This window comes from Bacillus sp. V5-8f, from assembly GCF_002863565.1.
Taxonomy (GTDB): domain Bacteria; phylum Bacillota; class Bacilli; order Bacillales; family DSM-1321; genus Peribacillus.
The window spans coordinates 1-115,343 of sequence record NZ_PGUW01000001.1; the positions used below are offsets into that span (position 1 = coordinate 1).

A 115,343-nucleotide genomic window follows, 5' to 3' on the forward strand; every position below is an offset into this window, starting at 1 on the left:
CCTCGGCTGGACGGCCCATTTGTTGAAGCTGTGTCGCCTCACGAATCGCACGCTCGATTTTCTCTGCCGCCTGCTTCGGCATCTCCGGTGCCTTCACCGCTTCTTTTACCTGCTCAATGGCTTTCGATAGAACCGGTTCCTGACGGACACTTTCTTTAATGATCTGTATACTTGTGATCTTTTTTCCAACTTCATTTTCTTTTTTCTGCGTTGACCTTTCTAAAATCATCTTAGGGTCAAAGGGTACATCCATTTCGTCCATAATCTGCATTAATGATCCTGAGAGAGATTTTCCATTTAAAGCCTCGTGCACAGATATTAAATTAGTAGTTGTTATACTAATATTTTTTTTTGCAATCATTCTTAAAGAATCAATTTTTTGTTCAAGTGTACCTGGATCTGACCTAAGAAAGTGTTTTATTGAAATAATGTTTTCTTTGGATAGGAGGATATTTCTAGAGACAAAAGGTTCAATAGCTTGTTTCAACTCTTTATTTTTTGATTGAGAGCCAACTGTTATTTCATTTAACGCTTCATTTTCATCTATATGATGTGTATTTGTAGGAATTTGTCTCACAGTCAAATTCCCTTCATGTTTGGTTATCTCCACCATGGTTTTAACACTATCAGGTATATTCCCTTCAAATTCTACCGTTTGCTCGGAGCCTTTTAATAAAACAATCGCTTTCCGATCATCTAATCTGCTTTTAATGGTAACTTGAGTTATGTCACCCACTTTAGGTGGTAGGTTAACTTCATTGGTTTTGTATTTGTTTATTAAATTATCATTAGTAATCTGCATTATGTTCACGTCCCGTTCAATTAACCTTAATGCTCTTAATAATATATCGGCATGAAAAATTGGATTTACATTGTAAACGGGTTCCGAAAAAGAATAAGTACAAAAGGACTATTTCTTAAATTTTTAATTAAAGTAACAAAATTTCCTAGAAAGAGAAATGTTTCCATTGGTTAAAAAATTGATTCATCATCACTTTTTGTGATTTAACGTAAAAAGGAAAACACTTTTAACTTCCTGGCAATAATGTTAGCACCACACCAAACATTAAGAGGAGGTTTTCCCGTGTTTTCCGTGTTACTAGAATTGCCAGAGTTTGAAGTTGTTAATCAAGAAACTTTTCCAACTCATTATTTAGTCCATGTCATGAAAAACGCAGAAGAGGACCGATGCCCTCATTGTGGCTTTACCAGTCTATCTGTCCATGATAAAAGGACAAGGAAAGTTCGAGATATATCGGTTCTTAATAAGCCGTTGTTCTTATTGGTTTTTGTGAAGAGATATCGCTGCCAAAATTGTCAGGAAGTATTTTCGGATTCTTTTGAATCTGTTGCTTCACACCAGCACTACACCAATCGTTTTCGTTTATTTATCTATGACCAAGTCCTTGGAACAACCATTCAGGATATTAGCCGGAAATATCAAATTGCTTACTCAACCGTGGAACGTATATTTTATTCAGTGGCTCACGAAAAGGCTAATCATCATCAATTAGTCATGCATGACATTCAAAACGGCCAAGACATTTCCTTGAGTCTTGATGAAATCTCCATTCGCAAAGGGCACAAATATGAAACCGTTCTTTATAAGCCAATTAAGGCGCTGTCATGGGCATGAATCAGCATCGGGATTTTGAATTCACACTAAAACTATTATCACTAAAAGTCGCCCATCCTGAACAGGTAAAAAATGTTGTGGTAGACATGTAGGATCCATTTCACAAGGTCATTCGGCGGGCTTTTCCAAAGGCCTATATCATTGTCGATAAGTATCATGTCGTTCAAAAAGTAACTCAAGCATTGGATCAGGTACGCAAGAAAATTCCCGAGCTAAAAAAAGCCCGATTTGTTCTTTTGAAACAGTTATGAACATGTAAAGGGAAAGCATCGGGAAAGACTAGATGAATTATTAGATACACACGAAAGTCTGGCTTACGGGTACTATCTTAAAGAATTATTCAGAGACTTTTATAAATCAACGGATTATGAAACAGCATACCGTTTATTAAAGGAATGGCTTCAACTAGCTTGGAGCAGTCCTTTTCCATCTTTTCATGAGGCAGCTAAAACGATTGAAAATTGGAAGAAGCAAATTCTTCAATACTTCATAACACCGTATACAAATGGGCGCACAGAAGGGAGAAATCATAAAATCAAAAATATTAAACGGCAAGCTTATGGATATTGAAACGTTCACCGATTTAGGACACATATATTTTTAGAGTGTACAGGAAAGAATTATGTGAAACAGGTATCCTAGCCCTTCTTCTTCAGCATTTTAGTGGATCATATTTGTTAGAAAATAAGCCGTCAAGGAAAGCGCTTGACCGCTTATTTCTTACCAACTGGCCGGTCTGTAAGCTGAAGAAGGAGTTAGTGTGATCGGCTTAAATCTAGCGAACTTATTGCCAGAATTTTTTCCGAATCACAAACAATGGTGAAGAGACAAAAAACTTAATACTCAACACATTGGCAACTCTTAATGGTTTAAGAAATCACAAAATGCTAGATAATAATAGCGAGACTCTATTAATACTGGCTAACTTAGTTCACCATTAAACTGGTAAATAAAAATAAGAACAATCCTTTAAACAAAACCTATTCTTTTTGTGATTGTTTTATAGCCCTCATACCCATCACTATTTCTACTGCTTTTTCTCTCTACAACTGTAAATTTCCCAATAAGAAAAGCACCTCCAAATGGTAGACCTAAGTCTAACAATTAGGGTGCAGTTCAAAAGAGCTATTTTAAACAATTTAAGATTAACGAAGAAGTTTAAGCATTCCTTGTGGCTGTTGGTTAGCTTGAGCCAACATCGCTTGAGCTGCTTGAGAAAGAATGGAATTCTTCGTTTGTTCCATCATTTCTTTTGCCATGTCTACATCACGGATACGAGACTCAGCTTGAGTAAGATTTTCCTCAGAAATAGCCGAAACAGCCATGGCTTTCTCCAAACGGTTTTGATATGCCCCTAGACGGGAACGTTCAGAAGATACATAGGCAATCGCTCCATCAAAGATGGATATGTTATCATCTGTTTTATTTAAGATGTTAATATTATCGATACCTAGAGACTTACTCGTCACATTGACTAATTCAATGTTAATCCCTGGTCCAGCCCGCATGGCTGTCGGTGCTGCGCTAAAGGTGGGCCAATTCTCCACAAACGCTGTTAAAGGATTTGGCAAATCCGTATTGACCATATCTGGAACCGTCGTGTCATCATCTCCACCGCCGATAGCTCCTGTGTCCGTATCAGTAAAATCAATATTAGAGTTGGCTAATGTCGCATTCGCCTTAAAATCTGCAATAAAGCCTGCTGTATTATAACCTAAAAGATCAGTTAAGGCTTGATCTAACGTCTTTTCATTCCCTCCAACTGAGGCAACTTTTATCTCTGTAAATAAATCAGCAATTCCTTTAGCAGGATCGGCTACTGTTATCTTCGCATCTAAATATTTCACAGCAGCATAGGCCGCTGAATAGTCTGCACTCGTACTGTCCCAAGAATCAATTTCGCTTTTTAGTGTAGCAAAATCAGCCCCGTTATTGGAATCTCCCGCTAAACGTTCGTCCGCACCAGTAATAAACTCTGCTGTACCTTCTATGAACCATGTAGGAAGGTCACGCATATTCGTCGTTCTTCCCATGATGGCATGTGTCATTTCATGGGCAATGATCCGGTCATTCGAGATCCAGGATCCTCCACCATTGGGCATGGAAACAGGTGAAAAATCACTCATATCTAATACTAATTTTTGGTTAAAGTACCTTCCGTCAGCACCTGTCGTGTAGTAAGAACCCTGTACCCATGCGACTCTTCCATCACCTGAGTTCTGGATAAACTGGATGTCTAAAGGGGCATCATCTGTTCCTGCCTGAAGACCGTAACGAGTGAGTACCAGATCTTCACTGTTCTTCAGCCAATATTTCTGAAGTGCTTCGACTGCCTTCTGTTGTTCTGCATTATCGGCTGATGAAGTAACATTTAATACTTTAATCGTATTAAATTCCATGCTGGTTGCAATACGGTCGACTTCTTTTACAACCTGATCCACTTCACCCTGTATGGCTTTGCGGTCATTATCGGTCAGCGTATCGTTTTTCGCTTGAACTGATATTTCCCTTCCCCGCTGCAGCAAGGCATGGATTTCCTCCATTCCCCCTTCTGCGGTCTGGAGCATAGAGATGCTGTCCTGCATATTTTGCTGTTCCTGTGCCAAGCCTCTAATCTGTGCTCTCATTTTTTCAGAAATAGCAAGACCTGCTGCATCGTCACCAGCTCGGATGATGCGTAATCCCGATGACAATTTCTGCATAGACTTGCTCATTATTGAGCTGTTTGATAATAACTGGCGATGGGTGTTTAAAGCAGTAATATTATGATGAATGTTCACACATAGTATCCTCCTCTCTCGATGACGTGTAGATCCTAAAAATCTATATAAAAAAGACCTTAGGATATTCCTAAGGCCCTCCTTTAAGAAGCGACTAAAATTAACGAAGTAATTGAAGTACCCCTTGTGGCTGTTGGTTAGCTTGAGCCAACATCGCTTGAGCAGCTTGAGAAAGAATAGAGTTCTTCGTTTGGTTCATCATTTCTTTCGCCATGTCTACGTCACGTACGCGAGACTCAGCAGCTGTTAAGTTTTCAGAAGATGTTCCAAGGTTGTTGATAGTGTGTTCTAATCTATTTTGGTATGCGCCAAGTTTTGAACGTTCAGCTGAAACGGTTTTGATTGCATCATCTAAAGTTGAAATTGCTGCAGTAGCACGTGCTGAAGTAGTTACATCCACCTTATTAATGTGTAAATCAGCAGTTTTCATAGATTCAATTCCAACGTTTAACGTTTGGTTTGAATTAGAGCCTATTTGGAACGTTAGCTCACCAGTTGTTCCGCCTGCAGCATTTTCAGCTTTGCGAGTTACTAGTGTTATAGAATCTCCAACTTTCATGTTATTTACATCAAGTTTAACATCTATTCCACCACCAACAGTGATTTGCGTAGCAGCAGCGTTTGCAAGACCTGTAGTAGTAGCCGATGCTCCAGTAGATTCGGTTGTAATTTCATAGCTATAAGTGTTTGCAGTAGCATCATATGCAGTTAATTTAACAACAAAAGTATCGTCAGCCGTTACTTCTCCAGTACTAGCTGCACCGTTAGTGATACCAGTAGTTGCTATTACAGCACCAAAATCACCAGTTTTACTAGTTACAGCAGCTGTTTCATCTTTGAATGTTTTTGCACCCTTGTCACCATTAAGTAATTTTTGAGTGTTAAATTCAGTATTGTTAGCAATACGATCAATTTCGTCTTTTAACTGTTTAACTTCTTTTTGTAATTCTGCACGGTCATCAGCAGTGTTTGTATCATTTGTAGATTGAACTGCTAATTCTCGCATACGCTGAAGAATATCATGTGTTTCATTTAACGCACCTTCAGCTGTTTGAATTAACGAAATACCATCCTGAGCGTTACGAGATGCTTGATCCAAACCACGGATCTGTCCACGCATTTTCTCAGAGATAGCAAGACCAGCTGCATCATCTCCTGCACGGTTGATACGAAGACCAGAAGATAATTTCTCCATTGATTTACCTTGTGCTGCAGAAGCACTAGATAACTGACGATGTGTGTTAAGAGCCGCAATATTGTGATTAATACGCATTTGTTTTTCCTCCTTGAATATATGGTTCACATCCTTGTGAACCTTCATAAAATTGTGAGTTGGCAAGGTCGGCCGCCCTTGCTTTCCTCTTACAATTATTATATCGTCTATTCGCTCATTATTTTTAATAGTTTTATCATTTATTTTGATTATTTTTAGTAATTATCTCAAGGAGATTACTGATTAAAGAAGACGCTTCCTGGTTCTCTGCCTGGATCTCTTCAAAGAGCTCTTTCCTGACTATTTCAATGTCCCTTGGAGCGCTAATACCTATTTTTACTTGGTCATTCTTTGCTGAAATAATCGTAATTTCAATGTCTTCACCAATCTTTATACTTTCCCCGTTCTTTCTTGTAAGTACAAGCATATTTATCGCTCCTTTGCTGTTACAAATAAGGGATGCTTTGTTTTGTAGTCAGGGTGATTCAAGATCACCTGTTTTGCTAATCGTTTAACCGAACTTATAACAATTGGTGCTTGCAGGTTGGCGGTTGTTTTTTCAAAAGGGTCTTGTACCGTCAAGATGGAAAACACCTGAACTTGCTCTGTAGATTCTAATTGTAACTGTTCAACAGTTGCATCATCCAATGTAAAATCATATTCTTTAAAAAATGAAAATGGGGTGGATATCACAAAAGCTAGCCCAGGAGTTTGTGTGGACTGTAAGATGAACAGATCTGCTTCCTCTGCCAGAGGCAAAATTGTAAAGCTTGTTTCTTCCCCGAATCCAGGCAACCCTTTTTCAAAAGTTATTATTTTATTTTCTTCAACTTCAGTTTCACCATGATACTTTGTGAATAATTTCAAGTTTTCCACTCCTTTATAGATATAATTCGTGACTGCTACCTGTGGTCATATTTTCAAAACTTATTTTTAAGGATTGATATTGTCTTACTCCAAACTGAACTTGTGATGGTGTATAAGAAATTTGCGGCGTATTGGCTTTGATGTTTATATTTGGTTTGTTCACCCTAACATTAATGTCTAACTTACCCGGGTTGTAATCAATTGTGACAGATTTATAAGATGGCACAAAGCCAATATTCACCTGTTGTTGAGTTTCCTGACTGTTCCTTTTCGCCTGGGCGGCCATCACATTTCCACCATTTTCGATTTTCATGAGTTCCGCTCCATCCTGTACCCTGCGTGCGACACCTTCTAACCATCCTGAATAGCCAGATTGGGAATATTCCTCAATTCTTCTTTTAGCGCTTTTTAAATCTACATCTTCGCGGGCTTTTGTTTGGTCAATTGTCAGGCGTGAGGGGGAGCGCTCTATTGTAATTTCGGCACTTGGCTGTTCAATATACACGTCGGCAGGAGACTGTTGAATAGATAGATGTTCTTTTGTTGTTTTTATATCTATTAATGCAAACTGACTCTGCAACCGAATTTGTGGTGAAATCATATGTTCTCCCCTCTCTCTTACTTAAACTCTATGAAAAAAAGCCATTCCCAAGAGAAATAGCTTTTACTGAATTTATCTTAAAAAGTCCATCAGCGTCGGCTGAATGATTCTTGCCCCGACACTTAGTGCAGCACGGTGAACGCTTTCCTGGACTGTTAAATCGGTAATGACTTTTTCTATATCGACATCTTCATTATCAGAGAGAACCCTATTTGATATGATTTCCTGCTGTCCGATTCGGGAATCAATGATTTCAAGCCGATTATAGCGAGCACCCATTTCTGATCGCTCCGCAGATATGCCCTCCATCACACTATCTAGACGTGAAAGCAGGCTTTCGAGCTTTTCCTGCTGCCCAGAGTCCAGTGACGACTGTGCCTCACCCACTACGTTAAATAGCTCTTGGCTGAAAACTTCAGACGGAGAGATATTTGCTTTTAATTCAACCCCCCGGGAAACTTCAACATTATAACTATTTATTGCCGGGTCATCGACATTTGATGCAACCTTGAAAGTTGTTTCGTCAACAACTGGATTACCGACATCCGTGCCATGGAAGATATATCGACCGCCTACCTTTGTATTGGCTACCTTGGCTAAGTCCTCTTTTATTTGCTCAACTTCTCGCGCTATTGCTGACTGATCTTGTGTGGTTAATGTGCCATTATTAGCTTGCACCATCAACTCGCGGAGGCGCTGAAGTCCCTGCTGCGCCTGGTCAACCCCAGCTTCTGAATTTTCCATCCATAAATATAACTCGGAAAGATTACGTTTATACTGTTCCACTTCTGATAAGTTGGAACGGTAATACATTCCCTTCATCGCTACAACTGGGTCGTCGGACGGTTTAGTAATCTTTTTATTTGTCGCTAATTGATCCTGATATTTTCCCATCTGAGCATAACTTTTAGTTAAGTTGCGCAATGAATTGGAAGCTAGCATGCCTTGTGTAATTCTCATCTTATTTCACCTACCATTAGCGGCCTCCCGTGCCCATGCCGTTGATAATTTTATCCAAAAGTTCATCCTGTAACGTAATCATCCTCGCTGACGCGTTGTAGGCATGCTGAAATTGAATCATGTTCGTCATTTCTTCATCAAGTGAAACGGAACTGACGGACATTCTACGTTCCTGAACGGCCTGTTGCAGCAGACCGGTATTTCCTGTCAATCTTTTCGCTTCCTGAGCGTTTACAGCCATCCCACCAATAGCCGATTCAAAATAATTGCGGAAATTTGCATTGGTTCCAGTTGAGTACTCATAATTATTATTGATGACCTCACTAAGGAGTCTGATGTTACTGCCATCCCCCTGGTTCATGCTTTTGGCGGTTGCGACATTATCATAGTTATCCATAATTGCACTACTAACTGAAATCCTGCCTGCAATACCCTTTTTTTGATCACTGCTTTCAGAGTCAAGTTTGACTGTACCGTCAGCGAAAAAGTCCGAAGCAACGATGTTGTCATTATTTTTGACAACTTGATGATAAGTCTTTCCTGAATTGTGCACCTTATTAAACTCGACTCCAAATGTATAAGCCAAATTATCGAGTTCGTTCAGCATATCAGGATAAGTCCCAACACTTGACCCATTGTTTTCATATCCGTATGACTCGATTAATCCAAAAAGTTTTCCCTTTGAAAAGGTTTCTCGATCAAAATTAATAGTAGCAGCGCCCACTTGGATCGTTTTTACGGAGCCATCTGTACCGTCAATTGACACCTTTATCTGACTCATACCTGATTGAGAGATTAGATTACCAATTTCGGCTCCTGTTTGGTCAATTAATTTAACGACTGCCTGTCCTTCGGCAAGTGGAGATAAATTTCCCCCACTGCCCACGAATTCAACCTTTATGTCAACAAGAGCAGAAAGCTCATCCAGTAATCGGTCTCTTTCATCATATAAATCATTTGGCACAAGACCATGTGGTTCGACCTGGCTGATTTGATTGTTTAATGCGCTTATTTGCTGCAAACGTGAATTAATTTCCTTTTCTGTTACAGCAATCTCATTTTTCAAGTCTGTTTTAACAGATTGAAGAGACTGCGATAAATAATTGAATGTTTCAGCAACAGCAACACCACGCTGGACTACCACTGATCGTGCACCTGCATTTGTTGGATCGACTGCCAGGTCCTGAAGCGATTGCCAAAACATATCCATCGACTTGGATAACCCTGTATCAGATGGTTCATTCATAATTTCTTCCATTTTTGCAAGAGCCTCTGATTTTGTTTCCCAATATGCCAACTTATTGCTTTCATCACGATACTGAATATCTAAAAAACTTTCACGAACACGTTGTATTGACCCCGCTTGAACCCCGGTTCCAATAGATCCAGGTATTTGTGGTCGATTCAAGCCAATCCCTGGGTAAGCTTCAGTCTGTTCAAAGTTAACACGTTGCCGGGTATAGCCTGGTGTGTTAGCGTTAGCGATGTTATGTCCTGTCGTATGAAGTGCACTCTGCTGAGTAAACATTCCTCGACGTGCGGTCTCTAGTCCCATAAAGGTTGAACGCATTAGTCCAAAACCTCCGATTAAATAGTTTGTTATGCCTTAGAGTCAAAAATTGATTTAATGGCATTCTGGTCAACATTAATAGGTTGAGCCGGTCTTTCATAATTGTAGGTTTGTTCCCTAGGCACGAGTAATTCCATGGATATATTCAAAAACTGCAACGATTGCTGAAGTAGCTGCTGGTTTAAATGGTTCCGGTCCTTTAGCTTAGCCACTTCTTCAAGCAGTTCGTCCTTTAATTCTTGTAAAGCCTCCGCTTCTGACGTAGAGGAATATTCTATTACTCTAGTAATAGTGAAAGCCTCATCTGCTGCTCCAGCTTTGTCTACCATTTCCCTAGTTACTGTTTCTCTCTCTTTTTCTAACGATTGAATAGCTTTTATTAATTTTTGTTCCTCCAACAGCAGTCCTTGGAGGGCACCGATGTCTCCTTTTTTTATGATTTCTGTTTTACTGTTTGCTAATTCACCTAGGTTTTTATGTAGGTCGACTAGCTTTTCCAGTAAAAGGATGATTTGTCTGGCAGACATTGTACTCCCTCCATGGCTAAGTGTTTACTTAATAGTTGTACGAACAGACTTAGGGCCGCCCGGATTTTTATTTTTTAAAGTAAAAATCAATAATACTCTTCGCTGTAGCGTTTGCATCGACCTTGTATGTGCCGTTTTCCAGTTGCTTTTTTAGTTCATCGACCCGAGCCTGTCGTTGTTCCGGAATCTGTGATGAATTCTGGAGCTCTTTTGCTTGTGAGGAAATCTCCAGCTTGTCAGCCTTCATACCGGAAGCTTTTGTATTTTCTATTTTGTTGAAATTGCGATTGTATGGGTTAACCCCTGACGGACCAATATTATTAATTTTCATTTTGCAACCCTCTCTTTCGACCGAATTACGATTCTCTCTGTATGTATTATCGGCAAAAGATTTATATTTTTCATTTGTTAAAAAAAGTTTTTGTTGACATCTTTTTCATTTTCAATGTCGAACTCAGGACTTATATACTAATTACTTCTCCGAATATACATTGTTGAATTTATTAATCGATTCAAAAATAGCCTAGAATCCCCCTATACGCATGTATTTTAAGTCCTTAGTATTAATTTTGTTCAGAAGAAAAATAAATAAAAATACCCGTATGTTTTTTACGGGTACTTAACATTTATTTCATTGTTTTTCTAATCCCTATGCGTAAAATAAGCAGCGGACTTACCCCGTTTCTCGATGTCCTCTTTGCGTGCTTCTTCTTTTTCATAGTGGCGTAATTCGGATTGAAGGCTAATCCTGCATTCATCACATATTCTACCTTCACGGACTATTTTTCCGCATTTTTCGCATGGAACTCCTAAATTAGGGAATTGGGCAGTGCGAATCCTTCCGCTTTTTACGAATTTAATAATCAAGTCCTCTTCGACACCTGTTGCCTCTACAACCTGAGATATCGTCGCTGTACGATTTTCCCGTTTGCGGATATATTGATAAACCAATTCATATTTATTTTCTTCTTCTTTATAGCAAGCATCGCACACATCACGGAATTTATTTTTCACAAATAGTGCATCACAGTTTGGACAGTTCGTTAATTCCATTCCATTTTCCCCCTAGTGGAAACTTTTCCTTATGCCCATTATATCGAACGTTTTTCAGGGGAAATTTAGGCTTTTTGAAATTAATTTTAAAAGTTAGCGAGCTAATGTTAGGGAATTTACTTCTGCGGCTCCAAATTGTTTAAGAATTTTTGCTGCATGCCTTAGTGTAGAGCCCGTCGTATAAATGTCATCAATAAGAAGGATATTTTTATCTTTAATCGATTCGGGATGTATTACCTGAAACACTTGGGCTAAACTGATTCGCTCTTGCCTTGTTTTTTTCGACTGCTTTTCAGTATGAAGTCTCAATAGCACCTCGTTTGTCTCCATGCCAGCCGTTTCCACTAGAGCCTTCGCCTGGTTAAAGCCCCGTTCGGTCAAGCGCTCTTGGCTCAATGGAATCGGAACAATTATGTCATATTTCAGCCGCTTTATTGTTTCTGCAACATATGGTGCAAAAGCGTCAGCTAAAGCGTAATCTCCGCGATACTTATACTTCGCGATTACCTCTCTTAAAAATTCATTGTAATGCAAAAGGGAAAGGTTTGCGGATAAAAATCCTCTCCACTCGCTATCATTTTCCCACCTAACACAATCCAGGCATAGTCCATCTTTTTGATACTTTTCCTCAAGCTCCCGGGAACACATCCGGCACCTTTCTCTGGATAAAAACTCTAGTTTTCCTTTACAGTCGTTACAGATTTTTTCGTCATTAGTTGTATACCAAATATTTTTCCATGAAAAAACTGTGTCGATTTCCTCACCGCATATAAGGCATTTCTTATTTTTAAACATCTAGCAGACCCCGTTTCCGTGCTTCTTCATTCATCGCCTGTATATGCTTTATAGCTTGTACCATGTCATTGCTTTTTCCGTAATGGAAAAACGTCACCGACCCACTTGGATGTTTTACGCTCCTGCCGACACGGCCAGCAATCTGGACAAGGGCACTTTCATTGAAAACTGTATGTTCTGAGCCGATAACTGCCACATCCAACATTGGGATTGTGACGCCACGTTCCAAAATTGTTGTAGTCAGCAATCCGGGAACCCTCCCTTCCCTAAGTGCTGTCACTTTTTCTTTCCGATCGGAGTCCTGTGAGTGAACAGCAAGAAGTCCACTGTCCAGAAGCTGAAATAATGGAAGGGCCTGTTCCATAACTTTTATACTTGGAAAAAATAGTAGAATCGGAGTTTTGGATTGAAGCCGCTCCTTTACCCATTCTGCTATGACTACTGGGATTGTTTTGTTCTCAAATTGCCGTTTCCAGTTTCCACACCAATACATGCTTGGTAACGGGATCGGATGCCGGTGGAATCGGGCCGGGATTGTTACGGCCTGAAGTTTTCGACTAGCGTATGCTATTTGCATTTTTTTAGAAGGAGTTGCCGTTAAAAGGATGGTAGCTGAAGTTTCTTTTTTTGCTTTCTTAACAGCAAATTGAAGGGAAGTATCCATTGAATAGGGAAAGGCATCTACCTCGTCAATAATGATCGTATCAAAAGCTTTTTGGAACCGGAAAAGCTGATGGGTGGTCGAGACTGTAAGAGGAGCAACATGGTGTCTATCTTCACTGCCGCCATAGAGGGCAGCAACCTCAATATGAGGAAAGGCTTTTTTAAGCCTCGGGACAAGCTCTAGAACCACATCAGTGCGTGGCGTTGCAATGCAGACTCTTTTTCCTGACAGCAGGGCTGCTTCGATTCCTTTGAAAAGCACTTCCGTTTTTCCAGCACCGCATACTGCCCAGACTAACAACTCTTCATTGTTTTGGACGGCGGAAGTGACCCTTTCAGATGCTACCCGCTGTCCCTCCGATAGCGTACCTTCCCACGCCAATACGTTAGCTGGTATTTCAAAAATAAATTCAGGACCACACCAGTAATATAATTTGGTACACTCGCTGACCCTGCCCATCATGATACAGGCGCGGCAGTACGCACAAGGTTTGCCGCAACGGCTGCAGGGGAAACGATAGAACATGTTTGGGTTCTTGTTTCCACAGCGGGCACAATGATATCGTCCTTCAACCGTCGTTACTCCAGCTGTGTAGGAGATGTATCCATTTTTCACATGATCATCCAAATCATGAAAAGGAATCTCTTCAGAGAGCAGAAGGCGTCCGAAGAAGTACTGCTGGAGTTGTGGTGAATAAACGAATGCTGAATTAGGGGGTTGGTTTTTCTTTTGAGAGGGGTTTTCGCTGGTGGAAGTGGGCAGGGGAAAGAACATGGAGATTAATTTTTCTAACAAACATGAAGACCTCCTTAATATTTATCACTAGTATTATTCGCCGATTTTTGCTAAATACCTTTTTGGAGGTTAAAAAAGCCCCGCCGGATTGGCAGGACACTTTGAATGTATGATTACTAAATCTTAAAGTAGTAACAATATAGGAAGTTGTTTTTTATTAGAAAGGAAGTTTTATGTTTATTCATCTAAATTTGATTGGGGGAGAGCTTGAAACTAGCTCACTTCACCTTATACCACCCCAACCCCATCCCTCCTTCTCCAAGATGGGTACCAATAACGGGGCCGAAGTAGCCAATATCAAATTTCACATTTGGCAGCTCGGGTTCAATCTCCGCTTTCCATAGCTTAGCCTCTTCTTCCCGTTTGGCATGAATAATGACCGCTTGATATTGGCTTCCATCAGCCGTGGCTTCTGTAAGTAATTCAACGATCCTTTTCATTGCTTTTTTACGGGTGCGAATTTTTTCAAAAGGCACAATCACCTTATTTTCGAAGTGGAGCAGCGGTTTTACCTGTAGAAGGCTTCCGATTAGTGCCTGTGCACCGCTCAGGCGTCCGCCTCTCTGTAGGTTGGTAAGATCATCAACCATGAAATAAGCGCGGACAGATTTTTTCATTTCATCCAGTCTGGCAAGGATTTCAGTAGGTGAGCTTCCGTCCAGTGCCATCCGGGCAGCTTCAATGACATAAAAACCCTGAACCATGCAACTAATTTCGGTGTCATAGGCATGGACATCAATTCCTTCCACCATTTCTCCTGCGGAAACGGCGCCCTGGTATGTGCCGCTGATCCCGCTCGATAAATGAACAGAAATAACAGCATCATATTCTTTTGAAAGCTCCTCAAACAACTCCACAAACTGCCCGATCGGAGGCTGTGATGTGGTCGGGAGCTTGTCTGCTTTTTTCATTTCTTCATAAAAGTCATCTGCTGATAAATCGACTTCTTCCCTGTACGCCTCTTGGCCAATGATGACGTTCAAAGAAATCATATGTATATGATACTTGTCGCGTATATCTTTCGGTATGTATGCAGTACTATCGGTAACGACTGCCGTTTTCATAGAATACAACCATCCTTATTCACAGATTTCTTCTCATTATATTTACCATTCTATAGGAAAATGACATGAAATGATATGAAAAGACGTCAAAAGGGGTCAGTCCCCCGCCGGTTTAACGCGTTACTGCGCCGGGGGACTGACCCCCAAACACAAATAAAAGAGAGCCGACCAAAGGGAGGCTCTCAACCATTGGGAGGCTCTCAACCATTTAGCGGCTCTCATTTATGAAATTGATTTATTTCACTTCCACCCAACCATTTTTGATGGCTGAAACTACGGCCTGGGTGCGGTCGTTGACGTTCATTTTTTGGAGGATGTTGCTGACATGGTTTTTGACGGTTTTTTCGCTGATGAACAGGGTTTCGCCAATTCCACGGTTGCTTTTTCCGTCTGCGAGGAGCTGGAGCACTTCGCATTCACGGCGAGTCAAGAGGTGCAATGGCCTTCTAATTTCGATTGCTTGTGAAGAGTCGCCGTCAGATCTTTCATCTGATGCTAGTCTGCGATATTCGCGGACTAAGTTATGGGTTACCTTTGGATGCAGGTAAGAACCGCCGTCTGCGACTACCTTGACTGCTTCGATTAGAGCGTCAGCATCCATTTCTTTTAACAGGTAGCCTGATGCTCCTGTTTTTAACGCGTGCTGTACATAGTTTTCATCGTCATGAATCGACAGGATGATAACTTTTGTATCCGGATAGCGTTCTACCAGCATTTTGGTAGCTTCTACTCCGTTGATGTTTGGCATATTGATATCCATGATGACGACATCCGGGTTGTGTTCTTCAACGATGGCCATTGCCTCGCTTCCATCATCACCCTCTGCCACAACTTCAAATGATGGTTCAAAATCCAAAATCCGCTTTACACCTTCGCGGAACAATTGATGGTCATCTATGATAGTGATAGTCGTTTTCAATGAGTTCGCCCCCTAAGTTCACTTACAATCATTTTTGTTCTCTGTTTAAAAACATACTATTTGTCCGCCTTTGGATGCACTTTTAAATAGAACTGCAAATCGGGCGGGTTTCCTCTTATTTATAAACGAATCTTTTATTTCTTCAATGGTACTTGGATGAACACTAAAGTGCCTGCTCCAGGATGGGAATCGATGGACATTTCACCTTCAAGCAATTCCACTCTTTCCTTCATTCCCATTAAGCCGAACGATCCTTCTTTTTGCTGGGTGGAATCAAAGCCTTTGCCGTCGTCTTTTATCGAGACGGAGACCATTTCTTTTGTCATCGCTAGTTTTACAATAATGTTCCGAGGACTAGCGTGCTTCAAGGCGTTCTGAACCGCTTCCTGAATCAGGCGGAACAATGCCACCTCCATGTCGGAAGGCAGCCTTTTCTCCTCGCCCAGGTTTTTGAATTCCAGAAGTACTCCATCGTTATACTCTTCGACTGTTTGCAAATATTTTTTGAGGGTAGGGATCAACCCTAAATCGTCAAGTGCCATCGGACGTAAATCGTAAATAATCCGGCGCACCTCATAGAGGGCATTCCGAACCATTGATTTGAGGCTGTGAATTTCCGTGAGCGCCTCACGCGCCCCTCGATCACGGTAAACACGTTCAATCAGGTCGGAACGCATCATCACGTTTGCCAGCATCTGCGCAGGCCCATCATGAATTTCCCTGGACAGCTTTTTCCTTTCTTCTTCCTGGGCCTCGATGATTTTCAAACCAAATTCCTGCTTCCTCAGCGCATCTGCAAGCGCCTCCCCAACATGCCGTAAATCACTCGTTAAATAATTTAAAACAACGGATATTTGCGTTACGAGATGTTCCGCACGGGCAATGGTTTGCTGCAGCGCTTTTAGCCTTCGTTCTAGATCATCCCGCCTTAACCGCAGCTGTTTTTCCTGCTGGCGGTTCATTTGAAGGTCAACCTGCAGATTATGGGCCCGCTCGTAAGCATCGCGGACCTGGGCTTCATTATACTGAGAGAAATGCATGCTTACTTCCGATAATCTTTTTCTAGCGAAGCGCGCACTCACTTCTAGGGAATCGCCTTCAGCAATCGTGATGGCCACCTGGCGCTTCACTTCTTCAAGTTCTTTTGTTAGTTCTTCAAAATCACGCCGGCATTGCTCTTCAATCTCGAAGATCTCTGATTTGCTCTCACCGACTGTGCTCACCATCGTTTCCAGAATTTTGTCAAGTGCCTTAGCATCTACTTTATTCAAGGCCATACTGATTCCTCCGTTTAATTGTAACAGGAGTGTCATTTTTTATAGAATGCATTAAGTTTGCCGTTCAGTCCTCACAGCTCCTATGTATGCTAGCGTTCTAGTAATGTTACAAGTAAAAAACTTTTTTATTAGGTTTTTATTTAGTATACTTTTATCCTAATGCATATGGCCTCTAACAATCAAATGGTAGATTATATCATCATACTGTAAAAAAAGGAACGGATACTTGAAAGGAACCTCTCAAACCCTTATAAACACTGGATTCATAGTGTCTTTTTCGGCTGCGAAAAAGGAAAAATCCTGCTTTTTTACAAAAAATATTCTTTTAAGCATATGTTACTATCCTGAGATAGTACTTAATTCACCAAGAATAGTTAACATTATAGCATTTATATAGTCTTTTAATATTAAAGTTATTTTACGCTACCTTACTGTTTTATTACGAAAATGACCAAGTTTTCCCCGGTAGTGCATATAATGTGCTATTTGTTTGAATAAGCCCCATTCCCTATAATATGAAATAAGAACTGCAATCCACCGGTTGCATGAAGGAGGTTTACCATGCTTCCAAGTTATTTGACCGTCAAAGGCGACGGTGAGCATGAAATCATTATCCAAAAGTCCCGTTTCATTGCACATATTAAGCGCACAGAGACGGAAGAAGAGGCGCAGAACTTTATCGCGTCCATAAAAAAGAAGCATCATGACGCTACTCATAATTGCTCGGCCTATTTAATTGGTGAACATGACCAAATCCAGAAGGCCAATGACGACGGTGAGCCGAGCGGAACAGCAGGTGTCCCTATCCTGGAAGTCATCAAGAAAAAAGGCCTGAAAGATACAGCTGTGGTTGTAACGCGCTATTTCGGGGGCATCAAGCTTGGTGCCGGCGGACTGATCCGCGCGTACGGAAAATCGGCTTCTGAAGGAATCAATGCAACAGGCATTGTAGAACGGAAACTTATGCGCGTGATGCATACAAAAGTAGATTATACCTGGCTCGGAAAGCTCGAAAACGAACTCCGCTCCTCTATATATGAGATAAAAGAAATTGAATACCTCGATAACGTCATCATTCAAACCTTTGTCGAGGAAGGGCAAAAGCAGCAATTTGCCGACTGGATGACGGAGATGACGAATGGACAGGCAGCCATTACCGAGGGTGATATCCTTTATCAAGAGACAGACATCAAACGGTAGTTCCTTCCTTATCCTCTTGCTCCAGGAACAAAGTGTAGATAGATTTTTAGCATTTCGGTGGCATATAATAGGATGTAACACACTAAAGCGAGGATATTACATGGCCAAAACAACACGACTGAAAAGGACGAAAAAGAAGAAAAACAATTGGAAGTTGTTTTTCCTTACTCTCCTTTTATTTATATTGGGAGGAACCGGCTATTGGGCGTATGATATACTGACCAGCTCCCAAGAGGCATCCAAAAAAATATATGAAGCGTATGAACCGAGCCATCGAGACGAGGATATAAGAATCTCGAAAGAACCTTTTTCTGTTTTGCTCGCCGGGATCGACAATCAGGGCGGCGCACGCAGGGCTGATATGCTTATGTTGGTTACGGTAAATCCTAAAACAGAACAGGTGTTTATGCTAAGCATTCCGAGGGACTCGCGTGTTTACGTCCCGGAAAAGGGGTATAAAACGAAGATTAATCACACCTATGGCTATAAGGGCGGCATTAAGTCAACAATTGAAGTAACAGAAGAGCTACTTGATGTTCCTATTGATTATTTCGTTACGACCAATTTTCAAGGATTTCGGGACATTGTCGACACTTTGGGCGGCATCACGGTTGATGTTCCTTTTACGTTCAGGGAGGTTATGACAGGCGGTAAGTATAAAACATTCTATAAGGGCCCAATGGAGCTGAATGGAAATGAAGCCCTGGCATATGTCCGCATGCGCAAGAAAGACCCTAAGGGGGATCTCGGAAGAAACGAACGCCAGCAGCAAGTGATTAAAGAGATTATTGGCAAAAGCACGTCCTTTGGATCCATCATCAAAATTGATGATGTGATGAATGATCTTGGAGAAAATGTCAAAACTAATATCCGGCCGTCACGAATGCTGGAATTTGTAAGATTATATCAAAACATTAAGGATGGGCAAATCGAAAACCTTAAGCTTGAAGGAAACAGCAGAACAATTAGAGGAGTTTCCTACTATATTCCTTCTGAAACATCCATTGAAGATAATGCCACTATGATGAAAAGATCTTTAAGCGGCGAAAAAATCGACATAGAACAAGAACAGAACAGCACTGTAACTAAATCCAGTCATTAAAAAATCCGGTTAAAAAAACCGGATTTTTTTCGTTTTTCTGACTTAGCAGGTTTTGGTGAAGGGTAATAAATTATTGTCGAATCAACAGGAAAATGCGATAATAAAGCTTAGGTTGATTTTAAAGCCATTATAAATTACGTCTTTTATACTAGATATAATTTCCTAGATTAAGAGTTAATAGATGCGAAACATCCTTTCGTTTTAGTAAAAAATTCACAAATGAAAAGAGGATAGAAAATGCCTTACAATACAAACAATGATACACCGCCTCGAAGATATGTCATAAGGAAGAAAAGGAAAAAGAAGAAGAAACGAATCGCCCTATTATTCGTTACGATGTTTTTATTTTCTATAATTGGATATGCAGGCTTTGTTATCTATAATACCTATGCTGCCTTTAATGATACGTACGCGGACGGACGGGAAAAATCTGCGCTGCGTGATGAACAGGTAAAAGTATCGGATGACCCATTCTCCGTGTTACTGCTTGGAATTGAGGACTATTCCGGGGAACATGATCGCGGACGATCCGATACCATCATGGTAGCAACCTTCAACCCTAAAACTGACAATATGAAGCTTCTTAGCATTCCCCGTGATACCCTGGTTGATCTTCCAGGCAGGGTCAACCAGGATAAAATAAACCATGCCTATGCGGACGGCGGCAGGGATGAAACCATTGAAACGGTTGAAAAGTTTTTAAATATCCCGATTGATTACTATGCGTTGGTCAACTTCAAAGGATTTACAAAGGTCATTGATGAAGTGGGTGGCGTAACGGTCGATGTTCCATTTGATTTCAAAGATATCGACAAGGACTGGAATCATTACTCTTTCAAAGAAGGCAAGCAAACCTTAAATGGTGATGAAGCCCTGGTCTACTCAAGAATGCGAAAGAAAGACCCACGCGGCGATTTCGGCCGGAACATGAGACAAAGACAAGTCGTAACCGGCTTAATTGATGAATTATCTTCACCTAAAACACTGTTGAAAATTGATGATATTGCAGAGGTTGCAGGAAAAAACATTCAAACCAATATGTCAATTGGTGAGGCAATGGGCCTAAGCAAAAACCTTACCAACTTTAATAAATCAAAGATTGAACAATTGGAAATTAAAGGTGAAGATGACTACGAGAATGGCGTGTACTATTTCAAGCCGGATGAAGAGGAAGTGGCTCAGGTCACCCATACATTAAGATCCCATCTTGACCTGCCAACAGAAGAGGAAGAAACAACTGACTCCTCCTCTGATTCCGAGTCATATGACGAATCAACATACGATTCTGACTCACAATAAAACTTGCCAAAAAAATCCCCTTATCGCTGGCTGACGGTAAGGGGATTTTGCTATCTTGCGTTATTCTTCATAGCTGCGGAATATCTCCGGTAGGATCAATATAATGATACTGACCATGATTCCAATAATCAAACCAAAGATCGCTCGGCTTAAAGGACTATGCGGATCCTGGCTGACCTGAACGTCTTCAACGATTTGGTTCTTTTTATAATCAAATTGGAGCAGAAATTCGTTTTCTCGGATAAACTCTTGTTGTTTAACCTGCTCTGTAGTTGTTTCGATTTCCTTTACAGCATCTACCTGGTTCTTTATGAAATTATATTTCCTTTGAAACAGATCGTCACTTCTAGCAATAAAGCCATCTACCACTGCCGATAAAACGGCCTCTGCCTTTTTTTTGTCTTCACTTTGGTACTGAAGTGTTACCGTTTTTGTTTCGCTTGTTTCTACCGTTAAACGTTGCTTGATCGCTTCATTAGTTTCGTTCAATTTGTTTCCCGCGTTAATGTTGTTAAGGAAGGCATCAGATTGAACGATTTTTTGTACCTTCCTTGGATCCGTTAACCCTTCATTTTCAAAATTGCCCAATTCAACCTGTGCCTCTGCAGAATAGGTTACAGGCTGTCTGCTCTCATAAATATAGGCAATGGCCGCTGTAAGGATTGGAATGAGGATTAACAGGATGGCTAGCTTCCGTAACCTGTTTAAAATTCTTGAAATTGTACCTTTAAACATTTTTTCCTCCTATATGCTGTGCTTTATTAGAATGAAGATTAACGTATCCTACCGCAAAAGCGAGAAATAACCAGTTATAATTTAATGCCATGAAGGAATTCGGACTGATGCTGGAGAATATGAAAACAAGTATGCTGCATAAAAGAGCCTCAGTGATAAGCTTAGTATGATTCGTCCTGATAGTCCGTTTTATTTTATAAAGAGAGATAAACAGGAAGATGAACAAGAGAATATATCCTGTAAAGATCAGCAAGCCATAATGGACAAAGATTTCTGCCCACCAGTTATGGATATTATAGTCTTGATGCGTATCATACACCCCGAAATTCTTCATATAGAATTCAACATTACCAGGGCTTATGCCAAAACCAAAGCTGTTTTCAATAAATGTCCTGGCATTTCTCAATAAGTTTTCTCTAATATCGACAGAGCCAGCCGCGCCGCCCCCGTTTCCAGGCAGCAAACTGGTGATTTGGGAACTTAAGTTCAAAAAGATATTATCCAATCTCGACCGAAGAACAAAGAGAATACCGATAAAAGGGATAGCCGCTAATAAGGTGAAGGCCATCTTTTGTCTTCTATTCAGCAGGAAAAGGAACCAGAAGACAGCTCCCAATGCTACCGCTATATAATTGGCCCTGGAATTCGTTTCTACTATAAGATAAACCGAAAGTAAGGCCCCCATAGCGCCAATAAGGTTATAAATAATCCTTTTTCCATTCTTGGCAAGCGAGACAAAAAAGAAAAAACTAATAGCTAAAAAGCTGCCAAAATCATTTTCATTTACAAAGACAGAGGTCGGAATATGCTTTTGATAGGCAGATACCTCTGTAATCCTTGAAATTGGAAGATGAATTTGAAGAAGGTTATTGACTAACCCTATCCCTATCAATAGAATACCCATGACGATCCATATCGTAAAAAACTCTATATAACTCTTTTCATCCCGCAACAATGCCACTGTTAGGATTACTAATGAAATCCCAGTTCCGAGGAAAATAAGTTCTTTTACGGTTTCTATCGGCTGTGCGGACCAGTTCATAGCAACAAGTCCATACAAAATCCAGAAGATAAAATAGTAGAAGACCCACTTTACGTTAACGTCCCGGAAGTAAGTCAACTGCCTTCGTTTTATCATCTCGATGATCACCAATAACCAAGTGAAGGCAATTAAGATTCTGAATGGAAAGATGGAAATGGATGCTACTTTTACTGATACGAGAGCGGCTCCAATAAAGGAGCTTGCTATTGTTAAGGCATAGATCCTGTAATCCCAGCCCCTATTTCTCCAAAAGCAAACAATATAAAAGGTAATAACAAACAAGGCAAGTATCAGCAGAAGTAAAGCTGCTGCCCCGTACAACAGGTTAACCTCGACCTTCATGGAGGCATAGCCTAATACTGCAGCAATGAAGCAGGCAAGGATGATCTGGATGAATGTTTGCGATTTATTGACCAACAACTGTGTCCACTCCTAAAATGAAGAAAGGCCGTTATGAAACAGCCTCCCCTCCATGGTTGGTTATTGATTTCTAAGTAATTGGTCCTCTGGAACGTTGCGCAATTTTTTCGCTGGGAAACCTAGGACCAATTCTTCTTTCTTCACATCACGGGTTACAATGCTTCCGGCCGCTACAGCACCATCTTCTTCAATTGTTTTTCCAGGGAGAACAATGGCATTGGCACCAATGCGTCCACCTTTTTTGATCGTAACGCCTTTAAATTTATCATAGCGCTCTTTTGATCTAGCCATGTAGTTATCGTTCGTTGTTACGACACATGGCGCGATGAAAACATAATCTTCAATCTCTGAATAAGCTGTGATATAGCAATTCGTTTCTAGCTTGCACTTAATTCCTACTTTGCAGTCATTTTCGACTGAAACGCCCCTGCCCACGATGGTTTGTGCGCCAATGTGGACTCGTTCGCGTACTGTTGCAAGGTCTGCTACAAAAACTTCATCATCTAATGTTGCATTGGCATAGATAATGGAAGAGGTGCCGATCGTGACGCCAGAACCGATAACCGTAGGCGGAAGCTTCTTCACTTCAGGGAGAATAGAATTCTTCGCACGTGTCGGCTGCTTTCCAATGACCGCATTGTCCTGGATGATTACATTGCTGCCGATCTGAACGCCATCATAAATAATGACATTATTGCCGAGTGTAACGTTTTCCCCAAACGTTACCCCTTCTTTAATGATTACATTCAATCCTTTAGATACTGGTTCCATCTAGTAACCCTCCCTTACTTGTTATAAAACTCTCTGATCTTCTCTACCACATATGCTTGCTGCTCATCTTTAAGCTCTGGGAACATAGGAAGAGACAATGCTTCAGCTGCCGCTTTTTCTGTTTCAGGAAGGTCGCCTTTTTTGTATCCAAGGTATTCGAATACAGGCTGCAGGTGCAATGGCTGTGGATAGTAAATCATCGTTGATACGCCTTGCTCCTTCAGGTATGCCTGCAATTCATCACGCTGAGGCACGCGGATTGTATATTGGTGGTATACATGGTGGTTGAACTCTTCTTCATATGGAGTAGTAACCACGTCTCCTACCGCTTCTTTCAATAGCTTTGTATAGTTTGCTGCCTTCTCTTTGCGTTTTTCGCTCCAGTCATTTAAGTGAGGGAATTTCACATTTAAGATGGCTGCTTGCATTTCGTCCAAACGGCTGTTATAGCCCAACACATGGTGGTAGTATTTAGGCTTGCTTCCATGCACGCGGATTACACGCAATTTTTCGCCGATTTCATCATCTGCCGTGATGATCATGCCGGCATCGCCATAAGCACCAAGGTTCTTAGTCGGGAAAAAGCTATAGCACGCAACTGTTCCAAGCTCCCCAACCTTTTTGCCTTTATATTCAGAACCGATTGCCTGTGCAGCATCTTCCACAATATATAGATTATGCTTGTCCGCAATCTCTTTAATTTTGTCCATGTCAGCCATTTGGCCATAAAGGTGAACAGGAATAATGGCTTTTGTTTTGTCAGTCACTGCTTTTTCGATTGCAGCCGGGTCGATATTAAATGTTTTCGGATCGATATCCACGAAAACTGGTGTAGCACCAGTTCTAGCAATCGCTCCAGCTGTAGCGAAAAATGTAAAGGAAGGTGCAATAACTTCATCCCCAGGTCCGACTCCCAATCCCATTAGTGAGATGTTTAACGCGTCACTCCCGTTGGCCACTCCGATTCCATGCTTTGAATTGCTATATTCAGCTACATCACTCTCAAGCTTTTTTACGTTCGGGCCTAGAATGAAATGCGCTTTCGTCATTACTTCTTCCACAGCGGCATTGATTTCACTCTTAAGCTTTTGGTACTGTTCAGTTAAGTCTAGCATAGGTACTTGCATAATCAGTTTACCCTCTTTCCGTTTTAGTAGCTTGCACTTCTTCACAAACAGCGATAAAGCGTTCAGCTAGTTTTTCCATATTATGATTTTCATAAAGATAAGCAAAACTATTTGCCTTGATTTCCTGTCTTTGCTCGGCAGACAGATCCAACAGCTGATTTAACCCATCAGCGAATGCTTTTGGATCTTCAGGAGGAACGGTTATTCCGGCATTGGCAGCTTCAACAATATTATTATATACCTTACCGGCAAATAAAATAGGATTCCCTACCATTAGGTAGTCATTTAGCTTATTGAGACTGATGCCGAATCGGTATAAATTCGTATTTAACATCGATACCAGGACAACATCTGCCAAATTCACCGTCGATAACACTTCATTTTTCGGGACACCACTAAAAAAATAAATATTTTCTCTATGTTTTGCCGCCTTTTTCAAGCCTTCTTTTTCAGGTCCCTCACCGATAAATACATAAGCTGTATCGTCTCTATGTAAGTATTCGGCAGATTCAACGATCGTATAAAGGGAATTCGCCATTCCGTGGGAGCCGATATACAACGCAATACGAGGATACTTTTTTCGAATCTCTGCTATTTCAGCTTCCATAGAGGACGGATTCTCAAGCTCCTCTTGTTTGCTCATATCGATGCCGTTCGGGATATAGACGATTTTTTCCCGGGGGATCCCTAAAGTAGTGATGTATTTGTGCGCCCCAGGTAATGTGACGATTATCTTTTCAGCCTTTTTATATACGAACTTTTCTATGATGCCGAACATGACTGCAACCGGATGCCGTTCGCTCATTGAACCGAATTCAATTAACGTCCTCGGCCACAAATCTCTTATTTCCACAACATAGCTCGCTTTTTTCCATTTGCTTAAAAAATAGCCTGCAAGGCATGCAAATAAATGGACAGAGGAACCCACAATCACATCAGGCTTCTCCTTCAATTGCATTCCCCGGAACAAAGCAAGGAAGAAATAACTGATCATGTTCAAAAGGCGCTTTGCACTATTTCCCTTATACGGAAGTGTCCAAACCCATTCATACACGACCCCATTCACATTCTCTCTATAATTCTTCTTGTTGGGGTTTCTCCACTTAAATAAATAGGCGAGAAAGCTGCTGGCAAAAATCGTCACTTCATGGCCTTTCTGGACCATGTATTTAGATAGATCATAATGGCGGGTAATACCTGTTTCATTGGGCTTTAAAGCAACATGGTTCAAAATCCAAATCTTCATTCAGATACCACCCTTGTCTCACGCCGGGATAATTGTTCATATAGCATGGCCAATGTTTTACTTTCATGCTCCCAGTTATATTTTTCGATAATGGAACACTTCCCGTTTTGGCCCATTGCCGCCGCTTCTTCCGGGTGTTCCATGATCCATTGCATGGCATTGGAAATCTCTTCTGGATTAAGCGGGTCCACACATAGTCCACATTTCGCATCATCGACAATTTCCTTCCACAATGGGAAGTTGGCCGCGATGACAGGAATTCCTGCAGCCATATATTCAAACATTTTAATGGGCAGGGAAACCATATATCTTGGCTCAGGATAAAGCAGCACCAATCCTACCTTAGCATTTTTCAGGTGCTGTTTTACACCAGGCCTGTCCAAATAGCCAGTATAACGGATGTATTTCCATTCTTCCTTTTTCTCCAATTCCGATTGAAGGGCAGGCGGAGCAAACGCACCAGCCAACACTAAATTCATTGGCACCTTTTGATTGGCAAGCCCAATTGCCTCAGCCATCTCAAAAACCCCGCGAATCTTCGTAATGCTTCCAACGTATAAGGCATATGGATCCCTTAAATGAGGCGGCAGGGCTTCCTTTGTCTGAAGAGGACTTTCATGGCCATCATCCAATAATTCACCCATGATCGGATAATTATGGACCACCACACTGTTGGAATTATATGTACGAAAACGGTTATTGATGGTCGGCGTTGCAGTGACAATCCCGTCATATCTTTTCGAAGCCAATTTTTCAGCTGTCTTAACAGTGAATGAGACAATCTTCCTTAATGGTTTAGGAATCCATTGCTTAGAAAGGACTTGCTCTGGAACGTCCTCATGGACATCATATATCACCTTTTTGCCTTTCTTTTTCAACAAAAGGCCTACTGGCATAAGCTCTGGATCATGAAAATGATAGACATCCGCATTTACTTCCAATGCTTTCTTATATACAGCTGAAGGACCTTTCACCATTTTCAAAAAACGGTTAGAGGACCGGGCCTCTACTCCGATGATCTGGACATCATTTTTTGTATATGTCTCACTATTGGCGACGATTAATGAAACATCGTGGCCTGCTTCCTGCAGCGATTGGCATTCTTTCACGAAGATTCTTATATCCTCCGCAGGATGAACAGACGTTAAATGGCATATCTTCATATAAAACCCCTTAAAATTCATAAGGGAACCAGACAAAAATTGTCTGGCTCCATTAATTATTAAAGTCTGATGTATTTCTTTGCTTTGTCCTTGTGATCCTTAAGGGCATTTCTTGTATCAAAAATAACCTTTGATTTTCTGGCAATCATGTCATAGTCATAGTTGCTGTGATCAGTGGTGATTAAGACAAGGTCTGCCTCTTCCAATGACTTTTCATCATATGGAACTGTTTTAACCATTTCGCCGTTCAATTTAAATTGTTCCACATATGGGTCAGCAACAGTCCAATCTGCACCTGCTTTTTCAAGGGCATCGACAATCAATAATGCTGGGGACTCACGCATGTCATCGATATCTTTCTTATAAGCAATACCTAAAACGAGAACCTTAGCGCCGTTTAGAGCTTTCTTCTCTTCGTTTAGGACCTTCATTGCTCTGTCCACAACAAACTCAGGCATAGCGTTATTGATCTCGCCCGCTAATTCAATCAGTCTTGTATGATAGTTGTACTCTCTTGCTTTCCATGTTAAGTAGAAAGGATCGATTGGAATACAGTGTCCTCCAAGACCAGGGCCTGGATAAAACGGCATGAATCCATAAGGCTTGGTAGCAGCCGCATCGATTACTTCCCACACGTCAATGCCCATTCTATCACATAAAATGGCCATTTCGTTTGCAAGCGCAATATTAATGTGGCGGAATGTATTTTCAAGGATTTTTTCCATTTCGGCTACTGCAGGGCTTGATACCTGGTGTACATCACCTTCAAGAACACTCTTATAAAGAGAAGCCGCAATATCCGTACATGCAGGTGTAATACCGCCGACTACCTTTGGTGTGTTCTTTGTATTGTAATGCTTGTTACCTGGGTCCACACGTTCCGGTGAGTAAGCAAGGAAGAAGTCGGTTCCCACTTTTAAGCCAGTGCTCTCAAGGATAGGCTTTAACACTTCTTCTGTTGTTCCAGGATAGGTTGTACTTTCTAAAACAATCAGCATTCCCGGATGCATGTTTTTCGCAATCTCTTTTCCTGAGCTTTCCACATAAGAGGTATCAGGCTGCTGGTATGTGTCAAGCGGTGTTGGCACACAAATTGCTACTGCATCAACATCTTTAATTAGTGAATAGTCCGTTGTTGCTTTAAATTGGCCAGATTCAGTAATTTCCTTTAATTCTGCATCCACAACGTCACCAATATAGTTGATCCCTTGGTTTACTTGGTCTACGCGACTTTGTTGAACATCGAAGCCGATTACTTTGTATCCAGCTTTCGCCTTTTCAACTGCAAGCGGCAGGCCAACGTATCCAAGGCCTACAACCCCAATCGTTGCATTTCTATCTTCAATTTTATTCAATAAATCTTTTGCTGTTTGATTTAGTTCGGTATTTGTCGTCATCAGGTTATCCTCTTTTCTCCTAATTCTTTCTTAACCTAGTACTACAGGTTTTCGAGATGCTGCGGATTCATACAGGGAAATAACAAGCTGAAGAGCTCTTTTTCCGTCTTCACCAGTTACAACCGGTTCTCTATTATTTTTAATGGCAAGTACCATATCTTCCATGATGGCTTGATGTCCCGGCTTTCCAAATGGATCAGCCTTAATCTCGGCCTTCAATGCTTCTACATCTTCTTCTGAAAGACCTTCCATGACAAGGTGCTCTATAAAGTTAGCATTCTGTCCGCCAATCTTGATCGTACCATGTTCGCCAAAAATGCTGATGGATTCCTCAAAGTTTTTGGGATAGATGGTTACGGCAGCTTCAATGACACCTAATGCTCCATTTTTGAAGCGGACAACACCAGTTGACACGTCCTCTGCTTCAATATCGCGAAGCCGTGTAGCGTCCATGCTGTATACCTCTTCAATATCACCCATTAACCATACAAGCAAATCAAGATTATGAATAGCCTGATTCATAAGAACGCCGCCATCAAGTGACTTTGTGCCTCTCCATGGCGCTTGTTCATAATACGCCTGATTTCTGTTCCAGCGTACAGTTGCATTGGCATGGCTTAACTTACCAAACCGGCCTTCTTTCATCAAATTCTTCAATTTAATGAGGGCAGGGCGGAAACGGTTCGGGTGCACCACCGCTAATTTTACACCATTTTCGTTACATGCGTTAATAATTCTATCTGTATCTTCAATGGTAAGAGCAATTGGTTTTTCGACCACAATATGCTTTTTCGCTTCTGCAGCCTGTACGGCAATATTGGCATGATATCCGCTTGGTGTACAAATGTTAATGACATCTACGTCCGGGCTCTGTAAAAGCTCCTCAAGGCTCGTATATCCTTTAATATTATATTCTTCCACAAAAGGCTTCATCTTATCTTCCACAGTGTCACATACGGCCACTAATGAAGCACCCTCACTATTAGTAATTGCTTCTGCGTGCTTCTTGGCAATATGCCCACACCCAACGATCGCAAAACGAATCATTTCTTTCACCTTTGCTTTCATAGTTTGTCTTTTTGAATACAGGATTATCTTACACGAAATTTAATATAAGTTAATAATGTAAATATTTCATTCCTGTGAAGGAGTCAGGCTTTTGATGTCCATGAAGGCATCAAATGTCTTTTGAAGACCTTCATCAAATGAATACTGAGGGCTCCAGCCCAAACTGTTTGTAATCCGGCTATTGTCGAGACAGCTGCGGTAAATATCTCCCTGACGCGGTTCAGCATACTCTTTGGGAATGGAGCCTTTCGATAGCTTTGTAAGCACTTCGACTAATTCATTTACTGAAGTTTCGGTATTCGTGCTGACATTATAGACCCCCGACGGACCTTTTATTGCAGCTAGATGGGCATTCGCTATGTCCTCTACGTAGATGAAATCCCTTGTTTGTCCTCCATCTCCAAAAATCTGCAATGTCTGGTTTTCCAACAGTTTATCAATGAAGATTTTAATAACGCCCCCCTCACCGTCCTTCGACTGCTTAGGTCCAAAAACGTTAGCATAACGGAGGATTGTGGCTTCGATGCCATATTGCCTGCATAGCAGGTCGACATAGTGCTCCCCAGTCATTTTAGATAACCCGTATGGCGAAGTCGGTGCTAAAGCTTCTGTTTCCTTTAAAGGACAGGCGGGATTATCGCCATAAACCGCTGCAGATGAAGCAAGAATAAACTTCTTCACCTTTAAGCGGTTGGCAAGCTGAAGCATTTTCACTGTTCCCTCGATATTTTCGCTTGCATCGTACACCGGATCGTTCAGTGAGTCAGGAACACTTGTCTGCGCAGCGAGATGGATCACCGCATCGATTTCAGACTCCTTCAAATCATCATATAACCGTTCATCTCTGATATCCTTCTCAATTAAATGATCTCCGGCTTCTATATTGCTTCTATCTCCAGTTATAAAGTTATCAACTAGAATAACGTTATAACCAGCCTGTTTTAAAACATTTTTCGTAAACGTTCCAATGAAGCCGGCTCCACCGGTAATTAATATTGACATCCTCATTCACCTCGGCTGCAGTTTATTTACGCGGGTTTTCTTCTTATCTTCTTAGCTAAGTCCATTACCATTCTAATATCCGAGCCTTTAATAATCAAAAATTGTTGCGCCGGCTGCCGGGTAACCTTCTTAAAGATCAATACTTTAATCATAAAGCTGATGATGTAAGTCACAGAAGTTGCAACTGCCGCGCCTTGTACTCCATAAGCGGGAATCAGCATTAGATTTAAAATAGCCGTTAAAGCTACATTGACGAAAGATACGTACATATTTAACTCAGGCCGTCCCCTGCCGGCTAAGTCATTGGATAGAATCTTTTCAACAGCCAGAACGGTCAAGCCAGGCAAGAGCAGTCTCAAAACATCGGCACTGGCACTAAATTCAGGATCGACAAGATAAAATATCAAATCTGCCAGGAAGTAGATTCCAAGACTGAGACACACGACAAAAGCCATGATGAATCTGCTAAGAAGCGCCGTTACCCGGTTGCGGTCCTCTTCCACATTTGAGGAGGCGATCCGCGGCAGGAGTACCTGGGAGAACGACTGGGAAAAAACTGAAATTTTCTCCCCGAGGTTAACGGCAACGGCATATATCCCGACAGCGGCGGGACTTAGGAAGAAACCTAACAGCAAAACCCCAAGGCGATAATTCAAAAACGTCATCATGTTGCTAATATGGGATTTCAATCCGTATGAAAACGACTGCTTAATATATCGCCACGAAAAATGCCGCATCGAGAAATCCAGCTGGTAGACTTTAAACAGCATGACGATACTATAGAGCACGGAAAGAAAATACCCGATAACAAATGAAAGGATGGCCCCCTCGAGTCCCTGGTGAAACACAAACAACAAAAGAATGAGGGAAAACAACGTACCAAACTGCTGTATAACGAGTACCGTGTTATACAATTTGAAGTTCTGAATCCCCTGAAAGATCGTCTGTAAAAAAATCATGAGAAACATAAAGGGCAGCGCACAAAGACTCAGATACAGAAGACCGGATTCCACATGTTCGAATTTTGAATCTCCCAGAATGAGAATCACAGCAATTCCGATCAGGACACTAATAAAGGCCAGGACCACTGCTGTAACAATATTTGTAACGAATGCCTCTTTGAGGTTAATTTCCTTCCTGCTGACAAAATAGATGGTTGATGTGTTCAAGCCTAAATTAAGAAAAGTCATCAGCATTAATGGCAGATAAGTGATTAATGTATAGTAGCCCTGCCCCTCCTGGCCAAGGCCTCGGGCCAGGACAACAATAAGGACAAGACCAATAACAATGCTTACAACCTGCCTTGTTAATGTCATGATACTGTTCGATAAAAAAGAATTCTTTTTTTCAGCCATTATCGAAAAAACCTCTAATCTTTTAGCAATGTTGCAAACTTGGTATAATTTTTGTCCGCGTTATAAGAGTCATCCCATGTCGTATAGGCTCCTTTTCCTTTGGCTGCTTTTTCGCCTATCGACATGTTATAAAAACTAGTGAGCTCTGTGGCAATATCCAGCGGCTCGATATCCTTGTTTAAAAGTTTGCCATTCTCCGCATTCACAAGCTCGGAAGTGCCGCCAACATCTGTGGCCAACACTGGAATCCCAAAGCTGAATGCTTCCATAATGGTAACCGGGATCCCTTCACTCTCACTGACATTTACAAAAAGATCATAGTCATTCGAGCGATATTGTTCCATGATTTGATCATTTGTTTTATTTCCAAGCATATTCACCTTAATTTGTTCCGGCAGGGTTTTTACAATGCTTTCAATCCGCCCACGTTCCGGTCCATCCCCGATATGAGTCCATTCGACAGGGAAATGGCAATGCTTTAATGCTTCAGCTAATAAATGAATCCTTTTAACGGGCTTTAAATAGGAACAGCTTACAACCCTAAGCGCATCTGATTGTTTCTTCCAATTAATCTGTTCAAAGTCGACTTTACGTTTGGTCCCAAGCCTTTGGACCGAGAGTTTGTTTTCTGTACCCGGGTGTTTGTTAGCGAGATACCTCAAACCGTTTTCCGAGATGGGGTAGGTTTTATCCAAAATGGAGAGTACCTTACCCTGAAACGGAATATACGCAGGCTTGTGACGTTCCGCATACAAATCTCCTCCATGAACCCTGGAAACCACTCTGGTTATTTTCCCTTCTTCTTTCAGCATCGCAAGAGCTAGTGCTGATGGGGTTAGCCAGTACGAATAATACATCATGTCCCCGTTCGTGCTGATAAAGTTTTTGAGTTTGTTCTTTATCTCACAAGCATGAGCCAGCCAGTTTAACATCACTAGATTCGCCTTTATCCCGTACTGCACGGAATGGATTAGCTCCCCGGAAAACCATTTCATATGACCCGGATGCTTCACCACTTCCATAACTCTGGATACAGAGGACCGTTTTCCGCTCTCAAACAAGCGAACAACCTCCACATTTCCAGGGATGTCCCTGTGGTCTGATGAGTCATAGCGAACGGACTGGTTAGTGGGAATCAAAAAAATCTTCTCATAATGACTCGCCAGCACTTGCAATTCGGCGGTCAAAAATTCCTCGCCAGGAAGATATGGATATCTATTTGTCAGAATAACAAGAGATGAATTCATAATAACTCCTTATCGTTACGTCCAAAGTATGGGGTGAAATAAAAAAAACCATAGGTGTGATTTACCTACGGCTCAATTGTTTCTTCCTCCAAATTTCTTATACACGTTGAGGAATGGTTTGTGCTTTTCGCTGACCAATCCAATTATTTCAGCTATTAAAGATAAGACGAGGAGCAAGCCGATGACAATAAATATCGAACCCCACAATGTCGCTTGGGAGAAGAAAATCCCGCACGCACTGAATATTATTCCTAAAGCATATATAATTAATACGGTTGATCGGTGAGAAAAGCCAAGAGCCATGATTCTGTGATGCAGATGGGATTTATCCGGTGCCGAGATAGGCTTCTTATTCACAATTCTTCTTATAATGGCAAAGGTTGTATCAAACACTGGGACACCGAGTATAATAATAGGGACAACAAAGCTGAATAAAGTAACACTTTTGTATAGCCCTAATAATGATAGAATCGAAATGATATAACCTAGAAACAGTGATCCTGTATCCCCCATGAAGATCTTTGCCGGGTGAAAGTTATAGAACAAAAATCCAAGTGTACTCGCTAATACGATAACAGCTATAGTAAAGATAAGAAAATTCCCATTCATCGCTGCCATAAAAGCAATTGTTGCTATACATATAGAAGAAACGCCTGCTGCAAGGCCATCCAAGCCGTCAATCAAGTTAATGGAGTTCGTGATCCCTACAATCCAGAAGATGGTAAGCGGAATGGATAACCACCCAACATCAATTCTGTCCACGAACGGGATGGTGATAAAATCAATCGTTAACCCGGATTGAACGATCAGGGCTGCAACCAATATCTGTCCGCCTAATTTCACCTTAGCGGATAGTTCATACTTATCATCCAATACACCAATTAGAACAATTAAAATTCCGCCGAGGGTAATGGAATATATATGTTCATTATATAAGCCTGAAATTACATAACCTACGGCAACACCTATGAAGATGGCCAAACCGCCAAGTCTAGGCATTAGCTTTGTATGAACTTTTCTGGAATTAGGTTTATCCGTTGCCCCAATTTTGACAGCAAACTTCATTACAAGCGGAGTGACAAGAAGGACAGTAACAAAAGAGACAAAAACGGCAATCCATAAGTTGATCTCCATACTTAGCTCCTTAATAAATGTGATAAAATTCATCTCGTTTAGTGTAACACAAAACCAACAACATTCAACAAAAAATTATTGTTTCGATTGTGTAACGATTGCGTTAACTACTGGTAACACAGCATTTTGTTGATTCCTTCGCAGGAACTTTTTTACATCTTTCATCAAATTTCCACATATTCCACCTATACTAGAAAATAACGCCCTAAATTCTTATCCCTCTTTCCCCGAATAAATCAAATCACAAAGAGCCATCCTATTTATAGTTAACCCGACGGTGTTGCGTCGCAATGCACAGCTTGTACCAAAACAAATAGTACCCTTTATGTACAGAAGCAAAACATTAAAAAAGGCTGCGTAACGCAGCCGACATACCCTTTATGTCAGTGGGATCGCCCCTTTACGGATAAGATCTTGAAGGTAATGAACCAATTGTGGCTTTAAGTCATCACGTTTTAAAGCCAATTCAATGGTAGTTTTAATAAAGCCGAATTTTTCCCCGACATCGTATCTGGTACCTTCAAAATGGTAGGCAAAGACTTTTTGGGTTTTGTTTAATGTTTCAATGGCGTCCGTTAATTGAATTTCTCCACCCGAGCCGGTCCCCTGTTTTTCCAGAACACTAAAGATTTCAGGTGTAAGAATATAACGGCCCATAATCGCAACATTGGAAGGGGCGTCCTGTACAGCTGGTTTTTCAACAAAGGCTCTCACCTCATAGCTCCGACCCCGCTGTGTTAGCGGATCAATAATCCCATAACGGTTCGTTTCATCCTTAGGTACCTTTTGAACACCAATAACGGAAGAGCCCACCTCTTCATAAAAATCTATTAACTGCTTCAAGCATGGTGTATCCGCCTGCACAATATCATCGCCCAAAAGCACAGCGAACGGTTCATCCCCAATAAATTTGCGCGCACACCAAATCGCATGGCCCAATCCTTTTGGCTCTTTTTGGCGAATGTAATGAATATCAACCATATTTGTGGAATGTCTGACTTCTTCTAATAGTGTTGTCTTCCCTTTCTTCTCCAAGTTTATTTCCAACTCTAGAGCGACATCGAAATGATCCTCAATCGCTCTTTTCCCTTTCCCAGTCACGATAATAATATCCTCAATCCCGGATAGAATAGCTTCTTCCACTATGTATTGAATGGTTGGCGTGTCAACAATTGGCAGCATTTCTTTGGGCATCGCTTTCGTAGCGGGTAAAAACCTGGTTCCCAGCCCTGCTGCCGGAATAATGGCTTTTTTGATTTTTCGCATTCATTTCACCCCTGCCAACGATGTCATTAAAAAATATATATTTTAAGAAGAGGAGATTTATAACCCTATAACTGCCCAAAGATGTTTAAGAAATCCTATTGCGGGGAATATGTATGGTTAAATTACAAATAATTATCATTCTTTTCTAGCCATATCGGTTTGCGGAGTTACCAGAAAAATAAAACCCGGCAATAGCCGGGTTCATTTTAATCGTGTTTGCTCCAGTAGGTAGAAATGCCGTCGAAAATTGCCTTCGCAGCTTTATCCCGATATGTGGCGGAGCCTAATTTAGCGGCATCGCCAGAATTGGTGGCAAACGCTAATTCTGCTAAAGCACTTGGCATTTTTGTATATTTTATTACATAATAATTCGCTTGTTTGACTCCTCTGTTCCTTGTACCCAGTTCGGAAACCATTTCGCTTTGGATATAGGTCGCCAACTCCTGGCTATTCGCTGAAGCATACTGGCTGTTCCAAAAGGTTTCAGTTCCATACGCCGCGGACGTACCTGCAGCATTAACATGGATGCTTACAAAAACGTCAGCCCCTACTCGGTTAGCCAGAGCAGCTCGGTCTGTTAGGGAAACATACGTGTCTCCAGTTCTTGTCATCGTTATTTTTGCACCCTCAGCATTTAATTTCGTTTGCAATCTTTTTGCAACATCGAGGGTAATATTTTTTTCAACTAATCCATTTGCAGAGGCTCCAGGGTCAGTTCCTCCATGACCAGGGTCTACAACAATTTTCAGATCCATCAATTTCTTTACAGCTTGATTCACGGCATTCTGTGAAACGGAAGCCGCACTGCCTAAAACAACGAAATTCAGAATTGATTTTTCTAAAATGATTTTATCCGTGGCTGCTGGTATATAACTTGGCTGTGTTAAAAGAATGGGAGCATTTTGCTTAGCAGCCAGTACAGAACCTGTTAACGCATCGGCAAAGGTATACCCGGTCGTCAAAAAGGCCTTGCTTGTATTGAGATTTAGTTGTCGAATGGCATTCGCCGCAACTTCAAAACGGTTGCTGCCGCCGATCCTTAGAGGAGAAGGAAGCTGACTGGCAACCTGTGTACTTACACTGGCTGTTCCGCCCGCCACAATAGAGCCCTGTGGCTGTCTCGCAGCAATTGCCGCTTGAATCGTATCTGGCAAGCGCTCAGGCAAGGTCAAAAGAATAGGAAAACGATTGCGGGATGCATAAGGGGCTATCGCAAGCGCATCCGGAAAGTTCGTCCCATCCGCAACAACTACTTTAGAAGAAGCCGGCAGTTGAGAAGCGATGGCAGCGGACACTTCATAACGGTCCCTTCCGCCAATTCTGCTCACGTTAGAAACATTTATGCCTTTTAGGTCAGACACAATTTGATTGGAAACACTTCCTTCACTTCCAATGATAATCACCTGTTGCGGGGCTAAGCGGCGGATTTCCGTTTTGCTTTCTTCCGTTAAATGATCCGCATGTGTCAGCAGAATCGGGGCATTTTTATAATAGGCTAGGGGTGCAGCTGACAACGCATCAGCAAAAGCCATGTAATTAACCAATACAACTGTACCCGCCGTAGTTGGCCAGCCTTTCTTCGACACATTGACCGCTACTTCAAAACGGTCGGCACCGCCTAATCTCTCAACGGTTCCTTCAGCAGCTAATGAACGAGGGGCATGCAGCATTAAAAGCAAAGGCAAAATCAGCACAATGCTTATCCATTTTTTCATGTTTGTCTCCTTTTTCTGGCTGTTTTTTTAAAAATGAAAAAGGGATTAGAACATGTTCACTAATCCCTTTTTCTATTTTCCGATTAAGTTAGTACTGTTCCGTGCTCAGAATCGAGGTAGGATAGTAGAATTGAAGAATCTGTTCGTACGTTTGGCCGGCTGTAGCCCGGTTATGGGCACCATACTGGCTCATACCGATACCATGGCCATATCCTTTGCCGTTGATTGTGAAAGAATCGGCCGTTTTAGCCACAGATGTCAACAAGGAGCTTTTGAAGCGTGTGCCGCCAAACATCGCTCTTGCCTGCACACCAGTGCGTTTGATATCCGCACTATACTTCTTGAGCGGTGCTGTGCCATCACAATCTCCATTTTCACAGCTATATTTATTTGTTGTTTTGTCCTTTATATAGAAATCTACTGTCAATGTCGTATTGGTAACACGTCCACCTGCATTTCTTTCCGGACCGACAACAAAATCATTAATGGCAACCAGTTTAATTTCCTTATTGCTGTATCCATTTGCAGAAAGCCAGTTTTTAACTGAATCCGCTAAAAACGTGTCTTTCTCGGCAGTACTCCACCACCAACCCGGATTATACAGCGCTTTGGCTGGATCGCGGTTCACACTTTCAGCTATCTGCTGCGGATCAATTTGGACCTTATCCACCTTCAGATTCCAACTCATGCCGCTCCACTGTCCAGTCGTATCATAAGGATCAACACTGTTTGCCAGGAATGGCAGCTTTGCAGACCCCCACTCATCCTGATTGGTTGCCGTCATTCCCCCGTTACTCGAGGAGAACCAAGTGCTTACCAGCTTTATGTTGCCGTGTGAATCGATATATTTGAGAACTTTTGCACGGGTACTATCGACCGCATCTGTAGAGCGTTCATCCCAATTGTAGCCTCCATAAACCTGGTAGCTGATTGTATCCACAACGGTTTTTCCCAAATCATCAACCGAGTAAGTCCTTGCTGCAACAGCCTGAGCCTTTAAAGCCTCGGAAGCCCAGCTGGCCGGCATTTCACGTGGCACGACACCCTTTAAGTAGTCTTCAAAAGGAATATCCCTATTGACCGGTCTTACATTTGTTCCTGATTCAATCGAAAAATCCATGTTTCCAAGATACGGTTTACCATTCAAAAGGATTTGATTGTCTAATGAGTACCGTTCCGGGACAAGGCTAAAGCTGCTTGCAAAACTCTTCACAATGCTGTTTCCTTTATACAGGACGAGTTGTCCACTTTCTGCCTTGATCGAATAAGGAGTGCCTTGCGCCAACGTATATTCATTAGGCAGGGTGTTGACTAGTGTTTCACCCACGGACTGCGGTCCGCCCAAGATATGAAAATTGGAGGTTGCTTTTTCATTAAAAATTCCAGCTACTTTTTCCGGTAATTTGTCACGCGACGTCAAAAGTAAAGGAGCATCACTTTTGGCCGCAAGCACAGAACCGGTTAGTGCGTCGGCAAATGTTGCACCATTCGAAATAAATGCCGTATCGGCGTTCATTCCTAATTGAGAAACAATATTAGCAGACACCTCATAACGATCCTTGCCCCCGATACGGGTTGGCGACACCAGTTGGTCCTCCACAGCTGGGCTTACACTTCCTGCGCCACCAATAATTAATGTAGAGGTTTTCCCTACCAAAGCCTTCTTAATGGCATCAGGTATATAAGAAGGAGCTGTCAACAGAATAGGAAGACTATTTTTGGCCGCATAAGGCGCGATAGCCAATGCATCAGAAAAGATTAGTCCATTGGTTACGACAGCTTTCTGTGACGAAGGAAAGTACGAAGCAACCTGTTGGGAAACTTCAAAACGATCCTTACCATCAATGCGGACTACCTGAGAAGCCAAGGTTTTTAATTTTGATTCCACAGCTTCCGATACGCTACCGGTTCCCCCAACGATCATGATGGTCGAAGGGCGAAGGGTTTTAATCCTATTCTCCATCACTGCAGGCAATGAATCAGTGCTGGTTAATAGAATCGGTGCATCTTTTTGGTAAGCCAATGGCCCAGCTGACAAAGCGTCAGCAAATGCATTTGAATTTACAATTACTACTGTGCTCGCCGACTTCCATCCGGCGGCAGCCACATTGTCAGCCACCTCAAAACGGTTCTGGCCTGAATAGCGGATATTATCACTCTCAAATTTGTAAGAGCCTTTTGCTTCAATATCAATGCTTTGCTTGTTCCCTATGTAGTTTTGAAGCTTGACCGAAATGGTCGAAGCTGCAGATGCAGACGAAGGGCCAAGCATTGATCCAGATGTAAACAGAACAATTGCCAACACTACTAACATTAGCTGTTTTTTCCTCATAAACCCAACCTTCCAAAATATTATTCTTTTTTGTAATACCTTACTAACCTATCAAAATTTTACATACCGGTAAATGGCAAACTCATGTGACAAATGTACCAATTAGGGCTGAATAACTATGATTCTGGTAGAATTGGAAAGAACTGTTACTAGAACAAATAAATAGTAGGTATGGTATAATACAACCTGTTAATAGTTAGATTTATCTAGGAAACAGGAGAGAACACAATGATATCCAAAGTGAAAAAAATCTTTGATGATAGTGCGAAAGATTTAAAACGACTCACCCAATTGGCAGACAATGTGAATAAAGCAGAGAAAAAGTATGAAAAACTATCAGATGAAGAATTGAAGAATATGACATTTTCTTTTAAAGAGAGGCTGCAAAACGGAGAAACCCTTGCAGATATAGCTGTTGATGCCTTTGCAGTGGTGAGGGAGGCTAGTAAACGTGTAATGGGTCTTAGGCATTATGATGTCCAGTTGATTGGCGGTTTCGTGCTTCATGAAGGTTCAATCGCGCAAATGCAAACCGGTGAAGGAAAAACCCTTGTTGCTACCCTTCCTAGCTATCTTCGTGCCTTGGAAGGCAAAGGAGTCCATGTTATAACAGCAAATGAATATTTAGCAAGGCGCGATAAAGAGCAAATGGGAAAAGTCCATGAATTCCTTGGCTTAACCGTGGGCCTAAATATATCTGATATGCAGCCAAATGATAAAAAAGCTGCCTATGTAGCAGATATTACATACGGAACCGGTACAGAATTTGGCTTTGACTATTTGCGCGATAACATGGTTGCGGCAAAAGAAGATAAGGTGCAACGCGGCCATCATTATGCGATTGTCGATGAAATTGATAGCATTTTGATCGATGAAGCGAGAACTCCGCTCATTATTGCGAAAAAATCCAGCCAGGGTGCAGAGTTATCAGAAATCACTTCCTTTTTGGTAAAATCCTTCAAAAACGAAGAAGATTACGAATTATTCCAGGAAACGAAGCAGATCAACTTAACCGATCAAGGTGCCTCTAAAATCGAGGCCGCTTTTGGTATCGAAAACCTTTATGATACAGAAAACCAGGTATTGGTCCATAATGTCATGCAGGCATTAAGGGCGCATTACGTCATGATCAGGGATGTCGACTATATCGTAAAAGAAGGCAAAGTAATGATCATCGATAAATTTACCGGCCGCGTCATGGAAGGAAGATCATTCAGCGATGGGCTGCACCAGGCAATCGAGGCCAAAGAAGGCGTCGAGATCACCGATGAAAATGAAACCCAGGCGACGATTACGATACAAAATTACTTCCGTATGTACGAGACCCTTTCCGGAATGACGGGCAGTGCCACGCCTTCCAAAAAGGAATTCTATGATACGTACCGGCTTCCGGTTATTACCGTACCGACAAACCGGCCAAATCAAAGAATTGATTTAGAAGATTTAATTTTTAATGATTATGAATCGAAGGTACGCTATATCGTTTCCGAGATTAAGAGACTTAATAAAGAAGGAAGGCCTGTTTTAATAGGAACAACTTCTATCGAACAATCAGAAAAACTATCCAGCTATTTACTAAAAGCAAATATCAAGCATCAAATCCTGAATGCGAAAACGGAAGAAGACGAAGCCCGCATCATCGCGATGGCTGGACAAAAAGGCCAGGTCATGCTTGCGACCAATATGGCAGGAAGAGGAACGGATATCCTTCTTGGGGATGGCGTCAGGGAATTGGGCGGCCTCCATATCATCGGAACCGAACGGCATGAAAGCAAACGGATCGACATGCAGCTTAGAGGTCGCGCAGGCCGTCAGGGTGACCCAGGTTCCTCCCAATTTATCATTTCTCTGGAAGATGATTTGTTCACCTATTATGACGAAGACGATTTTGTACGATTCAAAAAGAAAGTAAAGGTGAATGAGGACGGAATCGTCATCTCTCCAGATCCTTTGAAATTTGTTGAAAAGGTTCAGGAAATGATTGAAAGCAGCCATTTCTCTGCACGTAATCATTTATTAAAGCTTGATAATACAGCTGACCAGCAAAGTAAAATCATCTATTCCATGCGGGATCACATTCTTGATTTGGAAGGCCAGGAGCTTTTCACTGAATTTATGGGTTATATGGATAACTTCTTCACAAAAACCGTCGAGTTATACTGTCCTGATCAGAGAGAGAATTGGAATCTTCAAGGATTAGTCGAGCAGGTATCATTCCTGGGCTGGAACGTAAGGGACATCGAAGACCTAGAGCGTGAAGAAATCATCGATAAATTGAACGGAGAACGGGAGCAACTGCAAACGGAAATCATGGAGCTGCAGGATGACGAACAGCTTTCCTACCGATTGAAACGCTTAATGCTCCAACAAATCGATAGCAATTGGATTGCCCATCTTGATTCGATGACTGAATTAAAAGAAGGAAACGGATTGCGCGGTTATGCACAGGAAGATCCTTACCGGATTTTTTCTCTCGAAGCGCTGGATGAATTTAATGGACTTCTTTATGAAATCCATTCTAAAATCAGCATTCAGTTTATAAATCTTGTAAGAAGCAAAAAGGGTTTAACGATTACAACGGAGGAGGAACTCGCTAGCAATGGGCCTATTTCGCAGGAATAAGAAAGCAAAGCAAGACCCGGTTGCTGTAACGATCGAGGAACCGGTAGATCAACAGCAAGAAGAAGTCAGTACCGTCCTTTCCATCCACCCTGAGTGGGAAGTGGAGCCGCAGGAACGGTTTGTCTATCAATATCACCATCAGCAGCTTCCTAAACTGAAGCCTAACCAGGTGTCTATTAGCGGTATTAAGTTAATCGATTATGAAGAAGGGTTTGTGGCGGTTGCCTTGTTGCGGAACACACTTTCAAGGCCAATTACGTTTGAAGCGGTGGATCTCTTGCTGCTAGATGGCGAAGGTAACCCTTTTGCCAAGCGTCAATTTCAGCTTGATGACATCGGCGAGCTCCCTCCGCTTTCTTGCAGGCCTTGGAGGTTCCTATTCGAGAAAGAAGATAAACTGACAAAGACAATCCCGGTAAGTGAAGACTGGCAGATTGCATTCGAATTAAAAACGCCATCAGCCGAAGCACACCATCTCGACCTGGATGCAACATGGGAAAATCAAATCACCGCGGCCCAGCGCGAGCACCTTGAAAAGCTTGTAGGAAATCTTCCTAAGCTATCACCAAGCGAAGTGAACTTCATGGGAATTGAAGCAACCTTCGTACAGGATGGAGCCTTCGCCGTAACGGTCCTGATCAGAAATGGGAGCACAAAAAATATCAAACTGGAACAAATTCCTTTTATCGTGGAAGATGGCGATGGGGATATCGTTTGCCAGGGCGGGTTCCAGATGAATAACTTTGAGGTCAAAGCAAATACAAGCAAACCATGGACATTCATCTTCCCTGCAGAGCTTGTACAAAAAGCTGAGCCTAACATGTCCAGCTGGAAGGTGTATCCGCCTGCCCAAGGCTAATATTCGTTTCAAAGTAAAAAACATAAATAAAAGCAGTGAGGATTTTTACTCACTGCTTTCTTCTATTTAAGATTTGATTAATTTATGAAAAATCAGGCCAATTTTGTTGTTGCTCATCGCCTTCAATTTTTTCAAGCGTGCGATACTTAAAAGGAATCAAATCGCTCTCCGGCTTTTCTAAGAACTCCTTAGCAATTTCATAAGGGATTAAGTTAAATTGCTCTTCTTCCTCTGCAAGAAGATACGCCCCTGAAATCTGGCCATTATTGTTCATATCCAATGTTAAAAAGGCCGGATAATAGCTTCCATCATTAGCTTCCAGAACAGCTTTAGCCGTAATGGAGCCACCTTCCGATTCTATCGACTCATTGCTTGTCTTATCCAAAACTTTTACGGCCCAGCCTTGTTTTTTATAGCCTCCAATAATCTTTGGGGGGGTGTTTTTCAAACTCTCGATTAGTTCTTTCAATTCTTGTTCATTGTTCATGGTACTTACAAATCCCTCCAACCGTTAATAGCCAGTAAAAAACGTTATCATATAAAATCTATGTATATAAGTATAAATTGACTGCTGTCCTTTTACGTTACCATACATGTAACGATTTCTGCAAATATCGTCGTTTATTAGAAATGAAAGTGTCAAGCGCTTGTCACACTTGAAAGTTTGCAACTCAGATATATTGCGAATGAAATTTTTCCCAAAAATTACTATAGAGTCAATAGTCCTATAGGCTCATTCCAATTTATGTATTTTATTCTATGATTAGGAAGATTATGATTCTATTTTTAGGAGGTAACCAATCATTGAAAGCGATTTCTAAAACATTTTCCTCAATGGCCGCTGTATCATTAGTACTTTCTTACATGCTGGCCCCTTCTGCGCACGCGGAAACTAACGATGCAACGAATCACCCTCATGGAATCGAGAACCAAGAGGCCGTAATGGAACTGATTAAGAACAGAAGCGTTGAAACAAAGATGGTTCAACAAGCCTCAGTAGACGTTACTCCCATTTCTTCAGAAGTCAATTACAAACAGCAACTCGCCAATAACACAGTGCATCAATATGTATTCACAACAAACGGCGGGGAGTTTAAAGTAACACCCCGGCACCCGGCAGCAGATGACCTCGAATATGATATCGTCGATTTCAATTCTACCGAACCGATAGACGAAAGTGCAAGCAACACCTATCAGCTGGCTGCAGGCTCCTATGTTTTTGTAGTGGCGAGCTTTGGTGAACAATCACTGGACTATGACTATGTTTTAAATGGACCCTTTTCCCAAGTGCCTGATACATCACTGCCGGAGCTGCAGGTTTCCCAGCCTGCTGACGACTGGATCCGCCTTGAGAAAGGTTCCTCCTCTACCTTTACAGTCGCTGGTACTTCCAAGGCACAATACTTAAGGCTTTATGTAAACGATGAAACACGGGAGGAAGCGCATGAGCTGAATGCAAACGGATCGTTTAGCTATGATGCCGATTTGGCTACAGGCGATAATTTAGTATTATTGGATGCTTCCATTCCAGGGGGCAATACAATCACATCGTTTTACCAAATCACCCTACCAGGCGTTACGCGCATTCAAGGAAAAGACCGGTATGATGTTTCGGCAAATATGAGCAGTACATTGAATTATTGGGGCCAAAACAATGGAACGGTTGTCATTGCTAGAGGCGATATGTTCCCTGACGCCTTAGCAGGCGGACCACTTGCATCAATGGAAGGTGCTCCTATTTTATTAACTAGAACGGCTGCTCTTCCTGACAGTGTGAAGAATACGATTGCCAACTTAGGGGCTGAGCGTGCCATCATCCTTGGCGGGACTGGATCTGTTTCAGCCAACGTTGAAGATGAGCTAGCTGAACTTGGTGTTACAGAGATCGAAAGAATTGGCGGTGCGGACCGCTTCGTTGTAGCCGCAGGTGTGGCAGAAGCAGTGTCTGAGTATTCAGAGGCCGACACGGCGATTATCGCAAGCGGTCTAGTGTTCCCCGATGCACTCTCGGCGTCTGGTATTGCGGGATTAGAGGGTATGCCGATTTTACCTGTCAGATCTGACCGTATCCCTGATCCAATCCAGACATTTATTAAGAACCATCCAGAAATTGAAGCATTTATCGTAGTAGGAGGCCCTTCAACGGTCAAAGAATCGGTAATAAGCCAGATCAGGCAATTGAGAAATGGTGCTTATGTAGAGCGAATCAGCGGTCAAGACCGTTATGAAGTCGCACTGAATGTTGCAGAATTCGGCATGGAATATTTCGATATGAATATAAGCACACTTACATTTGCACGCGGCGATGTATTCGCAGATGCACTTTCTGGCGCCCCTCTCGCCAACTATTATGAAGCACCAATACTATTAACCAGAACCAACAAGCTAGAAGAAAAAGTACAAGCCTTTTTGGAAGCCTACGAGGGTGAAACGGACCACATGCTTATTTTTGGCGGAGAAGGATCCGTTTCAAAAAGTACAGAAAAACAGTTATATGATCTAATACCTTAACATCGGGGTCAGTCCCCCACTGCGTTAACGCTTCACTGCAGTGGGGGACTGACCCCAAAAAATCTAGGTAATTAGGCCTGATTTATAACCACCTGTAAAAACCTTCCTCAAAATTCAACCATTAGTAAATTTTTCCGATATAATATACAGTAGATGTAATACATTAGGAGGAGAAATAAGTGAAAAAGTGGAAATTTGTATTACTGTCGTTGGCCGTTTTCATTGGACTGTCAGTGGCCTATTACAGCATTACCCTGGCAGATACCGTTCAAACGGTGAGTGTTAAAAAGTTTGGTGCAAAAGGTGACGGAAAAACAGACGATACACGCGCCATCCAAAATGCCATTGATTCATCCAAAGGTAAAACTATTATATTCCCTAAAGGTACATACGCCATCCGTGAAATTACTCTGCGGGATAACACGTCCCTTAAAGGCGAACAAGCTGTCATCCAGGCTGGCCAGGAAGGGAAAAGGTTAGTGAACCTGTACGGACGCAATCTCACCATTGCCGATTTAACGTTTGATGGAAAAGAGCAAGTAATCAATGGGTTTTTTATTCATAAAGGCGCCCAGGATATCAAGATTACCAATACTACGATTCAAAACTTTTCCACAAGTAACCCTAACCTCGATAATCATCCCATTCCCGTCGGCATTCGCATTGTGGGAGAAACCAAAAATATTCTGATTGATAACACAACCGTGAAAAACATTTACTCGAAGGTGCGCGTTAAATCATCTGGCGATCATTATGTTTCTAGAGGGATTTTTCTAATGCCATATACGGTGGCAAAGCCTGAAAAAGCACCTGAAAATATTGTGATACAAAACTCTGTCTTTGATGGGATTGGTCCAAAGGATGACGGAGACGGAATCAATGTCCAGAGCTTCAAACAAAAAGTGACGATTACGATTCAAAATAATCGATTCGAAAATAACCATAAACGCGCCCTTAAGATACAAGATCCTGGTGCTATCATAAAAGGTAACACCATCATCAATTCATTTAATGGAAATAACCATTATGATACATACAACATCCCGGACAATTATGATATGTATGCAGCCATATCTGTTTATGCAAATGATGTAATCGTTGAAGACAATGATATCACTGGTATAGGGAGCTTTTCTGCAGCAATCGATATCGATAGTGCACAGAATGTTACCATCAATAATAATAGGATAGAAAACGGCATCGATTCCAGATACAATTTGAATCCATTAATCCGGATCAATACTGTGTACAACCGGACTAAAGCGATCTCCGGATTAACCATAACGAATAATACGCTGAAAAACGGATCAAATGGCATTTACTTTTCAAGCCCGGTAAGAAATGTGACAGTGAGCAATAATACATTAGTCAATTCTAAATAAGATAAAGGATGTTAGAATGTGAATACAAAAAAATGGGTCATCGCCGTGCTGTTTTTCGGTCTTGTTGTTTCTGTTTCGAGCTTCTTTCCCGTAAAAACCATGGCGGCAACAGTTATAAATGTCAAAGACTTCGGTGCAAAAGGGGATGGCAAAACGGACGACACAAACGCCATTCAGCTGGCTCTTTGGGAGGGTGAAGGCAAACAAGTGTTGATCCCTAGAGGGACTTACCGAATCAGCTACCTCACCATTCCATACAATGTTTCAATCATTGGAACAAGTGCAGTGTTAAAAGCTAATCAACCAATTTCTTATGTGTTAAAAGTCGAAGGAAGCAATGTGAAAATCCAAGGCTTAGTGATTGACGGGAATAATCAGAGCATTCAAGGAGTAAGCATTGGGGCCAATTTAAACGACATTTCGATAACGAAATCAGTGGTGCAGAATATTACACAGGACATAAAGTTTAAGAACCAAATTCCAGTCGGGATTAGACTTGATGGAAATACAAGTAATGTCTTGTTGGATGCAGTCCAGGTTAAAAACATCAATGGAAAATACAATATCGGAAACGCGAAACAGGCAGCAGGATTGTTCATCGCTCCGTCAAGAGCGGACCTGAGTCCTGGACAGAATATCCTCATTAAAAACTCAACATTCACGGGCATTGGCCCGCGCAGCAATAGCGATGGCATTCTCGTGAGGGGTTTCACACAGCCAGCCGGGATCACTATCGAGAATAATTCCTTTACCCGGGTGCGTGACCGGGCTATAAGAATTTTGAGCCCTGGTGTTACGGTGAAACGCAACAGAATCGTTAATTCCTTTAAGGGAAATAATCCCGGAATCGTCGCTGCGAATAATCAATTTGACATGACATCGGGCATCTATATCGGCGCAGACAACGTGACGGCAGACGGAAACATTATCAATGGCTTAGGAAGCTATTTCGCAGCCATCGAAGTAACGGGCGCAAGTAACGTGACACTTAAGAACAATACATTATCAAATGGATCGAACTACACGAATTCCGATTTGATCCGCGTCAATACTGCCAGTGCAGGCGCAAACGCTAAAGCAACCTTATATAACTTAACGATCAGCAAAAATACCTTAAGGAACGGGTTGAATGGAATTCGGCTGACATCAGGTGTTGAAAATTTTATTTCTACTGATAATGTGTATGACAATTGTAGGTAAATCATTGAAAACCTCAGCAATAATCAAAAACTTTGTTTAAGATATAAACTAAAAAAAGGCAGAGAACTTAACACGTTCTCTGCCTTCATTTTTTTTAATCAATCGTTTGATTAAACTTTAGCAATTTAAAGCGGCGGGGGACTGACCCCCTAATTGTTAATTGCCTAACGCTTTTTTAATGGCGGCCACCTCGGCTGCAGAGAAACGTGAATACGCTATTTGCAAAGCCATAGCTTCTTGTTCAGCGGTTAATCCATTTTTAGAAGCCTTGTTGTAAATCGCAATCTCTTCTGCTGTAAAACGGCTTAACGCAAATTGAACGGCCTCTTCCCGTGAAGAAAACTGCAGTCCACTATTGATGTTTTTTTGTTGAGAAGAAGCTGTTGACTCATTATTTTTAGTTGCGGGATTTTGAGGCTCTGTCTCTTGCTTTTCATCTTGCTGGGATATTGATTGTGCTTTTACTTCTTGTTCAGAAGCACCCTCGTTTGAAGATATCGTTCCATCCTTAACACTTTCTTCAGCAGCGCTATTTTGATCAGTTACTGAAACATTTTGCTCTTCTTGTTCAGTTACCGTTTCCGTTTCATTTATTGAAGCTTCTTTCTCAACATTTTTTGTTGAGTTCCCAGATGAATGCTGCTCTGTGTTTGAAGCAACTGTTTTCTCTTTGGATGTAAGAAACTTGTTGCCCAAAACGATGATAGTAATAAACATAACTAACAAAATGCTAATACTGACAATGCTCTTGTTTTTTAACCACATTTTAAATACCCCTTAATTGGAAATATTACGCCTTGAAGATTTGACACAAAATATTTAAAGTCGTATTGATAATATTAACAACTAACTGCATAGATAAAGAAAGGGCAGGGATCCATACCCTGCCCAGCCTCTAAAAGTCTTAATCGTTTAAATTTAAAGTGGTTATCCTAAACTGTTACCAATTTATGCAGTTTTAAATACAACCTGATAGTTTTTGAAGGTAATTGTTCTATCTGCCAAATTAGCTAGTTTAGTTAACTCTAGCGTATTACCATTCGTTACTAAACGAACCGCAGTTTCAATTTCTGCTATAGTATCTGCAGATCCTCCATTAACATCCACACTATCATAGTCTAAAGCTGCTGCAAGTAGAGTTGTAAAGTATATTCCTTGTTGATTTAACTGGCCAATAGTGACATCTTCATTTGTATAGATTGTTACTTCAGCTGTCTTTATATTATTTGGTGTTGTGCCAGTTTTAGCGATTTTGAAATATTTATTTTCAATGATACTCGCTGAAGCTCCTGGTCCTAATTTAATAGTAGCGTTAATAGGATAAGCTTGATAGCCTGTTTTAGTGATATTTCCTTCAACTTTTATATCTCCACCGTTTAACACACTCCTAAGTATACCAAGGCTTACTCCATCAGCTCCAGTATCTAACCCACCAAGAATTTGAGTTGTTGTAATAGAAGCAGTACCTGTTGATGAAACTGGAACTGTTATAGGGTTTTGAATCAATTCAAGATTTCTACTCATCGATTTAACTGAAGTGATTGTAACCTGAGAACCGGCAAGTCCATTAGTAATTTCGAGTCCTTTGAATTTAAAAGAATTGTCAAAGCTATCGCTACTCAAATCCACTTCCTGATTGTTGGCTACTGGCACATCTCTTGTGCCATCTATGAGGATAACTGGGCTACTAATAACCGGTAAGGTTGTTGGTGGTGGTGGTGGAGTCGAACCGCCACCACCTCCGCCTCCGCCGCCACTAGACGGTGGTGTTGTTGGTGTTGTTGGTGTTGTCGGTGGATTAGATGGTTTAGTAGTTTCTTTCGGTGGTGTTCCTCCGACTGATACGCCTTCATCCGCTTTCTCGACTGTACCTTTGTTATCAACTTCTACTTTACCTGTTACAGCAGGGTCTTTAGTAATTGCACTTACTGTAGCTCCCTGTGCTACATCAATTTTAGCTGCTGCTTTCACCTCAATTGAACCTACTTTTGCTCCTGCTTCAACTGAAATGGACGCATTTGCACCTGTTACACTGATTTGAGTCGTTGAAAAGTCACCCTTCAAAGAAACACCCTCAGACTGTGCATTTCCTTGAGCTGCTACAGTAATTGCACCGAATGCACCACTTTGAGCTGAATTTATACTAATTTTACCTTGTGCGCCGGCTTTTTCAGTTACAGTTACATTATTAATTTTAGTAGTGCTCTGTGCAACAATGTTTGAACCATTTGCATCGTTTACCACTAAATCATCAGCTTGTACATTGTTTAGGTACAGACTGTGGTCCGCAATATCTTCAACTATAATTTGACCACCAGAAGTGGTGCCCTTGTTGACTTTTACGTTTTCAAGCGAGACAGTACCCGACCCGGTTTTATCACCTTTAACAATGATATTCCCATTTACCACTACATTTGCCAGCTTAATATGTGTATCTTTACCAGCAAAAATGGTTACATTCTGGTTTAACGTTACTGGTTTTGCACTGCTTCCTCCCACCGTAGTTGGTTTTGAAGAAACTTTGGAGACTGCTGTATAAATTACTCCATGTTTAGTCATTTCCTCTTTTAATGGAAGGTAATTTGCCATTAGTTTTTTATATAGGTTACTTTGTGTCCAAAGATACTGTTTCGTGTTGTTATCAGCAATAATTCTTTGGATATAGTTGTTATAAGATTGTGCCTTAGCGTAATTTTCCTGTTTTAAAGCGGCCGCAAGGTACTCAGTGTTGTTTTTCCAACTGAACGTAAAACTTGCTGTATTTTTTACAGTTTTAGCCTTTGTAGAATAAGCGTTTGCCAGTGCAGCACGTGTTGTAGTCCCATAGACATACTTAACTTGACTATCAAACTGTTTAATTTCGTTAGCAACTTTTACATAAGCATTAAAACTCGTATTATCTAATCTATGGGATTTTAAGTAAACATCCATAATTCGAGTTGAATTTAACAACTTTTTCCCTGTATTGACAGCGGCTATGTATTTTGTTGTGCGGTCCAACGTTGGTTTCACTTTTTGGGATAAACGTGTTTGAAGGACTGTTTTTTCCTTACCTTTTGCTTTCTTTACGGCAGCAAAAGCTTGATTATAAGCCGTTAAAGTATCTTTATGCAGTTTTGCATTCGGAAGATCGACCGGGGACTTTGGATACAATTTCTTTCTCGTGTCATAGTTGATTTCTGCTGCTAGTTTTGCTGCCAATTTTTCAGCTTTGACAACAGAGTTTTGGGCACTCGATGCTGCTTCAACATCTGTTGGCTGTCCTACTGCAACGACACCCGAGAAAGCTGTAGTTACAGCCAACACTTTTGCTAAATCTTGTTTCTTCATTATGAGCCTCCTAAATATATTATACACATCGAAACTATTTTCTCATAAACAAATAATATCACTATAGGAAAATAGAAACAATGTTTTTCATAACTTTTACCAAATTTACAAACATTTTTTTACATTTTTTTCAACCTCTTACTATTAATATCGGTTAAAATTTATAATATTAAACAAGAGAACTGGTAGTTATGAAAAGTACGGTGATTCAAAGTACAATAACACATTAAAATCCACTAAAATGGGACAAAAGTCCGTTATTCACTGTATGACTACTATTTGGGTATATGATAGGATAATGAAAAAGGATATGTGAGAGGACAGAAATGAAAAAAATCATAATAATCGCTTCTAGTGTACTGGTGATCGGAGCTGTTGCCGTGGGACATAAATATCAGGAAGATCAAGTGGCGAAAACAACTATAAAGGCTAAAGAAACAATGAAGAAGCCAGAAAACAAAAAACGAATGGTGGAAATTGAGCAGGCTACCGGCAAAACCGCTGTGAATGAAGATGGAAAAATAAAAACAAACACAACAAAAGCGGGTTCCCAGTCGAACATAAGCCAAAATGAACTGAATACCTATAGGGAAAGTACAAGTGGGAGAGCTGAACATAACCCAGAGTCGACTTCCATTTTGTCTAACTCAAATCAGCGTAACCAGAGTGCAACTTCAAATAATCAGCCGAACCAAAGTGCAACTTCAAATAATCAGGCTAATACAAGTTCTAAAAGCGATTCCACTAATTCATCAAGCAACTCCAATAAAAAGAAGACAAAAGAAGAAATCACGAGTACTTACCGTACCGTATTTGGTGAACTTGAAGCACAGGAAACAAGTAAGATTGACCAATTAGTAGTCCAGGCAAAAGCTGACTATGTGTCAAAGAAATATACTAATGCAGAATTGGCGGTGAAATACCAAGAAGCTGCAAAGGCTTTAGAAAGCAATGCCGATAAATCGTTCAACATACTCTACCAACAGATGCAATTTGATTTAGAGACTAATGGTTTTAGTATCAATGACGGACAGGGATTTAAAACCGACTACCAAGCTAAAAAAGAGGAACGGAGAAATAGAGTAGTAAAACAGGTCACTGAGTTTTAACATTTTAACTTGATAAAATGGGATTAATCAAACGTTTGATTAAATTAGGCTGAGCATAAAAAGGCACAGGAGAGAATTACTTTCACTCGTGCCTCTTTATTTTTAAAGGAACCGTAAGATACACTATCGCTGAGTTCCGAGTTATGTCTCCACGGCTTACCAATGACGAAACACTTCTCCCACTGACACCCCTTTTTGATCAGTCCCATTGAAAAAAACTCGTCTTATTTTTGACTGTATTGTTCTGCAACTTTTAAGAAATCATCCACCCGTTCTATATCGCGTATTCTAATATTCTCGCAATTCAAGATTATAAAAACGAAAAATGAGTAAAGGTAGTAGTACCGGATTATCAAAAATCTTGCTGCTAAATTTACAAACTAAAATCCCATGATATTCACCATGGGATTTCTTTTAATTCATGATATTCATTTCAAAAACGATGCCATTCTGAATCCAGACTTCCATCTTCTGGCCATATTTATTTATCCCTGTAGTTACATGGAATATACCTTCTTGTGGATATTTAGGGTGCGGCCTTTTTTCCATACTCATGATTTCCTTAACGGATGTATGCTGTAAGACAAAATCTCTCACTTCTTTATCAGTTTCAAGTTGTCCGGACTTTTTTACACCATTCTTTTCTTCTTCACTTACAGTACTACCTGCTTTCTGTGAAAGGTTCGCGTCCTCTTTTTTTTCATCACTCGCTTGACAACCCGTTAATAATAAAGCCACCGATAGCGCTATACTAGCCCTTTTATTAAGCATAATAATTCCTCCTGTTTGTTACAAACAAAAAGTATAAGGAAACAAATTGCAAGTTTCCTTATACTTCTTTCATTACTAGTATTTTACCATATTTGCAGTTAGATTTAAGTTGTCAACTTGTTGACCATTTACAAAATTTTTGCCATTTACAATGCTGAATCGTAAATCAATAATATACTGATACCAAGAATCATTTGAAATTATATCCCAGATTCGATATTCCCCATCCTCTAAACGATATTGGAAATAACCGTTAGGATCTGTATAAGCTAGTCCCATAGTATATCCACTTTCATTGGTAATATGGACTCGGCCTGTAAGAATCTCACCTTGTTCATTTTTAACATAACCAGTAAGATTAGGTTCAATCATTTGAATATCAATCATATTTCCAACAATCTGGCCATTTACAATTGTGAACGATTCATCGAGAGCTTTATAACCATCTTTTTCAACGGAAAATACTGTAAACTCTCCATCGGTTGCTCGAACTTTATATACTCCCTGTTCGTCTGTTACTACGGTGTACCACACATCCTGATGAATGATACCTACATGTGCATTACTGATAGGACCATTTGCATCATATACCTTACCGACTGTTACATTGTTTATTAGTGGTATAATTAATGTTTCACTTTCTTTCCCATTAACGAAAAGTTTATTATTTGCAATTTCAAACTCCACATCTATCGAGTAGTTTGTGTCGTTCTCCCGTACAGAATTGATTTGATATGTCCCATCTTCAAGCTTGTAAGTGAATTTCCCTTCTTTATTACTTTTTACGCTTCGAACATAACTATCATCGTTTGTATAAATTATGAATTCGATGTTCGGCACCAAACCAAATCCGTCTTGAACTTGCCCTGTATTCTCATACTCCGCAAGTTGTAAATTCCAATACTCCGTTTGTTGTCCATTCACAAATAACAAACCATCTTGCACAGAAAATGATAGGTTCATTTTAACTGAACCAACCCAGGTATTCGAAACTGTTGAAAGATTATATTCCCCATCTGGAAGACGGGAAGAGAATTCTCCATTTTGTTCAGTAGTAACGAATGTGAGAGAATTATATTTCAAGCTCTGAATTTCGAGATTAGCGTAAGATAAAACTGTGTCACCTTCTAATAGTTTCCCTTTAAATGCATTGGCCGGGATTTTAAGATTCAGTTTTTCCTGTTTCTCTCCACTAACGTACAGTTGACCATCATTAATTTCAAATTCAAAATACATCTCATAATATTGATGATTTGGACTTCCGATATTTACTATTTTATATACACCGTCTGTTAATCGATTTGCAAAATCACCGTTTTCATCTGTGGTAATGTACTGACTTAATTGAGAGTTTTCACGTTCCACATATAAATAAGCATTTGGAACCGTTTCGGTTCCGTCATAAACTGTACCGGTTAATGTTACCTTAGGAAACGTTAGGTCTAAACCGTCCTTTTGTTCTCCATTTACAAACAGTTTTCCATCTTGGATTACAAATTTACTTGATAATTCAAAATATCCAAGTTCATTTTTCCCCAAATTAGTGACGGTGTATTCCCCATCATTTAAGCGAATAGAAAACTGTCCGTTGTGGTCAGACCAAACACCAAATTTGCTTGTGTCCTTATCGTTTTGAATCTGTATATTTGCGTCTGGAACTTTATTTGACCCATCCCAAACAAATCCGTTAACTTTTACGCCGGGAATTTTGATTTCCAATGAATCTCTTGCTTCTCCATTAACTAAAAGAACTCCATTTTCTATAGAGAAAAATAGATCAATTTTATACCAACCAATTTCTTGGTGATAGATACTCGTGACTTTGTAATCACCATCAGAAAACTTCTTTTGGAAATCCCCATTTTCATCGGCAACAATATATGTGTCTAGTCCTGTTTCCAGGTGCTGAATATTTAACTCAGCTTGAGGCACCTTGACCTTTCCATCAAATATTTGGCCCTTTAAAATAGACGTGCTTATATTGACAGTTAATGAATCTGTTTCCGTATCAGACACATATAGCTTTCCATCTTTTATTTCAAAAGGCTTCGTGATGCTAAGATTGTCACCTTTACTAGTATACACCCGTGTCACATTGTATGCCCCATCAACTAATCTGGCTGAAAATGTTCCAGTGCTGCCAATTGGAACGTAAAATGATTGATTTCCTTGGGAGGCAATCTCTATTCCCCCGTGAACAACAGAAGAATCACCGTCGACTACACTTCCCTTTAAAGTCATTGGGCTAAGTTCAACCCTTAATTGTTCACTTTCTTTTCCGTTAATGACTAGCTTTCCGTCAATGATTGAAAATACAATATTTGAATTTGCTATTACATTGTTCAAAAGCGAAATGTATCCAATCTTATATTCACCATCACTTAAATAAGCGGTAAAACTTCCATCTGACTTTGTTCTAATGTAAGTGATATTACCATTTTGATGTTGGATTTGAAAGTCAACATCTAGTGCTGGTACAGTGCCATCAAATACTTTTCCGGTAAGAGTTGATTTTGGCAAATTAACAATCAAAGAATCTTCCTCGACACCATTTATCAATAGCTTTCCACCGGAAATCGAAAAAGTAAGTTTTATATCGACCCAACCGGAGTACTGCGTGTATATTCTGGCAACACTATAATTGCCATCCTTCAGACGACCTACAAATTCACCAGTTTCATTAGTTTGTACATTAAAATGATTATAAGTGTCTTCATTACGTAGTTCTACATTTACGTTAGGAACTACGTTCGAGCCATCTAAAACCTTACCTTTCAATGTCACGCTTGGTAACTGGAGAATTAGCTTTTCCTTTTTCTCTTGAGAAACATATAACAAACCATCTTTGATGGAAAACTCTATTAAACCCAATTCAACCCATTGTGTGTGGTTTAAAATTATTGTGTTAATCTGATAGCTTCCATCCTTCAATCGGCCAGAAAATTGACCATTATTATCAGTATTCAAGCTAACCTCTTGATAATTAGCCATGTTTCTGGCAAACAGCGTGGCATTTGTAACAGGTTTATCACCATCTAATAATAATCCATGCAACGTTTTCGGCGACAAATTGACCGTTAGTTGGTCTTTTTCCTGTCCTCCGACTATTAGTTTTCCATCTTTGATTTCAAATGGAATGTCTAACTGATTCCAGGAGTTCTCCATATAGACACCTGTGATACGATATTGACCATCTGGCAACCGTACATGGAAGGCTCCATCCTGATTTGTCCTTGCATTAAAATATTGATAATTATTTATTTGCTCAATCCCAAGATCCGCACTAGTTACAGTTTTACCTTCATCCAGCACAATTCCTTTTAACGTAACGGAAGGCAGATTAACCTGCAATTGTTCCTTCTCTTCCTCATTCACGTAAATTTTTCCTTCTTTTATTTCGAAAGAAAGATCCATTTTGGTTCTCTGGTTATCTTGAGTGTTTACTTGCGTAAGTTGATACTTACCATCTTCCAATCGGCCATAAAATTGACCACTTTCGTTTGAAGAAATCGTGAAGTATTGGCCTTTGTCAATACGCTCAATAGTCAAGCTAACATTCTTAGCAGGTAAATCATCTGCCATCACGATTCCTTTTAAAGTAATCGATTGAATTATCACTCTTAATGACTCTGATTCTTCACCATCTATTTGCAATTTCCCATTTACAATTGAAAATGCAATATCCAATGGACTCCAGCTTGTGGGTGAGTAACCACTTTCGATTTTATAATTACCATCCGCAAGGCGGCCAAAGAACTCACCCTGATAATTTGTTTTAACACTCACACTATTTGTAGAATCTTGCTTCCTAATAGAGAGTGTAAAATTTTCAACAGATCCATTGCTGTCTGATACAATTCCTTTCAATGTGATAGCTGGTAGGTTAATGACTAGCCTGTCTTTTGCAGTACCGGAAACGTAAAGTTTTCCATTTTCTATTGTGAATTCAACAGATAAATTTACCGATGCGAACTCATCTTCAAGGTACGCTCTTTCAACAAGATAGCTTCCATCCGGCAAGCGGCTACCGAATTCCCCACTTTCATTTGTGTGCAGACTGAAAGTTTGGTTTCTGTTTATATTGCGAATTGTGAGTCTGCTGTTAGCCACCCCTTTATCGCCATCCAATAGTTTACCTTTTAAAGACTCTGCAGGAATACGTAAATCTAACGTTTGTGTTTCAACGTTTTCAATAAATAATTTTCCATTCCGAATCTCAAATTCCTTGTTCATAGCGATAAAATCAGGAGATTCTCGTAAATCAACACCTGTTACGGTATAGTGACCGTCTACTAATCTCGCAGAGAAATTCCCACTAATATCTGATCTTAGAAACATGTCTCTCTGCTGGCCATTAGAAATAGTGACAGTTGAATTCGGCACAGGAATTGTCCCATCTAGTATAGAACCAGTGAGTGATACTTCTGGAAGATAAATATCCAGACTATCTTGTTGTACCCCATTAACCGTCAGTACACCTTCTTTTACAGTAACAAGAATATTTACACCTATTGAAACATCATGGGTAGCATCCCAAACTTCATCTATGGTGTAATTACCATCAGGAAGGCGTATAGTGGTACTTCGAGCATCATTTAGATCTACATATGCTGAGTAATCCTTATCACCATTTAATTCCATTATACTTATAGATAAACCATCTATACCTGTAGTATCACCAAATATACGCGTTACAAATTCGTTTTCGTCGGATGGGATCTCGATTATTAACTTATCTTGTTGAATTCCTTTGACATAGATTTTACCATTCACGACTTCAAAAGAATAATTAATGAAAGAATATTGATGACTTCTATTTTCATATGTAACAATTTCATCAATATTATACTTTCCATCTTTAAATCTTCCCTTAAATTCGCCCTTATCATCCGTTTCAAGCTCAAACATTTCTCCATTCATTGAATCGTAGTGAAATAGAACGGAGGCATGCATGATTCCAATATCGCCTTTTACAATCTTGCCATTCACATTTAAAGGAGGAACTTCAATTGATAGATTCATTGTTTCCTGACCATTGACAATCAAGGTTCCGTCAATCACTTCAAAATCTAAACCAACAGGTGTATAACCTTCACCTTCAACGCCATCAACTCTATATTCTCCGTCGCTTAATTGAAGTTTAAACTTACCTTCGTTATTTGTTACAGCATCCATTGAATCATAGTCTTCGCCTAGTTTAGAAATTTGTACGGATGCATTAACAATCGGTTTCCCACCGGAGCTCACGATTCCTTCAATGTTTGTGTCAGCTAGTACTACTTGAAGACCCGTTACTGGGGTCGCTTTGTTAAGTGTAAACGGAATATTTACAAAGGAAGAACCGTATTCGTTTGTTTCAACTGCCGATATATAATACGTACCAACAGGTAGGGAGAACAAGAAAGTCCCATCTTTAAATTCGCGTATATATGTTCTATGTCCGTCTTGGGTACTTACATGTATCTTACCATTCGTTACATTTTGGCCTTTATACGTAACAGTCCCGGATACAGATACATCAGTTATGATCTCAGCTAGATCTACTTTAATGTCTTCACCCGATGGTATTGTAATTAGGGAACCTACTCCATAATACGCACCATTTGTGAGGCTAACGTATAGGATTTGATAATCCCCGTTTGGCACACGCAATTCGAAGGATCCATCTTCCTCTGTTACAAATGAGTAGACCTCACCATTTACAATTCTTTTTACGTAAACGTTAGCACCATGCACAGGCACAGACGCGTTCACTATAGAACCCTTTGCCGTAACAGCAGGTAAGAAAATCGTTAACTTATCTTTTGTCTCACCATTAATGATGAGTTGTTTATTAACAATTTCAAATTGCTCATTTAGTTGTATAGTACCGATTTTGGGATTGCTGGCAGCAACCACTTTATATTTTCCGTTTAACAATTTAACTGTAAAATTACCCTGTGCATCTGTTTTTCCAGATGATATTTGGTTTGTTTCAACATTTAAAATTTGAATATCCGCTTCGCCTACAGGCTGATTGATATCATAAAGGGTTCCAGTAATATCAACAGTTTCTGCACCAATATTAATGGATATTTCTTCTAAATCCTTTAACTTGCTATCTTCAACGGAAAATTTCAGATTGATCGGGTACCATTGTTGCTTATCATCCACCCAAATACCATCTACCAGATATTCGTCATCCGGCAGAAACAACTCAAAATTTCCTGATTCATCTGTTTGAGCCGTATACCAACGGGTTTCTGATCCCGTTGTATGGAAACTTACCGTTGTCAGTACAGCATTACTTCCATCTTTCACATGGCCTTTGACATTACTTGTTTTTACATCGATTTTTAACGGTTTATCTTGTTCCCCGCCAACAACCTTAAACGTTTCATTTAATTCTAACCATTCCTGAGTTGAAGTTACCCAAATTCCGGATATTTCATATTCTCCATCAGGAAGGCGTAATTCAAAATTGCCATTATTGTCTAATTGAGCATTGTACCATACTCCATCTGAGGATAATACACTCACCCAGTCCCCGATTATTGGCTCATTTGCATAAGTGAATGTGCCTCTGACATTCTTTACAACTTCTTCAACATCAAAGTCGAGCGTTCCTTCAAGTTGCCCATTTGCTACTATAAACTTTTTGTTCAAAACATACCATTGACCAGGTGAAGACACCCAAATTCCTTGGATTTCATATTCTCCATCAGCAAGATTTAATGAAAAATTGCCATTATCATCGAGCTGCGCATTAAACCAGTCACCAGTTGATGATAGAACATTTACCCAGTCTCCTGTTACAGGAGTGCCAGCTCTTTTCACGGAACCGTGTACATTTTCTGGCGGAGGAGGTGGAGGTAATTTAAGCTCCCCGAGATCCTCATTCCCTGAAACCTTAAAAGTGAAATTTAATTGAATCCATTCTTGATACTTCGATGACCAAACTCCCTGTATTTCATATTCTCCATCAGGAAGAGTTATCTGGAAATTCCCATTAGCATCCAATTGAGTGTTATACCATTTATTGTTTGAAGACTTAACGTTGATCCAATCATTTACATTTGCTAGTTTAAAGATACCCGTTACAATATTTCCGGTTTGCTTTACATCAATATCCAAATTCCCTTTTAATACACCATTTGAGACAGAGAACTTTTTATTCAATTGATTCCATTCTTCATATTTTGAAACCCAGATTCCCTGAATTTCATAACTTCCATCCGGAAGTGACAATCCGAAAGTTCCATTTTGATCTAATTGAGCATTATACCACTTGCCATCTGTAGCCAATACGTTTACCCAATCGCCATTAATTGGTTCACCATCACGTTTAATAGACCCCATAACATTGTTTTCAATCACTGGTGGTTTTAACTCTATGGCTAAAGTACCTTCTAATTTACCACTTACTACAGTGAATTTTTTATTTATTTGGTTCCACTCTTCATATTTAGATACCCAGATACCTTGTATTTCATATTCTCCATCTGGTAAAGCAAGTGTAAACTGTCCATCTGAATTTAATTGGGCATTATACCATTGACCAGTTGAGGACAGTGCGTTTACCCAGTCACCGGCTACCGGTTCACTTGAACGCTTTACTGACCCTTCTATATTGACTGTTTCTTTTACGTCAATATTTAAGACTAATCCCCCATCAGTTACTTTAAACTTCTTATTTAGTTGGTTCCATTCTTCATGTTCGGATACCCAGATTCCTTGAAGTTCGTATTGACCTTCAGGCAAAGAAAACTCGAATTCTCCGTTTTCGTTTAATACAGCATTAAACCATTCACCAGCAGAAGAAACAATATTCACTGTATCTCCTACCACTGGAACTCCAGCCCGTTTCACTGTACCAGTTACAGGATGGACAAGAGGTTTTGGAGCTAAATTAATAGATAGTTCATTTGTATCTTCTAAATTGCCATTCACAACTTTAAATGTTTTATCCAATTGGTACCACTTTTGCTCATTCTCCAGCCAGATGCCTTGTATTTCATATTCCCCATCCGGCAAGTTGAATGAAAAATTACCAGTAGAATCGGTTTGATCATTAAACCACTCGTCTGTTTTTGAATGAATATTCACCCATTCACCAACAACTGGCTTATCCCCAATCATTAATTGTCCTTTAATAGTTGGTTTTAGTGGTTGCAATGATTGCTCTGGTTGCTCTAGTGGCTCAGTAGTTTCTTCTTTGATTGGTTGTTCCGCATTTTGTTCAGCCGTTTGTTCCCCTGACTGTTCTGTTGCTTCTTCCTTTGTTCCCTCAGGCGGAGAGGAACCTTCTTGAATAGGCGCTTCTTCAGAAACTACAGGCTCATCTGTAATAGTTTCCTGTGCCTCAGGGCTTTCTGTTAAAGGGGAGGTATCACCACCCGCATCGGGTGCCTCACTTTTTTGTTCTGTAGCGTCTTGATTTGGCTGTTCCTGTTGTTCTTGTTGCGTATTTGGTTCATCAACATTAACAATAGGAGCTTCAGTTGTACCCTCTTCTGCCTGAGCATAAGGCACAAATAAGCTAAATAAATAGATTGTAGCAATCAGTCCTATTAGCAATCTTTTAAACTTATAGGCTCTCTTCATTCATTTACCCCTTTCATCTAGTTAAATTTTACTATATTATTTTACCTCATTTGCACATATTTACCATAAATTTTTTTATGCAAAAAGTTTTAGGTAAATATCCTTACACCATGACAGCGCTTTACGTCTTAGCGATACCGGGTAGTGCGTCAGATAATCTTCATTCATCACTTGTTCTTTTTTTTCATTTTTATTTTTAATAAGATTTCTAATAAATACTCGGTCAGGATCTTTGTAATTCATCCCGACTTTATGTACAAAAAACACTTGGTCGTCCCGTAAATATGCGTCTAACTCCTCTACACTATGCCTTCTCAATACAAGTGCGTGAGAGCCAGGATTACTAACAGGATTCGCTTTAATTTTCACTGCATAGGAGGCGTAAATAATTTCTTCAAGTGCCTCTAATTTAGAAACTCCCACCTCATGCAATAAAGGAACAGTCATAGCATCTTCAACAAATTTCTGGACATACTTGTGGCGAAACACTTGACAAGGATTAAAACTTCCATAAGGCTTTTCAATTTGAAAATACTTTTGAAATTTACTTTTCCATTTATATAAAAATCGCCTACCTATTATCCACTCGGTGCCCTTGTCAATAGTCTGGAAATTTACCCCCATATACAGTGAATTTTTCATAGTTTTATGAATAAACTCTTCAAAACCCGGTTTAATCAATAACATGTCTGAATCAAGCGTGACAAGAAAGTCATATGTAAACTGTTCCCTTTCGAGCATTTTCATTACACCGTAATGAAATTCCGATAGTTTTCCATGCTTAAGTGGTTTGCTGTAAGGACAAAGGTCGATGGGAAGACCTTTATAAAAAGAAGTATCCTCGCCTCCATTAAACAAAATGATTCGGCTGTTTTTTGAAAATGCGTGTATACTATCAATTAAATCCTCTAAGCAATCCCGATTGTTATGGGCAAGAATAGCATATACAATGCTGTTAATTGTATTTCACCTCCTTAAAAACACATATTCATCAACTAAGGAACTAGTCATTTTCTCTATGGTAAAATGATGACTTCTTTCCCTCGCCAAATTCCTGAAGTTCAATAATTCTTCATCTGACATTGTTATTACCTTTGTCATGGCATATATTAGTGCATCAACATCTTTTGCAGGAATCAAATAACCATTTTCATTGTCGATTAATGCTTCCTTAATACCGCCTACATCTGTACCTATCACCATTAGTCCTGCAGCAAAGGCTTCTATCAATGTATAGGGAAAGCCTTCTTGAACAGATGGCATCAAAAATGCATCATATTGGTTCAATAAAGGAATTACCTGCTCCGGTTGAACAAATCCATGAAGTGTAACATTTTGTATCTGCTTATGTTTCAGAGTTTCTTTAATCATTTCTGCCAATGGGCCATCTCCGTAAAAATCCAGATGATATTTCTCCGGGTATTTTTGGTCGACTTGTTCAATTGCTTCTAGCAGATAACTTATTCCTTTTTCTTCAATCATTCGTCCTAAAAAAACAAATCGCTTCTTCGCGATTTGCCGTTTGGTCACTTCTATTTGGGGTGGTACTTCGATCCCGTTATGTATAACCGAGATTTTACTTTCATCCAATTTATAAGCCATAAGCATATCCTTAACTTGTCCGGACACAGCTATAATCCGATCAGACCTTTTTATGGCGCTTACATACAAAAACTCATAGACTTTTCTTAATTTCAATCGATCCGGTATCCAGCCATGGGCTGTCACAAACACATTACTGGATTGTCGAGAGATAGTTTTGGCTACCATACCAATGAAAGTGGCTCGTGGACTGTGCAAATGTACTATATCCGGTTTCAGTACCTCCACTAATTTCTTTAATTTCCAGATTGCCTGTATTCCTCTTTCCACGTTGACAATATGCTTTTTGTCCAAATAATGTTCCACTAACGATGCCAATTTCGAACCAGTTGGCAAAACGACGGTCAGATCGATTGTTTGGCGGTCCATATGTTTCACGAGATCAAAAACATGTTTTTCTGCTCCACCGTAAGAAGAGTTCAGCACGATCAACATCACATTTTGTTTCACAATTTCAGCTCCTTTAGGACGGCAAAAACGATGCTTCAGAATATATAGCACTTTATTTTATCCATCGACTAGTCTATGGACACCGATTCACCATAACTCATTGAACGCTTTTTTTGCCGTTGGAATCTAATTTCTATATTTGCAATCGGTATGGTTGTCTGAGTCTCATCCAACCTATTAATCCCACCCAGATTACAAAAACCGGCATAAATGCAGCTAATTGTAATACTAATGATAAGCTTCCAACCAGAACCGTAAACAAGTGTATTAAATCGGATCTATAATGGTCGCCCAATCGGCACATGAACGAAATTAGTAGAGGTCCAATTATTAAACCTACCCATCCTAGATTTGCAATTGATTCATCCAAAATACTAGTGGTCATGCTCCACCCTACATATTGTGCGGGTATTTTTAATAATGCAGCGGTGGCATAAACCGCATACGGCCAAGGCTTATCGGGCCATACATCCCTTGGGATATACATGGCAATATTAAATAAGAAGCTTTCAAACCGATATTCCAAGATTTGAAGACGGTCCGTATATAATTCTGCATAAATTGCCAACTTTGTAACATCATCACGACCGTAATCAACTCGAAAGTTATGATACACTTCAGACCAATTATCAATTTTTAACATTTGGTAGCGAAACACCGTTTGATACATAGAGGAGAACATTATCATGCACATTATTAGCAATGCTACTAGCATACTTAAATGAAATGGCTGTAAAATCTTTTTGTTCCATGTGGCATACAAAATAAGCACAAACGCTAAAGCCACGATATTTCTCTTACCATTAATCCAAACTGCCGCAAATAAAAAAGGGGACATCATCAAAAATGTAAAGAAAAATGCTTTTCTAGATTTGCTTTTCATCAGCATAAAGGAAAAGGAAATAACGCTGAAGAAAGTGGCAATCGCTACAATCTCATGAAATTTTTCGCTTTGCTCAGTCGGAAAGCCTAGCACCGCTCTACCGTATTGTAAATATATACTCGGATCTGGAGAAAAAATAGATACAAAGACAGGACTAACCAGACCGGCAATATAAAAGCTAGTCAAAGGAGTGGCCGCGACAAGGATCCCATTATGTTTAAGAGTACCTTTATTGATAGGTCTCTTTTTATTAACTGCGGTGATTGCCCAAATTAAAGGGACCATAGAAACATAAATATTGTAAATAAGACGAGTTTTCGTATCATTTGCAGCTTCTGTAAAACCACGCTCATATGTATAATGAGGAATTCCGAAAATAATGTCCATTCCTAGAGGCAGAATAAAAAATACATAAAAAACAATCATAATGAAATTGATTGAATATCGGGAACCCCGGGAAATCGCCTTGATCGCTTTGAAAGTCCAATATGATCCCCAGATAACTGTAAGACCGTTAAACAGACTAAGCATAAATAAGTTCCAATTGTTTAACGGACGCATTGATATCGTATCCTTGGTCCATTAAGTACTTCTTTCTGTTATTAAAGGTATCAGGATTTTGAGTGAGGGCATTTTCAATTGCAGTTTGCCACTCACTAAGCGGTGCCTCTAACGGGACAAATGAAACCATTTCCTTTACAATCGCTACTTCTTTGGGAATATTAGCTGATATTACACATTGGACTCCTGCAGCTTGAGCTTCGATTAAGACAACCCCGAGGCCTTCATATAACGACGGAAACAAAAATACATCAAATAAGGTCAGTAAGGAAGATATATCTTCACGAACACCTAAAAAATGAACATATGATTCTAATTGTTTTTCTTTAACCAGATTTTCAATGTTTTTACGAAGTTCTCCTTCACCAACCAACACTAAATGCGCATTCTTCACTTGATTATGGAAATGAGAGAATATATGAATTAAACCCTCATGGTTCTTCTGTTTAGAGAACCTTCCTATGTGGCCAATTACTATTGCAGATTCAGGTAATGAGATGTCCTTTTTTGAGTAAACCATTTGATTGTTCTTCCTAAATGATTCCAGATCAATCGCGTTTTTTATGATATGAATACGATTATCTTCAATCGGGCTTCTACTAAATAGAGAAAAACAGGCATCGTGCGAACAGGCTAGTAAATGGGTTGAGTGTTTCAGTATTCTTTTTTTCATGACCGAACGATAGGCATAGCGTAACAAGCTATTAACTTGTCCATCTTCAGTATTATGGCTATGGGAAATCCGGATGGGTATACCCATTCTTTTCGCTATGGAGATGGTTATGCCACTAAAGTAATGTACATGACTATGTACGGCGTGAAATTCTCCATGTAAAAGTGTCTCTTTAAGTTCCTTCATAAACGCAAATAATGACTGGGATGGGTGAGACAATCGAAAGATCCTTCCACCAAGTGCTTCAATTTCGTTATCAAAATGACCCCTTTCTTGGACAGAAACGGCAAAGTCAAATTGAATACGTGATCGATCAAGCTTTCGATATAAATTCATGATCATGGTCTCAGCACCCCCAGGATTCATGTGGTTAAAAATATGAAGAATACGTACGGGCTGTTTCACTATTCATTCACCTACACTGATGTTACTTTTTAAAAATTTTTGAAGAAGAAGAGTGCTCCCAATCCATTGAACAGCCGATGTGGCAACCATGGAATAGCCAGCACCGTTCAAACCAAACTTTGAAATGAACACATAGCTTGAGAGGATACCAGCTAGAAAAACAATAAAATGAAGTATGGGCTGAGCATTCACAAAACGCCCCGCCGTTAATGCATAACCAGAAAAGGTGCTCATAAAGTTAAATGCTGCACTAATAATTACGAGAACTAATAGATTAGTATATTGTCCGATTTGTTCGTTATATATCAACACCAAGATATCTTCACCTACTAACAATGAAAGAATGATGCCAATCGTTCCGAGGAGGAGTGCCAACATGTTTAATTTATATAATAATTTCTTTAATTCATTTACCTTTTGGGTAGAGATCAATTGTGCGAATCGGGGACTAAAAGCCTGTCCAATACCATTAATAAAAATATTCCCTATTATTGTTAAATAAGCAATAGCGGAAAAATAACCAACATGTGTAACATCCAAAAAATATGACAGAATGTATTTCTGTACATTCGAATTAATCGAAATAATACATAACACAACACCTAACGGAAAGCCCAGTTTAACTAACACGAGCATAGATCTCTTTTCAATCTTCCAATTCACCGGTAAATGTACATGTTTTCGTTCATAACAATGTAAGACCATTAACCACGTTAAAATATAAACAAATAATGCAATATATAAATTATTGAAGAAATACAAAGAAATGCTAAAGAGAAGAAAAGAAATAATACCTCTTAACAATAGGGATTTAGCAACAATATCGAGCCGTTCCTGTTGCTGAAAAAAACCATACAGAAGGTCGCTTCCTGATTCAATCAACTTTAAAATAGCTACGAGCAGAATTACTAATTTTGTAGACATGTCTAACTCTAATAAAGATACTATGGAAATAATAACCACGAGAGACAAGATACTTGTTAGCCCTCTTAATTTTAAATAAATATCAATATGTATCTGATTGGTGGTTTCTGTAGCAAGCAATGAACGAAGCTGCAAACTGGAAAGCATGAACGCTGGTCCAGTAATAGCTACAGCAAGGGTAAATTGCCCTATCATCTGATCATTGCCCAATTTTGATAGCGATGAAAGAATCCCCCATTGACAAATAGAAAAAAGGACATTTCCAATTAAAATCCATGAAATGTTTTGCTTTAAAGAAAGTGTTTTTGTCTTAAACATGTATGTTACAAGCCTTTCTTTCGAATCAACGAGCTCCATCACCTGTAAATAGCACACGAATTGTATGAACAATTATTTTCGCATCCATCGCAATTCCGATATTATTTATATATTCCATGTCATATTTTAATTTCTGATCAGGGGATAGATCATAGCCTCCATTCACTTGTGCCCAACCGGTTATACCCGGTTTAACCTGTAAACGATATATAAACGAGGAGTTATGTTCCGTAAATCGCTTTGTTAATTCAGGCACTTCAGGACGAGGTCCAATCAAACTTATATCCCCTTTTATCACATTAATAAATTGAGGAAGTTCATCCAACCGATATTTACGCAAAATTGCGCCTACCTTCGTCACACGGGGATCATTAACCGAAGCCCAACGCTGGCCATTTTTCTCAGCGGCCTCTATCATTGTCCGTAACTTGATAATAGTGAATTGCTTTCCATTAAGTCCTACACGCTTCTGATAAAAGAAAATTGGACCTTTAGAGTCTAGTTTGATAAAAACCGCACAAAAAAAAAGGATAGGAAAGGTAAGTATTAAACCAACTATTGCAAATAATAAGTTGATCATAGTAGTCCAAAATATGTAGTATAAAGGCAAACTTTTACGCTGTACATCTGCAACGCTCCAGCCCAACTGCATTACTCTGTTATGTTCATTTATGTGCATTATAAGTCACCATGCCGTATTATATAGTTAAAATGTCCTAGATTTATTGAACTAAAGACATAGTACCACATTTTTACTTAATTACATATATTTTTCCACATTTTTTTACATGTTTATAATTAATTTATACACTGAAATACTCCAATTGGATGAAGTGCTGGATTTTTGGAGCCTTCGTTGTGCTCTCCTAAATTTTCAACTTCCTATTTAAATATTAGTAAAGGAAAGAACAAGCGTTTGTTCCCATTAATACAAAATCTTGGACGAATGTGAAAAAATGTTAATAAGTATAAACTTTTTTAATTGAACTGACTGAGAATGATACTAGCATAAATAAAAAAGGACTGATATCAGCCCTCTAAATTCACTAGTCTCATAATATTTTTCTCCGTCTACTGTTCCTGAACTTGATAAAAACATGTCTGTCTTCTGATTTGAAAAACTTTACTCCAATAATTGCTAAAGGTGTCCAAATTTCTTTCATTTGATACAGAGGCATATTATATATTCATCCCCTTTTCTGTAACCCAGCCATCATAGCAGAAGCCGTAGATCTGTGGTTTTGCATCCTAACTTTTCAATAAGATTGGTTTTCATAAGAATAAATACAATTAATATGGTAATTATACCTTTTTATTCCATAGTGTAGAGCTGTTAGTTTTCAAAAAATTTTTACAATAATCGACAGCTTATACTCGTAGGGAATGAGTCCATGATTATATTATATGAATTCAGTAAACTTTATGTATCAGTTACAAGCAAACAGTTCCTATTCCTAAATACATCCTTTGATAGTTAAGACTCGAATAAATGAATTTCAACCACAGGGCAGATATTATAGTTATTGCTAATGCCAAGATAGAGGGGAAACTGTAGAAAAAATCAAATAATGTTACAATTCGTGATACTAACAATAATCAGTGATAATGTTTTTATCCTGTTGGCATATATTATGGCCCAATCTATTGCTGAATAAATTGAAATGACAATAGTGTTGTTGATAAATCTTTTCTTAATTCCAAATGTTACAATCGCAGGTTCACGCTTAGACTTGTTAATGGAAATAAAAGTTTTACGGATAAACTTTTTATCAATGCCAACTATAGTTAGTTAGAATCAGGGAAGAGAACATCGATCCCTTGTCTTTCCCTTCTGGAATTAGTGAAGTGGGTAAGAGCTAATTGATATGCATCGCTTTTATCCGTTTTATGAATCCTTAAGGTGTCACATTGCAGTTTGGCATTAATGGGTTTAATATACAGTATGCATAATTGTTCTCTTTCATAAAACGTTCTAACGGACGCGAATAGACACCGGTTGATTCAAACACAAAATGAGGCAGTTTTCCATACCCTACGGTAAATTCTTCAATCCGAGATCGTAATTCTGAGAACTCGGACCTGCAGTGCTTAATTTCACCTTCGAACAGACTATTTTTAGCTTTTACCCAATACTTACATCAAAAGCAATGACATGATTCATAGTATTCTCCTTTAATAGTATTGAAGCCTTCATCTTACACTTATCTATTCCCATTTCTTATACGCGATCCCAAAGGATCCAACATACTAAAATCTGGATTTAAATAAGGTAAGTGAAGAAGGTCAGTTTTTTATACGGATTCAAGATCCAGTGGGGAAAAGTATTTGGCGATGATGTACTGGCAACAGCCATACTGGATCGCCTGTTGCATCATGCCGTTACGTTTAACATCAAAGGGGAGTCTTATCGTTTAAGAGAAAAGAAAAAGCGGGTATTTTTCCCGCATCCGCACCAAAGTAACCGAAAAAAATGGGGATTTTTATTCCGTCGAAATTGGGGAATTCTTGACCGATATTGACATTTATCTTCAAACTCCTTTTATTTCAAGGTTTTTTATAGTTCATACCGGCAGAATATATAAAGACAAGCCGCAGCGCAGCCCGCCTAATTGTGTTTGTCACATAAGAATATTCATAAATTAAAAACTGCTAATCCATAAATGAATACTTAACATCAATCCCCAAACTAAACCTTGCAAAACGTTACCTTCGCATTCCATTTGGTTTATCCCCCATATTGTAAATTGCACGGAGGTCCGTATTCGGCAACTGGCTGACATAGTATCCAATACCTTAGCCCCTATAGTTTTGCGTCACCATTTTTCAGTAGCTTTGCCCTTTCTTACAATTATATTTTGTATCTTTTATGCTACGACATTTCACACAAAAGCTACATTACCTTTAAATATTTTTTGACTTTTCTAAATATCAATTCTATAAAAGAGTGAATGCTCAATGAGCTGGCTTCATTGCTAATGATCTGTACATTTTAACACACTGGAAGACTGATATCATCATCTATCCCAAACAGTTCTTCAGCAGATACCTGGCTTTCAGGCTTCTGACTCTTTTTATATTCTTCGATGTAGTTCTTTACGTTTTCAATTTGCAGCGCAGCATTTTCTAATTCTAACGCTTTGTCCAGAAGCAGCATGATACGCTCTTCTCTCTATGGTACATACAACATCCTGTTCACTCGGGTCTTTTTCACTTCTTTATCCAAGGAAAAAGGAACGCAGCCATACACCCAATTAGTGTGCCGAATGTGTTCAGCATTACGTCGTCGATATCCGTCCATCGATTCGGCATAAATATTTGAATCAATTCAATAGCCGTCGATAAAGCTGCGCCAGCCGCGGCCGCTTTAATCAAGCGATTCTCCTTAAAGATCAGACCAAGTGCCAACCCATATGGTATAAATAAAATAATATTGCCAACTGTGTTCAGATAAAAACCCCTTGATACTTCTGTTTGGATGGAACGGAATAATGTGGTGTTTACGCCGCCTGACTGAGTACCGATCTCTAAAAAAGTGTGGCTCCGCATTGTAAAATACAGAATCAACAGGACTGAACCGATGAATGCTGCTTTTTTTATGAATATCACTCCTTATCCAATCCATTATACCCAATACCCATTTTCTTTATCCATTCACCGTACTAAAGCGAGTGCTTAAATAAAATCACACGCTCCTCTTCAGGAGCGCATGTACTATTTTTTCTGATGCCACTTCCAGGCACTATTAATAATTTCCTCAAGTCCAATTTCGGCCTTCCAGCCAAGCTCTCGTCCAATTTTTTCAGATGATGCGACAAGGCGTGCCGGATCACCTGGGCGACGGTCCCCTAACTCGACCTTCGCTGTCCGACCGGTAACACGTTCACACGTTTCGATCACTTCTTTCACTGAATACCCTTTTCCGTTGCCCAAGTTATAAACGGCTGTCTCCAATTTTCCATCCAGCAGTCCCCGCATTGCCGCAATATGGGCTTTTGCAAGATCCGTCACATGAATATAGTCGCGGATACACGTACCGTCCGGTGTTTCATAATCCGTGCCAAACACCGAAATCTGTTCCCGCTGTCCAAGCAAATGCTCCAGCACGATCGGGATCAAATGTGTTTCCGGATCATGATCTTCACCAATTTCTGCCGTTTCATAGGCACCCGCCGCATTAAAGTAGCGAAGCGTCACATACTTTAAGCTATAGCTCAAAGCAAAATCCGCCAGAATATGCTCAATCACCAGCTTTGAACGACCATACGGATTAATCGGATTCGTCGCCGTCTCTTCTGTAATCATCTCAACTGCCGGAATGCCATAGGTTGCGGCCGTCGAAGAAAAAATGAACTTGTCCACCCCATACTTCCGCATAACCCGAAGCAGCGTCAGCGTTGCCGCGACATTATTGTCATAGTACTTCTGAGGGTCCTGTACAGACTCACCCACTAAGCTGAATGCCGCAAAATGCATAACCGCTTCAATGGAATAGGTGTCAAATACTTGCACCAAGTCTTCTTCTGACCCCAGATTACCTTTTACAAACACTGCTTTCTCATCAATCGCCCAACGATGGCCGGTAGACAAATTATCCAAAACCACCACTTCTTTTTCCTTCACCAATTCCTTTACTAAATGGCTGCCGATATAACCAGCGCCTCCAACAACAAGAATCATCTTTCCGCCTCTTTCATATAGTTCATCCCGTCTGTTTTCAACTCAATAATATTTTTCCTAGCTGACAGTGGATCTCTTTTTAGAGATCCACAAAAATCGAACACTTTTTTGCGGCCGGTTTCAGAAAGATTAATTATAGTTCCAATAAGATTTATACATACTGATTTTTTTTCTCCATTTTTGGGAAAGTTTATCATGATTCTTTCCTAGCTTATACCCTATTAATTTTGCGGCATTTCTCATAGTCGATACCGGTATTAAATACAGCTTGCCATTCTGAACTAAATAACGCCATTCCGACTTTACAAACTTGAACCCTTCCCCTTCAGGGTTTGAGAATTCTTGTAAAATCCAATTTTCCTTATTATGAAAAACACCAATGTCGAAATTACGTTGAAATTCTTCGCGAATAGAATAATCGTGTGAATGATAGACTTTTGCTTCAGCTTCGTAAGCGATGCTATAACCGGTTAATGCAATTTTTGCGGCCACATACATATCTTCACCTAAGATGACATTGGTCGGGAATCCTCCGACTTTTTCTAATAAGTCTCTCCGGTAGGCAGCAAAAGAATTGGATGTAAAGACCGTTTTCAAGCCATATTTCTTTTTATCTGCTATGGTTTTAATTGAAGAAATTTCAGAATAATTAAACATACGCGCAAAACGGCCAAAAACTCCCGCATTTTGATGAGGAAGCTGTCGTCCATAAGCTACTCCAACTTTTTCATCCTGGAAAGCCTGCGCTAGCCTGTCGATGCTATGTTCGTCAAATAACAGGGCATCCTGTGTTAAATAAACTAAAATATCCCCAGATGCTTCTTTAGCCGCTAAATTCCGTGTACCGCCATGGTTAAAGTCCCTGCGATCAACCGTCATGACTTTTGCACCAAATGTAGCCGCTATTTCTCTTGTCCTGTCCTCCGAAGACGAATCAACAATAATTAATTCTGTTTTTTCTCTCTCAGGAATTAAAGGGAGCAGACGTTTAAGCTCCTGCTCCCCATTTAATGTTGGAATAATGATTGAAATGCTTTTCATTGACCTTGTTCCTTTAAAAATCTTTTCAATGCTGTCTGCCAATCAGGCATTGCATCAAATCCATTTATTTTTAAACTCATATGATCAAAAACAGAATACGCTGGCCGTGGCGCTGGTCTTGGGAAATCCTTCGTCGTACAAGGATTCACTTGAACGTCCAGCCCCGCTTCTTTAAAAATCACTTTCGCAAACTCATACCAGGAACAACTATTCGAATTAGAGACATGATAAGTTCCATATTTCTCAGTTTGAATCAGGTCAATAATTCTCTCAGCCAAATCGACGGTATACGTCGGTGAGCCCACTTGATCGCTTACAACCGATAATTCTTTCTTCTCTTGCCCAAGTTTCAGCATTGTTTTCACAAAATTATTGCCATGCGCCCCATACACCCATGACGTGCGGGCGATAAAAAACTTGGAATGAAAATTTCTCACCATTTGCTCGCCAGCCAATTTTGAGCGTCCGTATACACCGATCGGGTTGGTCGGCTGAAATTCATCGATTGGTTCTGTAGCCGTCCCATCAAATACATAATCTGTACTTACATACAAAAGCTTAGACCCAACCTCTTCAGCTGCCACCGCAATATTACGAGTACCAATAGCATTAATCAGGAAAGCCTGATCTGGCTCTGATTCTGCCTGATCCACTTTTGTATGAGCAGCTGTATGAATAACAACATTCGGCTGGTCTTTCAAGATTACCTCGTTCACTTGTTCCTGGTTCGTAATGTCCAGCTCTTTGCGGCCATAGCCGTATACATCAAAGCCATTTTCTTTCAGCATAATGACAACGTCAGTGCCAAGCTGGCCTTTTGCTCCTGTTACGAGAACTTTCATTTTTTTTCACCATACTGCTTATCATAGTAATCCATATATGCACCAGACTTAATATTCTTCCACCAGTCCTGGTTGTCAATGTACCATTGAACGGTTTCAACAATGCCGGTGTCAAACGTATACTTTGGCTTCCAGCCAAGCTCTGTCTCCAGCTTCGTCGGATCAATCGCATAGCGGCGGTCATGTCCGAGACGATCTTCTACATACTTAATCAATTCTTTTGAAGCACCTAGCTTCTCTACAATTAACTGAACAATATCATTATTCGTTCGCTCATTATGTCCGCCGACATTGTAGACTTCGCCCGGCTTTCCTTTATGAATAACCAGATCAATCGCCGCACAATGATCCCGCACGTGAAGCCAGTCGCGGATGTTTTTACCATCACCATAAATCGGGAGCTCTTTTCCTTCCATGGCGTTTGTCACCATCAATGGGATTAACTTTTCCGGAAAATGGTATGGCCCATAATTGTTCGAGCAGCGGGTAATGTTCACATTCATATTGAATGTTTCAAAGTATGAACGAACAAGCATATCCCCGCCCGCTTTACTCGCCGAGTACGGGCTGTTTGGTGCAAGCGGTGTGTCTTCCGTAAAATAGCCTTCAGCCCCCAGCGACCCGTATACTTCATCCGTAGATACCTGTACATACTTTTGAATATTGTTCGCTTTCGCTACATCTAGAAGAGCCTGGGTGCCGAGTACATTGCTTTTCACGAAAATATCCGGCTCAGTGATGCTACGATCCACATGTGATTCAGCTGCAAAGTTCACAATCACATCAATACTGTGTTCTTTTACAAGGTAATCAACTAATTCACGATTGTTGATGTCCCCTTTTACAAACACATGATTTGGGTTGCTCTCAAGTGATTTTACATTCTCAAGATTTCCCGCATATGTAAGCAAATCAAAGTTCACAACTTTATAGTCACGATAAGTCTCTAAAGTATGATGAACAAAGTTGCTGCCAATAAAACCGGCACCGCCTGTTACAAATAAATTCATTTCTCATTCTCCCATACAAAGTTATTATCGGCTTCTGCTAATACTGGATGTGTTTCATCTTTCGCGGACAATACAGGTGTTGATTCCGGCCAGTCGATCGCAAGCGCCGGATCATTCCAGGCAATACCCCGGTCATGTTCCGGTGAATACAATTCATCTACCTTGTACTGTACTTCCGTATTTTCGACTAATGTACAGAAACCATGGGCGAATCCCTTTGGCACCAGCAACTGGCGCTTATTATCTGCCGTCAGATTGAATCCCTGCCACTGGCCATATGTTGGTGAACCTTTTCGGATGTCGACAATCACATCGTAAATTGCTCCTCTTGTGACCCGCACAAGTTTTGTCTGAGCTTTTGATTCCAGCTGGTAATGCATTCCTCGAAGTGTTCCGGGTGTTTGCGATAAAGAATGATTATCCTGAACAAATTCAATATTAATACCAATCTTCTCGAACGCTTCTTTATTGTAGCTTTCCATAAAAAAACCGCGGTGATCCCCGAACACAGCTGGTTCGAGCAAATACGCCCCCGGTAAGTTTGTTTCTAATTTTTTCATTAATAATCCTCCCAATTAAATTTGATAAATCGGCTGCTTTCGATTCGCCAAACGAATTAAATACTCACCATATTGATTTTTCTTCAGTGGCTCCGCTAATGCTAACAGCTGTTCACGATCAATATAGCCCTTAATAAACGCAATCTCTTCTAAGCAGGCAATTTTCAAACTTTGACGCTTCTCAATGGTTTCAATAAACTGAGAGGCTTCAAGCAATGATTCATGGGTTCCTGAATCAAACCAAGAAAAACCACGCCCAAGAATTTCAACATGAAGCTCACCAGATGCTAAGTAGGCTTTGTTCACATCCGTAATTTCCAATTCTCCTCGAGGAGACGGTTCAATATTTTTAGCGATTTCCACCACACGATTATCATAAAAATAAAGTCCAGTCACCGCATAATTTGATTTTGGCTCCTCAGGCTTTTCCTCAATTGAGCGGGCAATACCATATTCATCAAAATCAACGACACCAAATCGTTCCGGATCATTTACATAGTAGCCAAAAACAGTAGCGCCGTCCTGACGGCTAGCTGCACTTTGCAGCAAAGCCGTCAAGCCATGTCCGTAATACAGGTTATCTCCTAAAATCAACGCCACGTTGTCATCACCAATAAATTCCTCACCAATGATAAACGCCTGAGCAAGACCATCTGGAGAAGGCTGGACTGCATATGATAGTGAAATGCCTAGGTCTGATCCATCCCCAAGAAGATGTTTAAATCGTGGTGTATCTTCAGGAGTTGAAATAATAATGATTTCTTTAATACCGGCCAGCATTAAAATAGATAATGGATAAAATATCATTGGTTTATCATAAATCGGTAATAATTGTTTTGAAACCGATTTAGTTAAAGGATAAAGTCTAGTGCCAGTTCCTCCAGCAAGAATAATACCTTTCACATGTGATCACCCTTTTTTAATATTTATAAAATTATTATAAAGAACTTTTTGATTTAACGTTTTATTATCTCTTAAAAATAAGTAATACCAAAAAAACTGAAAAGAAACAGGCAAGTAAAGTAAAAAATCAACAAAGAAAGACATCAATAAGATTTGCAGCATTGTCGCATAAACAAACATATTTCTAATACTTTTATTAAATATATAGTTGTGGTATACAATACAACTTATAAGACCCAATAAAAAAGTATAAATAGTTAAGCCTACTATTCCAAAATCAATAAAAGTAGTAACCATAAAACTAGAAACGGTAAAATTGGGAGATACTAAGAAATAAGGAGCACTAAGTTCGGCGTTGTAAATAACATCTGTGACTATCGTTGGCAAAAAAGAACTCAATATATTCTTTCCAAAAGTGTAATCGAACGAAATATTAGTAAACAAATTATTAACATTAGCTAAAGACATGGTTAAGTACATATATACCCAATAAAATCCAGATTCGAAATAACTTATATTTTGATTAGACATTTTAGCTACATTCAGAAAATTATCTAATCCAGTTCTAATATTTCCTGCAATACCAAATAGCACAATACAAATAAGTGCAATGCTCCCGCCCTTAATAAAATTAATTCTTTTAATAGACAAGTGATGAATTATTAAGATTTGGACGACTAGGGTTATAGCAATTTGCCTTGAAATAAGTAGAATAGGTATTAAACAGATAAACAAAAAATAGAAAAGATATTTTTTTCGAAAATTTTGATTCAAAATAAAGTATAGTAGGGTTCCATAAAATAAAATAAAACTCATTAATAATCCATGCAAAGTAGGAATCCCAAAATCAAAATAATTTTTATCACTACCAGTTAATAACCATATCAGCGGGATGCCACCTGAAAATATAGTTTCAACAATTAAAATAATAAAAATAACAAAAAAGGAATTTTCAATAAAGTTTTTTGACAAAAAAATTGCTCTTTTAGGTACTGCAGATAAATAACCTTTTTTATATTTTGGTAAGTAGAATAGAAAAATATATATATACCCCAGAAAAAAACTAGAAAAAACTAAGATAAAATAAATAACCGTTCTGTTTGAAAAAGGAGTAAGATATATACTCATTTGAAAACCATATAACAAAATAATACATATCCAAACAAGATTAAAAATTGTTAACAAGTTTAAGACTTTTTTATGAATTAATATACCTGTTAATGAAAATACAATAAGCAACAACAAAAACAAAATTTGCATAATCAAAGTATACCTTTCTGTCATTTCAAATAAATCGAAATATACAAATAATTTACCGATTTTTAAATCTTCTTTAAGACAAATATATTATTCTTGGATATGCCTCTAAATTAAGAAAATTATTTAAAAATAAAATCTTTTATCAATTTAAGTGCAGCACTTCTCATGCTATGTACTAACCAAACACTTTTTCTACCGGTTGATGGGAAACCGAAGGGCTCTTCCAGCTCTTCAGCTATCACATCAAAATCAGTTCCTTTTAATAAGATATCAAAAAACAGACCACTATATTTTCATATCTTCCGCGCCGGTAGGATGAAGATGAGTACGGATCAAAAAAAGACCAAGTTATCTGCTCAAGTAGCTAAATTCCTTATCAATCACAGTTCTCATGCCAAATCTTAACTGTTTTTGCATAACTTCAGGTTCGTATGTGACTTTAAGGAAGGTATTCTGGATTAATTCCCGTAGAATAGTAAATGCCTATCGTCCAATCTTGGCAACAATTCTCTGAAGAGAATATTCCATTTTGCTCAGCATTTTTATGCATACCGTTTTGAATGTACTTAAATGTTAGTAGCTTTTTATATTCTAGGCGTTGCACATAATATTGTAAGCCGTCTATTTATCAAATACACTTTTTTTAAGATATAATCAATTTCCACTGGCGTATTAATTCATTTGCTTAACCTAGTGAAATAAGCTTAATATCCGATCCATATTAATATTTCAATGGAGGAAACATCGTATTTTCATATAGCTTTGCTCCAACTAGATCTTAGCTGAAACTTTTAGAAGCTTCGATCATTACTAGCCATACACTAAAAATATGCTTTTCCTTTGTGAGATCATTTTCTTATCACTAATCTTTTTGTATACCCGCTCTAAAATATTTCCCCCATTCACTTCTTTTACCATTAGGGAAACTTTAATCAATCCCAATATCACACTTTTATTTTTTTAATATAAGTTTTTACTAATGGATCAGGTGACATGTTAATTAAAAACTCAAAAACTATAAGTTGAGGGTCTTCTTTAAATTGTCCTAAAAAAGATAATATGTTTTTCATTGTTTTTTTTTCAAAAAAACATTCTCTTTTTTCCACAAACATTTGATACCGATGAATGCTCTCTATTATTTTTTTTTCTTGATTTTTTATATGATTCTCAAGAAATATTATTCTTTTTTGATCTTTTTCAAGTTTTTTTTGAATGTAGTCATTTTTTGATTCAATACCATTTAATACTGTGGCTCCTATTTGATTATTGGAATGAATTCTATATAGCACCAATGGTTCTTCAACATAAGAAATTCTTCCCTTAAAAGAACCAAATAAAGCCAGCCAGTGATCATGGACATATTCATTGTTTTCTGGAAAAGGAATACTTTTTTTTGCGATTTTAGTATCCATAAGCATAGTACACCCTGTTATACTGTTTCTCTTTATAAAATAGCTATACTTTTCATTTCCATAAATATGTTTTACTCGCTTGGCAATAGATTTAAACGATCTATTAATAAGTTGTCCGCTCTCATTAATAATTGCTAAATCTGAATAACAAATAATAGCATTCTCTTTTTCTATTTTATTCACTAATTTCAAAACTTTTTGAGGCTCCCAAATGTCATCTTGATCGCAATATGCAATATAATCTCCGGTAGCTAATTCAGTCAACCTCTCGAAAGTTTTATTGCTTCCTATATTCTTATTATTTTTTAATATAAAGTACTTAAAGTTTATGATATTGTCTCTTGCTGCATTCTCAATAAGAGTAAATTGTTCATTATTAGCAGAGTCATCGCAAATAATCAGTTCAATTTCAGGATAAGTTTGCTTATTTAAACTATCTAATTGCTGAGCAAGAAATGTTAAATTTGGATAAAACGTTGCCATTACTACTGAAACCTTTTTTCTCAATAAAATTCATTCTCCTTTCTTATTAAAATTTAATAAACAGCAAAGATTGAATTACATCCAGATTGTGTTCATCAATTTTTTCCAGCTTTTATTCCCTTTTCAAAATAATTTTAAAGTCTTTACGTTCATCTGAAAAGTTACCACCCTTTATAAAAAGTCATTAATTCTTTCAAATGTTCCTGGGGGTTCTTAGTGCGAGTTATATTGTTAAATAAATCTTCTAAGTTTCTAGGGTTTTCAATAAGATTATTTATTATGTTAGCTAATTCATCAGAATTACCTGGTTCAAATAAATAACCATTTACTCCATTTTGAATGAAGTCAGGAATTCCTCCAATATTAGCACCAATAACAGGAAGCCCTCCATTTAATCCTTCAAAAACTACTTGGGGCGCATTATCATACCAAACTGGAGGAACAAGTAATATATCTAAGTCCTCAAATATTTCTGGAAGATCATTTTGTGTATAACTGCCTCCCATAACTAATTTTTCACCCAAGATTTTTTCAGCAACCATTTTCTTATTCTCATCCATTCGTCCGTACACTTTTAGCTTAAAGTTTCCCTCAACTTTCGATAGTCCATTAATAATAACATCAGAACCTTTAGCTTTAATAAAATTACCTATAAAACCAATTTGCAAATTGCCCTTATTTTTTTTTTCCTTCTTATATTCTTTTGGCCAAAAATTTTTTTCAGCAGTTATATTCCCTATATGGTTGGTAATTATTTTATTTTCGTTTACGCCTTCTTGAATAAATTTTCTTCTCACAAAATCTGAAACAGCTAATATTAAATCAGCCTTATTTAATGAGTCAACAAAGTAATTAAATCTTGTAGTCTGTTTTTCCAGAAGTGCTGCGTTAGATTTCCCTTTATTTGTTTTAGGAGTAACAATCTCATCGCTTAGTCTTTCTCTCTTAATTAGCTTTTTGCTTGCTTTTTCCAAAACAAAATCTAATTTGTTTTTCGGTACACACTTTGAACAATTGTGTCCTCCTAAAGGGCTTACACACACTTCATTATTTTTGTTCAAGAGTTGAATTCTTGGACAAATAAACCAATAATCATGAAGACTAACAATGACTTTAACGCCAAGTTCTTTGGCAATTTGAATTAAGGAAACCCCTAAGTTTAATAATAAATGAAAGTGAATTACATCAGGTTTAAAATCATTAATAACTTCTATGAATATTTCTTCTATTCTGGCATTTGAACAATCCTCTAATGGTTGAAGCATTCTCGAACTTTTTATCGGACTATTGAATATTCTATAATTTGTGAATCCATTATGATTTATTTTTTCATAATAGCACTCGTTCTTACTATTATTAATGCTATCCAAAACCGCAGGGTTATAATCTTTAGATTGTTGAAGCAATGATTTAACGTATACTTGAACCCCACCTGAATAATCATATGGGAAGGCGCCGCAAACATGTAATACATTCATTTTTCTAATCTCCAAATCCGCTTTTTTACTTAATAATTTTTTCTGCAAATATTTTCAATGCTTTTCCAACAACCATATCCATATCATAATATTGATATTCGGCTAATCTTCCAAGCATAATTAAGTTAGAATACTTCCGTGCTTCTTCTTTATATTTCCGATACCATTCTGCATTTTCATCATTTTTAATTGGATAGTATGGTGTATTCTCTTCCGGTACATAAACTTGTGAAAACTCTTTTACTGTTGTTGTTTTCGATGATTGCTGCTGTGTTAAGTGTTTAAACTCTGTCACACGTGTAAAGTCATAATCATTCGGGTAGTTAACTGTACCAACTTCCTGGGTAAACTCTTCATTAAATTGCTCAAATTTAAAGTTGAGCGACCGATATGGCAGCTGCCCATGTTTATAGTCAAAGAAATAATCAATCGGACCGGTATAAACAATTTTTCCTTTGAAGTCATTTCCAAATAGTTTTGCTTCACCGTTATCAAAATTAAAATCTACTATTTCCTTGTAGTCTGTATTCAACATAACTTTAATGTTCGGATGATCCAACATATGTTCAAATATTTTCGTATAGCCTTCTGCCGGCATTCCTTGGTAAGGATCTTGGAAATAACGGTCATCACGGCTGACATATACTGGTACACGTCCAGTGACAGAGGGGTCTAATTCTTCAGGGGTAATTCCCCATTGCTTTAATGTGTAGCCAAGGAATACTTTTTCATACACATACTCGGCTAAAAATTTCAAATCTTCGTCTTCTGCCTCACGCAATTTTAATATTGGCACTTTTACATTGTAACCAAAGTTCTCAATCAATTTTTCCTCAAGTTTTTTTGCTAGTTTCTCCGGAAATACTTCATTAATAGAATTCAAATTAAAAGGAATCGGTACTTTCTTGCCATCAATTACCCCTAGCACTTCATGGTGATAATGATGCCACTCTGTAAATTCTGAAAGATAATCCCATACTTTCTTCATTTTTGTATGAAAAATGTGTGGACCATAATTATGAATTAAAATCCCTTGATTATCGTAAGAATCATATGCATTCCCGCCAATATGATTTCTTTTTTCAACAATCAATACTTTTTTGTTTAACTGCGTAGCAACCCGTTCTGCCATAACACTTCCGGCAAAGCCGGCACCAATAATCACCAAATCAAACATGTTTGCCTCCAATAAATGTAATATTCTTCGACTTTAAATATGTGTACATAAATAGTGTAACTATAAACTCCGTTGTGACGACACTGATTGCCGTACCGATATGCTGTAAAAATGGAACAAAAATAAAAGTTAATATTACGTTTAAACCACTTGAGAAAATGAGAATATTTGAAAACGCACGATTATAGCCAAAGGGCAGCATTGTTTGCAGACCAAATACATTGCTCAATGCAATCAAAAATGGCAGAAGCGCTAAAATGCGCAGCACATTAATCGATTCTTCATAACCTTCTCCGATAACAATATTCACAATAAATGGAGCTAGTAAAAAAATAAAGGTGCTTAATAGCAAACTGGCACCAAATACATATTTAAACACTTTCTGTGTAAATTCGAGTGCCTCTTTTTTAGAGGTGCTAGCGAGCTTGCTAATATGAGGATACACCGTCTGTCCAAAAACACCGATAAGTCCATTAGCTGCATTTATTAACTTTTCAACGCTTGAATAATAGCCAACGATAACCGGATTTGTTAACAAGCCTAAGAAGAATGTGTTGCTGATTGTGTACAAGCTAATCGCAACAGTTGAGAGAAAAACATGCCATCCCTCGCGAAGCTGATATTTTATTTCATTAATCTTCGGCAATTGAATAGGAATACTAAAAGAAAACCTTATAATAAAAATTGATATAATTCCAACTATAATTATGCTGATCCCTTGGAACAAGTTAACTAGTAAGTAGTCTTCAGCTTGATTAACAAAAACAAAAATACATATCGTATAAACAGTTTTTGAAATAATATTCAAAATCGTAATAAACTTCATTTTTTCCATACCTTGGAAAAACCAGATTGGAAATAGCACATTACCTATTACAAGACTAAAGGTAGTCATATACAACCAAAAATCTTCTTGAAATCGGGGAGTAAGAGAAACGATAATAAACACTGCTATAAAACTAATGATCATCAAAACCGTCTTAATAAAAAGTACAGAGCTAAATATACTCTGTACTTTCTTTTTTTGCTGAGCATGTATCGAAATTTCTTTTGTCGCAGATAGATTAAAACCGTAATCTGTCAAAATCACAAAAAACTGTATAAATGCTACAGCAAAAGTAGTTGATCCATAATGGGCTGGTCCAAGGACCCTAAATAGATAGGGTAATGTTAAAAGTGGTAAAACATAATTTAAACCTTGAACAATTAAAAGGGACAAGAAGTTCTCTTTAAGTTTTTTATTAGCTGACATTTTAAATTCCTTTGACAATCTATTAAATTAGTAAGCTCCTTTTCGCAATAAAACAATCTCAATTGTTTTAAACAAAATCCATGTATCGAGCTTTACGGACTGTTTTTGAACATAATAAAGCTCCATATTTACTCTTTCGGGATATAGAACCGAGCTTCTTCCACATACTTGCCAATACCCGCTCATACCTGGTTTTACGGAAAGAAATTCATTTACTCTATTTCCATATTCCATTAATTCATCTTGAATGACCGGCCTTGGACCTATTAAACTCATTTCACCTTTTAAGACATTAATGATTTGTGGAATTTCATCAAGACTGGTTTTACGCAAGAATTCACCCAGTTTTGTAATACGCGGGTCTTCATGCGGCTCAAGTTTATAGCTATTGGCTATATACTTTTCATATAGTTCTTGGTTCTCTTTCAGTTTTTGATCCGCATTCATGATCATTGATCGAAATTTATAAATATGAAATATTTCACCGTTTTTCCCAGTTCGTTGTTGTTTAAAGAAAACAGGTCCTTTATTTTCTCCAAAAATATAAAAGACTCCTATAACAATCCATACAGGGAGAGTTAGAACGAGCGCGATCAAAGCACCAACGAAATCAATGGTTCTTTTCACAAGAGCAAATAAGGGTGTCCGATCTTCATAACTTACAAATGTCGAACCAGTTTGATTATTTACAACTGTTCCTTGTATTTGAATTCTTGTATTATCCAATCGTCTCCCTTCCTTTCACTTGTTCTACTTTCTCAACTAAGTATGTTAATAATTCCTCGTTAATATCATTATCCTGGAGAGCAAATTCAAGCGTAGTTTTGACGAATCCAAGTTTTTCACCGACGTCATAGCGATCGCCTTTAAATTCGTAGGCGAAAACACGTTGAATTTCATTTAATGATTGAATGGCATCTGTTAGCTGAATTTCCCCGCCTGCTCCTTTTTGCTGCTTGTCGAGGAACATAAAAATTTCTGGTCGTAAAATATATCGACCCATAATCGCTAAGTTCGATGGCTGTGTACCCGGTGCCGGTTTTTCAACAAAGCTACTAACCTGGTAACGTAATCCTTGTTTTGAAGCTGGGTCAACAATACCATAACGATATGTTTCATGATCCGGCACTTGCTGAACGCCGATTATTGATGACTGTGTTTGCTCGTATTGATCAATCAATTGTTTTAAGCATGGTGTGTCACTCTGGACAATATCATCGCCAAGTAATACTGCAAACGGCTCATCCCCGATAAAATTCCTTGCACACCAGACTGCATGACCAAGTCCTTTCGGTTCTTTTTGTCTAATATAATGAATGTCTGCTAAGTTTGTGGAATACCGAACCTTTTCTAGTAAATCAAATTTACCTTTTTCAACCAGGTTTTCTTCAAGTTCGTGTGCATAGTCAAAATGGTCTTCTATTGCACGTTTACCTTTACCAGTCACAATAATAATATCTTCAATTCCCGATGCAATTGCTTCTTCAACTATGTACTGAATCGTTGGCTTATCCACAATCGGCAGCATTTCCTTTGGCATTGCTTTTGTTGCCGGCAGGAATCGGGTTCCTAAACCAGCTGCCGGAATAATTGCTTTACGAACTTTTTTCATAATATCGCCCCTTTGCGTATAATCATATCTATTACATAGAAATATCTAACGACAAAACACGTTTGTTAACATGTGTTTTCGTTAGATATTTTTAAAACCAGGATTATTCCTTGTTGTTTCGAATAAAGGAAAAAAGGGCATCTAACCCACCCTCACATCACACCATTGACGACGATTGCGTCTAAGGTAAATAAAAACTTCACCCACAGTATGACCGAGTGTCTCCATTAGTAACGGTAAGGAGGCATTACCGATCAGGTTGGTTGCCTGACATTTTACAAATTTAAAAGATTCCCAGAAACTTCTTGCTTTTTACCCTTTCTGGAATTTCTTTATATACAGTTTTTCCTTGGATTAGTAGCTCGGCATTTCCCTTAAAAAGATAATTCATATCATTGCCGTACTTCTTCTCAATTTCCTCAAACGCTTCTATCATTTTGAAAGAGCGACTTGTAACATTATGCGCATCTGACGAAACAAAATGAGTTAGGTTTGCTTCTATTAATTGCAGCGAAAATTTCTTTATCTTTTTTCCAAAATGACCCGCAATACTTGAAGCGGTAAGTTGAGAAAGTGTGCCGTTTTTCACAAATTGGTATAGTAGATCAGGATTTTCTATGATCTCACTGTTCCTCTCCGGATGGACGATAATGGGAACTAAGCCTCGCATTTGAATATCGAATAGTAATTTATCTGTATATCGTGGTACATGATTAGAGGGGCACTCTATAAATACATATTGTGTCTGGTTTAATGTTAATAGCTGACCCGTTTCATAATCCTCTATAAATTCCCCATATATTCTGATCTCCTGGCCTGGCAGTACTGTTAAAGGGATAGATTCAGTTGAGAGAATTTCGTTTAGTTCTTCAACTTTTCTGAAAATGGACGCCGGGCTGTTCTCAAAGTCTCCGTTTTTATGGTGGGGAGTTGCGATGATGGTGCGAATGCCTTCATTGACCGCTACCTTAGCCATTTCAATACTCGCTTTGAGGTCCTTTGCACCATCATCAACACCGGGCAAGATATGACTATGTATGTCAATCACCTAAGTCTCCCCCCTTCTTAAATTTTATATTTAATAACAATAATTCTTATTAACTGCTATTATAGTACTATTCTCGACATAAAAAAAGGTAATTTACACTTTTTTTGTAATATACTTTCAATTATTACCATAATAATAGTAATATTGACCTTCTTTTTGTTCTTTTTGATTCAAAACAACACCCAGCAGTTTTGCCTGAGCAGCCAGAAGAAGTTCCTTAGCCTTTTTTGCAGCATCAATCACAGTTTGATTGCTGTTGACTACCAAAATGGTACCACTGCATTTACTAGAAAGTATTTGGGCATCTGTTACGGCAAGTACAGGAGGAGTGTCGAATAACACCATATCAAATGATTCAAGTGCCCCGTCCAATAATTCATCCATGGACACTGATCCTAATAGTTCGGCAGGATTCGGCGGTATTGGTCCACTCGTTAACACGTAGAGGCTTTCGATATCCGATTCGGATACTGCATTTTTCAAATCTGTTTGTTTCGTAAGTACGTTTGTTAAACCAACGTTATTCTCTTTTCTAAACGTATAATGAACCGTTGGCTTCCTCAAATCCGCATCAATGAGCAAAACCTTCTTGCCTTGCTGTGCAAATACTACTGCCAAGTTAGCTATCGTTGTTGACTTTCCTTCGGACGGTCCTGAAGAAGTCACTACTAATGAACGAATTTCTTCATTCACAGAAGAAAACTGTATGTTTGTTCGAATGGTTTTATATTGTTCCGATATAGGCGACCTTGAATTTGTATGAGTGATAAGTGTACGATTTGAGGAATGATTGTTTTTTTCTTTTTTTCTAAAAATCAAGAGACTCACCTCTATTTGTTTTTGTTTTTTTCTTTTGAGATGAAGCAGAATTACGCTCGTCAGTCGAATTGATTTTTGTTACTGCACCAAGTACCGGAAGTCCCAGCAATGTTTCTACGTCTTGTTCTGATTTAACCGTATTGTCGAGATATTCTAGGAAGAAGGCCAAACCGATTCCTGCCATTAATCCAACAACTACAGCAATTGCAATGTTTAAAAGCGGTTGTGGTTTAACAGGAACTGGGTTTTCTGCCAATTGTGCAGGTGCCAGAATAGTAATATTGTCAATTCGCATTAATTGAGAAATTTCTCTTTGAAATACTTTTGCAATTTCATTGGCAATAAGAACGGCCTGCGCGGGATTATGATTTTCCACGCTAATGGTTACTACTTGAGACGCACCTTCTTGCGCTACATTCACACTTCCGTTTAGTTGTTCAGGCGTCGTATCCATGTCCAATTCCTTTATAACTTGATCCAATATGTATGGACTTTTCATAATGACATTGTAAGTTTCAATATATTTGGCGTCAGCATCAAAGGACAAGCCGGCAAGCGAGGCTAAGGCACCTGCAGCTGCTTGGCTAACCAGAATTTGTGTTGATGACTTGTAAACTGGTTTCATAAAAAAGTAGCTCATAGCACCACTAATCGCAGCAGCTAGCAGAGTAATAACAATAATTAAAGACAACCGCTTTTTTAAAGTCTCAAACAACTCTCTTAAACTAATCGTTTCTTCCATTATTTCCTCCAAGTAGAATGATTTTTCGACAATTCCAGATAAGATTATAACATACATTTTTTTCAAGTAATATAACTGGAAAAAATTTATATTACTTTTTTTACAGTGTTATTTCAATAAGTTGACATACTCTTACAACTAAAGTTTATTTGGTGTATAAAGTTATTTCAGTGTAAATGTTAAAGTAATTGGTTTTACACGCCCAGCATCATCTGTTAATGTTCCCTCTAAAATCAAGTTGCCTCCCATACGAATCAATCCCATTTGAGCTTTATATTCTTTCATTTTTTCTGTTATCTGAAGTTTATTTTTTCCCTTTATTAATTTTTCGGAATAATTTTCTGGTATGAACAGGCTGACGGTCGGTGGAACTTTCTTAAATGTCAGTCGATAGTTTTGCGACGCGGTTAATGAGCTGTCTTCTATTATTTCTTGATCTTTACAGCTTCGAAAATCATAAGTTATGGTGATTTTGCCGTTCTTCTCAGCAATTACACCTGTAACAGTTTTGTTAGTTGTTTTTACAATTGTTGATGTGATTGCCGGCTGAGGTTTTACTGCTACCGGTTTTTTTACTGTGGTGAAAATCTTTCTTAGCGGTTTTGTTAACACCTTTCCTTTAACCGATTTTACATTCTCAATTACCAAAGCATATTTTTGTCCATTTTTAAGCGCCTTTGTTGGTTTGATCTGAATAATTTTCTCCCCTTTTAACAAAGAAATGCTCAACGGGATTCTCGTCGTCTTATCATATTCGGTCATGTAAATGTTTTTGGTTGAAATGGAATTTTTAGCGACCCTTTCCTTAAACGATTGTTTCCAGACGTAAGTGACGGAAACAGGATTTTTATAAACGGTCGTTACGTATGTTTTTGCCTGGGTTTGATTACCTGGGGACCAAATAAGTAAGATTACGGCTATCACAGATAAAACGAATTTTTTCACTATGTTTTTCTCCTTTTCTACTTAATAATACACATATCCTATTTATCGGCAGGTACTAGAAAGAGATTAGGGAATTTTTTATATTTGAAACAATGTGGTGGTAATTCATATATTTGACTGATGTATTGTGAATTCATAAATTGCTACACAACCAACAGTTTTCTATGAAATAAACTAATTAAACGGCAGCCACTAATTTAAAGATTTCATGGTCTTTTTGTTAAGATATAAACACGGTTGTGTATCAGGAGTAATGCTTAAAGGCGGGTAAAGAGAAGCAATGGGTTTGAAAGTGAGGGTCACGGAATATTTCTACTCTTTTTAGTGAAAAATTGAAAAAACGGATATGAGAACGGCATGGTAGTTGTAACGTGTATAGAGACGAGGAAGAAGAGGAGTGAGTAGTTTATCAGACTGGCTGTCATGTCTTATTTAAGTTTCATAATACATGGTAGCATTTGAAGTAATTCATCACGGATGCATTAAATAATTAAAGGAACCTAATCTTGTAGAGGTAACTAATAACTGAAATGACATATACTACTTAGGAACGATTGTTGGGGACATTCTCTTTAGCGCCGCACAAATGTGCCTGTTAGAGAAAGCAAGACTAAATTAAAAACAGTTTCCTGCATGGTAGAGAGCCATGATATGAGGTATTGACATTTTATGTTACAAACGAATGTTTGCGGAGTTTTGGCAGAAAATTGGAGAAATTAGGGGATTACATTTATTTTTTTTATCAATAGGAGTAGCAACAGAGGCACCGACGGACTGTTGAGTTCACCTAAGAATCACGCCATCAAAATATTTCTTAAGAAATTAATATCTCAACTCTCCTCTAAAAAATATGTTTATCATAGTGCGGGACAATACTGTACTAGTAGGCTATATTTAAAATAAGGAGCCTTTCTGTTTTGATTTCACAATTACAACTAGCTGGGCCAGGGACTATTAATTATAGTCCCAAACAATTTCATAATTACCTTTATTATTCACAACATAAACATATTGTAAAAATGAAAACTTTCCATATGTCCCATTATAGTTTTGAATAACTTCAAATTTATAGGTTTTTTTAAATGTTGGTAAATCTTTTGACATTCTCCACCCATTCATCTTTTCGACCTCCTGAATTGAATATTCGAATGTTTCTGACCCGAAATGACCTAAAAAAACATGCGACCTATCGTTAATGTAAGTGCTTTTAGGCCATTTTTCTTTCATATAAGGATGTAATAAGTTCCACGATTTACCGAAGTTCCCTTCTTGTTCATAACTATAAAATTCATCAACAACAGTTTTAGTCTTATGACTAGGGGAAAACATAAAGAAAAACAAATAACTTACAATTCCAAATAAAACACACCAAATTAGAAATAATGCACGACGTTTGACTTTATACATATGCCGCTCCTTTTAATTAGGCTATATCAAAGGATATGTCCTAATTAAAAAATTATTATTAATAGCATTTAGGATGCCGGCACTTTAAAAACCTGATTTTAGCGGCTATTCAACAATGTACATTTGTTTTTAGGAAAAATTATTTCTCGTGATATAGGGACTGTTTGATTAATTTTTGTTACTTCAATTGATCTAGAGTATGGATTAGTAAATCAAAACACCGGATACTTTTTATCAGTGTGAAAACCGACGTAAAGGAAACAATATTGTATTAAATCATTAATATTAAACCACTCATCCATCCAACACCATTTTTTATCCTCTAAGACCGATAATTCATCCATACGAAAGAAAGATAGTATATATTTCTCTAGTTTAATATAGATATATATGGTAATATATTGGCAAGTTAACTAGATGTATAAAACTGTAAACACTATCAGTAAAGGGCAAACCTACTTGAAAAATAGGGACGCAAAGTCGCAGATCTAAGGCATATGCTATGGTGGCTGGACTACCGGAATTGTTTCCAAAGGGAGGTGGTTCATTTGAAAATTAAATCCATCTTTTGTCGCCTGTTTTTTAAAAACCACAAAATTGATTTTTATTCAAAAAGATGCATCCGATGTGGTGAGCACAGAGGTAGTCACGTATAATGGTTTTCATAAGTTTTACTGGGTTTTGACATCAACAAGGCCTACATTACATAAGACAAGAAACATAGTAAAAACAAAACATAAATAAGATGGGGAGCACAGCGAATTTGAGCTCCCTTTTTCCTATATTAATTAATCACTACCTGGTATATTTCTTTAATTCTATAGCAAACTTGCGAGGTATTCTTGCACTAATTTAGACACCCCTACATTTGCATATCCTTCATATGCTCCGGTCATACTCAGCTAAAAATACACCGTTGTTTCTTAATAATGGTATCACGCTCTCCTGCTTCGTATATTTTTGTTTTCAGTATCCATGTAAAGATATCAGGACATTTTGGGGATATTCAACATATCATCATCTTTACAACACCACAGATAACCTAAACAATGTGAATCCTCTCTAATTTTTCAGACATCTGTTTCCCCCATATTTCGAAAAAGGCATAAAAAAATTGAGTAGCGGCGTCCTACTCTTATAAATTGTTTTACTCCTACGCATTTAGTGATGAAAAATTCGAAATAAAATTCTCACCCAACCATAGAATGATATCCATAAAGGAATGCTCAATGATGTTCCCCATAATAAACCTTTTAGGAAGTTTTCTTGCTCTTTCATTAATAGCCCTCCTTTATTCATCCTTATATACTATCCGTAGTATTACTATCTCTGCACCAGTTAACAAAGTGTTCACAATTATTGATAATCAAATTATAGTGCTTCTTTCTAATTCTTTAGTACGCTCCATGGATGATGACTTCTTTAGAAGAGGTGGATACACTATCCATTACCCTCAATTCCCCTCCTCTTTTGAAGTCCTAAATACTATCTACCCAGACTTCACCATGTTGAAAATGATTACCTGATTATTACCAAGATATAGTGCTTGATTAGAATATCCCGGAATCCGTACTCCACCTGTAACGCTAATGTGGTCTGCTATTTCGAAAATTCGTTCCTCACTTCTTTTATGTCCTTAAGAATAATTCTCACATCAGGAACTGTTATATTTGGCTTTGGCGCAGATTTAATAGTATTCCCAATAGTTTGTGCAACTCTGGCCACACCCTCTACTGCTTTACCCATAGTTGGGTTGTTTTTTTTCACAACATCTTTCATGTCGGTTATGAATTCCTTACCAACTTCTTTTACTCCCGAAACTAATTCTTTATTTGCTTCGTGGATTTCTTCAACAAACCACTTAAGAATAGTAACAAAATTCTTCATATACCCTACCATCTCCCCGTTCATAAATTCCTAGTTCTAGTATTTGGAACAAAATGAAGGAGCAAAGATGTTTTCATTCCGTTAGTTAACAGTTTGAGCATAATGTCTTTCCCTTAAACATAATGACACAAGTTTATTGTGTAGAATTTTTAAATAAACTGGGGAGAAAAGTGTGGAAGATAATTAATTAATGAATTACTTTCGTTTGTTGTCCGTATCTACCTACAGAGCAGTAAAAAAACCGCTTTGACTTTATTTCTTATAAAGGATTATGCTTTGTTTAAGATTCTAATTCATTAACTTTTAAAAAACTTTCCACCTAACTAAAAAAATGTTTACTGAAATCGATGACTTGAAGTTAAAGAAAAATATCATGTCATGTGATTAATAATCTTCTTGCCATAATTCTTTTAATGAACTACAAATATAGCATACAAGTAACCTGCCGCTGATCTTTTATGTTATTAAGCTAGTGCTATTTTAGATAACTAAAGAATTTAATCAATCGTTTTTTAAAAAACATTTTTCTACACAATAGCAGTTAATCAAACGTTTGATTACTATCTAATTAAATAGAAAAGACAGGCTCTTTAAAAAAGATGCCTGCCTGAATTAAGAACCTCATAGTTCTTATCATACTTCTATCCAATTTTCCGTTTAAAAACTCTTAAATATACCCTTTATTTAGAGCCTCTATGGACTTTTGTGTCATAAAATACTGCATTTTTGTAATCTCAACCTGTAAGGTGGATTGCTCGAGCTGCATTTTTGCTTTTTCATAATCGTGTTTCGGTACAATACCGAACCGATATCTCTTTTCGAGCTTGGTCAAATCTGTTTTTACATCTTCCAGTTTTCTAACCGCTTCCTCATAGTTAAAAAAGGCAGTGTCTTCGTTATGATGGAGTGTTTCGATTTTAGTGGTTAGCTCTTTATGCAGTTTCTCAATCGTTTGTTCTGCCGCTTTTACTTTAGAGTCCTGCTGGTCCTTTGCATATTGGCTGGCATCCTCGTCTGCGTATGTCTCATCGCGGTTGTATTTTGCCAATTCCAGGCTGTCCTTCACCCGTTTCATTTGGAAGGTTCCTTCAATAATAGAGTCATAGCTTTCGCCTGTAGATGGGGCCGTGACATCGATATCTACTGGTGTTACCTGTAAATCAGGAGTGTAGTTAACATTAATGTCGAACGCAAGAGCTGCCAAGTCATGATTATAGTTTTTCTGTTGCTGCTCCAATTGTTTCTCAGCATTTATTTGTTCTTTTTTCGCCTGGTCAACAGCATCTTTTGATCCTGCCCCATATTGGTACAATTTCTCTGCTTTTTTTACATCATTTTTAGATGTTTGGATGGCCTTTTTGGTAAAGTCCATTTGCTGCTGCAAACTCAGCAAACCGGAATAAGTAGAAGTTAACTTTAAAGTGATTCCTTCTTTAACTTCCTCTTCCTGAAGCTTTAATTGAACTTGCCCTGATTCTAATTGTTTCATCGCATTCTCGAGGGCGGTTATTTGATCGTCAAGTGCCTCGAGCGCATCATTGATCGCAATCCGTTGCTGGCCGTTTGCGATTCTGTCTGCTGCCTGCGAAGGATCTTTTAAACGATCGCGCTGGTCTTTTAATCTATCTAATTTTCTCTCAAAATCTCGAATATCCTTTTGTGCATCTCGTTTATCATAGGCTACATCAAGTGCTTGGTTTTTTAGAGCTTCAAGTTCAAATTGCATGACCACAAGATTTTGGTCATTGTTTATCGCACGTTGAATGACATCCCCTAGCGTAAGGATCTTAACGTCCTCGTTTTGAAGTTCTTCAGAAGGGGTTCCGTCTGTTACTTGTTCCGATTGCACTTGTTCTACGACCGTTGCTTCTTCAGCTGCCTGAGCCGTGGCAGCAAGCGGTAAACCAACAATTGTTGCAGCGCATAAAAGCGTGGCTACTCTTTTCATAGTTATCATTCTCCCTATAGAATGTGATAAAACTAACACCGTACCACTAAATACCTTTACATGATATGAACGATATTCATTTGATATCCAGGAAATTTTTCAGTGATGCACAATCATCCGTAAGCTCAGGTACTTCCTGCAAATAAGTAATCAAGGCCTTCAGCAGGAATGTTTGCGAGTTTTTTCGATTGATTTCCTCTCTAAGCAGTGAAATCGTGTTCATATATTCCTCTTGGTGTTCGACACTGACTTTCAGCCCTTTGACCACGTATTCCATTTGCCGTAACAATAGCTGAATCCTTTGTCCCGTTAACCACGGACTCTGTGACTGAAACAGTATGTCCTGATTAAATGCTTGTTTAGATAATACTGATTCAGGCTTTCTTTCGATTAGCCCTTTCATTACAATGTCTAAAACCGTAGCCAGGAATTCGGCTAACTTTTTGGAATCGACTCCGGACTCGAAATACCTGCACATATGGAAGTATTGGAACATGTACCCTTTCAGCAGGGACGTAAGATCCCATATATATTCCTCCACCTCGTTACCACATAGATGCAGCAGGAACTCTTTCATTCCGATGTTTAGTTTAAGCACTGTTTGCTGTATTTTTTCTTCTGTCTCTTTATTTTTGATGAGCGGCGGGTCAAAAATCATGGCCATTAACAGATGGACCTTATTGGAAATTAGCGTCTCAATGGTCATGTAAATAAAGTCCACCAGCTTCTCATGGTCAGATGCATACTGTTTACTATAGATCTTCGTCATGCCTTTTTCGATTTGCTGCGGAATGATTTCAAAGATCTGGAGCAACAAATCTTCCTTTGATTGAAAATATTTATAAAACGACCCCTTTGCCATCCCGCTTTCTTTTGCAATTTCCTCAACAGAGGTGAAATTATATCCCTTATCTGCAAAGAGGGAGAGCGCGATGCGTATTACCTCTACTTGCTTGTCTTCCAAGAAACTCCCCCCTAACAAAACTTTTAAAGATATCTAAAGGCCTGTTACCAGGCTTTTAGGACTCGCTGATTTTTTATATAGAAACCTCTTGTTTCTTATTCAATTGGCGTGCAAGCTTCTTTTGCTGGCGCTTTTCTTTAAACCGGATGAGTACCATGTATAAAGATGGAACAACGAACAACGTTAAGATTGTAGAGAAAATAACACCAGAAATAATGGTGATGGCCATAGGCCTAAAGAGAATATCCCCGATAAGCGCAACAGGAAGAAGCCCTAGAATGGCTGCAGTTGCCGTTAATAAAATCGGGCGGAAACGGGCCTCAGTCGCTTTAATAACAGCTTCTGTCAACCCCAGTCCTTCATGTCTCGCATCTTCCATAAATTCAATTAATACAATCCCATTCCGGACGACTATTCCTGCCAAGGCCGTGATACCGATGACTGACATAAAGCCAATCGGCGTCCTTGTAATAAACATTCCGATGATTCCGCCAGCTGCGGCTAAGTATACCGTAGTTAAAATAATAACCGGAATGGATAAAGAGTAGAATTGAATTGTAATTAAAATAATGATAATCGTGATACACACTAGGAACAGTTTTCCTAAATCCGAAAACGATTCCGTTTGCTGCTCAGTTTCACCACCAATTTCCCACTTGTATCCTTCAGGGAAATTGAGCTTTTCTACTTTCGACATAATCTCTGCCATTGCTTCAGTGGCAGTCGTTCCTTCTCTAACGTCAGCATTCACTGTTATGGACCGCTCTAGATTATAGTGGGAGATCTGCTGAACAGAGAACGTTGGCTTCAATTCGGCAAGCTGCGCCAATGGAATCTGCTCACCTTCCATATTCGTTACACTAAGTCTTTGAAATAAGGCTGTAGGATCTTCGTTTGTTTTCTCCAAATAAAGCTTGATATCAATCAGGTCATCACCTGTGTCAAATTCACTGACGTCGAGCCCCTGGCTAATTAAACGCAGGGTTGTTGATAGATCTGTATAACTGACAAGCTTCTGATCCATAGCATCCTTATTCACCTGGAATTCAAGGGAATAACGCTGAGTTCCCATAGAATCAGTAATATCATATGTACCGTTTGTGTCGGATATAATTGTTTTTAACTGTGCGGATAGATTACGCAGCTGCTCCATATCCTGTCCGGTCAGCCGGATGGAAATTGGCGCACCGACATCGATACCAGCTGATAACGATTGCGTCACTACGGATATTCCAGGATAAGCTTCTTCAAAATGCTCATTCCACTTTTCAATGGTTGTATCGATATCCAGCTTCCCAGCTTCACCTAAAACAGATATTTGTCCGACTTCTGCTCCTGAACCCGCAGGCATGGTGTTAAATAGCTGAGGCGCGCCACCTCCAGAAGCGGAACTGACATCTTTCACGCCAGGTTGTTTGCCAGCCCACGCAGCAACTTCTGTGACAATCCGATCGGTTTCTTGAAGAGCAGTTCCAGTTGGCATTTCTACATTTATTGAAAATTGCGGATCTTCTGCTGTAGGAAATAACTCAACAGGGACAAATGGAGCCAATCCATAGGCGGCTGTTCCAATCAATAGTCCAGACAAGCCAATCCGTAATGGATGCTGTACGACTCTCCTCATCAATTTACCAGAGTAAAATTGGTTCAAAGCATGAATCTGTTTTCCCAAAAATCCTGCAGGCTTACCGGATTCCTCACGTCTGTGTTGATTGCGTTTTTCATTCCATTCACGGAATATCGGAACAATTGTCAGTGACATGACCATGGATGCCAGTAAGGCAACGATAATAACAAGAGGAATTGGTTTAATAAATTTCCCCATATCCCCGGTTAAGAACATAAGCGGCAAAAAGGCCGAAATCGTTGCAAGTGTGGCTGTAATGATGGAAATAATAACTTCTTTTGTACCATTAACCGCAGCTTTTAACGGACTTTCTCCCAAAACCGTTAATCTTCTTTCAATATTGTCATTAACCACGATCGCATCATCCACCAACAGCGAAAGAACTATAATGATCCCAATAACCGTCATCTGATTCAGAGTCACGTCAAACATCGGCAGGAACACAAATCCTATTGCCAGGGATAACGGAATCGCTAATGCCACTATGGAAGATGTAATTAAATTCAAGCCGAGCATACATACGATAACAACTGCGACCATCGCGATAATCAGTTCTTTGGATAAGTCGGAAAACATGTCACTGATCGTATCTTTTTGGGCGTACAATAAGTCAAGCTTAAACCCCTTAGGAAGAGACTCTTTTAACTTATCCATCTCCTTGACAACGGCAGCGTCCACAGTAGGAACATCGCTTCCTGTTTCCCCGCTAATGTCTAAGGTAATGGCAGGTTTCCCATTTATGTACCCATTGTACGAGCCTTCCCCATGTGTTAGGGTTACCTTCGCTATATGTTCTAGATAAATAGGAAAGCCTTCTTCGGTTCTGGTAATGATTACTTTGTTCAGGGAATCAATGCTTCTTGTATCTGTTATTCTTAGCTGATAATTCCGCTCTTTATAATCGATATCACCAATCGGCATTCGTTCATTTTCCGCTCGAATGGCCTGTGTAACTTGTGGCCACGATACATTGTATTGCTGCATTTTTTGCGTATCCAGGTCTACCCGGATTTCTTGTTCAGGAATCCCTTGGATGTTCACATCCGCGATGCCGGAAACTGCTCGTAACTGATCTTTCCAGGTGTCCATTAAATCATTTAATTCTTTCAGTCTTTCCGGCTTTTCAGCATATACAGCGTAAGAGCTGATAAATGTTTTAACTAAATTATCGTTAACAAATGGCTGAGTCGCATCGTCCGGAAGATCCGCTTCGGCATCTTGTACTTTTGTGCGAAGCTCAGCCCACTTTTCTTTCGGCTCCACATCAGGCTCCAGCATCACCGTAATGGTTGAAACACCTTCCATGGATGTGGAAGTAATCGTATCGACACCTTGTATTTCTTTAATTTTTTGCTCAATTTTCTTCGTAACCGTTTGTTCAACTGTTTCCGGAGTAGCACCAGGATAAGCGGTCGTTACGATCGCCTGGCTGATGACAAGGTCCGGGATTTCCTGCTTCGGCAATTGAAAAAAGGTTAATATACCAAATACAGTGATGGCCGAAAAAAATAGGAGGGTAATTTTTCGTTTTTTGACCAAATATTCTATCATTACTTTTTACCCCCGGCCGCTTTCACCGGGTCACCGTCAAGCAATAATTCTCCTCCACGAATAACGACTTGGTCGCCCTCATTCAAACCACTCACAATATGAATCTTGTTATCAATTAAGTTTCCGGTTTTCACTTCGGTTTTAACAGCATGCCCTTTAACTGCTTTGAAAACATATGGGTTATTCCCACTGCTTATGACCGCTTCAATGGGAATGAGTATTCCATTATTGTCACTTGTGACCCTGTTGGCCTTCACTACCTGGCCAGGCACCCATTCAAAATCCTTATTTGGAATCACAACCTCGACGCTGATGGTTCCGGTACTGTCATTTGTTTGCGGGTGAATTTTATTTACTTTCCCTGATTTCACTTTATCATAGAGTGACACTGACACTTTGTCGCCAATGCTCCAATCCTTGATTTCCTTATCCGGTACGGAAAGAAGGACTTTTAACTGGTCAGTGCGTCCAAGCTTGTACACTGATGTTCCGGGACTGACCTGCTGGCCCTCTGAAGCTAGCTTTTCTAACACAACCCCTGTAATAGGGGAGTTTAAGCTTGTCTTTGAAAGGGTAAGCTCCGCCTGTTCCTTTCCGATCAAAGCCTGTTCATAGGCTGCCTGGGATTGCCCTTTTGCAGCTACTGCCTGTTCTTTTGAGGCAACCGCCTGATCTCTTGCAGCAATAGCCTGACCTTTTGCAGCAACCGACTGCCCTTTACCTGCCATGGCTTGTTCCTGTCCTGCTTGGGCTTCTTGTACAGTTGATGCAACACGTTTTCTTTGTTCTTCAGTCGCTCCTTCTAAAATGAGGGATAACGACTGTTCTGCATTCGCCACATCTTTTTGTGCATTCGTAAGCTGAAGCTGCATATCGTCATAGTCCTTTTTAGATGCGAGCCCTTCATTATATAAAGCTTTCACACGGTCCGTATCAATTTTTAACTTGTCATAAGCCGCTTTTGCCCTGTCAACCGCCAGTTGTGCCTGGGCTTTTTCCTGTTCGCGGGCTCCTTTATCAAGCTCTGCAAGGCTGGCTTGTGCACTGTTTATCCGTGCATTTGCTGCCTTTATATTGGCTTCTGCTGATTTAATTGCCTCATCTGATGAATTGACGCCTGCGTCTGCAGAGCCAATGCCCACGTCAGCTGCTTGTATTGCCGAATCCGATGAGTTAAGAGCTGCCTGTGCCTGGTCGATGGCATTAGCCGCCTGTTGCACTTGAAGTAGATAATCTGAGGGATCTAAATTCGATAAAGTGCTTCCCGACTTAACTTGATCACCTATGTTTACATTCATATCCTGAATAAGTCCCCCAACCTCGAAAGACACAACTGTCTCTTCGTACGGCAATAGTTTGCCTGAAAGATTGGAAATCGCATCAAGTGACTCTGTAGTCACACTCGCTACTTCAACGTTTATCGCAGTCTTTTCTTCCTGGCTGCTGCTTACCTGCTTTGAAGAACAAGCAGACATCAGAAGACTGAAACTTACCGCAGCAGTTAATAAAGGCCAACGTTTCCCCACTCTTTTTTCTCTCCCTCTCTTTATGTAGAATAAATCGGAATTCTTTTTCTCTCTCTTAGACTATAAAAAAAAACAGTTAGTATTCTCCTACAAAAGTATGATTATACCAACAAGTCATTTTTATACCATAGAGTTTCCAAGATGATTATAAGTCGGATGGACTAGGTTGTCAATATATAGTTAGTTTAGTATATATTAACAACAATCCTCCAAAAACCAGTTGGTCAAATGGCAAAGAACTATAATGGCATCTATCATGGGTTTCATTTCATTTGGAAAAAAATTGCGATATGGGGTAGAAAAGGAAACGGTCCACCTCTTCTTCTGACAAGGCTGTTACAAAATGCTCACTTCCAGCCGCATTTTGTACTCGATCACGCTTTAGCTGGATGTAGCTTTCACTGACGATTCCCTCCTTTTGTAGAAAGTCATTCAACACCTTTAGGCTATTGATCTTCTTGTTGATGGTAGCAATGGCAAACTGCCGATCCAAGAGGTGCTGTTTGTATCGTACAAAGGAAAAACGAGAGAGAGGCTGCTGATCAGACACAGCTTTCTCCTCTAAAAATCGTTGATAGCCTTTGATGTCTCCCACGTATGACTCTATTGTTTTTGGTGACTTCCCTTCCTCAAATATCCATTGCTGAAAAACTTGAGCTAGGTTATCCATGTGTATCTCTCCTAACGCAAAAAGAGCCATGAACGCTTGATTTCACATTCATGGCTCCTACTTTTTAATGATGTCGATGATAGTTTTAATCGTGCAAATGGTACAAAGACCAGGGCACGGACAAGGGCAGATTTTCATATCATTCCCTCCTTTTGTTATTCTATTTTTGTTTTCCTATTTAGTCATCACTGGTTAGTCTTTGACTACCTCCGTAGCTACTGCAACTAGCACAGTCGTTATCACTTCTTCCCACATCTTCCCTTCACCTCCTCCTATGATCACTCACGACAGAAATATAATTATGACGTCAGTTATTTTATCCTCGGTATGGCAGTATTACTTGGCATGACTAAGTTTTACTTTGTTATGCTTAGTACGATTTAGTTATGGCGTGAGATTAGCCAAAGAAATGTCGTGAGTTTGATTTTGCAGTCTAAGCAAAAGGGATTAGTTTTTACCCCTGCTGATTTAGAAACTTGTCCGAAACGGTTTCTCCATTCTTTAACCAAACCGTGTACAGCCATTTTCTTGAAGACACTTCTACCCCAATCCCAGCGATCCATTCATTCGCCTCTTCATCAATGTACAGCATGGTTTCAAACAACAACGGATCAGGCAACATATTCATGTGCTCTCTTGGAATGAGGCTTTCATAGATTTCTTCATGGCACAGTTCAATTCCCTCAAAACTAACTTTTTCTCTTTGGACCTCCACTTGAAAATAGTGTTCTAGCGTAGTTATAAACCAATCAATTTCTTTCACCTGTTTACCCTCCTAAAAATGAAAATAGCCCTAACTCCTCGGAAGGAATTAGAGCTAATTAATCCTATACACTAATATAATATAATCTTATTTTTCTAGTTGATTCGTTTTCCTTACCAAAAAGAAAAGCCCCGCAGAGATTTCTCTCCAAGGGACTTTTCTGTAAGTTTTGAATGGTGACTAGCACCTATCATAAACTATACTAATTATTGAGCAACATTTGTATCAGTTGCAGAAGTAGACGTGTTTGCCTTACCTGCTAAATCTTTGATTTTATTAGCATCAATAGATACAGTTACGCTACCTGTAGTTGCTAAATCAGCACTTAAGTTTAATACTAATTTGTTATCATCTGCAGTTCCAGTAGCAACTGTAGCAACTACTTGACCTGCGTCTACAGCACTACCTGTTAAAACATAAGTACCAGGAGTTATTGCAGCTAATTCTGAATCATCGATCTTTTCTGAGAAAGTTAATGTAATTGTACCATTAGCTGTACCGTTAGCATCATAAACAGCACTTGTTAACGTTGGTGCATAGTTTGCTGATTGAACTAAAGCTACAACATCAACGAACTTACTGCCTGTAGCAGATAATCCTAATACTACAGAGTCACCAACTTCAACGTCACGTAGACCACCTTCTACAGTATAGTCATCACCATCTCTATCAGTTGCATCATATACTTCGCCGTCAGTACCTAGCTCGTATACTACGCCATTAACTGTGATTTCGCCTTCTCCTACGTTAAGGTTTGTAACTTCACCAGTAACAAATCGTGCAGTATTTGAAGCGAACTGAAGATCAGTTACAATAGTACCTGCTTCATTAACTTTGATAATAGCAACTGAACCTTCTACTACAGAATCAGCATTGCTATCTTTTACTTCGTAAGTTTTCTTCACACCGTTAACAAGTGCAGAAATACGAACGATATCACCGTCAGATTTAGAAACAGAAGTGATTAATGCAGTCAACTCTTGATCGTCAGCTACACTATCATTATAAGTAACTAAGTGAGTTACTTCTCCATCTTCGTTGTAGTATACTTTAGCTTGACCAGCTAAAATATCTACGCCTTCTTTCTTTAACTGGCCCCATGTTGTAACTTCTACATCATCTGCGTCTGGATCAAAGAATTTGTCTGCTCTAGATACATCGTATACTAGTGTGCTATCTTGAAGCTTATGACCATTTGCATATTTATCATCTTCGTCAATGCTAGTAGTTAAAGTTGCAGCAGAAGTGATAAATGTTAATTCATTAACTTTATTGTTAGAATCTTTGTTAACTTTGATAACGTTATTAGTTTGCTCTGTAGCATCATTAGTATCATCTACACCATCACCATTAGCATCTACAAACACAGGAGTTGCATAATCTTGAAGGTCAGCTACTAATTCACCGTATGTTCCAGCTTCGTTAACTGCAACAATAAATCTTGCATTAGCATTTGAAGTTGCTTTAGTGAACGTTGTTGGACCAGTGAAAGCAGAAGCATAGATAAATTCGTCAATCTCTTGAGCTGCGTTTCCAGGGAAGTTATCATCTACTTCATACTCAACTTCATCAGCTGCAGTTTGAATTGTGATTTTATCTAATGAATCAATTGCAAAATCATAAGTTTCTTCTTCACCTTTTGAATTTAAACCATCAAATTCAGCTTGGAAGTCACCTTTAGCGTCAATGTAACCAAAGAATTTATCTTGTAGGTATAGAGAGTCAGCGTTAGTGTCTACATCCGCTACGTTACCTACTACATAGATAAGTTCGCCTTTAGCATCGAAGTATAATGATACATCTCCACCAGCTTGAAGTTGCTCAGCTTCTGTATCAGTTAAGTTCTCAAAGTCTCCATCTTCATTCAGATATTTCACAGGACCATACGCATTAGTATAATCGTAGTTTTTACCGTTGAAATCGAATGAATCTTCAAACACGTCCTCAATTTTGCCTTTAGCATTGTTATCAAGTACGTATGCGAAACCATCTTTGCTATATGCATCCGCATTAAAGAATAATAAGTCGTTTGGCTTAACATCTTTAATTGAAATTTGTTTTCCTTCTGCATTTACAATAACGTAATCTTCAAGGTCTAATTCATCTGAATCATAACCTAAAGCATAGTTACCTTCTACTTGTTTAACCAAGATTGGGTTGTCTGTATTGTTATAAGCATAGATACGCTCTACATCGCCTGAATCATTAAAGATAAGTTTTGCGTAGTCATATTCTTTACCTACAATGCTAGCTACTCCGCTAGTTCCAGTAGTAGCGTTGTTATTATGACCGACAAGTTTCACTTCAGCTCTTGAACCTGTAGCACTTGAGCCTTCATTGATGATAACTTGAACATTTGCAGCTAAGTCGTATTCAACTTCTTCGTCAATTGTTTCAATTTCATCGTTTTTATTTACTTTAATTGCATCGTAAACAACTTTTTCAGTGTCATATTCGTATTTTACTAGGTTTTCTTCACCATCAAACCATACACGAATCACTTGACCTAAAGCTTCTTGGAAGTTGAAATCAGAAGTTGTAGGAACATCAAGTCTTACATAATCCGGGCTTCCGTTGTCAGAATCCCCATCATTGTATTCAATTGTTGCTGTACGCTTTTCAGAATCAACGTCTACTACACGAGCTAATCTATCTTCATCAAGATAAGCTGGACGAACAAATTTACCTACTACCACTTCACCAGCAACAGTAACAGTGACTGAATAATCTGTTGCATATGCAAGTACTGGATTATCTCTATTAGCATCGTCGTGTGCAAATAACTCAATTTGAGCACTCTTACCGTCAGATGCAAGTTTAACTTCTTTCACACCAAACTGCGCACCTGATTTTGAATTTTTGATAACGATATCGGAAGCTTGAACTCCAGATACTTTTTGGTTGAAGTTAATTACTAAGTTTTTGTTTGCAGCGTCAAGTGCACTTACACTTGTAATTGCAAGTTCTGGCAATTCAGCAATCTTCTTAGTAGCAGCTTCGTTAGCAGCATCAAATGCAGCTTTAGCTGATCCTACGATTGTTTCTTCAATGCCAGATTCAATAACTGCACGAAGGTCTTTTTGTTGTGCGTCGTAAACTTTTTTCAGTTCAGCTTGAGCAGCTTGAACTTGTGAACGAGATTGAGCAGCAGCGATAGTAGCTTCTGCTTTAGCGGCAGCTTTTTCTACTTGTAATTCAAGAGCATTGAATGACTTTATGTAGTTCAGCGCGCGGCCAAGCAAGTGGCTTTGACGTACTTGTGCAAGTTTAGCTAGAGCTGCAGCTTTCTTGCTAGCATTCTTTTCGTTCTTATTTACATATGCTACTGCATATTTGTATTGAGCTTCACCTTTTTTGTAAGCTGCGTAAACAACTGAGCGGTCTACTAGAGTACCGTCTGCAACGTATGGCTTACTGTAAGAGTACATTGCATTGTACATTACTGTTAAAGCTCTGCTGACTTCGCGGTCAACAGCCGATAATTGAGCAGCCTCTGTGTTTTGAGCAGGAGCAGCAGCTACGAAACCAGAAGCAGCGATAGCGGAAGCAGTTGCGATTTTGATTGCTTTCTTTTTGTTCATCTTTTTGAAGTTCTCCCTTCGGTATTTAAAGTAGTCCGCCGAAGTAGGCACCAAGTGACCAGTTTCAACGGCTATCAAACTTAACGACTATTATACTAGTTAACTAAGGAAATAACAACCTATAATGCTATATATTTCTTTTAACTAGTAACAAAGTCTTTTCTATTACAAGAGTTGAACTGGAAATTACCAAGTCCTTCTTGCAATTCCTATATTATTACAAAACCATAGGAAATTCTAGCTTTTTTTTGTAATTATTACGCGTTTTGGCTTAGTAATAGTTTCCAGTTATGGTTAACTAAACTAAAACAAACCTGTGTTTGTAATAATAGTGAAATCCTCTAGAAACAAAACACCTTATTAAGATATGTAAATAAAGCTAAGATATTACAATTTGTAGGTAAATAGTTTGTAAACCTTTTGTTATACCACCTCCGTGTTAATTCCCTCATATCTGCTGTTGTGTATGACTGGTCAGTTCACTCCTGTTTATAGTAGCTACACACCAATAGTACATACGTTACTTCTGATTTATTCTTATTAAGAATGGCTTATTTGTGACATACTTACACATTATTATTCAAATCAGTCAACCCAACGCATACTCCCGTCTAAATTACAAATCCTTTCTTTTATAAAACAACGTTGGTCTTCCGTCTCACTCCTTCACTGAAACATACTGCCGCCTTGCAATTCCTCATAAATACAACATCTTTCTTTATGCTTCTATAATTAAAAAGAGGCGTTCGATCGTCCAAAATCGATAGCCTCTTAGTTATCTATTGAGTTATTACTTTATATTCAGAGTAATGTTTGGTTTTAATAAGTTACGATTTGGCGATTTATCCACTGAAACCGTTGAAGCATTAGTTCCAGCCGATAGGTTATGCCTGTTTGCAAAGGAATTCCAAAAACCAAGGTTTAAGTCGCGCTCGCTATAACCTGATTCACCATCCATTTCAACATAATATTGAACAGGGCTATCCGCCTGCCAGTATTCACTGGTTGCTATACTAACCAGATCCCTTCCTGTAGGCTGTCCGGCCTCGTTCAACTCGGGTGTTACACGGATTTCCGATGTCGGGATTACTCTTTCGTATAGCTTTATCATGACATCAGCTGGTTTAATTGATGTCGCCAAGGGTTCACCGTACGAGAAGATCAATTGGGTAGGATTTGCTTGATTTATTATTGCTTCTTTTAGCTCCGGACTGACATTATCAGTTAAAGCCACTTCATGATTTGAAGGTGATGCGTCCATACCATATTTGTCCTTTAGCCCAGTAATCGACAGAGAGTGCTTTTTTGTTTCTGATATCGTTCCCTGTTGTAAGGATATTTGAATCGTGGACTGGTGTTTCCCTGAATTGACCACTTTAATGATGGAATTGCTCGGCAACGCGTTTCCATTAATCTTGTACTTATTTTTGTTCATTGCAGAAGCCATGCTTACTCCGGCAACATCAGAAACAACAATATTAATTATGTTATATTTTGTTTCGGTTACGTCCAGCACCCGGGGCGGCTGTGTATCGTGCAAAATCCGGTCCAGTTCTTCAGAAAAATGATACATGTACTGGTATTTATTGATAAGATTACGCCTTACATCAGAGCTATAAATTTTACTTAGTGCTGTTTCCATTGCTTTAATCAAGCCCAGGTTCTTATCAAACTCAGCCTTTAATTGGTTTCGGTTATAGGTATCTTTCGCTAATATCGTTTTTGTATATTCGATGTGTTTATGTACGTTCGAGGCTGCATAGAGCGCATTGTTAAAGTTTGTTGCGCGGTCGATATAGACTTTCACTTTTTGCAGGCGCTTCTGAAGGTCTGTTTTTGTACTGGATGAAGGCAAGCTGTTCACTGCTTTTAATGCGGAAGCATAGAGGGATTTTGCTGTTGTCAGTTCTGTGGTTATGACATGATAGCGGCCAATTGTTGTATAAAGTGTATGCAACCGGTAAGCGGCACTTTCGGCTTTGGAAACCATACTTTTTGCAGAGCTGACACTTACTGCGGCAGATACCGGCTGGGGTGCTGTTGAAATATAAGCGCTGGAAACTATAACGGCGGAAGAAATAATGGATAACATTTTCTTATTGTTTATACGCATATGGATTTACCTCCCGTTCATATAAATTACTGTGGCAAGAAACTGATGGACAAGTCCATTATACCCCGCTCCAGTTACTCCTTCTGCCCTACAATAGTAGGAGGTTTTCGACAGAAACTTTTATTAATCAAACGTTTGATTAAAACATGAAAAAACCTAGTTCCTTCATTAATATATTATGAAACCAGCGTGAAATTTTTGTAAAAAAATGTAGAAATTTTTCTACAATAAAAACTACTACCTGTTTTTGGTAAAGCAAGGGTTGCTTCTCAAACCTTTCATTGATTTCACCCCAAATACAACCTATACAAATTCATGTCGTTTAAAAGCAAAAGTTTATATGGTCAATAAACATGTGAAAATCCGTTTAGAGCTAACCCAAAAAGAGGAACCAGTAGTACACCCGACTTAGCGCCTGTGCCCACTGGTTCCTTCCTTTCATTTCTATTTTAATTCCCGAACAACATAACTCGCACTAACCCAACCGGTAGTATCATCATCCAGCTTAATTTGATACCACTTTTTTGTGGAATCCATATATGGCGTACCATCCTCTTTCAGGACCAGTTGTACATAGGTGTTTAATGCCAAGCCATTGCCGATTTTTTCTGCGGAGGCAGTCGGCTCTGTACGGACGTTCAGCGGATTGCCTGTAGTTCTGCCTAAATTAGCGACCAACATAAATTGGTTATAAACATCAAATTTGATATCTTTTGTCCAATAGATGTTTTCATCAACACTTATCTTAACCCAAAAATCATTTTGTTTTTCAAGCAGCAGGAATATTGTTCCCTTTTTAATCGGGTCAACCAGTGGCTCTCCATCTTTTTCTTCATATATTACTAGGTCCTTTTTGGCCACGGCCTGTATGTGATTCGGGAATATATCGGATTCTGCAGGACGGCTTGGTGCCTCAGGTATGATTGTATTAGCTATCACTGCTGCATAATGGCTACTGTTGAAACCTATAATTTTCGCCATATGATCAGCTATTTTCTTGCCCCATAACGGGTCGCTTGCATAATAATAGTTCATGCCTTCACTATTTTCGTTAACCCGTGCATTTTTTAAGTTCTTTGTACTAAATCCAAGATAGGCACCCTTGTACTTCCAGTTTTCCGGATTCAAGTACGTCGTCTTCATTTCACGGGCTATGTATTCGATGTTTTGATCCACACTGGCAAAACGCACTGCGGCTACATAAGGGCTTGCATCATAGGCTCCAAACCCAAATAAGTTCATTTTTCCTTGAGAGATCAGCGAGGTTCCAAAAGCACTTTCGTGTATCGCGTGGGCTGCAAGGTAAACTGCATTCACTCCGTACTTGTTTCCAGCATCTATAAATGCCTGGCCTTTCTCGGTCAACACACTCGTTTTCTTTGTTAGTTTCACGTAGGATGCGATATAATCATCGATTTGTTTGGCAGTGACATTTGCTGGTTTTCTTAGGTCCACAAATTGATAACCCGTTCTCGAAGTCAATGGATCCCCTGTTTTTACCTCTTGGACATAGTCGCCCGGCACATACCCTGTCTTTCCGCTGTAGGTCACTTTATACCAACCGTTGGAAAGTTTATGTGTTGGAATAATGATTTTCCCCTTTGGAAGCACCACAAGGGAAGCAGCAGACCAATCGGCTATCTTCCTCACATTAAGGTCCGCCGAAACTAAGAAAGTTGTTGCCACAGGTATTTTCACCTCCACAGGCGGAGTATATACTGAAAAGTCACTCTTATAAAAATAGCCCGTTTTCCCGCCATAGGTCACCTTATACCAGTTTCCGATATTCCTATCAGATAAGACCAATGTGCCGGTTGGTATTTTTACAAGTTTCTTATAGGCATTTCCGTGGCTTTGATATACATATGTATCTTTTAGCGCTTTATATGTTGTGCTCTTAAACGTTTTTAATACACTTTGATTTACATTTGTTCCTTCTATAAATACATTTTTCCCATTAAAAGAAACCCGGTACCATGTCTGGCCAATGCTATTCACCACTTTTTGCGTGGAATATAACCCATTATCGGCAGCAATTCTATAAACCTCTTTTTGTTTTGTATCCGGTGTTGGATAAAGGCTGCTTTGTTTATTTGTGATGTAATAAGTTCCCTTCATATTCGTATACTGATAATATTCTTTCAGTCCGCCATTGACCCACCCTGTTGCCGTCTGGTTCTTTCCGCTGTTCGTATATACATATGAAACTTTATACCAATTACCCATTCGTTCAGCGGACAACACCGTTTTGCCTGCAGGGATTTTTAAAATAGATTTAAAGTTTGTTCCCGCACCGGATCTTAGGTCCAAAACAGCAGTAGTTTGATAGGTAGTTTTGGGAAATTGCACCGGATTAACGGTTTCTGCCTGCCCTATATTCAGTACACTTTCAGGTGCGAATGCCGCTCCAAAAAGCAGGGCAGCGGATAGCACCAAGGTTTTTCCTGTTTTTTTCAATAGTTTCACTTCCTAAAAGATTAATATTTACAATAAAAAGGGTAGCCTGATTGTCTACTAAAGGTACATTCAATAGGCTATTTGTTATGTATATGGATTATATTCTTGGAAATGTCATGATTTTCTAGTTAATTTTACCATAAATATCGTACTTATTTCAGCTTCAGGCAATAATTTAACGTGATAAAATAAATTAATAGACTTAAGAATTTCGAATTTAAAGAATAAAAGAAGGAGGACGGCGATGAAATCAGCTTTATCTACTATGGCTCTACTGGGACTTTTACTTGCTGGCCATTCAAACGCACATGCCGAGACAGTCAGTCCTACACCGCAACAAAGTGCAGCACATACATCAGTTTTGTTTCAAAATGAAGAAAAATATAATGAGCGCCATTTAGTAGTGAAATTCTCCTCCGGTGTCGATCCGGCAATAAGAAGGAGCATCCTTAAGAAAATAGCCGCACGGGAGCTTGACCGAATGTCAACCGGGAATTACTCGCTTGTGTCTGTTCCTGCAGGCTCTGATCTGAAATCATTTGCCGATCAATTGCTTACATATAAAGCAGTCGAATCCGTGGAACCGAATTATGAAGTGAAAACAACTTTTAAACCGGGTGACACGAGCTTTGGAAAGCAGTGGTATCTGAATAAGATCAATATGCCAGCCGCATGGGACCGTACGAAAGGATCGTCTGGGGTGACAGTAGCGGTTGTTGATGGCGGGTTTTCCCTTACCCATCCCGAATTGAAGGGAAAATTCGTCAAGCCCTATAATGCCGTGAACGGAGAGACCACTTTCTCATCAGGTGACCATGCAACGCATGTCTCCGGAATCATCGGGGCAGCAATGAATAATATCGGTACAGCAGGCATTGCCCCTAATGTAAAAATCATGCCAGTGAACGTGTTTATGGGAGAAATGGCGGACAGCTATTGGGTTGCAGATGGAATTATGTATGCGGCAGATTCTGGAGCCGATATTATAAATTTGAGCCTGACTACCGAGGAAAAAGCTTCGGTGCTTGAGTACGCGGTGAAATATGCTGCTTCAAAAGGTGTAATGGTCGTTGCCGCAGCGGGAAATTCCCATAGTACTAAACCATTTTATCCGGCTGCATTTAGTTCAGTTGTGGGAGTAAGCGCCGTTGATTCCAAAGATCAGCTTGCCCCTTTTTCAAACTATGGCAGCTATATTGATATGTCAGCACCGGGTGTTAATATTTTTTCAACGATTTCAAACGGCAGGTATGCGATGATGGATGGCACCTCCATGGCATCTCCTGTTATTTCCGGTGTTTCCGCCCTTATTCTTTCGAAAAACCCATTCTTGACACCGGCGGAAACGGAGCAGATATTGAAAAATTCTGCTGTGGACCTTGGGACAAAAGGCTGGGATAACAAGTTTGGTTACGGTAGGATTGATGCCTATAACGCTCTGCAAAAGACTCCGGAACCGATGTCACCGGTTACCCTGTCCAGCACTCTTTTCGTTGAAAATGGAACAGGCACGCTGCCTACTTCTTTCAACGCACATAAAAATACCTCCGTATCGCTTTATGTCCAGGATGCGAAAGGTACAACCGTTAGAAAGCTCATTACGAACAAAGCCTGGAGCGGAGGAAAAGTTTCTTATAATTGGGATGGGAAGCTTGATACAGGGGCCTATGCGCCAAGCGGGAATTACAAGATCACCGCAAGAGCAAGCAACAAAAGACACTCGTTATCCAAAACGGTTAATGTCGAGATAAAGGATGAAATCGTACCGGTCGTCACTTTTTCGAAATCTTCTATTGTTTATTCACCGGCTGTGAAGGCAAAACTCGAGATCCCATTCACGCTAAATAAAAGCGCGAACGTTACAACAGAGGTTTTTGATAGTAGCGGGAATTTAGTCAGGAAGGCTAAAACAGTATTTACAGGCGGGTCCAGTTCCATTGTCTGGAATGGGAACGACCAGAGTGGGAATCGCGTGAGAGATGGAGCTTATAAGCTTGTTGTGACTGCGGATGACCAGGAAGGACGCAAGAGTGAACCGAAAACAGTGGCCGTCACGGTCGATACGGTTGCACCTGTTGGAACCATCGCTCCTTCTAGTAACCTATTTAAAATGAATGGCAAAACAACATTCAGCGTAAAAGGAATGGTTAAGGAAGCAGCAAGGGTAACGGTAAAAGTGACGGATGCTAAAGGAACCATCGTTCGTACACTGGTATCCGGACAATCCTGGAAAGCGGGAACCACTACGTTTGCCTGGAATGGTAGGACAGCGACCAATGCTTTTGCAAAGGAAGGAAACTACCAATTTGTTCTGGAAGTCACGGATGCTGCAGGGAATAAAAGAGTGGTTAAGAGCAGCGTTTTTAAGTTGGATGATATAAGATAATTCTGCAAAGGACATTCATAATTGGATGTCCTTTTTGCAATCAAATTTTTGATATATCCCCGTTGTGTATCACCTTAAACTAAAAATAGTAATTTGTAATAAAACTGTAATATTTCTGCAATGGGTGTATTTGGTAGAATTAGGTCAAACAATGAAGGAGTGAAAGATTTTGAAAAAACATATTGTCACTCTATCAACAGCGGCCGTTCTTTCTTCAGGTCTTGCTACCTCAGCCATGGCCAGTACATATACAGTAAAAAGCGGAGACAGCCTTTCCAAAATTGCACATGCACATAATACGTCCATCGCAAAACTAAAAGAGCTCAATCAATTAAGCTCCGATGTTATACATATCAATCAAAAATTAAAAGTCTCAGAAAGTACGAGCACCCCCACTCCCAAGACAGTCACCTTACAAAAGACAAGTACTGTGTCCTATAGCGTCAAATCAGGTGATACGCTTATAAAAATAGCGAATCATCATGGAATTACATTGGCCGAGCTTCAAGACTGGAATCAACTATCGGGCCACTTGATTTATCCAGGACAAAAGCTGGTGGTTTCTAAATCTACCAATACTACGGCCATTGCTCTGCCAGAAAATGATCCGCTTAAAACCGTAGAGAAAGCCACACCAAAAGTTCCTTTATCAGATACTAGTTACACAGTAAAAAAAGGAGACTATCTTTCGCTAATCGCATCTAAGTATGGTGTCTCTGTAAACGATATTAAATCAGCAAATAACCTAACTTCAAACACAATATACGTTGGACAGAAACTAAAGATAGCAAAGGCTGCTGGAACTCAGGCAGAAGATACCCCAGCTTTAGAAAACGCTGATAACAAAATTGCTACCGTTATTTCCGAAGCAAAAAAGCAGATCGGCGTTCCTTATTCCTGGGCAGGCTCGTCCCCATCCGGCTTTGATTGCAGCGGCTTCGTTTATTATGTATTCAAAAAAGCCGGCTATCAAATTTCAAGACTCTCTTCGTCTACTTACTTTGACATGGGGAAAAAGGTAACTTCTCCACAGCCGGGTGATCTTGTATTTTTTTCACCGGCTGAAAATAAAAAACACCTGATATCTCATATGGGGATTTACCTTGGAGACAGGCAATTTATTCATGCGAGTTCAAGCAAAGGTGTGCGAATCAGTTCCTTAGAAGAAACATATTATCAAAAAAGATTTACAGGTTTTAGACGATTATAATTGGTTTTAAGCACCCCGACATAGATAGGCTCGCTATCTAATGTAGCGGGTGTTTTTTATTTTACACAAATTGATAGATTTGTAATGAAAATGTAATGAGAAATGTCGTTTATTGTAACAACTATCTATTACTATGATTAAAGACTAAATAGACTTTCTGGGGGATACATAAACAAATGAGAAAATGGATTGCTTCTACCGTTGTCGCTGCTGCCCTATTGATTTCGCCATTCCAGGCATCTGCCAATATCGGGGACCAAACATTAAAACCTTCAATGAATCACCCTGATGTTCGCCAACTCCAAAACTTGTTAAAAGTAAAAGGATATTATCCTGTTTCAGGTTCTTATACAACTGTTTATCACACCGCCACTACAGCTTCGGTCAAAAAGTTCCAAAGCGCCAAGAAACTAAAGGCAGACGGTATATCCGGAAGAACTACCTTCAACGCTTTGGGAGTCTACAAAATTAATAACTCCACTTTAATCAGCACGGCAAAAAAATACATGGGCACTCGCTATGTATGGGGCGGAATGTCACCAAGCGGCTTTGATTGTTCCGGGTATATCAACTATGTATTCCGAGCTTCACAAGGAATTACACTTCCACGCACAGCTGCTGATTTGTATGCAAAAGTAGGCCTAAAAGTCTCCAAGCCATCAGTCGGAGATCTTGTATTTTTCACTACTTACAAAGCTGGCGCATCCCATGTTGGCATTTATATCGGCAACGGCCAATTCATACACGCCTCTTCGGTGAAAGGCGTTACCGTTTCCAGCTTAAGCAGCCCTTACTATAAAGCACGTTACCTAGGTGCAAAAACTCTATAAAACTTTCAAAAAAACCTCGTTCTGCTGAACGAGGTTTTTTTGGGGGGTCAGTCCCCCATCGCGGTGACGCGTTAAACCGATGGGGGACTGACCCCCTAACTTATGTTAAGGTATCAATACATTTGTATTAAAAAGCAATTAAGCTAGGATATACCTTTGTTTTTTATGTTATTTCTATATTAGAATAATTTTTTAGAAAAAAAATAAAAGGTGTGATCCTGTGAGTAATCCAAAAGCCCAAATAGAAGAAATCCATTATTTAAGAGCAATAGGCTGTTTGTTAGTGCTCTTGGTTCATGTTTCAGCTTCATTCTTTTACCAGCAAGGAAAATTTAACGACTTCACGTATTTTATCAACCAAATAAGCCGATTCGGAACGCCTTTTTTTGCGTTAATAAGCGGATTTCTTTTATTTAACCAATCTAGGAGAAGAGGATTCCATTTTCAAAAGTTCGTTTCTTCCAGGTTTACGAAAATTGTGGTTCCCTTTTTAGTATGGAGTGTTTTTTACCTTGCATTCTTGTATATCGACCAGGGTATTAATCCTTTTCTTGACGGGCTAGAAGCATTCCTGATTAACTTTGTGTTTGGAAATTCCTTCTATCATCTGTATTTCATTTCCATCGTTCTGCAGTTTTACTTTATCTTCCCTCTTTTACAAGGATTCCGTTCGCGCAAAAGCTGGGTGGTATTATTAGCAGCTTCAGCGTTTATTAACTTATATTTTAACAAATCCTATACCCCGCCTGAGTTAGAAGGAGTCATGATAAGTCAGCGTGATTTCTTGCCAAGCTGGATCTTCTTCTTTATCTTCGGAGGATTTCTTGCCCATTTTTGGGAGCCTTTATTTAGATTCGCCAAAAGGTATCAAGCTTCTCTTGGAATCTTGAGTATTCTTATAACCGCCCTTGCAGTAGTCGAATATCATATTGCCGGTTCCATAGCCTCCAATCGCCCAACAAATCTTATAAATATCCCGATTCTCACATTATTTGTTTTAGGTGTTGGAAGAAAAATAGCAAAAATAAAATGGCTATCAATCATGTTGAAGAAAATAGGGAATCTTTCTATGTCTATTTATCTGGTACACCCTTTCGTGCTATATATGTTCCAGAAATTCGCACCGGAATCTTTATGGAAGACCACTCTGTTTCCTATTATTTTATCTATTAATTCTGTTAGGCACAATTTCTATCGTATGGCTAATACAGCTCCTGCCTTTCAATCAATACATCTTAACGGTGCCGAAAATGTCCAATAAATCTAAACAACAAGTCACAAAACCAGGGAACCAGACATCCCTCGCTAGTTAGCATAAACCTAGCGGGGGGTCAGTCCCCCAGTGGTTTAAAGTATTAAAGAACCGACACTTATAGGCCATATCTCATATCTTTTAGACAAAAACTATCAATTTATGCAAAAAAATAGAGAAACGAGGAAGGGATTTGATTATATTATTCAGAATATATAGAATTCAAAGAGATAATGGGTGAACATTCATTCATTTTTTCTTTAAAAATTTTATGAGTGGGAGGGAATTTATGAAAGGTCTTGGTTTGCAGCCCGGCGGCCTGGGCGACAGGAAGGGGTTTCTAATTGCCATTATAGCTGTTTTACTAGTGCCTCTGATGTATGCG

At 39.2% G+C, this 115,343-nt stretch carries 87 protein-coding genes, 3 pseudogenes and 3 riboswitches (1 of these 93 running past the window's edge); of the genes and pseudogenes, 16 read left to right on the forward strand and 74 right to left on the reverse strand.

The features are described 5' to 3' along the window. On the reverse strand, positions 1-802 hold an 802-nt coding region (locus CUU64_RS00005), incomplete at its 3' end, for a hypothetical protein (protein WP_142383577.1). A gap of 282 nt (positions 803-1,084) precedes the next feature. Between CUU64_RS00005 and CUU64_RS23320 the strand changes: the two are divergent. After that, a pseudogene (locus CUU64_RS23320) lies at positions 1,085-2,278 on the forward strand (ISL3 family transposase). Between the two features lie 503 nt (positions 2,279-2,781). Here the strand turns inward: CUU64_RS23320 and CUU64_RS00015 are convergent. The 15 genes from CUU64_RS00015 to CUU64_RS00085 all read right to left on the reverse strand — a co-directional run bounded on the left by CUU64_RS00015 (position 2,782) and on the right by CUU64_RS00085 (position 16,721). Further along, positions 2,782-4,416, reverse strand: a complete 1,635-nt coding sequence (locus CUU64_RS00015; RefSeq protein WP_180954402.1) for a flagellinolysin — start codon at positions 4,414-4,416, stop codon at positions 2,782-2,784. Between the two features lie 100 nt (positions 4,417-4,516). After that, entirely contained in the window at positions 4,517-5,689 is a 1,173-nt protein-coding gene (locus tag CUU64_RS00020; RefSeq protein ID WP_101631233.1) for a flagellin N-terminal helical domain-containing protein, read from the reverse strand. A gap of 136 nt (positions 5,690-5,825) precedes the next feature. Beyond that, complete coding sequence (gene csrA / locus CUU64_RS00025) at positions 5,826-6,056, reverse strand: carbon storage regulator CsrA (protein WP_101631234.1); 231 nt, start codon at positions 6,054-6,056, stop codon at positions 5,826-5,828. A 2-nt stretch (positions 6,057-6,058) separates the two neighbouring features. After that, complete coding sequence (fliW, locus tag CUU64_RS00030; RefSeq protein ID WP_101631235.1) at positions 6,059-6,496, reverse strand: flagellar assembly protein FliW; 438 nt, start codon at positions 6,494-6,496, stop codon at positions 6,059-6,061. Positions 6,497-6,509: 13 nt separating this feature from the next. Then, positions 6,510-7,097 (reverse strand): DUF6470 family protein, encoded by a 588-nt coding sequence (locus tag CUU64_RS00035; protein WP_101631236.1) that lies wholly within the window; start codon positions 7,095-7,097, stop codon positions 6,510-6,512. Between the two features lie 72 nt (positions 7,098-7,169). Next, on the reverse strand, positions 7,170-8,057 hold the full coding sequence (flgL, locus tag CUU64_RS00040) for a flagellar hook-associated protein FlgL (RefSeq protein WP_101631237.1): 888 nt from the start codon (positions 8,055-8,057) through the stop codon (positions 7,170-7,172). A 16-nt stretch (positions 8,058-8,073) separates the two neighbouring features. Beyond that, on the reverse strand, positions 8,074-9,627 hold the full coding sequence (flgK, locus tag CUU64_RS00045) for a flagellar hook-associated protein FlgK (RefSeq protein ID WP_101631238.1): 1,554 nt from the start codon (positions 9,625-9,627) through the stop codon (positions 8,074-8,076). A gap of 29 nt (positions 9,628-9,656) precedes the next feature. Continuing rightward, positions 9,657-10,154, reverse strand: a complete 498-nt coding sequence (locus tag CUU64_RS00050) for a flagellar protein FlgN (RefSeq protein ID WP_101631239.1) — start codon at positions 10,152-10,154, stop codon at positions 9,657-9,659. Between the two features lie 67 nt (positions 10,155-10,221). Then, positions 10,222-10,485, reverse strand: coding sequence for a flagellar biosynthesis anti-sigma factor FlgM (gene flgM / locus CUU64_RS00055; RefSeq protein ID WP_101631240.1), 264 nt, complete (start codon positions 10,483-10,485; stop codon positions 10,222-10,224). Positions 10,486-10,796: 311 nt separating this feature from the next. Continuing rightward, positions 10,797-11,207, reverse strand: coding sequence for a TIGR03826 family flagellar region protein (locus CUU64_RS00060; protein WP_101631241.1), 411 nt, complete (start codon positions 11,205-11,207; stop codon positions 10,797-10,799). Positions 11,208-11,300: 93 nt separating this feature from the next. After that, a complete protein-coding gene (locus CUU64_RS00065) occupies positions 11,301-12,002 on the reverse strand; it encodes a ComFC family protein (RefSeq protein ID WP_101631242.1) in 702 nt (233 codons plus the stop codon). After that, positions 11,995-13,461: an ATP-dependent helicase ComFA gene (locus CUU64_RS00070; protein ID WP_257985330.1), complete on the reverse strand. Its 1,467-nt coding sequence runs from the start codon at positions 13,459-13,461 to the stop codon at positions 11,995-11,997. Before CUU64_RS00070 ends, CUU64_RS00065 begins: the two co-directional genes overlap by 8 nt. Before the next feature lie 218 nt (positions 13,462-13,679). Beyond that, positions 13,680-14,525 (reverse strand): DegV family protein, encoded by an 846-nt coding sequence (locus CUU64_RS00075; RefSeq protein ID WP_101631243.1) that lies wholly within the window; start codon positions 14,523-14,525, stop codon positions 13,680-13,682. A 235-nt stretch (positions 14,526-14,760) separates the two neighbouring features. Beyond that, positions 14,761-15,444, reverse strand: a complete 684-nt coding sequence (locus tag CUU64_RS00080) for a response regulator (protein WP_101631244.1) — start codon at positions 15,442-15,444, stop codon at positions 14,761-14,763. 134 nt (positions 15,445-15,578) lie between these two features. Then, positions 15,579-16,721 carry a sensor histidine kinase gene (locus CUU64_RS00085; protein WP_180954403.1) on the reverse strand — a complete coding sequence of 381 codons (1,143 nt, stop codon included), beginning with the start codon at positions 16,719-16,721 and terminating at the stop codon, positions 15,579-15,581. Positions 16,722-17,282: 561 nt separating this feature from the next. Between CUU64_RS00085 and CUU64_RS00090 the strand changes: the two genes are divergently transcribed. From CUU64_RS00090 to CUU64_RS00100, 3 genes are all read left to right on the forward strand, one after another. Continuing rightward, on the forward strand, positions 17,283-17,921 hold the full coding sequence (locus tag CUU64_RS00090) for a YigZ family protein (RefSeq protein WP_101631246.1): 639 nt from the start codon (positions 17,283-17,285) through the stop codon (positions 17,919-17,921). 100 nt (positions 17,922-18,021) lie between these two features. Next, positions 18,022-19,023 carry an LCP family protein gene (locus CUU64_RS00095; RefSeq protein WP_101631247.1) on the forward strand — a complete coding sequence of 334 codons (1,002 nt, stop codon included), beginning with the start codon at positions 18,022-18,024 and terminating at the stop codon, positions 19,021-19,023. A 237-nt stretch (positions 19,024-19,260) separates the two neighbouring features. After that, positions 19,261-20,322 carry an LCP family protein gene (locus CUU64_RS00100; protein WP_101631248.1) on the forward strand — a complete coding sequence of 354 codons (1,062 nt, stop codon included), beginning with the start codon at positions 19,261-19,263 and terminating at the stop codon, positions 20,320-20,322. A gap of 60 nt (positions 20,323-20,382) precedes the next feature. On the opposite strand, the gene CUU64_RS00105 is transcribed toward CUU64_RS00100, so the two are convergent. The 15 genes from CUU64_RS00105 to CUU64_RS00175 all read right to left on the reverse strand — a co-directional run bounded on the left by CUU64_RS00105 (position 20,383) and on the right by CUU64_RS00175 (position 39,342). After that, on the reverse strand, positions 20,383-21,057 hold the full coding sequence (locus tag CUU64_RS00105; protein WP_101631249.1) for a Wzz/FepE/Etk N-terminal domain-containing protein: 675 nt from the start codon (positions 21,055-21,057) through the stop codon (positions 20,383-20,385). Further along, a complete protein-coding gene (locus tag CUU64_RS00110) occupies positions 21,050-22,519 on the reverse strand; it encodes an O-antigen ligase family protein (RefSeq protein WP_101631250.1) in 1,470 nt (489 codons plus the stop codon). The genes CUU64_RS00105 and CUU64_RS00110 overlap by 8 nt, the downstream gene beginning before the upstream one ends. A 60-nt stretch (positions 22,520-22,579) precedes the next feature. Continuing rightward, a complete protein-coding gene (locus CUU64_RS00115) occupies positions 22,580-23,290 on the reverse strand; it encodes an acyltransferase (RefSeq protein ID WP_101631251.1) in 711 nt (236 codons plus the stop codon). A 14-nt stretch (positions 23,291-23,304) separates the two neighbouring features. Beyond that, a complete protein-coding gene (locus tag CUU64_RS00120) occupies positions 23,305-24,417 on the reverse strand; it encodes a DegT/DnrJ/EryC1/StrS family aminotransferase (RefSeq protein ID WP_101631252.1) in 1,113 nt (370 codons plus the stop codon). A gap of 7 nt (positions 24,418-24,424) precedes the next feature. Further along, on the reverse strand, positions 24,425-25,663 hold the full coding sequence (locus tag CUU64_RS00125; protein WP_101631253.1) for a glycosyltransferase family 4 protein: 1,239 nt from the start codon (positions 25,661-25,663) through the stop codon (positions 24,425-24,427). Beyond that, positions 25,660-26,826: a glycosyltransferase family 4 protein gene (locus CUU64_RS00130; protein WP_101631254.1), complete on the reverse strand. Its 1,167-nt coding sequence runs from the start codon at positions 26,824-26,826 to the stop codon at positions 25,660-25,662. The genes CUU64_RS00125 and CUU64_RS00130 overlap by 4 nt, the downstream gene beginning before the upstream one ends. Before the next feature lie 59 nt (positions 26,827-26,885). Next, positions 26,886-28,223, reverse strand: coding sequence for a nucleotide sugar dehydrogenase (locus tag CUU64_RS00135; RefSeq protein WP_101631255.1), 1,338 nt, complete (start codon positions 28,221-28,223; stop codon positions 26,886-26,888). Between the two features lie 30 nt (positions 28,224-28,253). Next, complete coding sequence (locus CUU64_RS00140; protein WP_101631553.1) at positions 28,254-29,270, reverse strand: Gfo/Idh/MocA family protein; 1,017 nt, start codon at positions 29,268-29,270, stop codon at positions 28,254-28,256. Positions 29,271-29,357: 87 nt separating this feature from the next. Next, entirely contained in the window at positions 29,358-30,293 is a 936-nt protein-coding gene (locus tag CUU64_RS00145) for an NAD-dependent epimerase/dehydratase family protein (RefSeq protein WP_180954404.1), read from the reverse strand. 26 nt (positions 30,294-30,319) lie between these two features. Further along, on the reverse strand, positions 30,320-31,648 hold the full coding sequence (locus CUU64_RS00150; protein ID WP_101631257.1) for a flippase: 1,329 nt from the start codon (positions 31,646-31,648) through the stop codon (positions 30,320-30,322). 14 nt (positions 31,649-31,662) lie between these two features. Beyond that, positions 31,663-32,895 carry a glycosyltransferase gene (locus CUU64_RS00155; protein ID WP_101631258.1) on the reverse strand — a complete coding sequence of 411 codons (1,233 nt, stop codon included), beginning with the start codon at positions 32,893-32,895 and terminating at the stop codon, positions 31,663-31,665. Between the two features lie 72 nt (positions 32,896-32,967). Beyond that, positions 32,968-34,029, reverse strand: a complete 1,062-nt coding sequence (locus CUU64_RS00160; protein ID WP_101631259.1) for a glycosyltransferase family 4 protein — start codon at positions 34,027-34,029, stop codon at positions 32,968-32,970. 378 nt (positions 34,030-34,407) lie between these two features. After that, entirely contained in the window at positions 34,408-35,295 is an 888-nt protein-coding gene (gene galU, locus CUU64_RS00165) for a UTP--glucose-1-phosphate uridylyltransferase GalU (protein WP_101631260.1), read from the reverse strand. Between the two features lie 206 nt (positions 35,296-35,501). Further along, positions 35,502-37,010 carry an N-acetylmuramoyl-L-alanine amidase gene (locus tag CUU64_RS00170; protein ID WP_101631261.1) on the reverse strand — a complete coding sequence of 503 codons (1,509 nt, stop codon included), beginning with the start codon at positions 37,008-37,010 and terminating at the stop codon, positions 35,502-35,504. Positions 37,011-37,098: 88 nt separating this feature from the next. Continuing rightward, positions 37,099-39,342, reverse strand: coding sequence for a SpoIID/LytB domain-containing protein (locus CUU64_RS00175; protein ID WP_101631262.1), 2,244 nt, complete (start codon positions 39,340-39,342; stop codon positions 37,099-37,101). Positions 39,343-39,570: 228 nt separating this feature from the next. Here CUU64_RS00175 and secA2 point away from each other — a divergent pair, with 228 nt between their 5' ends. Further along, positions 39,571-41,964: an accessory Sec system translocase SecA2 gene (gene secA2 / locus CUU64_RS00180; protein WP_101631263.1), complete on the forward strand. Its 2,394-nt coding sequence runs from the start codon at positions 39,571-39,573 to the stop codon at positions 41,962-41,964. Next, positions 41,942-42,823, forward strand: a complete 882-nt coding sequence (locus CUU64_RS00185; protein ID WP_101631264.1) for an accessory Sec system S-layer assembly protein — start codon at positions 41,942-41,944, stop codon at positions 42,821-42,823. Before secA2 ends, CUU64_RS00185 begins: the two co-directional genes overlap by 23 nt. Before the next feature lie 82 nt (positions 42,824-42,905). Here the strand turns inward: CUU64_RS00185 and CUU64_RS00190 are convergent, their stop codons facing one another. Beyond that, positions 42,906-43,310, reverse strand: a complete 405-nt coding sequence (locus CUU64_RS00190) for a hypothetical protein (protein ID WP_101631265.1) — start codon at positions 43,308-43,310, stop codon at positions 42,906-42,908. Positions 43,311-43,627: 317 nt separating this feature from the next. Between CUU64_RS00190 and CUU64_RS00195 the strand changes: the two genes are divergently transcribed. The 3 genes from CUU64_RS00195 to CUU64_RS00205 all read left to right on the forward strand — a co-directional run bounded on the left by CUU64_RS00195 (position 43,628) and on the right by CUU64_RS00205 (position 47,916). Then, positions 43,628-45,334 (forward strand): cell wall-binding repeat-containing protein, encoded by a 1,707-nt coding sequence (locus tag CUU64_RS00195; protein ID WP_180954405.1) that lies wholly within the window; start codon positions 43,628-43,630, stop codon positions 45,332-45,334. A 179-nt stretch (positions 45,335-45,513) separates the two neighbouring features. After that, complete coding sequence (locus tag CUU64_RS00200; RefSeq protein WP_101631267.1) at positions 45,514-46,716, forward strand: glycosyl hydrolase family 28-related protein; 1,203 nt, start codon at positions 45,514-45,516, stop codon at positions 46,714-46,716. Positions 46,717-46,734: 18 nt separating this feature from the next. Continuing rightward, on the forward strand, positions 46,735-47,916 hold the full coding sequence (locus CUU64_RS00205) for a glycosyl hydrolase family 28-related protein (RefSeq protein WP_101631268.1): 1,182 nt from the start codon (positions 46,735-46,737) through the stop codon (positions 47,914-47,916). Between the two features lie 156 nt (positions 47,917-48,072). Here the strand turns inward: CUU64_RS00205 and CUU64_RS00210 are convergent, their stop codons facing one another. Next, positions 48,073-48,681, reverse strand: a complete 609-nt coding sequence (locus CUU64_RS00210; RefSeq protein ID WP_101631269.1) for a hypothetical protein — start codon at positions 48,679-48,681, stop codon at positions 48,073-48,075. A 183-nt stretch (positions 48,682-48,864) separates the two neighbouring features. Beyond that, positions 48,865-51,246 carry a hypothetical protein gene (locus tag CUU64_RS00215; protein WP_101631270.1) on the reverse strand — a complete coding sequence of 794 codons (2,382 nt, stop codon included), beginning with the start codon at positions 51,244-51,246 and terminating at the stop codon, positions 48,865-48,867. Positions 51,247-51,572: 326 nt separating this feature from the next. On the opposite strand from CUU64_RS00215, the gene CUU64_RS00220 reads away from it, so the two are divergent. Beyond that, positions 51,573-52,355, forward strand: a complete 783-nt coding sequence (locus CUU64_RS00220) for a hypothetical protein (protein ID WP_101631271.1) — start codon at positions 51,573-51,575, stop codon at positions 52,353-52,355. Positions 52,356-52,769: 414 nt separating this feature from the next. On the opposite strand, the gene CUU64_RS00225 is transcribed toward CUU64_RS00220, so the two are convergent. The 9 genes and pseudogenes from CUU64_RS00225 to CUU64_RS22400 all read right to left on the reverse strand — a co-directional run. Then, positions 52,770-53,126, reverse strand: coding sequence for a hypothetical protein (locus CUU64_RS00225; RefSeq protein ID WP_101631272.1), 357 nt, complete (start codon positions 53,124-53,126; stop codon positions 52,770-52,772). 75 nt (positions 53,127-53,201) lie between these two features. Continuing rightward, the gene (locus tag CUU64_RS00230) at positions 53,202-61,709 is read right to left on the reverse strand and encodes a hypothetical protein (RefSeq protein WP_101631273.1); all 8,508 of its coding nucleotides are present in this window, start codon (positions 61,707-61,709) and stop codon (positions 53,202-53,204) included. 75 nt (positions 61,710-61,784) lie between these two features. After that, positions 61,785-62,567: a hypothetical protein gene (locus CUU64_RS00235; protein ID WP_101631274.1), complete on the reverse strand. Its 783-nt coding sequence runs from the start codon at positions 62,565-62,567 to the stop codon at positions 61,785-61,787. A gap of 108 nt (positions 62,568-62,675) precedes the next feature. Next, positions 62,676-63,761, reverse strand: coding sequence for a glycosyltransferase family 4 protein (locus CUU64_RS00240; protein WP_101631275.1), 1,086 nt, complete (start codon positions 63,759-63,761; stop codon positions 62,676-62,678). 133 nt (positions 63,762-63,894) lie between these two features. Next, on the reverse strand, positions 63,895-65,205 hold the full coding sequence (locus CUU64_RS00245) for a hypothetical protein (RefSeq protein WP_101631276.1): 1,311 nt from the start codon (positions 65,203-65,205) through the stop codon (positions 63,895-63,897). Then, complete coding sequence (locus CUU64_RS00250; protein ID WP_101631277.1) at positions 65,168-66,283, reverse strand: glycosyltransferase family 1 protein; 1,116 nt, start codon at positions 66,281-66,283, stop codon at positions 65,168-65,170. The genes CUU64_RS00245 and CUU64_RS00250 overlap by 38 nt, the downstream gene beginning before the upstream one ends. A 3-nt stretch (positions 66,284-66,286) precedes the next feature. Then, positions 66,287-67,597, reverse strand: a complete 1,311-nt coding sequence (locus CUU64_RS00255) for an oligosaccharide flippase family protein (RefSeq protein ID WP_142383578.1) — start codon at positions 67,595-67,597, stop codon at positions 66,287-66,289. Next, positions 67,551-68,204, reverse strand: a complete 654-nt coding sequence (locus CUU64_RS00260; protein ID WP_257985332.1) for a sugar transferase — start codon at positions 68,202-68,204, stop codon at positions 67,551-67,553. The genes CUU64_RS00255 and CUU64_RS00260 overlap by 47 nt, the downstream gene beginning before the upstream one ends. Positions 68,205-68,722: 518 nt before the next feature. Further along, a riboswitch (cyclic di-GMP riboswitch) is annotated at positions 68,723-68,805 on the reverse strand. A gap of 520 nt (positions 68,806-69,325) precedes the next feature. After that, positions 69,326-69,686 (reverse strand): annotated as a pseudogene (locus CUU64_RS22400) (IS110 family transposase); the annotation flags it as partial. 151 nt (positions 69,687-69,837) lie between these two features. On the opposite strand from CUU64_RS22400, the pseudogene CUU64_RS22405 reads away from it, so the two are divergent. Then, positions 69,838-70,044 (forward strand): annotated as a pseudogene (locus CUU64_RS22405) (ATP-binding protein); the annotation flags it as partial. A gap of 242 nt (positions 70,045-70,286) precedes the next feature. Then, a riboswitch (cyclic di-GMP riboswitch) is annotated at positions 70,287-70,372 on the reverse strand. Between the two features lie 142 nt (positions 70,373-70,514). On the opposite strand, the gene CUU64_RS21775 reads toward CUU64_RS22405, so the two are convergent. From CUU64_RS21775 to CUU64_RS00420, 31 genes are all read right to left on the reverse strand, one after another. Continuing rightward, positions 70,515-70,679, reverse strand: a complete 165-nt coding sequence (locus tag CUU64_RS21775; RefSeq protein WP_180954406.1) for a hypothetical protein — start codon at positions 70,677-70,679, stop codon at positions 70,515-70,517. Between the two features lie 53 nt (positions 70,680-70,732). Further along, positions 70,733-71,131, reverse strand: a complete 399-nt coding sequence (locus CUU64_RS00275; protein WP_101631279.1) for a VanZ family protein — start codon at positions 71,129-71,131, stop codon at positions 70,733-70,735. Between the two features lie 105 nt (positions 71,132-71,236). Continuing rightward, positions 71,237-72,202 (reverse strand): UDP-glucose 4-epimerase GalE, encoded by a 966-nt coding sequence (gene galE, locus CUU64_RS00280; protein ID WP_101631280.1) that lies wholly within the window; start codon positions 72,200-72,202, stop codon positions 71,237-71,239. A gap of 129 nt (positions 72,203-72,331) precedes the next feature. After that, a complete protein-coding gene (locus CUU64_RS00285) occupies positions 72,332-73,243 on the reverse strand; it encodes a glycosyltransferase family 2 protein (RefSeq protein ID WP_101631281.1) in 912 nt (303 codons plus the stop codon). Continuing rightward, positions 73,240-74,085 carry a dTDP-4-dehydrorhamnose reductase gene (rfbD, locus tag CUU64_RS00290; protein WP_101631282.1) on the reverse strand — a complete coding sequence of 282 codons (846 nt, stop codon included), beginning with the start codon at positions 74,083-74,085 and terminating at the stop codon, positions 73,240-73,242. Before rfbD ends, CUU64_RS00285 begins: the two co-directional genes overlap by 4 nt. Then, positions 74,082-75,095, reverse strand: coding sequence for a dTDP-glucose 4,6-dehydratase (gene rfbB, locus CUU64_RS00295; protein ID WP_101631283.1), 1,014 nt, complete (start codon positions 75,093-75,095; stop codon positions 74,082-74,084). Before rfbB ends, rfbD begins: the two co-directional genes overlap by 4 nt. Further along, a complete protein-coding gene (gene rfbC / locus CUU64_RS00300; RefSeq protein WP_101631284.1) occupies positions 75,092-75,655 on the reverse strand; it encodes a dTDP-4-dehydrorhamnose 3,5-epimerase in 564 nt (187 codons plus the stop codon). The genes rfbB and rfbC overlap by 4 nt, the downstream gene beginning before the upstream one ends. Before the next feature lie 15 nt (positions 75,656-75,670). After that, positions 75,671-76,558 (reverse strand): glucose-1-phosphate thymidylyltransferase RfbA, encoded by an 888-nt coding sequence (gene rfbA, locus CUU64_RS00305; RefSeq protein ID WP_101631285.1) that lies wholly within the window; start codon positions 76,556-76,558, stop codon positions 75,671-75,673. Positions 76,559-76,564: 6 nt separating this feature from the next. Beyond that, a complete protein-coding gene (locus tag CUU64_RS00310; RefSeq protein ID WP_257985359.1) occupies positions 76,565-77,818 on the reverse strand; it encodes an O-antigen polymerase in 1,254 nt (417 codons plus the stop codon). A 944-nt stretch (positions 77,819-78,762) separates the two neighbouring features. Then, the gene (locus CUU64_RS00315; protein ID WP_101631287.1) at positions 78,763-79,737 is read right to left on the reverse strand and encodes a glycosyltransferase family 2 protein; all 975 of its coding nucleotides are present in this window, start codon (positions 79,735-79,737) and stop codon (positions 78,763-78,765) included. 137 nt (positions 79,738-79,874) lie between these two features. After that, a complete protein-coding gene (locus CUU64_RS00320) occupies positions 79,875-81,191 on the reverse strand; it encodes a glycosyltransferase (RefSeq protein WP_101631288.1) in 1,317 nt (438 codons plus the stop codon). Between the two features lie 25 nt (positions 81,192-81,216). Then, on the reverse strand, positions 81,217-82,356 hold the full coding sequence (gene glf / locus CUU64_RS00325; protein ID WP_308302321.1) for a UDP-galactopyranose mutase: 1,140 nt from the start codon (positions 82,354-82,356) through the stop codon (positions 81,217-81,219). 4 nt (positions 82,357-82,360) lie between these two features. Beyond that, on the reverse strand, positions 82,361-83,620 hold the full coding sequence (locus CUU64_RS00330) for a flippase (RefSeq protein ID WP_101631290.1): 1,260 nt from the start codon (positions 83,618-83,620) through the stop codon (positions 82,361-82,363). A gap of 27 nt (positions 83,621-83,647) precedes the next feature. Then, positions 83,648-84,346: a sugar transferase gene (locus CUU64_RS00335; protein ID WP_374702687.1), complete on the reverse strand. Its 699-nt coding sequence runs from the start codon at positions 84,344-84,346 to the stop codon at positions 83,648-83,650. Further along, the gene (gene galU, locus CUU64_RS00340; RefSeq protein ID WP_101631291.1) at positions 84,339-85,232 is read right to left on the reverse strand and encodes a UTP--glucose-1-phosphate uridylyltransferase GalU; all 894 of its coding nucleotides are present in this window, start codon (positions 85,230-85,232) and stop codon (positions 84,339-84,341) included. The genes CUU64_RS00335 and galU (CUU64_RS00340) overlap by 8 nt, the downstream gene beginning before the upstream one ends. A gap of 283 nt (positions 85,233-85,515) precedes the next feature. Beyond that, positions 85,516-86,280 (reverse strand): tyrosine-protein phosphatase, encoded by a 765-nt coding sequence (locus tag CUU64_RS00345; RefSeq protein WP_101631292.1) that lies wholly within the window; start codon positions 86,278-86,280, stop codon positions 85,516-85,518. A gap of 117 nt (positions 86,281-86,397) precedes the next feature. Next, the gene (locus CUU64_RS00350; protein ID WP_374702688.1) at positions 86,398-87,096 is read right to left on the reverse strand and encodes a CpsD/CapB family tyrosine-protein kinase; all 699 of its coding nucleotides are present in this window, start codon (positions 87,094-87,096) and stop codon (positions 86,398-86,400) included. After that, positions 87,089-87,841 (reverse strand): YveK family protein, encoded by a 753-nt coding sequence (locus CUU64_RS00355; protein WP_101631294.1) that lies wholly within the window; start codon positions 87,839-87,841, stop codon positions 87,089-87,091. The genes CUU64_RS00350 and CUU64_RS00355 overlap by 8 nt, the downstream gene beginning before the upstream one ends. Before the next feature lie 162 nt (positions 87,842-88,003). Further along, positions 88,004-88,786, reverse strand: a complete 783-nt coding sequence (locus CUU64_RS00360; RefSeq protein ID WP_101631295.1) for an Ig-like domain-containing protein — start codon at positions 88,784-88,786, stop codon at positions 88,004-88,006. 954 nt (positions 88,787-89,740) lie between these two features. Further along, on the reverse strand, positions 89,741-90,193 hold the full coding sequence (locus tag CUU64_RS00365) for a hypothetical protein (RefSeq protein ID WP_101631296.1): 453 nt from the start codon (positions 90,191-90,193) through the stop codon (positions 89,741-89,743). Between the two features lie 438 nt (positions 90,194-90,631). Then, positions 90,632-90,715: riboswitch (cyclic di-GMP riboswitch) on the forward strand. A gap of 779 nt (positions 90,716-91,494) precedes the next feature. Continuing rightward, positions 91,495-91,563: a hypothetical protein gene (locus CUU64_RS22990; RefSeq protein ID WP_374702689.1), complete on the reverse strand. Its 69-nt coding sequence runs from the start codon at positions 91,561-91,563 to the stop codon at positions 91,495-91,497. A gap of 229 nt (positions 91,564-91,792) precedes the next feature. Then, positions 91,793-92,080, reverse strand: a complete 288-nt coding sequence (locus tag CUU64_RS00375; protein ID WP_101631297.1) for a hypothetical protein — start codon at positions 92,078-92,080, stop codon at positions 91,793-91,795. 667 nt (positions 92,081-92,747) lie between these two features. Beyond that, positions 92,748-94,028, reverse strand: coding sequence for a TolC family protein (locus CUU64_RS00380; protein WP_180954408.1), 1,281 nt, complete (start codon positions 94,026-94,028; stop codon positions 92,748-92,750). 76 nt (positions 94,029-94,104) lie between these two features. Beyond that, a complete protein-coding gene (locus tag CUU64_RS00385) occupies positions 94,105-94,992 on the reverse strand; it encodes a TetR/AcrR family transcriptional regulator (protein WP_180954409.1) in 888 nt (295 codons plus the stop codon). Positions 94,993-95,065: 73 nt separating this feature from the next. After that, the gene (locus CUU64_RS00390) at positions 95,066-98,170 is read right to left on the reverse strand and encodes an efflux RND transporter permease subunit (protein ID WP_101631300.1); all 3,105 of its coding nucleotides are present in this window, start codon (positions 98,168-98,170) and stop codon (positions 95,066-95,068) included. After that, positions 98,170-99,696: an efflux RND transporter periplasmic adaptor subunit gene (locus CUU64_RS00395; RefSeq protein ID WP_257985333.1), complete on the reverse strand. Its 1,527-nt coding sequence runs from the start codon at positions 99,694-99,696 to the stop codon at positions 98,170-98,172. The genes CUU64_RS00390 and CUU64_RS00395 overlap by 1 nt, the downstream gene beginning before the upstream one ends. A gap of 268 nt (positions 99,697-99,964) precedes the next feature. Beyond that, a complete protein-coding gene (locus CUU64_RS00400) occupies positions 99,965-100,366 on the reverse strand; it encodes a site-specific integrase (protein WP_257985334.1) in 402 nt (133 codons plus the stop codon). A 454-nt stretch (positions 100,367-100,820) separates the two neighbouring features. Beyond that, positions 100,821-101,129, reverse strand: coding sequence for a hypothetical protein (locus tag CUU64_RS00405; protein ID WP_101631301.1), 309 nt, complete (start codon positions 101,127-101,129; stop codon positions 100,821-100,823). 206 nt (positions 101,130-101,335) lie between these two features. Continuing rightward, positions 101,336-104,710: an Ig-like domain-containing domain gene (locus CUU64_RS00410; RefSeq protein ID WP_101631302.1), complete on the reverse strand. Its 3,375-nt coding sequence runs from the start codon at positions 104,708-104,710 to the stop codon at positions 101,336-101,338. Between the two features lie 790 nt (positions 104,711-105,500). After that, entirely contained in the window at positions 105,501-106,823 is a 1,323-nt protein-coding gene (locus tag CUU64_RS00415; protein ID WP_101631303.1) for a hypothetical protein, read from the reverse strand. Positions 106,824-107,267: 444 nt separating this feature from the next. After that, complete coding sequence (locus CUU64_RS00420) at positions 107,268-109,280, reverse strand: SH3 domain-containing protein (RefSeq protein ID WP_101631304.1); 2,013 nt, start codon at positions 109,278-109,280, stop codon at positions 107,268-107,270. A 244-nt stretch (positions 109,281-109,524) separates the two neighbouring features. On the opposite strand from CUU64_RS00420, the gene CUU64_RS00425 reads away from it, so the two are divergent. The 5 genes from CUU64_RS00425 to CUU64_RS00445 form a co-directional block, all read left to right on the forward strand. Continuing rightward, the gene (locus CUU64_RS00425) at positions 109,525-111,666 is read left to right on the forward strand and encodes a S8 family serine peptidase (RefSeq protein WP_101631305.1); all 2,142 of its coding nucleotides are present in this window, start codon (positions 109,525-109,527) and stop codon (positions 111,664-111,666) included. A 169-nt stretch (positions 111,667-111,835) separates the two neighbouring features. After that, positions 111,836-112,876: a C40 family peptidase gene (locus CUU64_RS00430; protein ID WP_101631306.1), complete on the forward strand. Its 1,041-nt coding sequence runs from the start codon at positions 111,836-111,838 to the stop codon at positions 112,874-112,876. Between the two features lie 176 nt (positions 112,877-113,052). Next, positions 113,053-113,706 (forward strand): C40 family peptidase, encoded by a 654-nt coding sequence (locus tag CUU64_RS00435; RefSeq protein WP_101631307.1) that lies wholly within the window; start codon positions 113,053-113,055, stop codon positions 113,704-113,706. A gap of 220 nt (positions 113,707-113,926) precedes the next feature. Beyond that, positions 113,927-114,967 carry an acyltransferase gene (locus CUU64_RS00440; RefSeq protein ID WP_257985337.1) on the forward strand — a complete coding sequence of 347 codons (1,041 nt, stop codon included), beginning with the start codon at positions 113,927-113,929 and terminating at the stop codon, positions 114,965-114,967. Positions 114,968-115,247: 280 nt separating this feature from the next. After that, on the forward strand, positions 115,248-115,343 hold the 5' portion of the coding sequence (locus tag CUU64_RS00445) for a YhgE/Pip domain-containing protein (RefSeq protein ID WP_180954410.1). Its footprint extends 2,376 nt past the window's final position; the window shows 96 of its 2,472 coding nt (coding positions 1-96); the start codon lies at positions 115,248-115,250; its stop codon lies off the right edge, out of view.

Bases quoted from the DNA above. Each gene is read 5' to 3' on its own strand.
- CUU64_RS21775 (WP_180954406.1), bottom strand. From the start codon at position 70,679: ATGCTGCTTCTGGACAAAGCGTTAGAATTAGAAAATGCTGCGCTGCAA.
- CUU64_RS00330 (WP_101631290.1), bottom strand. From the start codon at position 83,620: ATGTCAGCTAATAAAAAACTTAAAGAGAACTTCTTGTCCCTTTTAATT.
- CUU64_RS00090 (WP_101631246.1), top strand. From the start codon at position 17,283: ATGCTTCCAAGTTATTTGACCGTCAAAGGCGACGGTGAGCATGAAATC.
- CUU64_RS00050 (WP_101631239.1), bottom strand. From the start codon at position 10,154: ATGTCTGCCAGACAAATCATCCTTTTACTGGAAAAGCTAGTCGACCTA.
- CUU64_RS00060 (WP_101631241.1), bottom strand. From the start codon at position 11,207: ATGGAATTAACGAACTGTCCAAACTGTGATGCACTATTTGTGAAAAAT.
- CUU64_RS00065 (WP_101631242.1), bottom strand. From the start codon at position 12,002: ATGTTTAAAAATAAGAAATGCCTTATATGCGGTGAGGAAATCGACACA.
- CUU64_RS00190 (WP_101631265.1), bottom strand. From the start codon at position 43,310: ATGAACAATGAACAAGAATTGAAAGAACTAATCGAGAGTTTGAAAAAC.
- galU (WP_101631260.1), bottom strand. From the start codon at position 35,295: ATGCGAAAAATCAAAAAAGCCATTATTCCGGCAGCAGGGCTGGGAACC.
- CUU64_RS00225 (WP_101631272.1), bottom strand. From the start codon at position 53,126: ATGCTTAATAAAAGGGCTAGTATAGCGCTATCGGTGGCTTTATTATTA.
- CUU64_RS00020 (WP_101631233.1), bottom strand. From the start codon at position 5,689: ATGCGTATTAATCACAATATTGCGGCTCTTAACACACATCGTCAGTTA.
- CUU64_RS00120 (WP_101631252.1), bottom strand. From the start codon at position 24,417: ATGCAAGTACCTATGCTAGACTTAACTGAACAGTACCAAAAGCTTAAG.
- CUU64_RS00135 (WP_101631255.1), bottom strand. From the start codon at position 28,223: ATGACGACAAATACCGAACTAAATCAAACAGCAAAAGATTTATTGAAT.
- CUU64_RS00425 (WP_101631305.1), top strand. From the start codon at position 109,525: ATGAAATCAGCTTTATCTACTATGGCTCTACTGGGACTTTTACTTGCT.
- CUU64_RS00245 (WP_101631276.1), bottom strand. From the start codon at position 65,205: ATGCGTCCGTTAAACAATTGGAACTTATTTATGCTTAGTCTGTTTAAC.
- CUU64_RS00410 (WP_101631302.1), bottom strand. From the start codon at position 104,710: ATGAACAAAAAGAAAGCAATCAAAATCGCAACTGCTTCCGCTATCGCT.
- CUU64_RS00390 (WP_101631300.1), bottom strand. From the start codon at position 98,170: ATGATAGAATATTTGGTCAAAAAACGAAAAATTACCCTCCTATTTTTT.
- CUU64_RS00415 (WP_101631303.1), bottom strand. From the start codon at position 106,823: ATGCGTATAAACAATAAGAAAATGTTATCCATTATTTCTTCCGCCGTT.
- CUU64_RS00155 (WP_101631258.1), bottom strand. From the start codon at position 32,895: ATGAATTCATCTCTTGTTATTCTGACAAATAGATATCCATATCTTCCT.
- galU (WP_101631291.1), bottom strand. From the start codon at position 85,232: ATGAAAAAAGTTCGTAAAGCAATTATTCCGGCAGCTGGTTTAGGAACC.
- CUU64_RS00375 (WP_101631297.1), bottom strand. From the start codon at position 92,080: ATGAAGAATTTTGTTACTATTCTTAAGTGGTTTGTTGAAGAAATCCAC.
- CUU64_RS00355 (WP_101631294.1), bottom strand. From the start codon at position 87,841: ATGGAAGAAACGATTAGTTTAAGAGAGTTGTTTGAGACTTTAAAAAAG.
- CUU64_RS00095 (WP_101631247.1), top strand. From the start codon at position 18,022: ATGGCCAAAACAACACGACTGAAAAGGACGAAAAAGAAGAAAAACAAT.
- CUU64_RS00185 (WP_101631264.1), top strand. From the start codon at position 41,942: ATGGGCCTATTTCGCAGGAATAAGAAAGCAAAGCAAGACCCGGTTGCT.
- CUU64_RS00215 (WP_101631270.1), bottom strand. From the start codon at position 51,246: ATGAAGAAACAAGATTTAGCAAAAGTGTTGGCTGTAACTACAGCTTTC.
- CUU64_RS00075 (WP_101631243.1), bottom strand. From the start codon at position 14,525: ATGAAAACGGCAGTCGTTACCGATAGTACTGCATACATACCGAAAGAT.
- rfbC (WP_101631284.1), bottom strand. From the start codon at position 75,655: ATGAAAAAATTAGAAACAAACTTACCGGGGGCGTATTTGCTCGAACCA.
- CUU64_RS00435 (WP_101631307.1), top strand. From the start codon at position 113,053: ATGAGAAAATGGATTGCTTCTACCGTTGTCGCTGCTGCCCTATTGATT.
- CUU64_RS00175 (WP_101631262.1), bottom strand. From the start codon at position 39,342: ATGAGGAAAAAACAGCTAATGTTAGTAGTGTTGGCAATTGTTCTGTTT.
- csrA (WP_101631234.1), bottom strand. From the start codon at position 6,056: ATGCTTGTACTTACAAGAAAGAACGGGGAAAGTATAAAGATTGGTGAA.
- CUU64_RS00150 (WP_101631257.1), bottom strand. From the start codon at position 31,648: ATGGCTGAAAAAAAGAATTCTTTTTTATCGAACAGTATCATGACATTA.
- CUU64_RS00170 (WP_101631261.1), bottom strand. From the start codon at position 37,010: ATGAAAAAATGGATAAGCATTGTGCTGATTTTGCCTTTGCTTTTAATG.
- CUU64_RS00160 (WP_101631259.1), bottom strand. From the start codon at position 34,029: ATGGAGATCAACTTATGGATTGCCGTTTTTGTCTCTTTTGTTACTGTC.
- CUU64_RS00100 (WP_101631248.1), top strand. From the start codon at position 19,261: ATGCCTTACAATACAAACAATGATACACCGCCTCGAAGATATGTCATA.
- CUU64_RS00260 (WP_257985332.1), bottom strand. From the start codon at position 68,204: ATGCACATAAATGAACATAACAGAGTAATGCAGTTGGGCTGGAGCGTT.
- CUU64_RS00285 (WP_101631281.1), bottom strand. From the start codon at position 73,243: ATGAAAAGCATTTCAATCATTATTCCAACATTAAATGGGGAGCAGGAG.
- secA2 (WP_101631263.1), top strand. From the start codon at position 39,571: ATGATATCCAAAGTGAAAAAAATCTTTGATGATAGTGCGAAAGATTTA.
- CUU64_RS00380 (WP_180954408.1), bottom strand. From the start codon at position 94,028: ATGAAAAGAGTAGCCACGCTTTTATGCGCTGCAACAATTGTTGGTTTA.
- CUU64_RS00310 (WP_257985359.1), bottom strand. From the start codon at position 77,818: ATGCAAATTTTGTTTTTGTTGTTGCTTATTGTATTTTCATTAACAGGT.
- CUU64_RS00085 (WP_180954403.1), bottom strand. From the start codon at position 16,721: ATGGCCTTGAATAAAGTAGATGCTAAGGCACTTGACAAAATTCTGGAA.
- rfbB (WP_101631283.1), bottom strand. From the start codon at position 75,095: ATGAATTTATTTGTAACAGGCGGTGCCGGTTTTATTGGCAGCAACTTT.
- CUU64_RS00320 (WP_101631288.1), bottom strand. From the start codon at position 81,191: ATGAATGTATTACATGTTTGCGGCGCCTTCCCATATGATTATTCAGGT.
- CUU64_RS00220 (WP_101631271.1), top strand. From the start codon at position 51,573: ATGAAAAAAATCATAATAATCGCTTCTAGTGTACTGGTGATCGGAGCT.
- CUU64_RS00140 (WP_101631553.1), bottom strand. From the start codon at position 29,270: ATGATTCGTTTTGCGATCGTTGGGTGTGGGCATATTGCCAAGAAGCAC.
- galE (WP_101631280.1), bottom strand. From the start codon at position 72,202: ATGATTCTTGTTGTTGGAGGCGCTGGTTATATCGGCAGCCATTTAGTA.
- CUU64_RS00130 (WP_101631254.1), bottom strand. From the start codon at position 26,826: ATGAAGATATGCCATTTAACGTCTGTTCATCCTGCGGAGGATATAAGA.
- CUU64_RS00210 (WP_101631269.1), bottom strand. From the start codon at position 48,681: ATGTGGTTAAAAAACAAGAGCATTGTCAGTATTAGCATTTTGTTAGTT.
- flgK (WP_101631238.1), bottom strand. From the start codon at position 9,627: ATGCGTTCAACCTTTATGGGACTAGAGACCGCACGTCGAGGAATGTTT.
- rfbD (WP_101631282.1), bottom strand. From the start codon at position 74,085: ATGAAAGTTCTCGTAACAGGAGCAAAAGGCCAGCTTGGCACTGACGTT.
- CUU64_RS00230 (WP_101631273.1), bottom strand. From the start codon at position 61,709: ATGAAGAGAGCCTATAAGTTTAAAAGATTGCTAATAGGACTGATTGCT.
- CUU64_RS00400 (WP_257985334.1), bottom strand. From the start codon at position 100,366: ATGGATAACCTAGCTCAAGTTTTTCAGCAATGGATATTTGAGGAAGGG.
- CUU64_RS00105 (WP_101631249.1), bottom strand. From the start codon at position 21,057: ATGTTTAAAGGTACAATTTCAAGAATTTTAAACAGGTTACGGAAGCTA.
- CUU64_RS00365 (WP_101631296.1), bottom strand. From the start codon at position 90,193: ATGTATAAAGTCAAACGTCGTGCATTATTTCTAATTTGGTGTGTTTTA.
- CUU64_RS00115 (WP_101631251.1), bottom strand. From the start codon at position 23,290: ATGGAACCAGTATCTAAAGGATTGAATGTAATCATTAAAGAAGGGGTA.
- CUU64_RS00145 (WP_180954404.1), bottom strand. From the start codon at position 30,293: ATGTCAATATTAATTACCGGTGGAGCCGGCTTCATTGGAACGTTTACG.
- CUU64_RS00035 (WP_101631236.1), bottom strand. From the start codon at position 7,097: ATGATTTCACCACAAATTCGGTTGCAGAGTCAGTTTGCATTAATAGAT.
- flgM (WP_101631240.1), bottom strand. From the start codon at position 10,485: ATGAAAATTAATAATATTGGTCCGTCAGGGGTTAACCCATACAATCGC.
- CUU64_RS00125 (WP_101631253.1), bottom strand. From the start codon at position 25,663: ATGAAGATTTGGATTTTGAACCATGTTGCTTTAAAGCCCAATGAAACA.
- flgL (WP_101631237.1), bottom strand. From the start codon at position 8,057: ATGAGAATTACACAAGGCATGCTAGCTTCCAATTCATTGCGCAACTTA.